This is a genomic window from Desulfitobacterium hafniense DCB-2, from assembly GCF_000021925.1.
GTDB lineage: Bacteria > Bacillota > Desulfitobacteriia > Desulfitobacteriales > Desulfitobacteriaceae > Desulfitobacterium > Desulfitobacterium hafniense.
The window spans coordinates 3,285,440-3,400,782 of record NC_011830.1 but is presented as its reverse complement, the minus strand read 5'-3'; the positions used below and the strand labels follow the sequence as shown (position 1 = coordinate 3,400,782).

Annotated in this window: 108 protein-coding genes, 3 tRNA genes and 3 rRNA genes (1 of these 114 cut by a window edge); 92 read left to right on the top strand and 22 right to left on the bottom strand. The window is 47.3% G+C overall.

The annotated features are described in order from the left end of the window. Positions 1 to 173 precede the first annotated feature (173 nt). A protein-coding gene (locus DHAF_RS15855; RefSeq protein ID WP_085930657.1) for an IS3-like element ISDha7 family transposase occupies positions 174 to 1,354 on the bottom strand; the annotation gives its coding sequence in 2 pieces (ribosomal slippage) (positions 174 to 1,102 and positions 1,102 to 1,354; 1,182 coding nt in all). An 83-nt stretch (positions 1,355 to 1,437) separates the two neighbouring features. Between DHAF_RS15855 and DHAF_RS25795 the strand changes: the two genes are divergently transcribed. Continuing rightward, positions 1,438 to 1,695 (top strand): hypothetical protein, encoded by a 258-nt coding sequence (locus DHAF_RS25795; protein ID WP_148213292.1) that lies wholly within the window; start codon positions 1,438 to 1,440, stop codon positions 1,693 to 1,695. Between the two features lie 327 nt (positions 1,696 to 2,022). Next, entirely contained in the window at positions 2,023 to 2,394 is a 372-nt protein-coding gene (locus DHAF_RS15845; RefSeq protein WP_015944446.1) for a hypothetical protein, read from the top strand. 49 nt (positions 2,395 to 2,443) lie between these two features. On the opposite strand, the gene glk is transcribed toward DHAF_RS15845, so the two are convergent. Next, positions 2,444 to 3,535 carry a glucokinase gene (glk, locus tag DHAF_RS15840; RefSeq protein WP_049769578.1) on the bottom strand — a complete coding sequence of 364 codons (1,092 nt, stop codon included), beginning with the start codon at positions 3,533 to 3,535 and terminating at the stop codon, positions 2,444 to 2,446. 123 nt (positions 3,536 to 3,658) lie between these two features. Here glk and DHAF_RS15835 point away from each other — a divergent pair, with 123 nt between their 5' ends. After that, positions 3,659 to 6,016, top strand: coding sequence for an AAA-type ATPase lid domain-containing protein (locus DHAF_RS15835; protein WP_015944444.1), 2,358 nt, complete (start codon positions 3,659 to 3,661; stop codon positions 6,014 to 6,016). On the opposite strand, the gene DHAF_RS15830 is transcribed toward DHAF_RS15835, so the two are convergent. After that, the gene (locus DHAF_RS15830; RefSeq protein ID WP_015944443.1) at positions 6,010 to 7,398 is read right to left on the bottom strand and encodes an MFS transporter; all 1,389 of its coding nucleotides are present in this window, start codon (positions 7,396 to 7,398) and stop codon (positions 6,010 to 6,012) included. The two genes, DHAF_RS15835 and DHAF_RS15830, sit on opposite strands and share 7 nt — an antisense overlap. A gap of 115 nt (positions 7,399 to 7,513) precedes the next feature. Between DHAF_RS15830 and DHAF_RS15825 the strand changes: the two genes are divergently transcribed. From DHAF_RS15825 to rrf, 8 genes are all read left to right on the top strand, one after another. Next, positions 7,514 to 8,257, top strand: a complete 744-nt coding sequence (locus DHAF_RS15825; RefSeq protein ID WP_015944442.1) for an acyl-[acyl-carrier-protein] thioesterase — start codon at positions 7,514 to 7,516, stop codon at positions 8,255 to 8,257. Between the two features lie 120 nt (positions 8,258 to 8,377). Next, a complete protein-coding gene (gene trmB / locus DHAF_RS15820; protein ID WP_015944441.1) occupies positions 8,378 to 9,019 on the top strand; it encodes a tRNA (guanosine(46)-N7)-methyltransferase TrmB in 642 nt (213 codons plus the stop codon). A 102-nt stretch (positions 9,020 to 9,121) separates the two neighbouring features. Then, positions 9,122 to 9,198 (top strand) — tRNA-Arg (locus DHAF_RS15815). Positions 9,199 to 9,208: 10 nt separating this feature from the next. Further along, a tRNA-Gly gene (locus tag DHAF_RS15810) sits at positions 9,209 to 9,282 on the top strand. A 410-nt stretch (positions 9,283 to 9,692) separates the two neighbouring features. After that, a 16S ribosomal RNA gene (locus tag DHAF_RS15800) occupies positions 9,693 to 11,365 on the top strand. A 222-nt stretch (positions 11,366 to 11,587) separates the two neighbouring features. Next, a tRNA-Ala gene (locus DHAF_RS15795) sits at positions 11,588 to 11,663 on the top strand. A 101-nt stretch (positions 11,664 to 11,764) separates the two neighbouring features. Then, a 23S ribosomal RNA gene (locus DHAF_RS15790) occupies positions 11,765 to 14,678 on the top strand. Positions 14,679 to 14,816: 138 nt separating this feature from the next. Further along, a 5S ribosomal RNA gene (gene rrf / locus DHAF_RS15785) occupies positions 14,817 to 14,933 on the top strand. Together the 16S, 23S and 5S rRNA genes with 3 tRNA genes alongside form the textbook arrangement of a ribosomal RNA operon. Positions 14,934 to 15,353: 420 nt before the next feature. Here the strand turns inward: rrf and DHAF_RS15780 are convergent. Further along, positions 15,354 to 16,307, bottom strand: coding sequence for an Rpn family recombination-promoting nuclease/putative transposase (locus DHAF_RS15780; RefSeq protein ID WP_015944440.1), 954 nt, complete (start codon positions 16,305 to 16,307; stop codon positions 15,354 to 15,356). A gap of 288 nt (positions 16,308 to 16,595) precedes the next feature. Here DHAF_RS15780 and DHAF_RS15775 point away from each other — a divergent pair, with 288 nt between their 5' ends. The 14 genes from DHAF_RS15775 (at position 16,596) to DHAF_RS15710 (ending at position 30,771) form a co-directional block, all read left to right on the top strand. Further along, entirely contained in the window at positions 16,596 to 17,513 is a 918-nt protein-coding gene (locus DHAF_RS15775) for a ketopantoate reductase family protein (RefSeq protein ID WP_005812829.1), read from the top strand. Positions 17,514 to 17,661: 148 nt separating this feature from the next. After that, positions 17,662 to 18,186: an RNA polymerase sigma factor gene (locus DHAF_RS15770; protein ID WP_242659893.1), complete on the top strand. Its 525-nt coding sequence runs from the start codon at positions 17,662 to 17,664 to the stop codon at positions 18,184 to 18,186. Next, the gene (locus DHAF_RS15765; RefSeq protein WP_015944438.1) at positions 18,176 to 19,753 is read left to right on the top strand and encodes a zf-HC2 domain-containing protein; all 1,578 of its coding nucleotides are present in this window, start codon (positions 18,176 to 18,178) and stop codon (positions 19,751 to 19,753) included. The genes DHAF_RS15770 and DHAF_RS15765 overlap by 11 nt, the downstream gene beginning before the upstream one ends. A 275-nt stretch (positions 19,754 to 20,028) precedes the next feature. Beyond that, entirely contained in the window at positions 20,029 to 20,649 is a 621-nt protein-coding gene (locus tag DHAF_RS15760) for a hypothetical protein (RefSeq protein ID WP_049769577.1), read from the top strand. A gap of 18 nt (positions 20,650 to 20,667) precedes the next feature. After that, positions 20,668 to 21,267 carry a hypothetical protein gene (locus tag DHAF_RS15755; RefSeq protein WP_015944436.1) on the top strand — a complete coding sequence of 200 codons (600 nt, stop codon included), beginning with the start codon at positions 20,668 to 20,670 and terminating at the stop codon, positions 21,265 to 21,267. 569 nt (positions 21,268 to 21,836) lie between these two features. Beyond that, complete coding sequence (locus DHAF_RS15750) at positions 21,837 to 23,165, top strand: sulfite exporter TauE/SafE family protein (protein ID WP_049769601.1); 1,329 nt, start codon at positions 21,837 to 21,839, stop codon at positions 23,163 to 23,165. Then, complete coding sequence (locus DHAF_RS15745) at positions 23,162 to 23,860, top strand: hypothetical protein (protein WP_015944434.1); 699 nt, start codon at positions 23,162 to 23,164, stop codon at positions 23,858 to 23,860. Before DHAF_RS15750 ends, DHAF_RS15745 begins: the two co-directional genes overlap by 4 nt. A 169-nt stretch (positions 23,861 to 24,029) precedes the next feature. Then, positions 24,030 to 24,701 (top strand): Crp/Fnr family transcriptional regulator, encoded by a 672-nt coding sequence (locus tag DHAF_RS15740; RefSeq protein ID WP_015944433.1) that lies wholly within the window; start codon positions 24,030 to 24,032, stop codon positions 24,699 to 24,701. 250 nt (positions 24,702 to 24,951) lie between these two features. Further along, entirely contained in the window at positions 24,952 to 25,359 is a 408-nt protein-coding gene (locus tag DHAF_RS15735) for a hypothetical protein (RefSeq protein ID WP_041271976.1), read from the top strand. 19 nt (positions 25,360 to 25,378) lie between these two features. Continuing rightward, positions 25,379 to 26,317, top strand: a complete 939-nt coding sequence (locus tag DHAF_RS15730) for a sulfite exporter TauE/SafE family protein (protein WP_015944431.1) — start codon at positions 25,379 to 25,381, stop codon at positions 26,315 to 26,317. A gap of 93 nt (positions 26,318 to 26,410) precedes the next feature. Beyond that, on the top strand, positions 26,411 to 26,887 hold the full coding sequence (locus tag DHAF_RS15725) for a 4Fe-4S dicluster domain-containing protein (RefSeq protein WP_015944430.1): 477 nt from the start codon (positions 26,411 to 26,413) through the stop codon (positions 26,885 to 26,887). Continuing rightward, complete coding sequence (locus DHAF_RS15720) at positions 26,875 to 28,134, top strand: NAD(P)/FAD-dependent oxidoreductase (protein WP_015944429.1); 1,260 nt, start codon at positions 26,875 to 26,877, stop codon at positions 28,132 to 28,134. Before DHAF_RS15725 ends, DHAF_RS15720 begins: the two co-directional genes overlap by 13 nt. After that, positions 28,121 to 30,190 carry a molybdopterin-containing oxidoreductase family protein gene (locus DHAF_RS15715; RefSeq protein WP_015944428.1) on the top strand — a complete coding sequence of 690 codons (2,070 nt, stop codon included), beginning with the start codon at positions 28,121 to 28,123 and terminating at the stop codon, positions 30,188 to 30,190. Before DHAF_RS15720 ends, DHAF_RS15715 begins: the two co-directional genes overlap by 14 nt. Then, the gene (locus tag DHAF_RS15710; RefSeq protein WP_015944427.1) at positions 30,187 to 30,771 is read left to right on the top strand and encodes a 4Fe-4S dicluster domain-containing protein; all 585 of its coding nucleotides are present in this window, start codon (positions 30,187 to 30,189) and stop codon (positions 30,769 to 30,771) included. Before DHAF_RS15715 ends, DHAF_RS15710 begins: the two co-directional genes overlap by 4 nt. On the opposite strand, the gene DHAF_RS15705 is transcribed toward DHAF_RS15710, so the two are convergent. From DHAF_RS15705 to DHAF_RS15690, 4 genes are all read right to left on the bottom strand, one after another. Then, complete coding sequence (locus DHAF_RS15705; protein WP_015944426.1) at positions 30,758 to 31,501, bottom strand: ABC transporter permease; 744 nt, start codon at positions 31,499 to 31,501, stop codon at positions 30,758 to 30,760. The two genes, DHAF_RS15710 and DHAF_RS15705, sit on opposite strands and share 14 nt — an antisense overlap. Beyond that, positions 31,476 to 32,219: an ABC transporter ATP-binding protein gene (locus DHAF_RS15700; protein WP_015944425.1), complete on the bottom strand. Its 744-nt coding sequence runs from the start codon at positions 32,217 to 32,219 to the stop codon at positions 31,476 to 31,478. The genes DHAF_RS15705 and DHAF_RS15700 overlap by 26 nt, the downstream gene beginning before the upstream one ends. A 59-nt stretch (positions 32,220 to 32,278) precedes the next feature. After that, a complete protein-coding gene (locus DHAF_RS15695; RefSeq protein WP_015944424.1) occupies positions 32,279 to 33,040 on the bottom strand; it encodes a MerR family transcriptional regulator in 762 nt (253 codons plus the stop codon). Positions 33,041 to 33,123: 83 nt separating this feature from the next. Beyond that, entirely contained in the window at positions 33,124 to 35,007 is a 1,884-nt protein-coding gene (locus DHAF_RS15690) for a sigma-54-dependent Fis family transcriptional regulator (RefSeq protein ID WP_041271975.1), read from the bottom strand. A gap of 349 nt (positions 35,008 to 35,356) precedes the next feature. Between DHAF_RS15690 and DHAF_RS15685 the strand changes: the two genes are divergently transcribed. The 12 genes from DHAF_RS15685 (at position 35,357) to DHAF_RS15630 (ending at position 50,249) form a co-directional block, all read left to right on the top strand. After that, positions 35,357 to 38,089: a molybdopterin-dependent aldehyde oxidoreductase gene (locus tag DHAF_RS15685; protein ID WP_015944421.1), complete on the top strand. Its 2,733-nt coding sequence runs from the start codon at positions 35,357 to 35,359 to the stop codon at positions 38,087 to 38,089. 144 nt (positions 38,090 to 38,233) lie between these two features. Then, positions 38,234 to 40,531, top strand: a complete 2,298-nt coding sequence (locus tag DHAF_RS15680) for a pyridine nucleotide-disulfide oxidoreductase/dicluster-binding protein (protein ID WP_018305879.1) — start codon at positions 38,234 to 38,236, stop codon at positions 40,529 to 40,531. Further along, positions 40,528 to 40,737: a DVU_1557 family redox protein gene (locus tag DHAF_RS15675; RefSeq protein ID WP_015944419.1), complete on the top strand. Its 210-nt coding sequence runs from the start codon at positions 40,528 to 40,530 to the stop codon at positions 40,735 to 40,737. Before DHAF_RS15680 ends, DHAF_RS15675 begins: the two co-directional genes overlap by 4 nt. An 11-nt stretch (positions 40,738 to 40,748) precedes the next feature. Beyond that, on the top strand, positions 40,749 to 41,198 hold the full coding sequence (locus DHAF_RS15670; protein ID WP_015944418.1) for a DVU_1555 family C-GCAxxG-C-C protein: 450 nt from the start codon (positions 40,749 to 40,751) through the stop codon (positions 41,196 to 41,198). After that, positions 41,182 to 41,928 (top strand): DVU_1556 family methyltransferase, encoded by a 747-nt coding sequence (gene trsM / locus DHAF_RS15665; protein ID WP_015944417.1) that lies wholly within the window; start codon positions 41,182 to 41,184, stop codon positions 41,926 to 41,928. The genes DHAF_RS15670 and trsM overlap by 17 nt, the downstream gene beginning before the upstream one ends. Beyond that, positions 41,925 to 43,238 carry a radical SAM (seleno)protein TrsS gene (gene trsS, locus DHAF_RS15660; RefSeq protein WP_026198795.1) on the top strand — a complete coding sequence of 438 codons (1,314 nt, stop codon included), beginning with the start codon at positions 41,925 to 41,927 and terminating at the stop codon, positions 43,236 to 43,238. The genes trsM and trsS overlap by 4 nt, the downstream gene beginning before the upstream one ends. A 2-nt stretch (positions 43,239 to 43,240) precedes the next feature. Further along, a complete protein-coding gene (locus DHAF_RS15655; RefSeq protein WP_015944415.1) occupies positions 43,241 to 44,584 on the top strand; it encodes a DVU_1553 family AMP-dependent CoA ligase in 1,344 nt (447 codons plus the stop codon). After that, a complete protein-coding gene (locus DHAF_RS15650; RefSeq protein ID WP_015944414.1) occupies positions 44,581 to 45,750 on the top strand; it encodes a DVU_1551 family NTP transferase in 1,170 nt (389 codons plus the stop codon). Before DHAF_RS15655 ends, DHAF_RS15650 begins: the two co-directional genes overlap by 4 nt. Then, complete coding sequence (locus DHAF_RS15645; protein ID WP_015944413.1) at positions 45,743 to 46,939, top strand: XdhC family protein; 1,197 nt, start codon at positions 45,743 to 45,745, stop codon at positions 46,937 to 46,939. Before DHAF_RS15650 ends, DHAF_RS15645 begins: the two co-directional genes overlap by 8 nt. Beyond that, positions 46,936 to 47,529, top strand: a complete 594-nt coding sequence (cobC, locus tag DHAF_RS15640) for an alpha-ribazole phosphatase (RefSeq protein ID WP_015944412.1) — start codon at positions 46,936 to 46,938, stop codon at positions 47,527 to 47,529. The genes DHAF_RS15645 and cobC overlap by 4 nt, the downstream gene beginning before the upstream one ends. Positions 47,530 to 47,852: 323 nt before the next feature. Then, positions 47,853 to 49,889 (top strand): methyl-accepting chemotaxis protein, encoded by a 2,037-nt coding sequence (locus DHAF_RS15635; RefSeq protein WP_005812875.1) that lies wholly within the window; start codon positions 47,853 to 47,855, stop codon positions 49,887 to 49,889. Continuing rightward, on the top strand, positions 49,890 to 50,249 hold the full coding sequence (locus DHAF_RS15630; RefSeq protein WP_005812877.1) for an Rpn family recombination-promoting nuclease/putative transposase: 360 nt from the start codon (positions 49,890 to 49,892) through the stop codon (positions 50,247 to 50,249). Between the two features lie 83 nt (positions 50,250 to 50,332). Here the strand turns inward: DHAF_RS15630 and DHAF_RS15625 are convergent, their stop codons facing one another. After that, positions 50,333 to 51,889, bottom strand: a complete 1,557-nt coding sequence (locus tag DHAF_RS15625) for an ABC-F family ATP-binding cassette domain-containing protein (protein ID WP_005812879.1) — start codon at positions 51,887 to 51,889, stop codon at positions 50,333 to 50,335. 146 nt (positions 51,890 to 52,035) lie between these two features. Here DHAF_RS15625 and DHAF_RS15620 point away from each other — a divergent pair, with 146 nt between their 5' ends. The 8 genes from DHAF_RS15620 (at position 52,036) to DHAF_RS15585 (ending at position 60,967) form a co-directional block, all read left to right on the top strand. Continuing rightward, the gene (locus DHAF_RS15620) at positions 52,036 to 52,353 is read left to right on the top strand and encodes a hypothetical protein (RefSeq protein ID WP_005812881.1); all 318 of its coding nucleotides are present in this window, start codon (positions 52,036 to 52,038) and stop codon (positions 52,351 to 52,353) included. Between the two features lie 124 nt (positions 52,354 to 52,477). Then, a complete protein-coding gene (locus DHAF_RS15615) occupies positions 52,478 to 53,170 on the top strand; it encodes a ClpP family protease (protein ID WP_015944411.1) in 693 nt (230 codons plus the stop codon). A 241-nt stretch (positions 53,171 to 53,411) separates the two neighbouring features. Further along, entirely contained in the window at positions 53,412 to 55,751 is a 2,340-nt protein-coding gene (locus DHAF_RS15610) for an FtsK/SpoIIIE family DNA translocase (protein WP_015944410.1), read from the top strand. Between the two features lie 66 nt (positions 55,752 to 55,817). Then, on the top strand, positions 55,818 to 56,897 hold the full coding sequence (gene mnmH, locus DHAF_RS15605; protein ID WP_080518282.1) for a tRNA 2-selenouridine(34) synthase MnmH: 1,080 nt from the start codon (positions 55,818 to 55,820) through the stop codon (positions 56,895 to 56,897). Further along, complete coding sequence (locus tag DHAF_RS15600) at positions 56,881 to 57,618, top strand: DUF3388 domain-containing protein (RefSeq protein WP_005812888.1); 738 nt, start codon at positions 56,881 to 56,883, stop codon at positions 57,616 to 57,618. Before mnmH ends, DHAF_RS15600 begins: the two co-directional genes overlap by 17 nt. 23 nt (positions 57,619 to 57,641) lie before the next feature. Beyond that, a complete protein-coding gene (locus tag DHAF_RS15595; protein ID WP_015944408.1) occupies positions 57,642 to 58,445 on the top strand; it encodes a helix-turn-helix domain-containing protein in 804 nt (267 codons plus the stop codon). Positions 58,446 to 58,493: 48 nt separating this feature from the next. Then, complete coding sequence (locus DHAF_RS15590; protein ID WP_015944407.1) at positions 58,494 to 58,985, top strand: YajQ family cyclic di-GMP-binding protein; 492 nt, start codon at positions 58,494 to 58,496, stop codon at positions 58,983 to 58,985. A gap of 53 nt (positions 58,986 to 59,038) precedes the next feature. After that, positions 59,039 to 60,967, top strand: a complete 1,929-nt coding sequence (locus DHAF_RS15585; protein WP_015944406.1) for a YgiQ family radical SAM protein — start codon at positions 59,039 to 59,041, stop codon at positions 60,965 to 60,967. 20 nt (positions 60,968 to 60,987) lie between these two features. Here the strand turns inward: DHAF_RS15585 and DHAF_RS15580 are convergent, their stop codons facing one another. Continuing rightward, positions 60,988 to 61,590, bottom strand: a complete 603-nt coding sequence (locus DHAF_RS15580; RefSeq protein ID WP_041271974.1) for a hypothetical protein — start codon at positions 61,588 to 61,590, stop codon at positions 60,988 to 60,990. A gap of 318 nt (positions 61,591 to 61,908) precedes the next feature. Between DHAF_RS15580 and rimO the strand changes: the two genes are divergently transcribed. From rimO to DHAF_RS15440, 28 genes are all read left to right on the top strand, one after another. Next, positions 61,909 to 63,237 (top strand): 30S ribosomal protein S12 methylthiotransferase RimO, encoded by a 1,329-nt coding sequence (rimO, locus tag DHAF_RS15575; RefSeq protein WP_015944404.1) that lies wholly within the window; start codon positions 61,909 to 61,911, stop codon positions 63,235 to 63,237. Continuing rightward, complete coding sequence (gene pgsA, locus DHAF_RS15570; RefSeq protein ID WP_015944403.1) at positions 63,234 to 63,791, top strand: CDP-diacylglycerol--glycerol-3-phosphate 3-phosphatidyltransferase; 558 nt, start codon at positions 63,234 to 63,236, stop codon at positions 63,789 to 63,791. Before rimO ends, pgsA begins: the two co-directional genes overlap by 4 nt. A gap of 326 nt (positions 63,792 to 64,117) precedes the next feature. Further along, the gene (locus DHAF_RS15565) at positions 64,118 to 64,657 is read left to right on the top strand and encodes a hypothetical protein (RefSeq protein WP_015944402.1); all 540 of its coding nucleotides are present in this window, start codon (positions 64,118 to 64,120) and stop codon (positions 64,655 to 64,657) included. A gap of 41 nt (positions 64,658 to 64,698) precedes the next feature. After that, on the top strand, positions 64,699 to 66,180 hold the full coding sequence (locus DHAF_RS15560; RefSeq protein ID WP_015944401.1) for an AAA family ATPase: 1,482 nt from the start codon (positions 64,699 to 64,701) through the stop codon (positions 66,178 to 66,180). 286 nt (positions 66,181 to 66,466) lie between these two features. Then, on the top strand, positions 66,467 to 66,925 hold the full coding sequence (locus DHAF_RS15555) for a hypothetical protein (protein WP_015944400.1): 459 nt from the start codon (positions 66,467 to 66,469) through the stop codon (positions 66,923 to 66,925). 315 nt (positions 66,926 to 67,240) lie between these two features. Then, positions 67,241 to 68,488 (top strand): competence/damage-inducible protein A, encoded by a 1,248-nt coding sequence (locus DHAF_RS15550; RefSeq protein WP_015944399.1) that lies wholly within the window; start codon positions 67,241 to 67,243, stop codon positions 68,486 to 68,488. 7 nt (positions 68,489 to 68,495) lie between these two features. Beyond that, the gene (locus DHAF_RS15545) at positions 68,496 to 70,088 is read left to right on the top strand and encodes a DEAD/DEAH box helicase (protein WP_015944398.1); all 1,593 of its coding nucleotides are present in this window, start codon (positions 68,496 to 68,498) and stop codon (positions 70,086 to 70,088) included. A gap of 128 nt (positions 70,089 to 70,216) precedes the next feature. Continuing rightward, positions 70,217 to 70,477, top strand: coding sequence for a helix-turn-helix domain-containing protein (locus DHAF_RS15540; RefSeq protein ID WP_015944397.1), 261 nt, complete (start codon positions 70,217 to 70,219; stop codon positions 70,475 to 70,477). Then, on the top strand, positions 70,474 to 70,878 hold the full coding sequence (locus DHAF_RS15535; protein WP_015944396.1) for a DUF1697 domain-containing protein: 405 nt from the start codon (positions 70,474 to 70,476) through the stop codon (positions 70,876 to 70,878). The genes DHAF_RS15540 and DHAF_RS15535 overlap by 4 nt, the downstream gene beginning before the upstream one ends. Before the next feature lie 39 nt (positions 70,879 to 70,917). Further along, positions 70,918 to 71,358 carry a VOC family protein gene (locus DHAF_RS15530; RefSeq protein ID WP_015944395.1) on the top strand — a complete coding sequence of 147 codons (441 nt, stop codon included), beginning with the start codon at positions 70,918 to 70,920 and terminating at the stop codon, positions 71,356 to 71,358. 224 nt (positions 71,359 to 71,582) lie between these two features. After that, positions 71,583 to 71,915: an ArsR/SmtB family transcription factor gene (locus DHAF_RS15525; RefSeq protein ID WP_015944394.1), complete on the top strand. Its 333-nt coding sequence runs from the start codon at positions 71,583 to 71,585 to the stop codon at positions 71,913 to 71,915. Continuing rightward, on the top strand, positions 71,912 to 72,964 hold the full coding sequence (locus tag DHAF_RS15520; RefSeq protein ID WP_015944393.1) for a methyltransferase domain-containing protein: 1,053 nt from the start codon (positions 71,912 to 71,914) through the stop codon (positions 72,962 to 72,964). The genes DHAF_RS15525 and DHAF_RS15520 overlap by 4 nt, the downstream gene beginning before the upstream one ends. A 194-nt stretch (positions 72,965 to 73,158) precedes the next feature. Beyond that, on the top strand, positions 73,159 to 73,785 hold the full coding sequence (locus DHAF_RS15515) for a helix-turn-helix domain-containing protein (protein WP_015944392.1): 627 nt from the start codon (positions 73,159 to 73,161) through the stop codon (positions 73,783 to 73,785). Positions 73,786 to 73,971: 186 nt separating this feature from the next. Continuing rightward, on the top strand, positions 73,972 to 74,367 hold the full coding sequence (locus tag DHAF_RS15510; RefSeq protein ID WP_041271973.1) for a hypothetical protein: 396 nt from the start codon (positions 73,972 to 73,974) through the stop codon (positions 74,365 to 74,367). A gap of 190 nt (positions 74,368 to 74,557) precedes the next feature. Beyond that, positions 74,558 to 75,535, top strand: a complete 978-nt coding sequence (locus DHAF_RS26445) for a PadR family transcriptional regulator (RefSeq protein WP_015944390.1) — start codon at positions 74,558 to 74,560, stop codon at positions 75,533 to 75,535. Continuing rightward, on the top strand, positions 75,532 to 76,377 hold the full coding sequence (locus tag DHAF_RS15500) for an alpha/beta fold hydrolase (protein ID WP_005812933.1): 846 nt from the start codon (positions 75,532 to 75,534) through the stop codon (positions 76,375 to 76,377). The genes DHAF_RS26445 and DHAF_RS15500 overlap by 4 nt, the downstream gene beginning before the upstream one ends. A 132-nt stretch (positions 76,378 to 76,509) precedes the next feature. Next, the gene (locus DHAF_RS15495; RefSeq protein ID WP_015944389.1) at positions 76,510 to 77,037 is read left to right on the top strand and encodes a hypothetical protein; all 528 of its coding nucleotides are present in this window, start codon (positions 76,510 to 76,512) and stop codon (positions 77,035 to 77,037) included. A gap of 35 nt (positions 77,038 to 77,072) precedes the next feature. Next, on the top strand, positions 77,073 to 77,891 hold the full coding sequence (locus DHAF_RS15490; protein WP_015944388.1) for a hypothetical protein: 819 nt from the start codon (positions 77,073 to 77,075) through the stop codon (positions 77,889 to 77,891). A 166-nt stretch (positions 77,892 to 78,057) separates the two neighbouring features. Next, positions 78,058 to 79,098, top strand: a complete 1,041-nt coding sequence (gene recA / locus DHAF_RS15485; protein ID WP_015944387.1) for a recombinase RecA — start codon at positions 78,058 to 78,060, stop codon at positions 79,096 to 79,098. A 1-nt stretch (position 79,099) separates the two neighbouring features. Beyond that, complete coding sequence (locus DHAF_RS15480; protein WP_015944386.1) at positions 79,100 to 79,594, top strand: regulatory protein RecX; 495 nt, start codon at positions 79,100 to 79,102, stop codon at positions 79,592 to 79,594. 328 nt (positions 79,595 to 79,922) lie between these two features. Further along, a complete protein-coding gene (gene rny / locus DHAF_RS15475; RefSeq protein ID WP_005812942.1) occupies positions 79,923 to 81,497 on the top strand; it encodes a ribonuclease Y in 1,575 nt (524 codons plus the stop codon). A gap of 189 nt (positions 81,498 to 81,686) precedes the next feature. Further along, positions 81,687 to 82,199, top strand: coding sequence for a hypothetical protein (locus DHAF_RS15470; RefSeq protein WP_015944384.1), 513 nt, complete (start codon positions 81,687 to 81,689; stop codon positions 82,197 to 82,199). Positions 82,200 to 82,284: 85 nt separating this feature from the next. Then, positions 82,285 to 83,064 (top strand): TIGR00282 family metallophosphoesterase, encoded by a 780-nt coding sequence (locus tag DHAF_RS15465; protein WP_015944383.1) that lies wholly within the window; start codon positions 82,285 to 82,287, stop codon positions 83,062 to 83,064. A gap of 134 nt (positions 83,065 to 83,198) precedes the next feature. Continuing rightward, on the top strand, positions 83,199 to 83,459 hold the full coding sequence (gene spoVS, locus DHAF_RS15460) for a stage V sporulation protein SpoVS (protein WP_011459952.1): 261 nt from the start codon (positions 83,199 to 83,201) through the stop codon (positions 83,457 to 83,459). Between the two features lie 106 nt (positions 83,460 to 83,565). Further along, positions 83,566 to 84,513, top strand: a complete 948-nt coding sequence (locus tag DHAF_RS15455) for a dipeptidase (protein ID WP_015944382.1) — start codon at positions 83,566 to 83,568, stop codon at positions 84,511 to 84,513. A gap of 33 nt (positions 84,514 to 84,546) precedes the next feature. Continuing rightward, positions 84,547 to 85,407: a PHP domain-containing protein gene (locus DHAF_RS15450; RefSeq protein WP_015944381.1), complete on the top strand. Its 861-nt coding sequence runs from the start codon at positions 84,547 to 84,549 to the stop codon at positions 85,405 to 85,407. Positions 85,408 to 85,443: 36 nt separating this feature from the next. Then, positions 85,444 to 86,610, top strand: a complete 1,167-nt coding sequence (locus DHAF_RS15445; protein WP_015944380.1) for an aminotransferase class I/II-fold pyridoxal phosphate-dependent enzyme — start codon at positions 85,444 to 85,446, stop codon at positions 86,608 to 86,610. 36 nt (positions 86,611 to 86,646) lie between these two features. Then, positions 86,647 to 86,955 carry a translation initiation factor 2 gene (locus DHAF_RS15440; RefSeq protein WP_005812953.1) on the top strand — a complete coding sequence of 103 codons (309 nt, stop codon included), beginning with the start codon at positions 86,647 to 86,649 and terminating at the stop codon, positions 86,953 to 86,955. Positions 86,956 to 87,026: 71 nt separating this feature from the next. Here the strand turns inward: DHAF_RS15440 and DHAF_RS15435 are convergent, their stop codons facing one another. Continuing rightward, positions 87,027 to 87,512 (bottom strand): HD domain-containing protein, encoded by a 486-nt coding sequence (locus tag DHAF_RS15435; RefSeq protein ID WP_015944378.1) that lies wholly within the window; start codon positions 87,510 to 87,512, stop codon positions 87,027 to 87,029. 336 nt (positions 87,513 to 87,848) lie between these two features. Between DHAF_RS15435 and DHAF_RS15430 the strand changes: the two genes are divergently transcribed. From DHAF_RS15430 to DHAF_RS15415, 4 genes are all read left to right on the top strand, one after another. After that, complete coding sequence (locus DHAF_RS15430; protein ID WP_005812956.1) at positions 87,849 to 88,427, top strand: TetR/AcrR family transcriptional regulator; 579 nt, start codon at positions 87,849 to 87,851, stop codon at positions 88,425 to 88,427. A gap of 47 nt (positions 88,428 to 88,474) precedes the next feature. Further along, positions 88,475 to 89,533 carry a DmpA family aminopeptidase gene (locus DHAF_RS15425; protein WP_015944377.1) on the top strand — a complete coding sequence of 353 codons (1,059 nt, stop codon included), beginning with the start codon at positions 88,475 to 88,477 and terminating at the stop codon, positions 89,531 to 89,533. A gap of 76 nt (positions 89,534 to 89,609) precedes the next feature. Continuing rightward, positions 89,610 to 90,845, top strand: coding sequence for a hypothetical protein (locus tag DHAF_RS15420; RefSeq protein WP_015944376.1), 1,236 nt, complete (start codon positions 89,610 to 89,612; stop codon positions 90,843 to 90,845). Positions 90,846 to 91,036: 191 nt separating this feature from the next. Next, the gene (locus tag DHAF_RS15415) at positions 91,037 to 91,489 is read left to right on the top strand and encodes an N-acetyltransferase (protein ID WP_015944375.1); all 453 of its coding nucleotides are present in this window, start codon (positions 91,037 to 91,039) and stop codon (positions 91,487 to 91,489) included. Here DHAF_RS15415 and DHAF_RS15410 read toward each other — a convergent pair whose 3' ends face one another. Next, complete coding sequence (locus tag DHAF_RS15410; RefSeq protein ID WP_005812963.1) at positions 91,490 to 91,708, bottom strand: hypothetical protein; 219 nt, start codon at positions 91,706 to 91,708, stop codon at positions 91,490 to 91,492. Positions 91,709 to 91,890: 182 nt separating this feature from the next. Further along, positions 91,891 to 92,649: a tetratricopeptide repeat protein gene (locus DHAF_RS15405; protein ID WP_005812965.1), complete on the bottom strand. Its 759-nt coding sequence runs from the start codon at positions 92,647 to 92,649 to the stop codon at positions 91,891 to 91,893. Between the two features lie 502 nt (positions 92,650 to 93,151). On the opposite strand from DHAF_RS15405, the gene DHAF_RS15400 reads away from it, so the two are divergent. The 10 genes from DHAF_RS15400 (at position 93,152) to rd (ending at position 102,799) form a co-directional block, all read left to right on the top strand. After that, positions 93,152 to 94,429 (top strand): ATP-grasp domain-containing protein, encoded by a 1,278-nt coding sequence (locus DHAF_RS15400; protein WP_005812967.1) that lies wholly within the window; start codon positions 93,152 to 93,154, stop codon positions 94,427 to 94,429. Positions 94,430 to 94,438: 9 nt separating this feature from the next. Beyond that, the gene (locus DHAF_RS15395) at positions 94,439 to 94,726 is read left to right on the top strand and encodes a hypothetical protein (RefSeq protein WP_005812969.1); all 288 of its coding nucleotides are present in this window, start codon (positions 94,439 to 94,441) and stop codon (positions 94,724 to 94,726) included. Positions 94,727 to 94,805: 79 nt separating this feature from the next. After that, on the top strand, positions 94,806 to 95,702 hold the full coding sequence (locus tag DHAF_RS15390) for a succinate--CoA ligase subunit alpha (RefSeq protein ID WP_005812971.1): 897 nt from the start codon (positions 94,806 to 94,808) through the stop codon (positions 95,700 to 95,702). 237 nt (positions 95,703 to 95,939) lie between these two features. After that, positions 95,940 to 96,827 (top strand): HpcH/HpaI aldolase/citrate lyase family protein, encoded by an 888-nt coding sequence (locus DHAF_RS15385; protein ID WP_005812973.1) that lies wholly within the window; start codon positions 95,940 to 95,942, stop codon positions 96,825 to 96,827. A 184-nt stretch (positions 96,828 to 97,011) separates the two neighbouring features. Next, positions 97,012 to 98,268, top strand: coding sequence for an NAD(P)-dependent malic enzyme (locus tag DHAF_RS15380; RefSeq protein ID WP_011459944.1), 1,257 nt, complete (start codon positions 97,012 to 97,014; stop codon positions 98,266 to 98,268). 214 nt (positions 98,269 to 98,482) lie between these two features. Beyond that, complete coding sequence (locus DHAF_RS15375; RefSeq protein ID WP_015944374.1) at positions 98,483 to 99,058, top strand: LutC/YkgG family protein; 576 nt, start codon at positions 98,483 to 98,485, stop codon at positions 99,056 to 99,058. Beyond that, the gene (gene ldhH, locus DHAF_RS15370) at positions 99,051 to 101,204 is read left to right on the top strand and encodes an L-lactate dehydrogenase (quinone) large subunit LdhH (protein WP_015944373.1); all 2,154 of its coding nucleotides are present in this window, start codon (positions 99,051 to 99,053) and stop codon (positions 101,202 to 101,204) included. The genes DHAF_RS15375 and ldhH overlap by 8 nt, the downstream gene beginning before the upstream one ends. A gap of 150 nt (positions 101,205 to 101,354) precedes the next feature. Continuing rightward, positions 101,355 to 102,050 (top strand): HAD family hydrolase, encoded by a 696-nt coding sequence (locus DHAF_RS15365; RefSeq protein ID WP_015944372.1) that lies wholly within the window; start codon positions 101,355 to 101,357, stop codon positions 102,048 to 102,050. Positions 102,051 to 102,219: 169 nt separating this feature from the next. After that, complete coding sequence (locus DHAF_RS15360; RefSeq protein ID WP_242659891.1) at positions 102,220 to 102,522, top strand: hypothetical protein; 303 nt, start codon at positions 102,220 to 102,222, stop codon at positions 102,520 to 102,522. A gap of 112 nt (positions 102,523 to 102,634) precedes the next feature. Then, positions 102,635 to 102,799 (top strand): rubredoxin, encoded by a 165-nt coding sequence (gene rd, locus DHAF_RS15355; protein ID WP_011459942.1) that lies wholly within the window; start codon positions 102,635 to 102,637, stop codon positions 102,797 to 102,799. 266 nt (positions 102,800 to 103,065) lie between these two features. Here the strand turns inward: rd and DHAF_RS15350 are convergent, their stop codons facing one another. From DHAF_RS15350 to DHAF_RS15320, 7 genes are all read right to left on the bottom strand, one after another. Further along, positions 103,066 to 104,133, bottom strand: a complete 1,068-nt coding sequence (locus DHAF_RS15350; RefSeq protein WP_015944371.1) for a DUF4829 domain-containing protein — start codon at positions 104,131 to 104,133, stop codon at positions 103,066 to 103,068. A 160-nt stretch (positions 104,134 to 104,293) separates the two neighbouring features. Beyond that, positions 104,294 to 105,286 carry an SPFH domain-containing protein gene (locus DHAF_RS15345; RefSeq protein ID WP_015944370.1) on the bottom strand — a complete coding sequence of 331 codons (993 nt, stop codon included), beginning with the start codon at positions 105,284 to 105,286 and terminating at the stop codon, positions 104,294 to 104,296. Between the two features lie 46 nt (positions 105,287 to 105,332). Then, entirely contained in the window at positions 105,333 to 106,223 is an 891-nt protein-coding gene (locus tag DHAF_RS15340) for a TPM domain-containing protein (RefSeq protein ID WP_015944369.1), read from the bottom strand. Further along, positions 106,223 to 107,284, bottom strand: coding sequence for a TFIIB-type zinc ribbon-containing protein (locus DHAF_RS15335; protein WP_015944368.1), 1,062 nt, complete (start codon positions 107,282 to 107,284; stop codon positions 106,223 to 106,225). Before DHAF_RS15335 ends, DHAF_RS15340 begins: the two co-directional genes overlap by 1 nt. A 119-nt stretch (positions 107,285 to 107,403) precedes the next feature. After that, positions 107,404 to 108,081, bottom strand: coding sequence for a PspA/IM30 family protein (locus DHAF_RS15330; RefSeq protein WP_015944367.1), 678 nt, complete (start codon positions 108,079 to 108,081; stop codon positions 107,404 to 107,406). A gap of 229 nt (positions 108,082 to 108,310) precedes the next feature. Continuing rightward, the gene (locus tag DHAF_RS15325) at positions 108,311 to 108,634 is read right to left on the bottom strand and encodes a hypothetical protein (RefSeq protein ID WP_242660005.1); all 324 of its coding nucleotides are present in this window, start codon (positions 108,632 to 108,634) and stop codon (positions 108,311 to 108,313) included. 41 nt (positions 108,635 to 108,675) lie between these two features. Then, positions 108,676 to 110,964: a DEAD/DEAH box helicase gene (locus DHAF_RS15320; RefSeq protein ID WP_015944365.1), complete on the bottom strand. Its 2,289-nt coding sequence runs from the start codon at positions 110,962 to 110,964 to the stop codon at positions 108,676 to 108,678. A 115-nt stretch (positions 110,965 to 111,079) separates the two neighbouring features. On the opposite strand from DHAF_RS15320, the gene DHAF_RS15315 reads away from it, so the two are divergent. Next, the gene (locus tag DHAF_RS15315; RefSeq protein ID WP_015944364.1) at positions 111,080 to 111,949 is read left to right on the top strand and encodes a hypothetical protein; all 870 of its coding nucleotides are present in this window, start codon (positions 111,080 to 111,082) and stop codon (positions 111,947 to 111,949) included. Here DHAF_RS15315 and DHAF_RS15310 read toward each other — a convergent pair. Then, positions 111,932 to 112,606 (bottom strand): Crp/Fnr family transcriptional regulator, encoded by a 675-nt coding sequence (locus DHAF_RS15310; protein ID WP_015944363.1) that lies wholly within the window; start codon positions 112,604 to 112,606, stop codon positions 111,932 to 111,934. The two genes, DHAF_RS15315 and DHAF_RS15310, sit on opposite strands and share 18 nt — an antisense overlap. 132 nt (positions 112,607 to 112,738) lie before the next feature. On the opposite strand from DHAF_RS15310, the gene DHAF_RS26600 reads away from it, so the two are divergent. Then, a complete protein-coding gene (locus DHAF_RS26600; protein WP_005813004.1) occupies positions 112,739 to 112,861 on the top strand; it encodes a hypothetical protein in 123 nt (40 codons plus the stop codon). Positions 112,862 to 112,889: 28 nt separating this feature from the next. Here the strand turns inward: DHAF_RS26600 and DHAF_RS15305 are convergent, their stop codons facing one another. Continuing rightward, positions 112,890 to 113,156, bottom strand: coding sequence for a late competence development ComFB family protein (locus DHAF_RS15305; RefSeq protein WP_005813007.1), 267 nt, complete (start codon positions 113,154 to 113,156; stop codon positions 112,890 to 112,892). A 219-nt stretch (positions 113,157 to 113,375) separates the two neighbouring features. Here DHAF_RS15305 and DHAF_RS15300 point away from each other — a divergent pair, with 219 nt between their 5' ends. The 3 genes from DHAF_RS15300 to DHAF_RS15290 all read left to right on the top strand — a co-directional run. Continuing rightward, positions 113,376 to 114,359: an asparaginase gene (locus tag DHAF_RS15300; RefSeq protein ID WP_015944362.1), complete on the top strand. Its 984-nt coding sequence runs from the start codon at positions 113,376 to 113,378 to the stop codon at positions 114,357 to 114,359. Positions 114,360 to 114,431: 72 nt separating this feature from the next. Continuing rightward, positions 114,432 to 115,151 carry a demethylmenaquinone methyltransferase gene (locus tag DHAF_RS15295; protein WP_015944361.1) on the top strand — a complete coding sequence of 240 codons (720 nt, stop codon included), beginning with the start codon at positions 114,432 to 114,434 and terminating at the stop codon, positions 115,149 to 115,151. A 94-nt stretch (positions 115,152 to 115,245) separates the two neighbouring features. Further along, a protein-coding gene (locus DHAF_RS15290; protein WP_015944360.1) for a thioesterase family protein crosses the window boundary here: on the top strand, positions 115,246 to 115,343 show its 5' portion. The gene runs 298 nt beyond the window's last position; 98 of the gene's 396 nt are visible here — the first part of the coding sequence; it begins with the start codon at positions 115,246 to 115,248; the stop codon falls past the right edge of the window.

Genomic DNA, 115,343 nt, shown 5'->3' with positions numbered 1-115,343 from the left:
GCTCCAAGCTGCTCTCTCAGGGGCCAGCCCCTGAAACCCCGCCCTCGCCGGGTGGCAGCAGAACAGTCTTTAAACTGTTCTGAGACATAAGGGTCTTAGCTAGTTGGCCTATCAAGGGCAAGGACTTCGTCTCGGCTGACACCGCCCCTTGACAGGCGCCTACCAAGTTGACCCTAAGCAGCCTTTTGGGTCTCACAGTGCTTCTTTAAAAAAGCTGCCGGTGTCAGATTCCCTAACGCTTGATGCCTCCGTTGTCGATTATAAAAACATTCGATGTACCAAAAGATATCCCGCCTTGCTTCCTCGATGTCTTTGTATGTTTTGTGATGGAGCCTTTCTGATTTAATGGTGCTGAAAAAAGACTCTGCGCAGGCATTATCAAAGGGGTTGCCCTTTCTGCTCATACTTCGTATCATTCCCCAGTGCTTTAATTCTTCGACATAGACGGTGCTGCAGTATTGCCGCCCTTGATCCGAATGATGAATCAACCCTTTGAGCGGTCTATGACGCTTGACAGCGTTCCTTAAGGCTTCCAAACAGAGCTCAGTCCTCATGTGTTCAGCCAAAGCCCAACCCACAATTTCTTTATGAAATAAGTCCTTGATGGCAGCCAGATACAGCTTGCTTCCTTTAGCTGTTTTAAATTCTGTGATATCCGTGACCCAGACTTTATTCGGGTGCTCAACCTTAAATTTTTGGTTTAAGAGATTCGGGGCTTTGGGCAAATCATGATTCGAGTCGGTGAGACAGACGCGATAGGGCTTCTTTCGAACACTGTATAGTCCATGTTGCTTTTGTAATCGGTAAACCCGGTTTCTACCGCATTGAAACCCTGCCTCTTTGACATCGCTCCAAAGTTTATCCAGACCAATCATTGCCTGAGCCTTGGTATGGCTTTCCTTCATCACCTTAAGAATCGTTTCGTTCTCTTTTTGACGCTTGCTGGGTTCACGCCTATCCCAATCATAATAACCGCTCCGAGATACCTCTAAGGTTTCGCACATCTTCTCAACCGGGCAGCTGGAGCTGCTGGCTTTTTTAATCATCTGATAGATTATTTCCGGTTGCTTTGGGCGAAGATGGCGGTAGCCTTTTTTAAGATATCTATCGTTAACTCCTGATCGGCAATCTTTTTATCCCTTGCTTTAAGCTCAGCTTCAAGCTCGGCTATCTTGGTCTTGATAGGATCTTGCCTCTCTTTGGTTTGCTTAAGCCAGTTGCGCACAGTTTGCTCATTGACCCCAAAATCTTGAACCACACTTGAAACTGAACGGTTTTCTTCAGTGATTAAGCGTATAATGTCATGTTTGAATTCTTGATTATACCGTTTCCCGTTTTTTGACACGTTTATCATCCTCCACAGGTCTTATTTTACCCTAACTCTCCTGTGTCCGACAAACCGGGTATGGGTCACAAATAACCCAAAGATTTTCTCAAATGTTACGTTCAAGTTCTTTATCAAATCTTTGCTCATGGGTAGAAAGAGAAATAGGATATGAATATGCAGTCGGTTTAAGAAATTATGCTACGGTTATTGCAAATGCCTTAGACGAAATTTCTTATTATGCAGATTGGACAAAAAATGCATTGTACCAACATATGTCGGGACGACTTATTGATGCTGGAGCGAGTACTTTAGTTGCAAATCGAGTAGCATATGCAGTAACATATATAATTGATTGGTTTGTATTCTAAGTGAAACAGTTTTCCAATTAAATTGCGTGATGCCGGTTACCAATATGGTATTGGGAGCATTCATCTGGAAGAACTGATTCAGGTACTTGGGCGTTTTTGGTAAAACTATTGGCTGGAATCTGAGGGACCTCATTTGTCCATAACGGTTATCCCTTGAACTTCAGCATATTTCTTTACTTTAAGTACCTTTAATGCTTTTTTGCTTTCCTTTTGCCGCAGGTTTGGCCTGCGGCCATTCCAATTAGATTTTAAATCTGGGCTGAAAATTCTCTTCGTCTTATCTGGGGTTATAACCATTATATTCATGAAAACAAAGGAGTCACAAAAATGAATAATACAGAAATAGAAACTAAAATAAAATTGATTGAAGAAAACATAACTATGATAGGACAAACGCTTGGTCTAATTGCAGAAAAGCTAGGCGTTAAGCATCGTTTCATTTATGCGTTATTTAGTGGAATATCATTTCAAGAATTAGATGATATGATGAGTTTAATTATTGCAGCAAAAAATAGTGATATTCTTATAGGAGATCTCATAAATAATTTTAATGAAAAGTTTCCAAGGCATAAGAATGGTATTGTGCAAATCATTCAATGTTGTAAAGAAGAACAAATGTTTCTTGATTTCTGCAATAAGTTTTTAAATTCTCCGGAAGTTAAAAGGATAATGAATTCTTATCCAGAGGTCTGTGATTAGGTCATTGTAAATATCTTCCCAGATTTGAATATAGAGCTTAAGTCCGTTTTTAAGAGCATGTAAAAGGATACCCGGCTGCCACCGCCAAACGGGCGGCTCCCAGCAAAGGAGTCCTTTCATTAAGGATCACATAGATAGGGATCTGGGATAAAAGCTCTCTCAAACGGCCTTTAGCGAGAAAGGCCTCCATGAAGCCATCTTCCTGAAGCTTGGGCAGGATTTTAGGGGGGATGCCCCCGCCCAGATAGATTCCTCCATAGGCCAAAGTCCTTAAAGCGAGATTGCCTGCTTCCGCCCCCAGAATTTTCACAAAGAGCTCCAATGTTTCTGTACAGAGTGTACAGATTCCGTCGAGGGCTTTTTTTGTGATCTCGGCAGGAGTAAGGCTAGAATCAGGAGCAGGGATAGAGTCAGAGGCCGGGCCAGGGAGAGAGGGGGAAAGAGCCTCCCAGTACAGAAAACGATAGAGATCTGCCAGCCCGGGACCGGAGAGGACTCTCTCATAGCTGACATGACCGTATCGTTGGGCCAGAAAGCGCCACAACCGTACTTCCTGCTCGGTGCGGGGGGCATAGTCCCCATGGGCGCCTTCTGTGGCGCAAACCCGCCCGTCAGCCAGGATCATGGCCTGACCCAAGCCTGTACCGGGGGCGATCAGTGCCCGGTTAAGTGAGGGCCTGGCGAGGGAAAGGGCAGGAGACGAGGCAAGGGAAGAGGAAGGACTCTCTGCGGAAGGGTTGAGACAAATTAAATCTTCCCCTCTTAAATCCATAAGGCCCTGCCCCATAGCCTCAAGGTCGTTGACCAAAAGCAGGGGCCTGCGCAATGGCAGGGAGGACCGCAAGTCAGGGCAATCAATCACCCGATTCAAATTGGTGAGAAAACATTTGTCTTGAGTGATGGGCCCGGCCAGGCTGAGGCAGCCTCCGGTTATGTCTTCAGGCGTTAGGGCTATTTCATCTAAAAATCCTTGTATAAGCGCTGTTAAGTCCTGCCAGTCTTTACTGGGGAAATTCCTTTCCCTGACTAAGACAAGCTCAGTGCCTTCCAGGGAATAAAGTCCTAGGAGAGTTTTGGTTCCGCCAATGTCTCCAGCCAAGTATAGTTGGCCTTTTTCAATGCCTGCATAAGGCAAATCCATCACCTCATCTTTTTTGTATCATGTATTCTTATTCTTGTGAATTTAAAATCCTTGGCAGCAGCTTTTTCCATAGCGTATAGTAGACTTAAAATTCCGAATTTAGCGTAGTGGGGGGTGAACCCTGTGAAAGAAAAACTCCATCTTCTCTCTGAGGTGCCTTTTCTTGCGGATTTGTCACAACAGGATCGAATTGAGTGTGCTCACGAATTTCACTGGGAGATCTACCCTAAAGGGGCCGTTCTCATCGAAGCAGGAAAAAAGCCTGCGGCAGTCTATATACTCGAAGAAGGAAAGCTGGACAGTGAGGATAAGGTATTGGGCATGGTTTCTTTGGTCACGGGTAAGGCGGCCACGGAAACGATTCGTGCTTTGGAGCCGGTCCGCCTCCTGACCATTAAGGCCGAAGATTTCGCTCGTATCTTGTTGCGCTGGCCCCAGATCTACAGCACTATCATCGGCAATTTAACGGATAATCTTGCTGAAACCCATCAAATGCTCTCGGCAAGCCGTTATAAGGAAGTCTTACGGTCGGCCATTCAACTTACCCGGTATAAAGATAAATTTTACGGGATCTGGGGCAGTGTGAAAACCACCCATGAGGTAGAACGCTTGTTTAAGAAGCTCCAGCAGACTGAGGGGCATTTGCTGATCAGGGGAGAGAGAGGCACGGGCCGGCAAATGGTGGCCTGGTATGCTCATCAGCAGCTTTTTGGAGAGGCGGCTCCCTTTGTCGTCCTGAATGGTCAGCGTTTTGAACAGCAATGGGGTTATCTGCTCAAAGAGGAAAAGAAAGCTGCAGAAAGCTCTTACGCTGCTTTTACGTTTGAGGATATTGCCGCAGGGGGGACCCTTTTCATCCAGGAAATAGATCAAATTACCCCTGAGCTGCAAATAAGGCTGGCTCAGGTGCTTGGCACTGCTCATCATTCCTGTCTGGTCATCGGCAGTATTCAGGAAGATAGCAAGCATAAGGATCCCCAGCTTATGCCTGAATTGGCTGCTTGTTTTGAGCATAGTTACTCCATAGCGCCCTTACGGGAGCGTAAAAGAGATATCCCGATCATCGCTCAAGGCATTGTGGAGAGTTTAGCTCAGAAGCATCAGCGCAATGTACCTGTATTAACCTCTGAAGCGACACAACTTCTCCTGTCTCATAATTATCGCCAAGGCAATGTAACAGAGCTTATTCAGGTAATGGAGCGGGCCTTCTTTCTCGCCGATCAGGATGTCATCGGGTTAGAGCAAATCTTTTTTGGTCCCACTGCGGAAAAGATCGGGAGTAAAATCAATCTTTTACAATGGGGATTCTTTAAAAGTTTATTCAAAAGTAGGAAGCTTCTCCACAGTCTGCAATGGATTTCGGCAGTTTTATTCCTTCTGCTGATTGTCGGACTGGTTTTCCTTCCTCAATTGCCTCTTACTATGAAAGTTTTTGTCTTGGTTTGGGGCCTTTGGTGGCCTTCTCTGGCTATTCTATCCCCTTTATTGGGGAGACTATGGTGCACATTTTGCCCTTTTTCCAAAATTATGGAGTTTGTACAAGATCGCTATCACCCGAAACGGCCGCTGCCCGCCCTCTTTGTCAAATATGATTATCTGATGGTGAGTGTTTTATTTGCCCTGATTTTTTGGGCGGAAATCTTTACGGGCATGCGTTCCCATATGCTTTTTACCGCTTTGCTGCTCCTGGTTATTCAAGGTCTGGCCATTATTGTCAGTGTTCTTTATCCCCGCCATGCCTGGTGCCGGCATTTTTGCCCTTTGGGAGGATTTATCGGGACGGCCTCCATCGGTTCTCTCTTGGAAGTAAGAGCAGATGCAGCGGTATGCCTGAATAAATGCACCACCTTTGATTGTTATGTGGGCAGGGATGGGGTCAAGGGCTGCCCGATGAGTCAGCATTTGCCCTATCTGGATAATAATTTGGATTGCAAATTATGCTTTAAATGCGTCAGCAATTGCCAGCATGAGAATGTCCAGGTCAACTTAAGAGTACCGGCACGGGAGGTTTGGCATCTGACCCGTGTCAATCAAGGGTATGCTGTTTTTATTGGTATGCTCATGGGAATCCTTTTTCCGATCATGGTTTTTGAACCTCTTCATGGCTCCATGCCCCCAAGTCAATGGCAGCTTTGGTTTACCCTGACCTATTTGCTGGCGGCTCTGCTGGGCGGAGCACTTGGCTGGTGGCTGGGGAAGCCTTTTAAGACGAAAGCGGCCTCTAAGCGGATTAAATTGGTGTTTGCTTTTATTCCCCTGATCATCGGCGGGCATATTGTGCATCAGATGGGCTATATTCCGGGGATTAATCATCTCTTCTTCGGAATGGGATACCATGAAGAGGGTGGGATGCAAACCCTGTTCATTGCGGCCAAAAGCTTAGGCTATGGACTTGCCATGCTTACGGGAATCTTTTTAACTGTGATTACGGTAGGATTAACCCTTCACCAATACAGCAAAGCTAAAGATCCTAATCATTGAACCTGCTCTTTCTTGCCCCGGGCCAGGGAAGCGAAGATGCCCAGGAAGCAGAGTATGGTGAAGAGAATAAAGCTCAGTTTAAAGCTGATCATGAAAACCTGGGGATATTCCGGGGAATAAAGGCTGGTATTGCCGATAAAGTGCGATGTCATCAAAGATACGGTAGCCATGCTTAAGGTCTGCCCTAAGAGCCGCATGGTTCCTAAGGTGGATGAAGCAATGGAGTAATAGCGTTTGTCCACCGAACTCATGACGGCATTGGTGTTGGGGGAGGCAAACAGTCCATAACCGATGCCGATGAACACCAAATCAGCCACAATCAAGGCAATGGGTGTGGAAGACGTAAAGAAGATGATCGGGAGGAGTCCCGCAGTAACGATGGCCATGCCCACAGAGGAGAGGATGCGGGGCTGGATCTTGTCGGATAACCGCCCGGCAAATGGGGAGAGAAGGGCCATGAGCACGGGCTGGGAGAGGAGTATAAGCCCCGCCAGGGAGCTGTCCAGCCCTAAGATAAGCTGGAGGTACAAGGATAAGAGGTAGCCTAAGGCGAAAGTAGCAAGGTAATTGATCGCTGTGGCCAGATTAGAAAAGACAAAAGGTGTATTTTTGGCAAAGATCCTAAGAGCAAAGATGGGGGAGTCGGTCTTGAGTTCAACCCGGATAAAGATCCCTAAGAGGACCAAGCCGGCAATCAGCAGGAGAGTATAAAAGGGAGCTAAAGCTAAATTGGATAAGGCAAACAGCAGGAGAGTAAGGCCGGAAATCCACAGAGCAGCCCCTTTATAGTCGTAAACTTCTCCTGCGGCGGCTTTCCACTCCCCTGTCAGCTTGGTAAGGATGAGGACCAGGATCAGAGCGTCTACGGCGAAGCCAAAAGCAAAAATTGCTCGCCAGCTGATGAGCTTGACAAACAATCCCCCTAAGACGGGGCCAAGAGAAAGCCCGATATAGACGGCGGCAGAAGCAATGCCCAGGGCTTTACCCCGTTGTTGGGGAGGAACCACTGTCGTCAGAATCGCCATGGATGTTCCGGCGATCATGGCATTGGCCACGCCTTGGCAAAGCCGGAAGAAAATTAAAACATTAAAAGAGGGAGTCAGGCTGCAGCCTAAAGAGCTTAAGCAAAATAGACCGATGCCGATCAGAAAGAGCTTCCGTCTGCCGATAATATCTGCTAAACGTCCGCAAGGGATGGACAAGGCGGCACTGGTTAACAGATAAATGGTTACCACCCAATTGAGGTGCAATTGGGTTACGGTAAAGTCAAGTGAAAGGGCAGGAATAGCAATATTCACGGAATTGGACATAAAGGCCCCGATAAAGGATGTTAAGAGACAGATGATCATGGTCGAGCGGACGAATTGGTGGTCGTAAGTCATACTGATACTCCTTCATAGCCGGATTGGAAAGTAGTATTTTGGGTTTTTTCTTTGCTTGGGAATCGATAATCGATTAAACTATGGATATAGTCAAAAATAAGTAAGGATGGTCATCATGTCGGGATATAGTAAAGAGTATGAGATCTTTTATTTCCAGGTGGATCAGTTTGGAGAGGCTTCGGTAATAACTATATTGGACTTTCTTGAAGATTGTGCCATAGCTCATTCCGAGGCTGTAGGATTAGGGATCGAATCCCTCATGGAGCTAAGAACCTGCTGGGTGCTTAATCGTTGGCGATTGGAGATGGAGCGCTATCCCCGTTTAGGGGAAAAGGTAACCATAGAGACTCTTAATACAGGGTTTGAACGGTTTTATGGCGAAAGGATGTTTACAATCAGAGATTCGCAAGGGAATATCATAGGCAAAGCCGGTTCCCTGTGGATTTACTTAAATATTGATAAAAGGCGCCCCACCCGGATCCCACTCCAGTTTGCGGCTCAATATGGAGTGCCGGAGAGATATGAAGGGAAGGAGCCTTTTGAGGATTTGCCGGAAATCACGGATATCCACTCGGAGATAAGGTTTCATGTCCGAAGAAGCGATATTGATACCAATGGCCATGTCAACAATACACGGTATGTCGAGTGGATGTTGGAAGGGATATCTGAAGAGTCTCTAAAAGATTACAGGCTGCAACGGCTGGAAGTGATCTATAAGAAAGAAACCCCATATGGTACGGACATACTGTCCCAAGGCCAAGGAGCCAAGGGTGCCGGACTCCAATATCTGCATCGCGTTCTTGATCAGTCAGGAGAGAGGGAGCTGGCCTGCGGCAGAACGGTCTGGACTAAGCGATAATCCGAAAGTTTTATAATTCAAAAAATTGATTCAGCTACTACTCAGAATAGTCCTTTGCTTCAAGGGTTTCAATAGCTATTTTATGAACTTTTTTATTTTTTGAACATCGAGGAGAATGACATGAGACTTAGACGAAAAGCCTGGGCAAGACCTGAGCTGGAGAGTGATCCTAAGGTTATCTATAATCCTATGCAGTATAAGGAAAATTGGCAGGAGGCCTTTGGCAATAATCACCCTATTCATCTTGAACTGGGATGCGGACGGGGGCAGTTTATCAATCAATGTGCAGAGCTGAACCCTCATATCAATTATATAGCTATCGATCTTTATGATGAGGTGCTGGTCAAAGCTCTGCGAAAAATTAATGAGAAGGCTCTCCATAATGTAAGAGTTATTCCTATGAATATTGCCAAGCTGGAGAGTATCTTCAAGCATGACCAGATAGAAAAGATCTATATTAATTTTTGCAATCCATGGCCCAGCCGAAGGCATCATCACAAAAGACTAACACATCCTCAATTTCTGTCGGTCTATAAAAAGCTTATGAAAGACCATTCAGAAATATGGTTTAAAACAGATGATGATGAATTGTTTAAAGATAGCTTAAGGTACTTTGCCGAGGAAGGCTTTATTGAAAAGTACAGAACCTTTGATTTGCATCAAAGTGAATTCACCGAAAATATTAAGACTGAATATGAAGAAAAGTTCAGCAACCAGGGAGTTAAGATTAAATTTGGGATATTTGAGGTCAATAAGGGTTAGCAGAATTGATAAATCAGGTCGAGCTTCCAAGTTCCCATTGACTTGGAAGAAAATTATGGTTATAATCAATAACTGTCGGTACGGTAACGCCGTACAGAATTTGCGCTCGTAGCTCAGCTGGATAGAGCGTCTGACTACGAATCAGAAGGCCAGGGGTTCGAATCCCTTCGAGCGCACCATATTTATTCTGCGGGTGTAGCTCAATGGTAGAGCACTAGCCTTCCAAGCTAGCTACGTGGGTTCGATTCCCATCACCCGCTCCAAACCTAATCATAGCAACGGTTTGAACGATTTCTATTTTTTGTTCAAACCGTTTTTTCAAAGCAAAGCAGGAGCCATGCTGCACCTTGATTTATGTAAAAGCGCTGGCTACTCCCAAAATAAAAGTAGAAAAAATAGACGCTTGGGCTGCGCAGCCAGTCTGAATTATAGAAAGGATCAATGGCATCTTCTCCATGGCTGCGCCGGATGTTGAAAATATTATTACGGTAATTAAAATTTTAATCGAATTTACTGTTGACGAAATTCGTCAGAAATGCTATTATAAATTTCGCCGCCAATAACCGGCGGACGACAAAATAGTCCCTGGTCTTTGAAAACTAAACAACAAGGAACAGCCAATGACTCGTCAAATGAGTAAAGAAATTTGAGCAATCAAATGTTCTTCATAAATTTTATGGAGAGTTTGATCCTGGCTCAGGACGAACGCTGGCGGCGTGCCTAACACATGCAAGTCGAACGGACTAATTCTTAACACTGAGTTCTTAGTAAGGAGCCAGCGAGAGCGCGAAAGAAGAGAGCGCTCCACGCTTTATTCAAAGTGCCACCCCTACATACTGAGGAGAGTTTCGAACTGAGGATTGAGTGTTAAGAATTAGTTAGTGGCGGACGGGTGAGTAACGCGTGGATAACCTACCTAGTAGACCGGGACAACCCTTGGAAACGAGGGCTAATACCGGATAAGCTTAATTAGTGGCATCACTGATTAAGGAAAGATGGCCTCTGAAGATGCTATCGTTAGTAGATGGATCCGCGTCTGATTAGCTAGTTGGTGGGGTAAAGGCCTACCAAGGCGACGATCAGTAGCCGGCCTGAGAGGGTGAACGGCCACACTGGGACTGAGACACGGCCCAGACTCCTACGGGAGGCAGCAGTGGGGAATCTTCCGCAATGGACGAAAGTCTGACGGAGCAACGCCGCGTGTACGACGAAGGCCTTCGGGTTGTAAAGTACTGTCTTCAGGGACGAACGGTAAGTATGTAAAGAATGTACTTACATGACGGTACCTGAGGAGGAAGCCCCGGCTAACTACGTGCCAGCAGCCGCGGTAATACGTAGGGGGCAAGCGTTGTCCGGAATCATTGGGCGTAAAGGGCGCGTAGGCGGATACTTAAGTCTGGTGTGAAAACCTAGGGCTCAACCCTGGGACTGCATCGGAAACTGGGTATCTTGAGGACAGGAGAGGAAAGTGGAATTCCACGTGTAGCGGTGAAATGCGTAGATATGTGGAGGAACACCAGTGGCGAAGGCGACTTTCTGGACTGTAACTGACGCTGAGGCGCGAAAGCGTGGGGAGCAAACAGGATTAGATACCCTGGTAGTCCACGCCGTAAACGATGAGTGCTAGGTGTAGAGGGTATCGACCCCTTCTGTGCCGCAGTTAACACACTAAGCACTCCGCCTGGGGAGTACGGCCGCAAGGTTGAAACTCAAAGGAATTGACGGGGGCCCGCACAAGCGGTGGAGCATGTGGTTTAATTCGACGCAACGCGAAGAACCTTACCAAGGCTTGACATCCATAGAATCCTGTGGAAACATGGGAGTGCCCTTCGGGGAGCTATGAGACAGGTGGTGCATGGTTGTCGTCAGCTCGTGTCGTGAGATGTTGGGTTAAGTCCCGCAACGAGCGCAACCCCTATGTTTAGTTGCTAACGCGTAATGGTGAGCACTCTAGACAGACTGCCGGTGACAAACCGGAGGAAGGTGGGGATGACGTCAAATCATCATGCCCCTTATGTCTTGGGCTACACACGTGCTACAATGGCCAGTACAGACGGAAGCGAAGCCGTGAGGTGAAGCCAATCCGAGAAAGCTGGTCTCAGTTCGGATTGTTCTCTGCAACTCGAGAACATGAAGTCGGAATCGCTAGTAATCGCAGGTCAGCATACTGCGGTGAATACGTTCCCGGGCCTTGTACACACCGCCCGTCACACCACGAAAGTCTGCAACACCCGAAGCCGGTGAGGTAACCCGAAAGGGAGCTAGCCGTCGAAGGTGGGGCCGATGATTGGGGTGAAGTCGTAACAAGGTAGCCGTATCGGAAGGTGCGGCTGGATCACCTCCTTTCTAAGGAGCCATGTTCACTCTGGAAGTGAGCATATCCTAAGGTCGATGCTTTGAAGTAAGTCAGGTCAGAGATGACATGAAATGGTTCAAAGCTGGAGAAGTCTGAGAGGACTTCGAAATGCCGAAGAGGCAAAGCAGGGAAACCTGTTAAATGCGAGAAATGAAGCTGTTTGAAGTTAAAAGCTACTTGTTGTTTAGTTTTGAGGGACCATAAAATTATATGGGGGTATAGCTCAGCTGGGAGAGCACCTGCCTTGCAAGCAGGGGGTCAGCGGTTCGATCCCGCTTACCTCCACCATCATATACTTGGTTTCTCTAATGTTCTTTGAAAACTGCACAGAGAAGAAAAAACTGTAATTTAGGATAACATCAACAAACCTAGAAGTGGCGGAGACGTTTGGTCAAGCTACTAAGGGCGTACGGTGGATGCCTAGGCGCTAAGAGTCGAAGAAGGACGCGGCGAGCGGCGAAACGCCACGGGGAGCAGTAAGCATGCTTTGATCCGTGGATATCCGAATGGGGCAACCCATCCAGAGTCATATCTGGATATCGTGAACTGAATTCATAGGTTAACGAAGACAACCCGGGGAACTGAAACATCTAAGTACCCGGAGGAAGAGAAAGAATCATCGATTCCCTGAGTAGCGGCGAGCGAAACGGGACCAGCCCAAACCAATCCCTTCGGGGGTTGGGGTTGTAGGACCTTCTATTAGGTCTGAATCTCTAGTCGAAGAGGTCTGGAAAGGCCGGGCAAAGCAGGTAACACCCCTGTAGGCGAAAGAGAGACAGACTGTGAAGGGATCCTGAGTACCGCGGGACACGTGAAACCCCGTGGGAAGCAGGGAGGACCACCTCCCAAGGCTAAATACTCCTTAGCGACCGATAGCGAACCAGTACCGTGAGGGAAAGGTGAAAAGCACCCCGGGAGGGGAGTGAAAGAGAACCTGAAACCGTACGCTTACAAGCAGTCAAAGCACCCAAGAGGTGTGATGGCGTGCCTTTTGTAGAATGAACCGGCGAGTTACGGTATGTAGCAAGGTTAAGACGAGAAGTCGGAGCCGGAGCGAAAGCGAGTCTGAACAGGGCGAATAAGTTACATGCTGTAGACCCGAAACCGTGTGATCTACCCATGGACAGGGTGAAGGTGGGGTAAAACCCACTGGAGGCCCGAACTCACTGTCGTTGAAAAGGCAGGGGATGAGCTGTGGGTAGGGGAGAAATTCCAATCGAACACGGAGATAGCTGGTTCTCCCCGAAATAGCTTTAGGGCTAGCCTCAATGGATGATTCTTGGCGGTAAAGCACTGAATAGGCTAGGGGCCTTACCGGGTTACCGAACCTTATCAAACTCAGAATGCCAAGAATTTTAGATTGGGAGTCAGACTGTGGGGGATAAGCTTCATAGTCAAAAGGGAAACAGCCCAGACCATCAGCTAAGGTCCCCAAGTATACGCTAAGTGGAAAAGGATGTGGAATTGCATAGACAACCAGGATGTTGGCTTAGAAGCAGCCACCATTTAAAGAGTGCGTAATAGCTCACTGGTCGAGTGGTTCTGCGCCGAAAATGTAACGGGGCTCAAGCGTATCACCGAAGCTATGGCTTGCACACGATGTGTGCAGGGGTAGGGGAGCGTTCTATTTACTGAGAAGTTCAACTGTGAGGTTGGGTGGAGTGAATAGAAGTGAGAATGCCGGTATGAGTATGCGAAAAGGTGAGTGAGAATCTCACCCGCCGAAAACCTAAGGATTCCTGGGGAAGGCTCGTCCGCCCAGGGTAAGTCGGGACCTAAGCCGAGGCGAAAAGCGTAGGCGATGGACAACTGGTTGAAATTCCAGTACCACTCAGGAGCGTTTGAGCGATGGGGTGACACAGAAGGATAGGTTAAGCGTGCCGTTGGTCGAGCACGCCCAAGCCCATAGGAAGTGAGATAGGCAAATCCGTCTCGCGAGTTTCTGAAGGGTGATGGGGAGCGAAATAAGTAGCGAAGTAACTGACTCCAAGCTGTCAAGAAAAGCCTCTAGTGAGCAAGTGAGTGCCCGTACCGCAAACCGACACAGGTAGGTAAGGAGAGAATCCTAAGGCGCGCGAGAAAACCCTCGTTAAGGAACTCGGCAAAATGACCCCGTAACTTCGGGAGAAGGGGTGCTCTATGCAAGTAGAGCCGCAGAGAAGAGGTCCAGGCGACTGTTTATCAAAAACACAGGTTCCTGCCAATCTGAAAAGAGAAGTATAGGAGCTGACGCCTGCCCGGTGCTGGAAGGTTAAGAGGAGAGGTTAGCCGTAAGGCGAAGCTTTGAATTGAAGCCCCAGTAAACGGCGGCCGTAACTATAACGGTCCTAAGGTAGCGAAATTCCTTGTCAGGTAAGTTCTGACCCGCACGAAAGGCGTAACGATCTGGACACTGTCTCAACGAGGGACTCGGCGAAATTGTAATACCCGTGAAGATGCGGGTTACCTGCGACAGGACAGAAAGACCCCATGGAGCTTTACTGTAGCTTGACATTGGACTTTGGTATAAAATGTACAGGATAGGTGGGAGACTGAGAAGCTAGGGCGCCAGCCTTGGTGGAGTCAACCGTGGGATACCACTCTTTTTGTACTGAAGTTCTAACTTAGGCCCCTGAATCGGGGTTGAGGACCGTGTCAGGTGGGCAGTTTGACTGGGGCGGTCGCCTCCTAAAGAGTAACGGAGGCGCCCAAAGGTTCCCTCAGCGCGGATGGAAATCGCGCGAAGAGTGTAAAGGCACAAGGGAGCTTGACTGCGAGACCAACAAGTCGAGCAGGGACGAAAGTCGGGCTTAGTGATCCGGTGGTACCGAGTGGAAGGGCCATCGCTCAACGGATAAAAGCTACCCTGGGGATAACAGGCTTATCTCCCCCAAGAGTCCATATCGACGGGGAGGTTTGGCACCTCGATGTCGGCTCATCGCATCCTGGGGCTGTAGTAGGTCCCAAGGGTTGGGCTGTTCGCCCATTAAAGCGGTACGTGAGCTGGGTTCAGAACGTCGTGAGACAGTTCGGTCCCTATCCGTCGCAGGCGCAGGAAATTTGAGAGGAACTGACCCTAGTACGAGAGGACCGGGTTGGACGGATCACTGGTGTACCAGTTGTCTCGCCAGAGGCAGTGCTGGGTAGCTATATCCGGAGCAGATAAGCGCTGAAAGCATCTAAGCGCGAAACCGGCCTCAAGATGAGATTTCCCACAGAGTAATCTGGTAAGACCCCTGAAAGATGATCAGGTAGATAGGCCCGGAGTGGAAGTGCCGTGAGGTATGGAGCTGACGGGTACTAATCGGTCGAGGGCTTGACCTAACAAACCGCAACGAAAAGGACCTCACTGAAGGGCTCAAATCTGCAGTGAGGACGATGAAAGACTAAATTACAGTGGAAGAGGACCTGTGCAGTTTTGAGGGAACAGAGTTCCGAGAGGAACACTGAAACTTCAAAGGATCTGGTGACTATACCGGAGGGGTTCCACCCGTTCCCATCCCGAACACGGAAGTTAAGACCTCCAGGGCTGATGATACTTGGACCGCAGGGTCCTGGGAAAGTAAGTCGTTGCCAGGTAAGTAAGCAAAAGAGACCGTCTATAGAAGATGGTCTCTTTTGCATTGGTTCAAATTGTGCACTGGTGCGGAGGCAAGCTTTTGAGTTTTCGCGGGTAGGGGTTTTAGTTTTTTTCCTTGGGGAAAAAACAAGGTAGGTGCAAGAAAGTTTGGGGTCGGTCCCACCCGTACGCCGGCGCCACGTAGTAGGTATATGTGGCCGTGTGGCTTGGCCGAAATGATGTACTACATCATTTCGTATCCCGAACAGGTCAGTTAAGACCTCCAGGGCTGATACGTAAAGACATAGTATGTCTTTACGCGGCACGATAGTCTCCAGTGGAGACTATCGCCGAAGCCGATGCTTTAAACGAATGCTAACCGGCTGAGGATTCGCGCTGTGGGAAAAGAAATACTGAACGCGCCGCCTACCTGGGAAATATTAATTCATCAATTTGCGAATTTCTTCTTCCGAAAGTCCTGTAGCCTTCGCGACCTTATCCATCTCTATCCCTAACCCCAGCAGATTTCTGGCTACTTCCAGTTTTGTTTCTTCTCTGCCTTTTTCCAGTCCTTCTTCTCTGCCTTTTTTCAATCCTTTTTCCATACCTTCCATAATCAGCTTTTCTGCGATAGTCATCATAACTTCACCTCTTTCCAGTGAAACTTCCTTGGCGATCTCGTAAATTCTTTTTAGTTCCAAGTCCTGTCGGGTACTTAAGATATATCTGATCAGGGTCTCAAAGAATTGCATCCCCTTTTCCTGATCTTCCACCCGCTCAAAGCTAATCAATAATTCATGCAGTATGTTATGGAATGCTTCCGTATCCTTGATAAAGATGTCCCGCATGGTCCTCAATATAATCAGGAGCAGCATATTGCCGACCATTTCTTGATCAGTGTATGTGGAAAGGTCGTAGAGGATGTATTCGTACTCCGGAATATATTGAGTTACAGCGTTGGGCAGCTGTTCATAATTGTCGATTATCCCGGATAGTTTCAGGGAACTATTCCACTTTTCCTGACCGTGGTACACCACCATCGGAATGATGAGTGGTAGTTTATCTGTTTTGGATTCCTTTAGTTTGCTTTCCCATATCCTGACCATATATTTCAGCAACTGCAGGGCTATTCCTTGGGACGGATAGCTTTTATGCTCAAACAGAAAATAGAGGTATCCCTCATTCTTATGGATCTTCACTTGAAACAGTAGGTCGGAGAAGCTTTCCTGCAGCTCCTGATCGATATAGCTGTCTTTTTGCGGCAGGATAGTTTCCAGGTCAACTAGTGCCAGGATCTCCTGTGGAAGATAATTCTTCAGAAAGCTCCTGGCCATGCCGATATCACCAAAGGTTTCTTTAAAAAATTTATCGTGAGGATTGTGAATAAGGCTCATGTTCTTCCTCTTCTTACTTGATATTAATATATCATAATTTAGGGGTATAGAGTAATTAATACATAGTCTTTAGTGTATTTACCTTTTATTACCTTGAAAAGATTATATCAAACATATGTTCTAAATATAATGCCTTGAGAATAGTTATGGAACTGCTCCTACGTCTATTTCAAAGTGATTAAATCGTCTACAACTATTCAGAGTACAAATGTTATACTGTATTTAAGGTTCATTTATATAAGTAATAGGGACACTTAAAGAATAGTTTAGTGAGGGATTGAGTCAGATATGGAGATCAAAACGGTAGCTATTATCGGTTTAGGTGCTATGGGAATATTGTATGGAAGTCATCTGGCCAAGAGAATACCCCAGCCTGACTTAAGAATTATTGCCGATCAGCAGAGAATAGATAGATATCTAAAGGATGCAATTTTCTGTAATGGCCAGCGGTGTGAGTTCCATTATGTGACGCCGGAGGAAAAGACCTCACCGGCTGATCTTATTCTATTTACGGTAAAATACAGTGGCTTGGAAGATGCTATCCGGGCCGTCAAGAATCAAGTAGGGGAAAATACGCTTATTTTGTCGGCTTTGAATGGGATTACCAGTGAAGCTATGATTGGTGAAGTATATGGCCACGACAAAGTCTTATATTCTGTTGCCCAGGGAATGGATGCGGTTAAAGAGGGGAATAGATTGACTTATGCCCATATGGGTTTCCTTTGCTTTGGCGACCGGGAGCCTGGAAGCAGCTCAGCTAAGGTTAAAAGGGTGGCAGACTTTTTTACAAAGATGGAATTCCCTTATCTTGTCGATACTGACATGCCAAAGCGTCTGTGGGGTAAATTGATGCTGAATGTGGGTGTCAACCAGGCCGTGGCTGTCTATGGCAGTAATTACGGTGTTATCCAAAAAGAAGGAACGGCCAGAGATACGATGATTGCGGCGATGAGAGAGGTGATTGCCTTAGCCGAGAAAGAGGGCATTGATTTAACCGAAGCTGATCTGGATTATTGGCTGGGGGTCCTCAGCCAATTAAGCCCGGAAGGAAAACCTTCGATGCGTCAGGATGTTGAAGCCGGACGTTATAGCGAAGTGGAGCTTTTTGCCGGTATAGTCATAGATCTGGGGAAAAAGTATGGGATAGCTACACCGGTAAACCAGAGCCTTTACGATCAAATAAAGGCCACGGAGGCCGGCTATTAGGGAATTTTTTATAGGCATGAGCGGCGAACAACCCCTTAAATTTTATCGCCGTTTTGCCTGTTTTTTTATTTTCTAGTGTAATAAACAGCGATATTTTCTTACTAAGTAGGTAGAAGCAAGGGAAAGGCGGTGTCTGGGTGATGCTACGATGAGAAACCTAACAGAAATGTATATGGAGCTTAGTGCGCCGATCTTCAGCTATCTCTTGCGTCTTTCCGGTGATTATGATCTGGCAGAGGAGTTAACTCAAGAAACCTTCTTGCGTGCGTTACAGGCACTGCCGAAATTTCGCGAAGAAGCTTCAGTAAAAACATGGTTGTATGCTATTGCACGTAATACCTACCTTAGCAAGATTAATAAAAGTCATCCTAAGGGCATCGTCTTTACTTCCTTCGATGAGGAATTTTTGGATGGAGGAGAGAGGTCTGCTGATCCAGCGGAGCAGCTTCTGCAAAAAGAGCAAAGCCAGACTATGCAAAGAGCCATCTACTGCTTGCCGGAAACCTATCGGACAGTGATCATTCTCAGAGAGTTTGAAGAATTGAGCTATGGTGAGATCGCAAAGATATTGGGGAAGACGGAAAACTGGGTTCGGGTAACCTTCTTTAGAGCGAAACAGAAGCTCAAAGAGACAATACTGGCGTTGGAAAGGGGGAAGGAAAGTGAAGATTGATTATTGCAAGCTCACCGAGGATCTTATGCCCCTATATGATGACGAACTCCTATCGAAAGAAACGAAGGATTTTGTCGAATGGCACCTGGAGCAGTGTCCTGAATGCAGGAAAAAATACCGGGATAGCGATGGTCAAGTACCGGATATTCGGAAAGAAATAATCTACCCTGAACTATTGAACATTGAAGAAGAAGATAAATTTCGCTCGGCGAAAACATTTCTTCTTAAAGTTAGAAAACGCATATTTACCGCAGGAATCGTTGTTCTGATCATAATGCTCATTGCCAGTGCAGGCAGCTTTTTCTATGGTAAGAGTTTTAACAATGAAGTGCCGGTTAAAGTGAACTCAGTCGAGGACTTTGCCAATAGCCTTGTGCCGGGGTGGCAGAGGGCTCAACAGTCAGGGCAAATTGTGGATATCAATATAACCAAGCCTATCCCTGACACAGAGGCCGTAGTGACTTTTGAAAAGGTGTGGTATACTCCGTCTTATACCTATGTGCTCTATACGGTCACGGAACCGAACAAAAACTACTTGATGGCCTCTCAGAGGGTGATTGATATACCCCCGGAAGACTATATGAGAGACAATTCTACTATGGAACCTTTAGGCAAAAGGTGGGGAGGCATCTCTCCGCAAGGGTATCATCAGATCATGGTGTTTATGGGATATCATACTCCAGTTCCGGCACAGGAGCTTACTTTAACAGTTTCCAACTGGATAATCCCTGAAGGTTCCATGAAACCCGAACCCGTTGACACCATTAAGGGTGAAATTTCAGTTAACCTTCCTCTCCAGGATGAATTCCTGAAGGAGTCCTCGGAAAGGGTAAACCTTGATAAAAGCTATGAGTGGGAGGGGAGAAGCCTTCGCTTAACAGGCCTGGAGGTAAAGTCCTCGCAAACACTGCTCTATGGTGAAGCAAAGCTGCAGGAGGGGGAAACCTTAAGTCATCTTGAAGGCTTTATAAGATCCGGCGGGCAATCGGCAGGACTTAGCTATGAATCCATTGTTCCCGGTGATGCCCCGAATTCCTTCAAGTTTACCCTCTCTGCCCAACCCTTGAACCAGTGGCCAGGTAAAGTATCCTTGGATATCAGGGCTATCCAGTTCAAAACCTCCGAGGTGTTGAATTTCCCTGTGGATTGGTCCTTTTATGTAAGCAAAGAAGGCCAAATCGATGTTACTGAGGAGCAGGTCCCGGCAGTAGCCTTCTATGACGGTATGGTCAGATTATCGAGTATCGATCCAACCAGTTGGCTGGAACTGGAGATTGTGGAGCCTTCCCAAAACCCCCTGAACAAGCAGCCCTATATTATAATGTCCCCGGACCCGCCCTTTGTCGAACGCTTTAACAACTATACCACAGGACTGAAAATCACCAATGAGCATGGAGAAGTGCTTGAGGTTGGAAGTAGGGGAAGTTTTCGTGATGGAGGCAGAATGGGTGTAGGTTTCGAAATGGACAGTGAAGATGAATTGTGGAAGACCAGCAAGAAAATCACCATAACCATCAATAAACCTGAGGCACACTTAGTTGTCAATCAGGAAATAGAATTAAATTGAAGCGAATAGTGAAGTGAATAAGAGGTACACCACACCACAATAGTATAGCCCGGAAATAACAAAAGACGGCACAGGAAGCCGTCTTTTGTTATTTCCGGGGATATTCTTAAGGTTTGTCATCTTTAAGACATTTAAGCTATATTTTCACATTTGAATGTATAATAAGAGATAATGAATACATTAACAAGTGGTTATACCTTAAGTTAAAAGCACCCTTAATCACATGCAATATAGACTTCAACAGTTTATTTTGTGTAGGAAAGGTAGAGATAGTATTGTCTGAGTTTTCGATCTTAAGCTCACACTTAATATCATCCGGGAAGTCAGATGAACTTGCATCTCCGATCTGGCTGTTATTTAATCCAAAGCATCCTATTGTCCGTGAGTATATTTGGAAACTTGTTTTAGCAGAAATTCAAGAAATATTGTATATAGAGCTGCAGGCCAGGATGGATACGTCTAAGCTTTGCATTAGAAATGCTGTTAATAACATCAGAATTGTCCCAGATACTCTCCACTGGTGGAATACGGAATTGTCTGCGGAGATGGCTTTGTATAGAGAGCTTGTTCAAACCTATCAGCCCAAAATAATCATTTCTTTTGGTTCATTTCCATTCGAATTTGTAAGACGAGTTTTTAAGATGAAACCGGAAAAAGGGCCTAAGTTTTGGGGTGTTGCCAAATTGGGTGAGGAATTTAGAAAATCAATCAATGAGTTTGACGTAACCAAAACGAATATAATTCCCTTGCTCCGACGTATGACAGAGTGCGAGAAATTCATAGGTGATCATAGCTCTGAAAATTACTATCATTATGTTGGAACGACGATTGCCAAGAAAATTATCGAGAATAAGGCTAGTTTTAATCATATTTTAATGAATAAAGTCATTGAATAACCAAAGGGAGGAACCGATATGTTGAGTCCAAGACTTCATAGCAGAATCTGGGAGTCGGGAAAAATAACATCTCCAATCTGGTTAGTATTTAATCCGAAGCACCCTCTGGTGAGTAATTATATTTGGTTACCTGTACTAACTGAGATGCAGGACAAAATTTTTAAGGAACTGAACACAAGAATTAATAGCACTCATATTTATAAGAGAAACGTTGTATCAGATAACGTGGATACACCTATCACGGAAAATTGGTGGGATGCGCAAATAAATGTCGAAATAGAAAGATTCAGAGTTCTGGCCCTGGAGTATAAACCGCAAATAATTATTTCTTTTGGGGCTTTTCCCTACGAATTTTTACGGCGTGCTTATAGAATTGGACCTAAAAAGGGTCCCAAATCCTGGACCAATTCTAAATTAGAGGGAGAATTCAAAAAATCTATCCAGAGCTTCGATGCTAACAAGACGAATTTGATTCCCTTACTTCGACGTATGCCTTTATCCAGGAAATACAAAGAAGAACATAATAAAGATTATTTTGAAAAGAATATCCATTATGTAAGTAAAAAAATAGCTGAGAAGATTATAGAAAATAAAAATCACCTGAATATATGGATTTGAATAATGGTAGAAAAGCAAGGGTGCCGTGAAGCTGCAAATTGTTTCGCGACACCCTCTTTTTAATTTTCCAGCATGAAAACCTGCCTGACTTATGGTCACAATAAATTATGACTATTGTATCTAAAACTCATGAGCCTATTTATGCAATATAAGAGCTAGTACTCTGCAACACTTAATTCTTCATATTTCAGCGGTTAAATTTCTGTTTGACTGCGTTGTAATCAATCGCCATACGACCGGTATGCCTCATTTCTTCGCCTTATCATACGAAAAATTTCCTTGCCGGGCAAGATAAGTTTTAAGTGTTACATAATACTGAGTTAATCGCAAATTCAATTAAAAATTGTTTGGTTTTTAATTATATATTAGAAATTATCCTTAAAAATGCAATTAGAATTTGTGATTACGACCACAGCTGACGTCTATAGACATTTATACGCGTCAATTGTTATTCTTAGCTACAAGAAATAACAATTGCTCTTTAGTAGGTTTAAATTTAACGAAGAAGGGGGAGGTAATTTAAAGTTTGCTCTTGATCTCACTATATCATAGCAGGAGGGAAAAGAATGATGAGAAGACTTTATCAATCTCTTATGGCAGCTTCCAGGGCGCATGCCCAATGGGAGATTGAAACCACAACAAATATTATTAAAAATAGAAAGATGTTAATAATACTGTTGCTGATGGCGCTGCCCCTAATCATTCCGGCCATGGTTCACGCTGCATCTCTTCCAGAAGCCATCGGGGGTAAAGCAGCTTATGGACCTTCTTATTTCTCAGCCAAAATGTTTTATGGTTCCATAGCCATCGGTGTCGTAGCCGGCCTGGTCACCGGCTGTATTGGGGCCGGCGGAGGCTTTCTTATTACTCCGGCCCTGATGAGCTTAGGAGTTAAAGGGATATTATCCGTTGGTACAGACATGTTCCACATCTTTGCTAAAGCAATTATGGGAACCACCCTCCATAAGAAGATGGGCAATGTCAATGTCGGATTAGCCGTTGCTTTTTTGGTCGGTTCCGGGCTCGGGGTCACGGGGGGCGGAATTATCAACAGAGCGTTATATAACTATAACCCCGTCATGAGTGATTTTACTATCAGCATGATCTACGCTGTTTTGCTGGGATTCTTAGGATTCTTTGCTTTAAGCGATTATTTTAAAGTGAGAAAAAGTGAACTGTCCAAAAACAAGATCGGCCTGGAAAAACTAACCCCAATGGCTGAAAGAATGCAATCCGTCAACCTTGCCCCGATGATTCAATTTGATGAAAAAATAGTCCCGGGCGGGCGAAAAATATCCGGAGTGTTTGTCGCCATAAGCGGAGCCATCACCGGACTTTTAGCAGCCATCCTTGGTGTTGGCGGCGGTTTTGTGACCTTCCCGATGTTTGTGTATGGACTGGGGATTTCGACCTATACAACCGTGGGTACAGATATCCTGCAGATTATTTTTACCGCCGGTTATGGTGCCATTGCCCAATATGCACTTTACGGTTATATATTCTATACACTGGCTATGGGGTGTTTATTAGGATCATTGTTGGGTGTTCAAATAGGCGCAATCACGACCAAGGTAGTTTCCCAATCCAAAATTAAAGCTTTCTACGCCATAGCAATATTGGCCGGTTTTATCAACAGAATTTTTGCCCTGCCGGAAAAGTTAAGTCAAATGGGTTATATCAGCTTAACTCCTTCCACAGGCGCAATACTTACCAATATCGGAGTATGGGTGTTTTTTGGTTTGGTAGCGATATTCGCTGTTTGGATCATTGGGACCTTTATAGTGAACGTGCCGAATCTCCGGGCTGAATATGATGAAGGCAGCAAAGCTGAATATAATGCTGAATATGGCGAAGACAACAAGGCTGTTGTGTCGACGAAAAGAGGTGCCGCCCAATGATTAAAAACAAAAAGTCCTTTATCATTGGCTCACTATTATTACTTAGCTTTGCCGTGTGCTTTGTGGTTATAATGTCGCCGATCTTCGGGAATGGAAGGAATGGGTTAAATTATGCAGATGATATGTTTAACTCTTTCTCCAAAGCTTCCTCCAATTTCATTAGTGAGACCGCAGAAGTTGCCCAATCGCAACAGGGAATCCACATTAGTCTTGATCTTAAGGCATCATCACCTGAGGAAGCGGAGCGATGGGGCAAATTGTATACGAATGCGGGGGCTGCTGTAACGATTCAAGACTCTTCACTAAGTATCAATGGGGATTTTGGTAAAATCCTCAACGCGGTCGTCATTGACAGCGAATCCATGTATAACAATGATGGGGAAGCAGTTGAAAAAAGATATGGATATGCAGCTCGTGAAGCCACGAACGACTGGAATAATTCTTTAAAGAAAATTGACAAAGAACTTAAAGCGAGCTCCATGTTTAAAGAATCTGCCACCTTGACCAGAGTTGTCCAAAAAGCCCTTGAACCGGGATACAATTACTACGGTGTCGAAGCCAAAAAAGTGAGTGAAAATAAAGCGATTCTTTCCTTCTTGCTTATCTTCTATCTTCTTTATACCGTATGGTATGGCTTCGGACTATTCCATTTCTGTGAGGGCTTTGGCATAAGCACTTCCAAATCACACAAATAAGCTTAATAGGCTATGCAGTATTGCATAGCCCATTTGAATTTTTAGCGCCTTTGGTCATTAAAAAGGCTAATGATGAACATATAGTTACTATTAGAAGATTATGATAATATAATAAGTATAAATATAAATAAGCCGATATAGCTTAATATTAAGCGTGAGGGGATAACTCATGATCGAAAATGTGAACTATGCCAGAACGTTGTTAACTGAAGAAGAAGTGGGTCATATTGTACAATCCGGCACAATTGTGCGCTATAAGAAAGGCCAAATCATTTTTTCCGAAAGTGATGCTGCTGATCGGGTTTATTTTGTAAAAGAAGGGTATGTGAGAATTTTTCGTATAACCCAGTACGGCAGAAGGGTTACAGTTGGATGTATAAGATCACCCGGTCAGTTAATGGGGCTCGCCGAAACTCTATACGGAGGAGACCGGACGTGTTTTGCCAGTGCCATTGACGATGTTACAATAGTGGTGATACGTCACCAGCAATTTTTAGACCTGCTTGAGAAGCATCCAGCCATCGCCATTAAGGTAACCATTACCCTGGCTATCAGAATGCGGGAGGCTGAGGGAATTATTGAGGAAATGGTTTGCTTCCAGGTTCCGGGGAGGCTGGCCCAGTTGTTAATAAAAATGGCGAAGCGCGCGGGGATGGAGACTCCCAGAGGTACGAAAATAAGCTTCCGGTTAACTCACGAAGACATTGCGTACATGATTGGTACCTCCAGACAGAATGTTACGTCCCTGCTCAATACCTTTAAGTACGAAAACAGTATAGCTATCGAAGATAAAGAACTATATATACTGGATATTGAAAAACTAAACAGTTGGGTTGTCTGAATTTAAAAAACAGGGTTTTTGATGAAGGTGTCCTCCGATTAGCCAGAGAAAAGGCTGAGCGGAAGACACCTTTTAGGATCTTAATGAGAAGTGTCATCTAGATGACATTTATCTTGTCTGTTGCTTGACATAAACTTTTTTAAAGTTGTGATAAATTTCGCTTATAGTCCAGTAAACGTGAAAGGGGGAACGGGAACAAGCAAAGGGCCAAAACGTAACTCTATGGAAAGGGTCTTATCGGGTGAACAATATGCTGAAGATTCTAGATTTTCTCAGAGATCCTCATTCCCAAAAGATTCAACAACACAAGGAAAGGTATCAAGAATTAGATGAACTATCAAATGTTGCCGTGACTATCAACGATCAGGAAGCCTATAAATCACTTCAGGCAGAAATGAGAGAAGTTTTCTTTGATTACTTAACAGCTTTAGGGATGGACGCCATTTATAAGTTTTTCCCACACCTCGTCTTAGCATGTTTAATCAGCTTAAAGTTCAAAACTATCACGATTCCTCTTTTTAATTGGCAGGTAAATACGGTTTTTGCTTATCTATGTTTGTACTTTTTATTTCATTTTCTTTTAAAACCGGTAATCGGGTTAATTAAGACAAAGATGACAAAAGTCGAACAGGCTAGTATTCAGATGGATACTAAATAATAGCAGGAGGGAATTAATTATGCATTTTCCATTAGCAGGCGTTGAGGCAAATCCTATTTTTCTTGTACTTTGGGGTGTTTTTGTCGGCTATGTATTTACTTCCGTAGGAGCGGCTGGAGGTATCCTGGCAGGCGTAGGACATATGAGTATCTTCGGACTGAAAAATGCCAATATGGTTAAACCCATGAACCAGATTTTGACCCTTGTTACCCCTATCGTAGGCACCCCTCTTTACTTCAGAGAGCGCAGAGTGGTTATTCCCACTGCAATTGCTCTGGGCTTAGGTGGAATCATCGGTGCGTTGATTGGTTCGACTCTCTCCCATTCTTTGTTAAAGGATATGGCTACATTTAAACCCTTTTTTGGTATCGTAACCTTGGGCATTTCCTTCCGAATTGCCTATGAATGTACCAATAAATTTATAAATGGCCAAAAGAAAGTGAAGCAAGCCAATGATAACTTTGCCAAAAAAGTCAAAGAGCTTAGTGAACAAGGAAAATTAAGCGAGCTTAAGGAAATCGGTGTTAAGTTCCAACAAACGGGTATTAAGAACAAGTTTACCTTTTCCGGCGAAGAATTTACGTATAATGCCATTGTTGTATTTATTGCAGGTCTATTGGTTGCCATTCTCTCTGCTTCCTTAGGAGTTGGGGGTGGATTCTTACTTGTTCCTTTTATGACCAGTATACTTGGATTTCCCATGTATATTGTGGCCGGTACATCGACTCTATCCATCTTGGTATCCTCATCAACCAGTATTTTAAACTATCTTTCGATGGGCAGCTCTTTGGATCTCACTTTCCTGGCGTTTGAATTAGCCGGTGTTGCCATAGGAACCGTTGTCGCGGCTAGAATTTCCAAGTATATCAATGCCCGTTATATGAAAATGTTCCTGGCTTTTCTCCTGTTCTATATTGGCCTGAAATATTTCTTACCGGTATTCGGTATTAACATCTAAAATCTGAGAACAAAGGGCTATCTCTTAGTTAGATAGCCCTTTGTCCCAGAAAGGATAAAGCAACATTGCGTCTTTGTACGGAAGGAGACACGCATGCGAAAACTTTACTTTATACCTGAACGATGTAACGGATGCTTGGCTTGTGAGCAGGTTTGCCGCCAAAAGCAATCCAAAACCCAAAGCCTCTTTAATTCTAAAGCTGAGACACCTTTAGCAAAGCCCCAGATCAGAGTATCCGGAGCAGATGGCCGCTATTCAGTATCTGTTTGCCAGAACTGTGTTCACGCCGCCTGTGTGGAAGCGTGCATGGCCGGTGCCCTGAGTTATTCTGATGCCGGGCATGTGAGCCATGATGCCAAGCAATGTGTGAGCTGCTATATGTGTGTCATGGTGTGCCCTTTTGCGGCCATCGCTCCTCAGCTGACCACCGGTAAAGCCGGAAAATGCCAATTATGTCTGGATGAAGAACAACCCCCTTGTATGATAGCTTGTTCGCGGAAGGCCCTCTTTTTTGGTACTGCCGCAGAGTATGAAAAAGAGATTGAAGGTGATCGGCTATGCATTATGTAATTATTGGCAACAGCGCCGCGGGAGTTTTTGCAGCAGAGGCGCTCCGGGGACTTGACTCATCAGGAAAAATAACTATGATCTCCGAAGAGAACAACCGGCCTTACTCACGCTGCCTGACTTCCTATTATATTGGTGAAGAAATCGATCAAGACCGCATTTATATTCGTGATGCCAATTTCTATGCTGCAACAGGCATTGACTTTATTCCCCAAAAGGTTGAACAAGTGAATGATACTGAGAAAAGCATCACCTTGCAATCAGGGGAAATCGTCGGCTATGATAAGCTCTTGATTGCCACCGGTGCTTCTCCCTACTCCTTACCGGTTGAGGGACTTGATTTGGAAGGGGTATGCGAGCTTCGTACTCTGGAAGATGCCCGCAGGATCATGGATTTTGCTCCCCATGTCAAGGAAGCGGTGGTCATGGGAGCCGGGCTGGTGGGACTGAAGGGAGCCCATGCCCTTCATGAACTGGGCATAAAGGTTTCCATTATCGTTAACTCCCGGATCATGTCCCGCTCGGTGGACCCTCATACCGGTCAGATCATTACCGAGTTATTGGAGCAGGATGGGTATGAAGTCATCTATAACACTAAATTAAGCAAGATTTTGGGCCAAGACAAGGTAGAAGGAGTATGTCTTAGCTCCGGAAAAGAAATTCCTTGTCAACTGGTGCTCATGGCCGCTGGAGTCAGCCCCAATGTCGATCTGGTAAAAAACACCGGTATCGAGGTTAATAAAGGGATTATCGTCGATAAGCATATGCAAACGACAGTTTCCCATATCTATGCGGCAGGGGATGTTGCCGAAGCGTATCACGCGGTTTGGGATGAAAAAAGGGTTATTTCCATCTGGCCTGTGGCGACAGCACAAGGAACTGTGGCCGGCAGCAATATGGCCGGAGTGGAGAGAATTTACGAAGGCTCAGTCGGCTCTAATTCAGCTGTATTTTGCGGCGTTGGCGTCGTTTCGGCGGGAATTCCCTATTTGCCCACCGGAGAAGGGCAAGAGCTGAGCACTTATGATAAAGCAACCAAACGTTACCGCAAGTTTATTGTCAAGGATGACATTCTGGTGGGGATGATCATGGTGGGCGATATTGACGGCGCCGGTATTCTGACCGCCATGATCAAACAAAAAACCAAAGTAAGCCTGGATACTTTAAACTATTGGCTCAATCATCCGGTCCGGTTTCAGGGATATTGCACAGCAGAAGCAAAAGGGGGAATTGTCTGTGGCATTTGTTAGAGTCCAGGGACTGCATCGAAATAGAACCGTTATGCCGGACAGTGACAAGGTTAAAACCTCAATTTGCTGCCTTTGTAACGGTGGGTGCGGGCTGAAAGTTCATATAAGCCCTGAGGGAACGATAAAAGCTATTTATGGGGATCCGGATAATCCCTATAATAAAGGCAAAATATGCCCCAAACCCATCGAGATTATTGAAAACCTGCGGGGACCGGAACGGGTTCAGTATCCAATGATGAAAGTCAATGGTGAATTTGTGCGGATCAGCTGGGAGGAAGCCATCGATACCATCGCCAAGAAGTATAAGGAGTTCTCCGACAACTTCGGCACCGGTTCTGTGATCGGCATTACCTCTAAAATTGGCGGCTCCTTCAGCAAGTTCGCCCTGAAGATCTTTGGCGAAATAGCCGGTTTTGCCAACTATGGCACCGGACCCATTTGTTTCAGCTCAGAGGAAAAAGTCAGAAAAGAAATGTTCGGCAAGGCTGCGGCTTCAGCCCCCCTTCATGATGTCATTTACTCGAAGCTGGTCTTAAACGTGGGCAATAACTGTGCCCAAACGAAAGCGGGACAATTTCATTGGCTGCAGGAAGGCCAAAAGCATGGCGCCAAAATCATCACCATCGATACCCGTTATACGGAAACCGCTCAGCTCAGCGATCAATTTATTCAAGTCAACCCAGGCACCGATGCTGCTTTAGGCATGGCCCTTCTGCACCTGGTCATTAAGCATAAGCACTATGACGAAGCATTTGTCCGGGATCAAGTGAATGGCTTTGCGGAACTGGCTCAAGCGGTAGAAGATTTTACAGCAGAGAAGGCGGCGGCGATCACCGGGGTACCCGAAAAGGTCATTGAGGAGCTGGCCTATGAGCTGGGCACCAAAAAACCGGCCATCATGTGGCCGGGACGGGGCATCGTCATGGTCAATAATGGGGAGCAGGCCTTGATGGCCTTTGAATCCTTATTTGCCATTCTCGGCAATGTGGGCAAACCGGGTGCGGGAGTGGTTTCCCATATTAATGGGTATGGACAGCCCGCTGATTTGATCAAACCGGAACATGTCGTCAAGCCCAGCTTCAAACTTCCGGCTGACAAGGTCATTGAAGGGATGGAGACCGGTCAGATCAAAATGATCTATATTGCGGGCAACCCTTGTGCTAATTGGCCGGAAAGCGCCCGTATGAAAAAGGCCTTAGGGAAGCTTGATTTTGTGGTATCCCATACCTTAACCCTTGATGACTCCGCCTGTTTAGCCCATATCGTCATCCCGGCAACCCACTGGCTGGAAGAAGCGGGTATGCAGCCGGGAATTCACAGAGTCATGCAATGGCGGGATAAAGCCGTGGAGCCTTATGGGGAATCAAAACCGGCTGCTGAAGTCTTCAAGTTGCTTGCGGCAAAAATGGGTCTCCCCACAGAGTATTTTGCCGATACGCCAGAGGAAGCCTGGGATATGGAGCGGCGGCATATTGCCGGCATCAGCGCCATTACCGTTGCCAAAATGCAGGAGAAGCCGGGTGGCGTCCATTATCCTTATCCTGAAGGCGGGGAAGAAAGCCACAGGTTGTATAGCAAGGGCTTCAATACCCCCTCCAAGAAGGTTGAATTATTAAGAGGGAAAGGGAGTGTACTTCACTACAAAGATCCCTTGCAATCTCCGGGAAATGAAGGGTTAAGCATTGAAGACTATCCTTATTTCATCAGCTCCGTTAAGGTAGCGGCCCATTATCATACCCAATGTCAATACAGCAGATTGGCACGGGAATTCGAGAAGCCCTATGTGGAGGTTCATCCCCAGACAGCACTTAAGCTTGGGGTTAAGGATGGGGAGGCGATCCGGATTGAGACACCGACCGGGGCCATTTCCCTGCCTGCTAAGTTAACTTACTCCGTGCCTCAAAATCATTTCTTTACTCAACCTTACTTCAGCAAACGATATAATTCAGACTCGATCAATACCCTATTGCCCAGCGTATTGGATCAGCCCGGCGGGAATTTCCCTCATAAAAATGTACTATGCCGGGCCTATTCCGAAGGGGGATGTAAAAAATGAGCGATATGGCGATGTTAATCGACAGCACCTCCTGCATTGGTTGCAAAGCCTGTTTGGCGGCCTGCAAGCAGGAGAATGGTCTGGCCACAGATAATAACTACTTGAAAATGCACCCGGTTGAATTTCTGAACGACCATTATGTAAGGTATTACGCCCATGTATCCTGCCGTCATTGCAGTGAACCGCAATGCGCAGCAGTTTGTCCGGTGGGAGCGATTAAATCCACAGATGACGGTGTCGTCCTTCATAATGAATTGTTATGCATTGGCTGTCAGGTATGTGCAGCGGTTTGCCCTTATGCCGCCATGGGCATCATGAATAACGGCCTTGTCGGGAAATGCACTCTGTGTCAAGAGCGCCTAAGCTCCGGCTTATCCCCGGCCTGTGTATCTGTTTGCCCTACCGGCGCCAGGGTATTCGATGCCAAAGAAAAGGTGGCTAAGCTCGCCAGGGAAAGGGAAATTGCAGCGGAGAAAAAAGGTTATAAAGCACAAGTTGAGGGGCTGGATAATCATAATAAAGTGTTGACTTTACTCCCCAATCGCATTACCGTCACGGGAAGGCCGTCTATTCCCACTTAAAAAAGCGGAGAGAAACAGTGGTGCATATGACGGCAATTACAATCATCACAACGACCGGAATAAAAACACTATCTATAGGCAGACCGAGTGAAGCAGCTTTGAGCAGTTTTATTCCCTGTGTCAATGGCAATATATCCGCTACCTTTTGCAGGGCAACAGGCATCACCTCGTAAGGCAGTGTAGCTCCCGAAAGAATAAGCATTGGAAAATACAGCAGGCTGGCAGCGGCACCTGCTGTTTTAATGTTTGGCGCAACTCCTCCCACCAGTAACCCCATGCTGAACATTGACAGCATAACCAGTAAGTATGCTCCTAGAAATTGCCACCATGAGCCGTAAAACTGATAGCCAAAAAATATCGCCCCTGTCCCATAGACAAGGATAAGCGAAATAAGGGAATAAAGTGCGTAAATGACAACCTGTACCGCCAGGATAAGAGCGGGACTGGTCGGTGTGACTTTGAACCGCTTTAATATTTTTCTGCTTCGATAATCGGACACTACTAAGGGAAGCCCCATCACACCGCCGGCACAAATGGCAATGGCCGATACCGCACCGAAAGACTGTTCCAAAAAAGTATACTCTGCGCCAGCGAAAGCAGGCTTATTGCCAAATACCGCGCCCAGGATAATAACGACAACAACAGGCATACAGACAGCAAAAATGAACATGTCCATCCCCCGGAGGGATAACCTGATTTCTGTTTTAAGTAAGGCTCTGAATGCTTTCATTTTCTACCTCCTCGTCTGTGTACCAAAGGTATGCGTCCTCAAATTTTTGATAAGGACTGGCCGCGATTGCTTCTTGTACGGTCCCGTAAAAAACACTTTTTCCCTTTTTCAAAATCATGATTTTGTCACACAGAGCTTCTACCTCATCCATAAAATGAGAGGTTAATAGAATCGTAATTCCTTTCGCCCTTAATTCAGAAAGACTTTTCCATACATCCCGTCGTGCCTTAGCGTCCAGGCCGGTGGTCAGCTCGTCCAAGAATATGACCTCGGGATTGGGAATCAGTGCCAGCACAATAAAAAGCCGCTGTTTCTGACCTCCCGAAAGCTCGCTGACCAGGCTTTTCAGTTTGTCAGACAGTCCGAATTGTTTTAGAAGAGGGCCATAATTCTGAGAGGATTTGTAAAGCGCAGCCGTGACCTCACAAAGTTCAGCCACCTTTATTTTGTCCTGATAATTTGCTTCCTGAAATTGAACGCCAACTCTCTCAAATAAATTTTTTCGCTCTTGCTGGGGATTCATTCCCAAAATGGCTATACTTCCGCTATCTTGCTTTTTTGTTCCCAAAATACATTCAATTGTGGTGCTTTTACCCGCGCCATTTGCCCCCAGCAAGCCAAATACTTCTCCACGGCAAAGGGAGATATTGATATTCTCCACTGCCTTGATGTGGTCGTAAGACTTGCATAGGTTTTTTACTTCAATCGTTGTTTCCATGGGATTAAACCCCTCCTTTTCTTTGCCTAAAAAGAATAACACCAGAACAAAGTCTGGTGTTAAAGTGGAGGGTTTCTCTGGAATTGTTTTTTCATTTTCTCAAGATGAGCAAGCATAACTTTGGCGTTCTCTTCCGCATAGTGCAATGATGTGAGCAGCTTATCACATACAGAAATAATATCCTCATTTTGCTTTGGGGTATCAATTGCCTGCCGAATGTCCGCTTCGGGGTTCTGGGATAGGGTGCTCAGCATTCGCAAAATTGCTGAAAGAGAGTAATTGGCACAACGCAGGGAACGTATGATTTTCAACCGCCGAACATCTTCAGCGGTATAAACACGATAACCATTTTGCTTCCGCTTTACTGTAAGCAAGCCGTTCATTTCCCAATTTCTTAAAGCATCTATTGATATTTGCAGATAATCGGCCGCTTCTTTTCTGGTTAAAAACCCAGTGCCTGTTTCCTGACTGCCGCCTGATAGCAGCTTTCCGGCAATCGCCAGGGCTTCCTCGGCATTTTTTTGCTCATTTCTAATTTGTTGCCGATAATATTCTGTCAAGCAAATTGCCTTGCTAAACTTCCCAAGCGCGGAGGTTTTAATAATAGCAATGGCCTGCTTCCTCAAGCCATTTTGCAGGACTTCAACTTTTAAGGCAATTCTGGCAAGTTTAATCTGCTCCATATGAAAATCTGTAAAGACACGGTAGCCATTTGCTTTACGCAGCGGTTTGGGAATCAGTTCAAGTTCTTCATAAAGCCGCACCGTATTAGGATGGATTCCAATGCTATGGGCAATTTCGGATGTCTTGTAAGTGTTCATTTTATTTCTTCACCCCCATTCTATTACACCGTACCACCAGATAAAAGTCTGGTGTTATAGTGGAGGTTTTTAGCTTGAGGCAGTCACGTTCTGGGCAGGCTGATCTTCAATTCTTTCATCTTTCGGTATAGGGTCGTACGGCTGATGCCTAAGAGCCGGGAAGCGGGCAGAATTTTACCGTCAGTCTTAACCAGGGCCTGGAGAATAATCTGACGGGTTTGGGAAGCAAGCAGAGAAACATCTTCATCTTCAGTTTTCTCACTTAAGGATTCTCTCACTTCCGGAGGCAGATCCCGGACGGTGAGCAGAGAGCCGTTGCACATGGCGACCATCCCGGCCAGGCAATTTTCCAATTCGCGAACATTTCCAGGCCAGCTATAGGAATAAAAATAGGGATAGACGCTCTCAGCCATGTCGATCATGGGCCGGCCGATAGCGGCGCAGGCTTTATGTATAAAATGGGTGACCAGCTCAGGCAAGTCTTCCAGCCGCTCCCTGAGCGGGGGCAGCTCGATGGACACCACCTTAAGCCGATAGAACAAATCATGGCGAAAGGCATGGGCATCCACAAGGGCCTTTAAATCTTTGTGGGAAGCCGTGATCACACGCACATCAATTTTCTGCAGGGTTTTGCCTCCGATGCGCACCAGTGCCTTTTCCTGAAGCAAACGCAAAAGGGCCACCTGAGCATTGAGCGGCATATCCCCGATCTCATCCAGGAAAATGGTGCCGCCATGAGCAAGTTCAAATTTTCCCGGTTGTCCCCCGCGGCGGGCACCTGTAAAAGCGCCGTCGGCGTAGCCGAACAATTCACTTTCCAGAAGGGTATTGGGAATGGCGGCACAGTTAAGAGCAATAAAAGGCCCGTTCTTGCGCGGGCTTAATTCATGGATCATGCGGGCAATAATCTCTTTTCCCGTTCCCGTCTGCCCTTGCAGGAGGACGGAGAAATCGGTTTGAGCCGCTTTGTGGGCTTTTTCCAGAATCTCACGTGATTTAAGGCTGGTTCTCCCTACCCAGCTCAAGTTATCAAGGTTCTGTCCGATAATTTGTATGACACCCACAGCCCCCAAGGAGCTTCCCGAGTTGTCGGATATGCGCTGAAAATGGGTCACCAGTTCATGGCCTTTGCCATCCTTATGCCTTAAATCAAGAGTATCCTGATTCAGCACCCAGCCTTTCGGAGCACCTAAAACATCGGTAACATGCCGGCCGATCAGGTCGTCTTTTTTCCGGCCAATCAGAGAAGCACCCGTGGCATTGACTTGAGTAATCATGCCATGCCGGTCGATGGAAAGACATCCGTCCTTTAAAAGATCGACAGCCAGCTTACTCCCTTGTTGATAGAATTTTAACTCTCTTTCAATCGTTAAATGCCGCAGGTTCTGCTCAATTAAACGGGCCCCGACCAGGGCTATGTCCAAAGTGCAATGCTGATTCCCTATTTCGGCACTGATGTCGATCACACCGATGATTTCACCTTGAAGTCCGTGGATGGGTGCGGCTGAACAGGTCAGGAAGTGGTTCTCCTGGACATAATGATCCATTCCCTGTATGGTAACGGGCATGCCTTCGATAAGTGCTGTGCCGATGGCATTGGTTCCTTTGACATCTTCCCCCCAATTGCCCCCCGGCGAAAGGAAAATCCGCTGGGCTTTGCTTAAGAAAGGACCATCCCCCAGGGATTCCAGAATAAAAGCATCCTTATCCCCAAGCAGAATGGAGAAATTAGAGCTGTTGAGGAGCTGGAACAGAAAAGGCAGGACAGAGCCGGCAGCACGGATCAGGTCTTCCCGGGATTCCCGCAATTCCCGTAAGCCGGAGTCGTTAAGAAACTTATTGTTTGAAATAACAGCAGGATTAATATTGTGGGCCAGACTTCGTTGCCAAGAGCGGTAAATCAAAGGCGCAATATTCTGAACCGTCGGTTCTCCATTAACGAACCTCAACCAATTCTCCTGTGGCATCATCAATCACTCCAAATCATAATAGGAGTCCCCATGCTACCATTAGTTCCCAATATTAAGGTTAGCACATCTATCGCTTCTGTTCAATACCTACCTCAGCCAGGGCTCAAATCCTTTTGTGAGCCCTATGCTGTTCAGCTTAGTTACAGTGTTTCGGCCCAAAGTGTCCATTTTTGAAACATTGGGCAGAGGGGCAGTTTCCAAAGAACGAATAGTGGAGATTAAACTCCTTGATTTCTCAGATCATTACCTGGCTTCATAAAAAAATCAGCAAGTCCATAACTTGGCATGGAACTTGCAATATATAGTTCAAAGTTAAAAATATTCTGATAAAAAAGGAGTGGTTTCTTTGATCAACAAGAGCATCATCATCAACGGAGTACGCCAAACCCTCATCGTCGATGAGGAAGTAACCCTGGCTAATGTGCTGCGGGGACAACTGCATCTGACCGGAACCAAAATTGGCTGCGGCAAAGCTCAATGTGGTGCCTGCTCCGTCATCATGGACGGCAAGGTGATTCGTTCCTGTGTGACCAAAATGAAACGGGTTCCCGACGAAGCACAGATCACCACCATTGAGGGCGTCGGTACCCAGAAGGAGCTTCATCCCCTGCAGCTGGCCTGGATGATCCATGGCGGAGCCCAATGCGGTTTCTGCAGTCCGGGCTTCATCGTTTCTGCCAAAGGGCTGCTGGATGAGAACACCAATCCTACCCGGGAAGAGGTTCGGGACTGGTTCCAAAGACACCGCAATGCCTGCCGCTGTACAGGGTATAAGCCCTTGATCGATGCGGTCATGACCGCAGCCCGCTTAATCCGCGGCGAGGTCAAAGTGGAGGAACTGTGGGAAAAACTCCCTCAAGACGGTTCCATTTGGGGCAGCAATTATATCCGTCCCTCCGCTCTGGCTAAGGTCACCGGAACCTGCGATTACGGCGCGGATCTGGGGATCAAAATGCCCTGCGGTACTTTGCAGTTGAAATTGGTTCAAGCCAAGGTTTCCCATGCCAATATCCTCTCTATCGACACCAGTGAAGCAGAAAAAATGCCGGGAGTCTATAAGGTAATTACCCATAAGGATGTGAAAGGGAAAAACCGCATTACCGGTTTGATCACCTTCCCCAACAATAAGGGTGACGGTTGGGATCGGCCTATCCTCTGCGATGAAAAGGTCTTCCAATTCGGGGATGCCATCGCCATTGTGGCTGCTGATACGGAGGAACATGCTCAGGCCGCTGTGGAAAAAGTCAAGGTCGAACTGGAGATCCTGCCCGCTTATATGAGCGCACCGGCGGCCATGGCGGATGATGCCATCGAAATCCATCCCGGCACCCCCAATATTTACTGGGAAACCAAGGTCATTAAAGGGGAAGAAACCGCTCCCATCATGGAAGACTCTGAGGTTGTCGTAGTTCAGGATGATTTCTATGTCGGGCGTCAGCCCCATCTTCCCATGGAGCCGGATGTAGGCTTTGCCTATATCGATGATCAGGAGCGGGTGGTGGTTCACTCCAAGAGTATCGGCATCCATCTCCACCACGCCATGATCGCTCCGGGCTTGGGCTTAGAGCCGGATAAATTAGTGCTGGTCCAGAATCCCGCCGGGGGAACCTTCGGCTACAAATTCAGTCCCACCATTGAAGCCCTGCTGGGAGTGGCGGCCATGGCCACCGGCAAGCCGGTCTTCCTGAACTTTGACTACTATCAGCAAATAACCTATACTGGCAAGCGTTCCCCCTTCTTTATCAACCTCAAGTACGGAGCGACCAAGGAAGGGAAGCTGCTGGCGATGGAAGCGGACTGGAGCGTTGACCACGGTCCTTATTCCGAATTCGGTGATTTGGTCACCCTGCGGGGCAGTCAGTTTATCGGTGCCAGCTATATGATTCCCAATATCCGCAGCAACGGCCGTACCGTCTGCACCAACCATGCCTGGGGTTCCGCTTTCCGTGCCTATGGCTCTCCCCAAAGTCTCTTTGCCACGGAAGTGCTGATGGATGAACTGGCTGAGAAGCTGGGCATGGACCCCTTTGAGCTTCGTTATAAGAATATCTACCGGCCCGGCGATACCACTCCGACCGGTTGTCAGCCCGATGTCTACAGCCTGGTGGAAATGATGGATAAATTGCGGCCCCTGTATGATGCCGCTAAGAAAAAAGCCCGGGCAGAGTCCACAGCGGATAAGAAACGGGGTGTGGGGATCTCGCTGGGCGCTTACGGAGCCGGTCTGGATAATCCGGATGGCTCAGAAGCCTGGGCTGATTATACGGAAACCGGAGTAACCATCTTCAACGCCTGGGAAGACCACGGCCAAGGGGCGGATATGGGGACGCTGGCCACCGCCCACCAAGCCCTGCTGCCTTTGGGCATCAAGCCGGAACAGATCAAGCTGGTGATGAATGACACCTCCATAACCCCGGCCAGCGGTCCCGCCGGAGGGAGCCGCTCTCAGGTCATGGTGGGCAACGCCATTAAGATCGCCTGCGAAGAATTGCTGAAAGGGATTCAAAAGCCCGACGGCACTTACCGGACCTATGCCGAACAGGTTGAAGCAGGTCTGCCCACCCACTTTATCGGCAAGTACGGCACCCCCGCCGGTTATAACGGCTGCGATCTGGAAACCGGACAAGGGGCTCCTTTCACCACCTATATGTATGCAGCCTTTATGTCTGAAGTGGAAGTGGATGTTCAGACCGGCAAAACAAAAGTTCTCGGTATGACAGGTATCTTTGATGTGGGAACCCTGGCCAACAAGCTGGTGGTGGACGGTCAAATGTACGGCGGCATGATCCAGGGACTGGGCCTGGCCTTAAGCGAGGACTTTGAAGACCTGAATAAACATATCGACCTGATCAGCTGCGGCTTGCCTTACCCTAAAGATATTCCCGAGAAACTGGTGGTTGACTATGTGATGACACCCCGTGAACATGGACCCTTTGGCGCTTCCGGTGTGGGTGAAGCACCCCTGACCTCGCCCCATGCCTCCATTATCAATGGGATCACCGATGCTTGCGGCGTACGCATCACCAGACTGCCCGCCCTTCCGGAAAAGGTCCTGGCCGGATTAAAGGCCAAACAATAATTCTGTTTAGCTTCTGGTATAACATTAGTATCCGGTAATCCCATGAGTATGCGATGCTGTTGCAAACCTGGCCGGTTCAGGCCGGTAAGGTTTGCAGCGGCCCTTCTTCACACGGTCGGAATAAGTCAAAAAGTGGGTATGAAAATGGAACAGGATGAACTGAGACGATTGGAGAGCAAATGTATTCAGGAAAATCCCCCGGCCTGCACGGCAGGATGTCCCATCCATGTTGATGCCAGACAAATGCTGCAGGCGATTCAGAATCAGGACTGGCAGAAGGCTTTGGGGGCTTTGTGGCAAAAACAGCCTTTTCCGGGGATCATCTCCCGGATTTGTGATCATCCCTGCCAGGAGGTTTGCCGGCGGGGGGAAGTTGGCGAGGCCATTTCCATCTCCGCCCTGGAGAAATATTGCGTGGAAAACCATAGTTATCAAGCTCCTAAGGCCAAACCTATCGCTTATAAAAATCAAAGGGTTGCTGTGATTGGCGGGGGGCTGAGAGGATTAACGGCTGCCCTGGATCTGGCGAAAAAAGGATTTCAGGTTACCCTCTTCGAGGCCGGGGAGCGGTTGGGGGGAAAACTTTGGACTTATTCCCGGCAGCAGTTGCCAAGGGAGGTTATAACTGAGGATTTAAAGCTTCTCAACCGTCCCAACGTGGAGGTGCGGTTGAATGCTCCAATCACACAGCAGGATCTCCCTCCTTTGCAGGAGGAGTTCCCTGCTTTGTATATCGCCTTGGCGGCCGGATCCACTCCTGCCACGGATGTGTTGGGGGAGGGCTATGCTGTGGATACCCAGACCTGTGCCACCGGCCGGGCCGGAGTGTTTGCCGGGTCCTATGGCGGCGAGCCTTCACCGATTCAAGAGGTTGCCGAAGGCAGAAGAGCCGCCCTGTCCATGGACCGCTACCTGCAAGGGGCTTCTTTAACCGCTTCCCGGGAATGGGAGGGTGAATCGATCAGCAACCTCTTTGTCAATTTGGAGGGAATTGCTCCCCTGGCTGCGGTGATCAGGAAAGATAAGGACCTGGGTTACAGTGGAGAGGAAGCCTTGGCGGAGGCCGGGCGCTGCTTGAATTGTCAGTGTTTGGAATGTGTCAAAGCCTGCAAATACCTGAAGTCCTATGGCCGTTATCCCAAAAAATATCTGCGGGAGATCTATAATAACGATGCCATTGTTAAAGGGACCCGTTATGCCAATAAAATGATTAATTCCTGCAGTCTCTGCGGATTATGTGCGGAAGTCTGTCCCCACGATCTGAATATGGGGGATGTCTGTCTCAGCTCCCGGGAAGGGATGGTCAGAAACAAGCGGATGCCTCCTTCGGCTCATGATTTTGCCCTGCGGGATATGGCTTTCAGCAATAGCGGGCAATTTCTGCTGACCCGCCATCAGCCCGGATTCAGTGAGAGCCGGTTCGTCTTTTTTCCAGGCTGTCAGCTCAGCGGTTCCTCACCGGAGCATGTGGAGAATGTATACGCCTTATTAACGGCCAGGCTGCCGGGAGGAGTGGGCTTGATGCTGCGCTGCTGCGGTGCTCCCGCCCAATGGGCCGGGGAAGAGGAACTGTTTCAGGGGACAACAGCGGATCTGGTCAAGGAATGGGAGGGCTTGGGACGGCCCCAGGTCATTGCGGCCTGCTCCTCCTGCTATAGCATGTTTAAAGAGACACTGCCGGTGGTATCCCTGTGGGAAGTGTTGAATGACCTGGAAATTTCCCTTCCTGCCACCAGCACACCTTATCCATTGGCGGTGCAGGATCCCTGCACCACCCGTCATGAAGAGAGTATTCACAAGGCCGTCCGGGGACTTCTGACCAAGCTCAACTGTCAGGTGGAAGAACTGCCGTTCAGCAGGGAGCTGACCAAGTGCTGCGGTTTCGGGGGCTTGATGTCCTTTGCCAACCGAACCTTAGCCCAAGAGGTCACGGTGGCCAGAAGTCAGGAAAGCCCCCTGGACTATCTGGCCTATTGTGCCATGTGCCGTGATCGTTTCTCCGCTTATGGCAAGCGGATCGTCCATATTCTCGACCTGATGTTCCCCAGGGCGGAAGGGGAGGCGGCGACCCGGGAGGATCCGGGTTTTTCACACCGCCACGAGAACCGGGCCAGGTTAAAAAGAAAGATGCTGCGGGAGACCTGGCAGGAAGGTCTGGGATCAGAAGGGAGGGAGCGGGCCATCGAACTGGTAATCAGCCCGGAGATCAGAAAAAGTATGGAAGAGCGGCTCATCCTGCCTGAGGATATTGAGCAGGTCATCCAGGCCGCTGAACAAAGCGGCCGCAAGTTCATTAATCCTGAAAATGGTCATAGTTTAGCTCACCACCGCCCGAGCCGGGTGACTTACTGGGTGGAATACGAGACTCAGGAAAGCGGTGTCTATCGTGTTCATAATGCCTACAGCCACCGGATGGAAGTGATCGAGGAAGTGAAGTCATGAGTAAGACGGAGAATCAACCCCAGACAGTCTGGAAATGCGGTAAGTGCAATGTGGAACTCAGCCGGGGTACGATCATTGTTGCTTACCTGGGTAATGAAATCCGGGTGGAAGAACTGAAGTGCGCCCAATGCGGCCTGGTCTTGATTACGGAGGATCTGGCCCTGGGCAAAATGTTCGAGGTGGAGCAAAGCCTGGAGGATAAATAGAGGTGATCAAGATGCCGGTCGATGGTTTTCGTTTATTCCAATTAGCGGCTCAGGGATTTTGCTGCAGCCAAATCCTCATCATGATTGGTTTGGAGGACCAAGGCAAGGTTGCCCCGGAACTGATCCGGGCAATGCATGGCTTATGCGGCGGCATGGGGCGTTCCGGCGCTACCTGCGGTGTGCTGACCGGGGGAGCCTGCCTGATTGGGCTGGCCGCCGGCAAAGGAACTGTGTCCGAGCAAGCCCATCCCCGCGTCCATCGGATGGTGCAGGAATTGCTGGAGTGGTTCGAGGAAACCTATGGCAGCCTGCTTTGTGAGGATATTCTGCATTACAAACTGGAAGAGGGTACGGATTATCCGGTGAAATGCGGCAGCACCATCTCCGCTGCCTATGATAAGGTTCAGGAACTTCTGGCTGCCCATATGGAACCGGAAAATGAGTATGAAGAATTTATATGAGAATGATCTGTTGTACAGGACAACCGGCCCTGCCTTGCGTCCCGGCGGGTTTGAGCTGACGGATTGGGCAGTGGAGCATTGCCGGTTTCAGGCGGGGGACAGGATTCTCGATGTGGGCTGTGGTCGGGGGGCTACTGTAAATAGGCTGAGATCCCACTATCATTTGGAAGCCTATGGTATCGACCCCTCGGCAACCTTGCTGACTCTCGGCCAGGAGACCTATCCGGATTTGCCGCTAAGCAAAGGCCGGGGAGAGGATATCCCTTTTACAAACAGCTGCTTCGACGGTGTATTTGTGGAATGCAGTCTCTCTTTAATGACCGATCCCGATCAAGCCTTGAGCGAAATCCGGCGGGTACTTAAGGTCAAGGGGAAGCTGATTATCCATGATGTCTATGCCCGCAATCCCCAAGGCACTCCGGACCTCCGGGAACTCAACATAGGAACATGCATCAGAAATGCCTTAGTTAAGGAAGACTTGGAGCACGGCCTGGAGAGCAAGGGATTGCGGACTATCCATTGGCAGGATCATTCCCCTCTCTTAAACCGACTGATGATGGAACTGATCATGACCCATGGCTCCATGAGTGCTTTCTGGCTGAAATCAACCGATTGTTCAGCGGATCCCAACAGAGTGCAGGCTGCACTTAAGAAGGCTAAAGTAGGGTACTTCCAGTTGATTGCCGAAAAAGAAGCAGAAAAGGAGGCTGAACATTGTCCAGTACGATGATCTCTGATACACGCAGCGTTTGCCCGGAATGTCTGAAGCGGATTCCTGCCCGGCGGATAGTGGAAGAGGATCGGGTTTATATGGTAAAACGATGCCCGGAGCATGGTGAATACAGGGCTCTCCTCTGGAGAGGAAATCCCGGTTGGGAATCCTGGGTGAGACCCACACTTCCCAGTCAGCCCTTGGCTTGTTTTACAGAAGTGGCAGAGGGTTGTCCTTATGATTGCGGCCTATGCGCCGACCATTGGAAACAGACCTGTGCGGCGCTGTTGGAAGTCACTCAGCGCTGTAATCTGAACTGCCGCTTCTGCTTTGCCGATGCAGGGGGCAGCGCCCGGGATCCATCCCTGGAAGTTTTGACCCGATGGTTCCGAAAGGTGATGGAAGCCAGCGGCCCTACGAATATTCAGTTATCCGGCGGCGAACCGACCTTAAGGGATGATTTGCCTGAGATTGTTGCTTTGGGTAAGTCGGAGGGGTTTGATTTTATCCAGGTTAACTCCAATGGGCTGCGTTTAGCCGCTGAAAAGGACTATGTACGGCGGTTACAGGAAGCGGGGCTGGATTCCCTATTCCTGCAATTTGACGGAGTGGATGACACCGTTTACAGTGCTTTGCGGGGACGAAAGTTGTTGTCCACAAAGATAAAAGCCATTGAAAATTGTGCAGAGCTTGGCGTGGGAGTCGTTCTTGTGCCAACATTGGTGCCAGGTATTAATACTCAGCAGATTGGGGATATGGTAAGGTTTGCCCTGGAGTATCATCCCGGGGTGCGGGGGATTCATTTTCAGCCGGTCAGTTATTTCGGACGGATTCCCCAGGAGCCCCGGGATGAGGATCGCTTTACCTTGCCGGAGGTCATTCAGGCCATCGAAGAGCAGACCCAGGGGCTCATCAAGGCCTCCGATATTAAGCCTAATAACGGGAAATGTTCCTTCAGCAGCAGTTTTGTCAAACAAAGTGACGGTTCTTTAAGAAGTGTCCAGACCAAAAATTGCTGTGGTGAGCCGGAACGTGCCGAGGATTTAGTCCGCAAAACCCGGTCTTTTGTCGCCCGGCAGTGGGGTGGGATAGAACAAACAGCCGGCACCTGCTGCAGCGGGAATTCCTGGGATCTCCAGCTCAGGCAGATTAAAAGCGCCGGTTTTGCCCTGACCGGCATGGCCTTCCAGGATGCCTGGAATCTTGACTTAGAGCGTCTGCAGAACTGCTGCATCCATGTTCTGAGCCCTGAAGAGAAAATGATTCCCTTCTGTGCCTATAATCTTACCGACTGTCAGGGGAAATCCCTCTACCGGAAGGAGCCCTAGCCGTGGTGCCGGAGAAAACCCCTCTGGAAGCCTGGATTGCCCGGAAGGTTACGGGCAGCAGTTCAGAGATGCTTACCACCAAAAAACTGAGAGATTATCAGCTGAACAAACTGGGGGAGACCATAGACTACGTAAGGGCAAAAAGCTCTTTCTACCAAAGGCACTTGCCAAGGCATGGGGCCAAGGCCGATTGCTCTTTGGTTCAGCTTGAGGATATCGGGGCGCTGCCTTTTACTACCGCTGCTGATCTGCGCCGGTTCGGACAGGAGATGATCTGTGTTAAAGGAAGCGATATTCACCGGATTGTCACTCTCCAAACCTCCGGAACCACAGGGCTCCCGAAAAGAGTATTCTTCACCGAAGAGGATCAGGAATTGACTCTTGATTTTTTCCACCAAGGCATGCTGACCATGGTTAAGCCCGGGGACCGGGTACTGATCCTTCTGCCGGGGAAAGTACCGGGCAGTGTGGGTGAGCTTTTGCAGCGGGGGCTGGCCCGTGCCGGAGCCGAGGGGCTTGTTCATGGACCGGTGGTTACTCCCCAGGCCGCTCTGGAGCAAATGAACCGGGACAAGGTGAATGTGTTGGTAGGCATACCTACCCAGGTCCTGACTTTAGCCAGAGTGCAGAAAAAGGCTCAGGTAACGCTCCCGCCTTTGCACAGTGTTTTGCTGACTACGGATCATGTTCCCCGCAGCATCGTCAGGGAATTGGTTAAAGTCTGGGGATGCCAGGTTTTTAATCACTATGGCATGACGGAAATGGGCCTGGGCGGCGGCGTCGATTGCCGGGGGCTGAGTGGTTACCACTTGCGGGAAGCGGATCTCTACTTTGAGATCATCGATCCCTTGACAGGCCGGCCGGTTCAGGCAGGAGAATTCGGTGAAATTGTGTTTACCACATTGACTCGTACAGGGATGCCCCTGATCCGTTATCGGACCGGAGACTATTCCCGCTTTATAGTTGATGCCTGTCCTTGCGGGACTGTTCTGCGCAATTTAGAGCGGGTAGGTTCCAGGGACTGCCTGAATCTCGGTGCCGGTAAACTGTTAAGTATGGCTGATTTGGATGAAGTGATCTTCCCTTGGGAGGGGGTGCTTGATTTTTCGGCAAGGATGGCTGAGGAGTATGGAAAAATGGTTCTAACCCTTGAGATTCTTATGGACGGCCCTAATCGGGAAAGGGTAGAGCAAACTATCCGTCAAGAGGTTGAAACACATCCGGCCCTTCGGAATCTTATGGAGGAGGGGCAGCTCCAAGTGAACCTAAACTTTAATGCCGATACCGCCGCCTACAGGGGTGGCAATGGAACAGGGAAAAGGATGATTTGTGACCAAAGGGGATGAATGGCATAGGAGCAACACCATACAGCGAATCCCAAAAATTTCATATTGCCGCCATCATTTTGGCAGCCGGTTTTTCCTTGCGGATGAAAAGCTTTAAACCCCTTCTGCCCTTGGGTTCAGCCAGTGTCATAGAAACAGCGATCCAATCATTCCGGAAAGCAGGCTTCATGGATATTCGGGTTGTTCTCGGACATAAAGCCGGGGAGCTTTTGCCGATATGTGATGCATTGGGTGTTCAGCCTATCTTGAATGAAGATTATGCTGAAGGCATGTTTTCCTCGGTCAAGGCCGGAGTGAAGAGCTTAGGTCGGGAAGTGGACGGATTTTTTCTCTTGCCTGCTGATAACCCCCTCATCCAGGCGGACACCCTACAGAGGCTATATGAAGGCTTCAACCTGGGGCCGGGAGGCATCGTTTATCCGGTCTGCCAGGGAAAAAGAGGTCATCCCCCTTTGATTTCCCGATCCTATAGGGACAGCATTCTCAGCTGGAGGGGTGAAGGCGGACTTAGGGCCCTTCTGGAACATTACCAGGCTGATGCCCTTGAGGTGGGCACGGAGGATCAAGGAGTGCTGCTGGATATGGATACCCCTGAGGATTACAGGACCCTATTAAAGCATTATGGCTGTGCCCCTACCCCCACAGAATTCGAATGTTATGAATTGCTTAAAGGGAACAACACCCCGGACCAGGTCATCAAACACTGTGAAACGGTGGCCCGTTTAAGTGTTTTTTTGGGCGAGCAATTAAGCGAAGCAGGGCTGCATTTAAATCGGGAATTATTAAGAACCTCTGCTTTATTGCATGATATAGCCAGGCTTAAACCCAATCATCCCCAAGAAGGAGCTAAACTTACTGCTGCCTACCCGGAGGTTTCCGCTATTATTGCCGCCCATATGGACTGTCCCTGGGAGCCTTCCCAACCGCTGACCGAGCAGGAAATCGTCTATCTGGCGGATAAACTGGTGGCCAAGGAGCGGATTGTTTCACTCCAGGAGCGATTTAAGGGGAGTGTGGAACGGCATCAAAACGAACCGGAAGTTCTTGAACATGTTTATCGGCGCTTTGGTCAGGCCTATAGAATCCATGACCGTGTCGAAGAAATCCTGGGAAAATCGGTACAAACCTTAATCAAGTCAAATCTGGGGAGTGATGTTCATGGATAAAGAGATTAAAATGGGGCTGCAGCATGTTCTTGAAGAAAAACTGGAGGCAGCTTTGATTACCGTCACCAAAGTGTTGGGCTCCGCCCCCAGAAAACCGGGAGCACAAATGCTGGTTCTGGCGGACGGAACCAGCGCAGGGACCATTGGCGGCGGCTGCGGTGAGGCTGATGCCAGGCAGGCAGCCCTTCAAGTCCTGGCCACGGGAAAGCCAAGGAAGCATTGTTTGAATATGACGGCGGACATCGCCGAGGATGAAGGTATGGTTTGCGGCGGTATTATGGAATTATTTATCGATTACCTGGGCCGGCACAATGGGACGGAACAGCTCAATCTCCTGGAAAACTATGTGCTTTCCTTCCATCACGGCGAAACCCCTGTCCTGGTTACCTTAACGGAGTCCAAACAGGACAAGGCCGGTCAAAAGCTGGTCATTCAAAAAAATGGTCAGGTTACAGGGGATTTAGGCTTACCCATACTGAACCAGATAGCCCTTGAGGAGGTTGGGGCGGGTAGGGGTCATGGCCATTTTGCTGTGCTCAATCTTGACGAGAGGTTCAATCCCTGTGACACAACCACTGAAGTCGCCTACCAGATGCTTCTTGAGCCACCGGTCTCAGAAACGAAGCTGGTGATTTTAGGAGCAGGACATATTGGCCTGCCTTTGGCCGGTATGGGAAAAATGCTGGGTTATGAGGTCACCGTCGTGGATGACCGGCCCTCCTTTGCCAATTCCGGCCGGTTTAGAACGGCTGACCGGGTGATCTGCAATGATTTTGAAAAAGCCTTAGCAGACCTGGTCATCGACTCCCAGACCTATGTGGTCATCGTCACCCGAGGTCATCGGCATGATAAGGTCTGCTTGAAAAGAGTAATTCATCAACCGGCGGGCTATATCGGGATGATTGGCAGCCGCCGCAGAGTGAAGGCGATGTTGGCCGAATTACAGGAAGAAGGGATTCCGGCCGCAGCCTTAGAGAAATTGTACTCCCCCATCGGCTTGAAGATCGGCGCGGAAACTCCTGAAGAAATTGCCGTTTGCATTCTGGGCGAGATCATCAAGGTTCAGAGGGAGCATAAGGACAGGGTAAAACAGCAAGACGGTGTAAGGCAGCAAGATAATGTAAAACTGCAGGAAGAGCCGGCAACTAGTGTCAGGAACAATGAAGAACCTCAGAAAATGCTCGTATGAAAAAAGTGTATCTTGTGCGCCATGGTGATATCGGATTAGGCAGGAATAAACGGTATATAGGGATTCAGGATCTTTCCTTGAGTGAAGAAGGCAGGGAGCAGGCCTTTTCCTTAAAAGAGCGGCTGCGGGAGGTTCCTTTGGACAGGATCTATTGCAGTGCTTTAAGCCGGTCCCGGGAGACCGCGGCGATCATAACTGAGGCTCATTCCTTATCTTTGACCGTTCTTCCCGAGCTGCATGAGATCGGGATGGGGGAATGGGAAGGCCGGCTTTTCAGTGAGATACAGGAGCGGTTTCCGGCGGAGTACCGGCTGAGAGGGGAGGATATTGTCCATCACCGTCCTCCCGGAGGGGAAAGTTTCCTCCAGTGTTCCCGGCGCGTTATCCCCTTATTCGAAAGCATTGTCCGCTCTGATGCCCAAACCAGTCTTATTGTCGGGCACGCCGGGGTCAACCGGGTGATTTTATGCCATGCCCTGGGATTGCCCCTTCAGGAACTCTTTAGTTTTAAGCAGAGTTATGGATGCTTGATTCTATTGAACCAGGCTCATCGAGGGCAATGGGAAGTGAAGTATATTATCCCAGAATGAAACTATTTATGGCTGTTTAAGAGCAGGTATGAGGGCCGTGGAAATCTTATGATTTGCTGCGGCTCTTTGCTGTTTCTTCGGTAAAAGAAACCGCTACGGCCAGGTCTATTTATGTCGATTTATGTACTATTTTTCTTGAAATATATCTTATTTTTAAGTAAAATTAAGATAATACAGATTAAAAGCCCCCCTTTGCAAGAAGGTTAGCCAAATTCGGTAGGATAGGATGTGAATAAAGAAACAATCTGTTGTAGGGTTTTTACAGCAGATTATTTTATAGAGGCTGATTTAAACATATAAAAGTTACGAAGGAGACGAACGAGATGAAGCTGAAAAAAATCAAATATAAGCTGCTGCTGGTGTTTATGCCGATCTTTTTGCTGTCTTTCATTGCGCTTTCGGCAATCAGTTATTATTTGTCAAGCAGTGCCCTGTCCCAAAGCGTTGAGGAGACCGGAATGGCTGTGGGAAGGGAGTATGCGGTAAGGGTAGAGGGTTACATAGAACAGGCCATCATTCAGCAGGAAGCTTTTGCAGCGGAAATAGTTTATATGGGTGCCCTTGAGGATCAGCAGCAGCTGGTAAAAACGCTGGAATGGGGTAAATCCAGAAGCAAGGTGCTGGAAAGCGCTGTCTTTATCGCTCCTTCCGGCGCTGCGGTCCGCTCCGATGGAACGACGGTTGAATTGGGGGACCGGGACTACTTTAAAAAAGTTCTGGCAACGAAGAGCCCGGTGGTTTCAGAGCTGGTTACTTCAAGAACCACGGGGAAAACAGCCTTTAATGTTGCTGTTCCTGTCATGGACGGTGATCAGGTTTTGGGCGTACTGACAGGGTCTTTCGCCATGGAAAAACTGGGCGGACTGATGAAGGATTTGAAGTTTCTGTCTACCGGCTATGGTTTGATTGTGGATGGCTCGGGCCTTGTGATTGCTTTTCCTCAAGCGGAGGAGATGGTAGGGAAATTGGATCTGTCCAAAGAAGATATTGATGAGTCCCTTAAGACAAAGGAAGCTAAATTGGACAAAAAACTGATGGAATTATTCAGCCAAAGCATGGAGGAGAAGGGACAGCTGGTCGGGAGATACACTTCCATTCGGGGCGTCGAAGTGATTGGCACCTTTACGCCGATTAACCTGGCCGGAGACCGTCAGTGGAATGTTTTGATTGCGGCGCCTGTGACGGAGGAGTATGAGCCCATAAGCAATCTGGCCAGGTCCATGGTCGTGACGTCTTTCCTATGCATCCTTATTTCCATCGCCGTTACAGTTATCTTCAGCGGCAGGATGAGCAGGGTTTTCATTCGCTTAAGGGATGAATGCCTGGTCATGGCCGAGGGGGACTTCCGTCAGAGGGATGAGGAAGCTGAAGCATACGACGAGGTAGGGCAGGCTTCGGCAGGACTGGTGAAGATGCGGTCCAATGTCAGGGAACTGATCGCAAAAGCCATGGCCGGCGTTGAGCAGGTGGCTGCTTCCAGCCAGGAGTTGACGGCGGTATCCGAACAATCAGCCAGTGCCGCCGATCAAGTGGCCCAATCCGTAGGTGAAATTGCCTGCAGTGCAGAAACTGAGGCCGTCGCTATCAAACATTTGGAAGAAGAATCCCAACGGATCATCGAGGGTCTGGAAAAAATAGATAGCTCTACCGCAAATGTGGAGAGGCTGTCTTTGGATGCCAGACAGAGCGCGGATCATGGCCTGCTTAAAGTGGAAGAAGCCATTGCCCAGATGCAAAAAGTAGGTCAAGGGTCTGCAGAAATGCAGGAAACCGTCGCCAAACTGCAGAACGGATTTGGGGAGATCTCTCAAATTGTGGATATTATTACTTCCATTGCCGAGCAAACCAATCTGCTGGCTTTAAATGCCGCCATAGAGGCGGCCCGTGCCGGTGAACATGGGCGGGGCTTTTCCGTGGTGTCTGAGGAAGTGCGCAAGCTGGCGGAAGAATCCCGGACGGCGGCAGACCGGATCAGATTGCTGGTGAAGGATAATCAGGAAAATGTTGAAATGACCGTTCAGGTTTCCCATGAAAGTGCGGAAAGCATCGACCTGGGGATTAGCCATGTTTTTTCGACCGGAGAAAGCTTTAAAGGGATCAAGACGGCTATCGAAAACCTGTCCCAAGACGTCGGCCAGGTGTCGGCAGCGGTTGAGCATTTGGCGGAGATTGGCAGAAGCTTCTATGGACAGTTGGATAAAATTAATGAAATGAGCGAGAGAACTTCAGGTGAGACTCAGAATGTCTCCGCCGCAACGGAAGAACAATTGGCGGCCATGCAGGAAGTTGCCAACTACAGCCAAAGACTTTCGGAAATGGCGGGCAATCTGCAGGCGGTCATAGGAGAATTCAAAATATAAATGCCCCGCTGGCTGCTGCTCCTGGAGGGAGCGGATAATCAGGAAATTTTACAGGTATTGGAGGAGATAGCCGTGAAAGACCCAGTGTTGTATCAGGCGATGGCAGCCTGGGAAGAAACCAGCGATGATCCGCGGGTGAGAGAAGCGTATTATGACCGGCGTAAGGCCATATTGGATGAGAAAGCCGCTATACGGGAGGCAGAACTCCGCTTGAAAGAAGCCCTGGAGAAGGGCATAGAAAAAGGTAAAGCGGAAGTGGCCAGGAAACTCTTGGATCTGGGTTTTGAATTAACAAAAATCAGTGAAGCGACAGGTTTGACTGAAGAGGAGTTGAAAAACTTAAGAGAAGGGCAAGCTTGATTATAGCCCGCTTTCGTCTGAAACCCTTAATGAAAGACGCCCTAGTCTCACTTTTATGGTGAGATTAGGGCGTTTCTGGGTGTTTAGACTATTTTCGTGGTCCACTGCTCCAAATTCCAAATATCGCTGACCCAATCGCTGTAGAAGTCAGGATCATGGGATACTAAAAGAACCGTTCCCTTGAACTCCCGAATAGCTTTTTTCAATTCGTCCTTGGCGTCCACATCGAGATGGTTGGTGGGCTCGTCCAGGACGAGGAAATTGATGTCTTTCAGCATGAGCTTGCAGAGGCGTACCTTGGCGCTTTCACCGCCGCTCAGAACCATCATTTTATTGGAGATATGCTCATTGGTCAGTCCGCACTTGGCCAGAGCCTGACGAACTTCATAATTCGTCAGTCCGGGAAACTCTTGCCAGATCTCCTCGATGGGAGTATTGGTGTTGCCCCGGCTGGATTCCTGTTCGAAATAACCGGGGTAAAGATAATCCCCTAAGATGACTTCGCCGCTAAGAGAAGGAATGATCCCCAGCAAAGTTTTCAGCAGGGTGGTCTTACCCAGACCATTGACTCCGCGGATGGCCACTTTTTGACCTCTTTCCAGGTGCAGACTGAGGGGGCGGGTTAAGGGCTCATTATAACCAAGAACCAAATCCTTGGCTTCAAAGATGACCCGGCCGGGACTTCGGGCCTCCTTAAACCGGAATTGGGGTTTGATTTTCTCTTTGGGCTTTTCCAGAATCTCCATTCTGTCCAGCTGTTTCTGACGGCTTTTCGCCCGGCCGGTGGTGGAGATGCGGGCTTTGTTGCGGGCGATAAAATCTTCCAGGCGGTCCACTTCTTTTTGTTGTTTCTCATAAGCCTTCAGCTCTTGCTCTTTTTTGATGTTATAGAGCTGCATAAATTGCTCGTAGTTCCCGGTATAACGGGTTAAGTCGGCATTTTCCACATGATAGATTACATTGACCACATCGTTTAGGAAGGGGATATCATGGGATACCAGGATAAAGGCGTTCTCATAATCCTTCAGATAATTGCTTAACCAAATGATATGTTCGGCATCTAAATAGTTGGTCGGCTCGTCTAATATTAATATAGTAGGCTTTTGGAGTAGAAGCTTGGTCAGCAGAACTTTTGTCCTTTGACCGCCGCTCAAATCGGCAACATCTTTATCCAGACCGATTTCACCGAGGCCTAAGCCGTTGGCCACTTCTTCCACTTTGGCATCGATCATATAGAAACCATTGCTCTCCAGAATGGTCTGAATTTCCCCGACATCCTCCATCATCTTGTTCATCTGCGCTTCCGTAGCTTCAGCCATGCGGTTGTAGAGCTCCAGCATCTCAGCTTCCAGCTCGAACATCTTTTGAAAGGCTTCCCGGAGAACATCGCGAATGGATTTACCTTGGGTCAACACAGTATGTTGATCCAGATAGCCCACGGATACCCGGTTGGACCATTCCACCTTCCCTTCATCGGGAATAAGTTTGCCGGTGATAATATCGAGAAAGGTTGATTTCCCTTCTCCGTTGGCTCCTACCAACCCCACATGTTCACCTTTGAGGAGACGGAAGGTTGTATTTTCCAGAATCTTACGACCACCGAAGCCGTGATTGACATTTTCAACATTTAATATGCTCATGATAAAACTCCCTTTACTTTCATACTCATCTATCTTAAAAAAAGCTTATGGACTTGTCAAAGGATATTTATAAGCGGACAGGTTATGGGGTGTTATAGATGGGGTTAAAAGGACATAGGGATGAGTAGAGGGGGAGTGGGAGTGGTATGCTCATTTGGAGTTTAATGCTGGTTTGCTTGCTTAATATTCCCTTTGGATATTGGCGGGAAAATGTCAGGAAGCTTTCCTTGCCTTGGTTTATGGCCATTCATCTTCCGGTGCCCTTTGTCGCCCTGCTGAGACATCATTTAGAATTACCCGGGGCAACACTGCTAGCTTTTCTGGCGGCCTATTTCCTGGGGCAATATCTGGGCAGCAGATTATCCAGGACGCTGCGGCCTTATGGAAATGTCAGTTCATCCCTGGTTCATGACTTAGTTCACCGCTCCTGGATTATCATCATTGGCAGACAAATAGGAAGGTGAAATTGTGCAGGAAGAGTGACCTGCATTTTTTTATGAGCAAATCCTCATAATAGTAGAAGACAGGTTAATCCGTCTTTTGGGAATTGAGAAGGAAATGCAGACGTTATCGGAAGGAGTGCACCTTGTGAGAAGTGAAAGTGAAAATCAAAATGAACCCATAAATCCGGAGGTCCAAGCTTTAAAAGAGATGGGCCAGATTCGAATCCCTGAGCCTTCGGAGAGCATCTATTGTCTGACCGTTGTCGGACAAATCGAAGGACATCAAGTCCTTTCCGCTCAAACCAAGGCTACCAAATATGAACATGTTATTCCTCAACTCTTTGCTGTGGAGCAGAATCCTAAAGTAGAAGGGATATTGTTGATCTTAAATACGGCCGGGGGAGATGTGGAGGCGGGGCTAGCCATATCCGAGCTGGTGAGCAGCTTAAGCAAACCCAGCGTTTCCATTGTTTTGGGGGGCGGGCACAGCATCGGGATTCCCATCGCTGTGAGTTGCGATCGCAGCTTTATTGCGCCAACGGGCACCATGACCTTGCACCCCATACGTTATACTGGGTTAGTGATCAATGGACATCAGCAGTTCGATTATTTACAAAAAATGCAGGAGAGAATCAATAGCTTTATTATCCAACATTCCCAGATAACAGAAGAGCAGCTGAAAAAGCTCATGTTCGCCACCGGTGAACTGGCCCAGGATATCGGGACTATTTTAATCGGACAGGATGCTGTCGATATAGGGCTGATTGATGCTGTCGGAGGCCTGAAGGAAGCCTATGGGGAACTAAAGCGCCTGATCGGGTCAAAGCGTGAAAGTTAAATTTACAATAAAATCGGCTGAAGAGCCGATTTTTTGCTATACTATCAGAAGGTATGAGTCAAAGCGGCAGCGAAGCAACAAAATGCGCAAATGGCAAGCGTGTTTGCAACAAAGGAATCGCAGTTGAACTAGGAGGGAAAAATTTCCTTTGTGTAGAAATAGACACTACATAAGGCTTGGCAAGAATCAGATGAGTAAAGTATGATGTGAGGGATGTTTTTTGGCTAGGAAGAAAAAGAAGATGACGGTAAAGAAAAAAGGGTTTCTCAAAGATAATGTCCGCCATGAACTGATCGGCATTGTGGCCTTGGGATTGGCGGTATTGGGCATTGTGGCCCTATACTCCGGAAGCAATGGTATCGTAGGCGGCAAAATCAAAGAAGGCTTAACCGTGCTGGCCGGCAACGGTCGGGTCTGGCTGCTGCTTATGCTGGGTGCCTGGGGAATCGCTTATATGAATCGTAAACATATCAATAACCAGTGGAGAACGGTAGGAGTTCTTTTGCTATGGCTGGCTTTTGAGGGACTATTGCATTTTCAACTCCCCGGTCTTAGTGGTTATACTAATGAAACGATCCTCGATGAAGGATTGCTGGGACACGGAGGAGGAGCAATCGGTGCCCTCCTGACCATGGCTCTGAAAAGCTCAGTGGGTATTTCCGGAGGTTATGTGGTACTTATTGTCACAGCACTTAGCGGAGCTTTACTGGTAACGAACCGCTCCCTCATCGGCGGTCTGCAGCAAGTGCAAAAGGCCGGTAAGGAATCAGGCCGCTGGGTCAAAAACCATGTGGAAGATTTTATCTATGTGATTCAGGATACTGAAGAGAATCCTGAAGAAGTCTTTCCGGAAGAGCCTCTGGAAAAGAGAGCTTTAAAAAAGAATATCAAGAAGAAAGAGACGAAAGCGACCACGGAGCCCTTAAAGGTACTGGAGCCTGAATTGGTGGAGCGGCCGGTGATTATTAAGACCCTTCAGGATCTGGCGGACCATGGCGGGGAGGAAGAGAAGCCTCTGGCAGAAACCCCCATCATCCAAACCGTGCTTCCTTTTGCCGAAGAAAAGAAACAGAAAACGAACCCGCCGGGCAAGGTCACAGGAACCCCTGTTTCCAGGTTGGCCCAGAAGGAGAGCGGTGATTTTCAACTTCCTAATTTAACCCTGCTCAATAAAACCATGAAGGTGAAGAATCCTCGTATTAATAAAGATTTGGCGGATAATGTGAAGATTCTTGAAGATACCCTGGAGAGTTTCGGGGTTAAAATTAAAGTTACTCATGTAACTCAGGGACCGGCGATTACCCGCTATGAGGCCCAGCCTGCTCCCGGGGTTAAAGTAAGCAAGATCACGAATTTATCCGATGATATCGCGCTGAGTTTGGCGGCTACCGATGTGCGTATCGAGGCCCCTGTTCCGGGGAAATCGGTGGTGGGAATCGAAGTGCCCAATAAAGAGATCGCCACGGTGCATTTTCGGGAAGTTCTGGAGACACCGGAATTTCAGAATTCCCTCAGTAAGCTGACGGTCGTGCTGGGCAAAGATATTACAGGGAGTCCGATTGTGGCGGATTTAACCAAAATGCCTCACTTATTAATTGCCGGCGCCACCGGCTCAGGTAAGTCTGTCTGTGTCAATACCTTGATCAACAGCATTTTGTATAAAGCAAGGCCGGATGAAGTCAAGTTCTTATTGGTGGATCCGAAGATGGTGGAACTGACGAATTATAACGGAATTCCTCATCTGATCGCACCGGTGGTCACGGATCCGAAAAAGGCGGCCGGAGCCTTAAAATGGATTGTCACGGAAATGGAGACCCGTTACGAGCTGTTTGCTGCCGCCGGGGTCAGGGATATTGTGCGCTATAATTACCTGCGCACCCAGGAAAAGAAAGAAGATGCGCCGCCTCTTCCCTATGTGGTGGTGATTATCGATGAGTTAGCAGACCTCATGATGGTAGCCCCCGGAGATGTGGAAGATTCGATTTGCCGCTTGGCGCAGATGGCGCGGGCGGCGGGAATCCATCTTCTGATTGCTACCCAGCGTCCATCGGTGGATGTGATCACCGGTTTGATCAAAGCCAATGTTCCTTCCCGGATTGCTTTTGCTGTATCTTCTCAGATCGATTCACGGACCATCCTGGATATGAATGGAGCGGAGAAGCTCTTAGGCCGGGGGGATATGCTTTACTATCCTATGGGAGCCAGCAAACCCATCAGGGTACAGGGATGCTTCCTGGCCGATAAGGAAGTGGAAAATGTGGTCCGCTTCCTGCAGAATCAGGCTAAACCGGAATACCAGGAAATTCCTAATATCGAGCTGGGAACCGACAAGCCTGCGGAAGATACTGGGGATGAGCTCTTTCATCAAGCGGCTCTGCTCTTTATCGAGGCGGGCAATGCTTCCGTCTCTTTACTGCAAAGAAGGCTCCGCATCGGCTACACCCGGGCGGCCCGTTTGATGGATTTGTTGGAAGAAAAAGGGGTCGTGGGCGGTTATGAAGGCTCAAAACCCCGGGAAGTTTTGCTGACCAAGGGGCAATTTGATCAAAAGTTTGGGTTAGGTGAAGAAGAAATCGGGTAAAAGTTGCACATTTTGTTGAGAGGATTTATGATAATAGAAGAGAATAGTATAAATTAAGAAGGAAATATGATGGTTCAGGATATAACGATTGAAGAGTTGCTGAAAATTAAAGATATAGTTCTTCTCGATGTTCGCTCTGAAGGTGAATATGAGGAAGCCACCATACCTGGTGCACTGAATCTGCCTCTGTTTAGTAATGAAGAACGAGCCATGATTGGCACTACTTATGTACAGGTCTCGCCCGCTTTAGCCAAGGAGCAAGGGCTGGCTATAGCCGGCCCTAAGTTGGATGGACTTTATAACCAAGCCAGGCAATGGTCCAAGGGCCGGCCTGTGGTGCTCTTTTGCTGGCGGGGAGGGATGAGGAGCAAATCCTTAGCCACTGTTTTGGGTCTGATGGGCTTGCCTGTTTACCGCTTGCAAGGGGGATATAAGGCTTATCGCCATTTGGTTCATGATTATTTTAGCCGGGAGTTCCCCTTTAAAGTTGTCGTGCTGCGGGGGAATACCGGTGTAGGCAAGACTGAGCTATTAAAGCGGTTAAGGGCTGACGGCTATCCGGCCATTGATTTAGAGTCCCTGGCTAATAATCGGGGCTCTGTATTTGGGTCGGTGGGCTTGGGTTCAGGTCCTTCTCAGAAAAGCTTTGAAGCCGCTTTGTACGAAGAGCTTAGGATGTTAGCGGATTTCCCTTATATTATAGTTGAATGTGAGAGTAAGCGCATTGGCCGCATCAATTTGCCGACCAATGTTTATGAAGCTATGAAAATGGGCCCGCAAATCCTGATCTATGATTCAGTTCAGCATCGGGTTGAACGCTTAATCAAAGAATACACCCAGTATCCTCATGCTGACCTGGAGATTAAGTCGGCGCTTGGGCGTCTGACGAAAAACCTGGGACATAAAACGATTGCCCAGTACAGCGCTTTGCTGGAACAAGGAAATTTAGAAGAGTTTACAGAAGGAATGCTGAAATACTACGATGCTCTTTATGCCTATCCTAACCAGCCCAGCCATGATTATGATGATTCCATAAGCAATGAAGATCCGGAAAAGGGGATCAAAGAATTGGAGGATTACCTTGATCAGTGGTCGGGTATACTCAGAAGAACAACTTTATTTGGAATATGTGATACAGCAAAATAAACCTGGCTTGCTGGGTGCTGTCTCCACATTATTGGGAATGCTTGAGATCAATATCTTAACCGTCAATGGGATCGGTGAGGACCGCCGGGGGTTTTTGCTTCAGTATCCGTCTCCGGAGAAGGTTCAAGCCCTCCAAGAGGCTTTGCAGCATGTCGATACCATTGAGATCGCAGCTTTTCGCCCGCCGACGATCTTTGATCGCCTGGCCTTGCGGCATGGGCGGCGTTTGGATAAGGCGGAAAGCAATCCGCCGACTTACCGCTTTATTAGGGAAGAATTAGGATTGCTTGTGGACTTTTTAGGAGATACTTTAGTTGAGGGTGGCAATCAGTTGATTGGCATCCGCGGGGTTCCCCGGGTAGGAAAAACGGAAGCCGCGATCAGCGCCTGCGTTTATGCCAATAAGAAGTGGATCCTCCTTTCTTCGACGATTATCCGGCAAACCTTGCGAACAACCCTTATGCTGGACGAAGCTGAAGATTCCGTGTTTTTAATCGATGGTATGACAAGCACCTCCCGTGGCAATGATGCCCACTGGGAATTATTGAACCGGGTGATGGAATTACCCACACCGAAGATCATCGAGCATCCTGATGTATTTTTGCGGGATGGCCGGATCAAAAGAGACCTGGATTTTATCATTGAGATTCGTAATCAACCTCAGGATGAGATTGGGATTGATGATGTAGCCGTTAGTTTTTCTGCTTTTGATATTAGCTAAAACACTAAGAAGGAGGGTTTATCATGGCAGGAGAGGGACAAATCCTTCGCAACGCTCGTGTGGATAAAGGGTGGAGCTTAACTCAGGCTGAAGAAGTTACCAAAATCAGAATCCGCTATCTGGAAGCTTTGGAAGAAGAAGCTTATCATATTTTACCCGGTGACACTTATACCAAAGGGTTTTTAAGAACTTATGCCAAGCATTTGGGAATAAACCCGGAGGAGGTTCTAGAGCACTATAAAGCCTTAGGGCAGCAACAGGAAAAACCCTTATCCGCTGAACCGGCTCCGCCGCTGCCCCGCCGGAGGCCCCAGTGGATTAAACCTGTGCTTGTGGCTGTTACCGGAGTGGTTGCTCTTGTGGTCGTGATTGGAATCGCCTCCCTGAGCAAGCATCCGGGCACCACCATTGCTCCGGAAGATATAGTCACACCCTTGCCTACTACTCCTCAGGAAGAAGTCGTCCAACAACCGGAAAACACTCCCCCGCCGGACGATACGCCACCGGCCCAAACCTCTCCTTCCAACCCCCAAAATGTGATCGCCCAGGAAAATGAAGGTCTGGTGGCTCAGCTGGTCTTTAGTCAGCCCTGCTGGATCCGGGTCAATGTGGATGGTCAGTTTGCTTTTGAGGGAACCTTTACTCAAGGAGCCACTAAAGAGTTAAAGGCAAAGGACCAAATAGAACTGGTCACAGTCGGCAATGCCGGTGGGCTTACGGTAACCCTTAACGGCAAGACCTGGCCAAGTCTGGGGGCTCAGGGACAGGTGGTTAATAACATCATTCTTAAGAAAGACAGCGCAAATCAAATCAGCCTCCTGCCTTGAGGCTTGAGGCTGGTTGAATATATTCATGGATGCAAAGGAGAGAGATTCGTGGCCAAGGATTCATCATTTGATATCGTTTCTAAAGTGGAGATGCAGGAAGTAATCAATGCGGTTCATCAAGCGCAAAAAGAAATTGAACAGCGTTTTGATTTTAAAAACAGTAAATCCTCCCTTGAACTGCAGGACGAGAAAATTATACTGGTTTCTGACGATGACTTTAAACTCCGCAATGTCATTGATATTTTGGAGAGCAAGCTGGTTAAGCGGCAGGTTTCTCTTAAAGCTCTGGAATATGGCAAGGTTCAGCCGGCAGCCGGAGATACGGTCCGCCAGGAAGTTAAGCTTGTTCAAGGAATATCTCAGGATAAAGGCAAAGAGATCAATAAGCTCATCAAAGACAGCAAAATCAAAGTGTCCAGTTCGATCCAGGGAGACCAGGTTCGGGTCACGGGGAAGAATAAAGACGATTTACAGGAAGTCATCGCCTTATTGCGCAAGCAGGATCTGGGTATCGACCTTCAATTTATCAACTATCGTTAAAGACATTCACACCTCCCACACTTGTGGGAGTTTTTGATTTCACTAGTTAAGGAGTGAGTTCGATTAAAATTCCCCAATTTCTACCTATCAGTAAACAGGACATGAAAAAACGGGGCTGGGAAGAGCTGGATTTCCTGCTTATTACCGGAGATGCCTATGTGGATCATCCCAGCTTCGGTATTGCCATAATATCCCGGGTACTGGAGAAGCATGGCTATAAAGTAGGCATTATAGCCCAACCCAATTGGCGTGATGTGAAAGCCTTTCAAGCTCTGGGCAGACCGCGCCTGGCCTGCCTGGTGTCCGGTGGGAATCTTGATTCCATGGTCAACCATTATACGGCGGCCAAGAAGCGGCGTCAAAAAGATGTCTATTCCCCGGGAGGCAAGGCAGGGTTACGCCCTGATCATGCCACCATTGTCTATACCAATAAAGTCCGTGAAGCTTTTCCGGGATTGCCGGTGATTATCGGTGGTATCGAAAGCTCCCTAAGGCGATTTGCCCACTATGATTTTTGGAGTGATAAGGTTAAGCGCTCCATCCTGTTGGACAGCCAGGGGGATTTGCTTGTGTTTGGCATGGGGGAAAAGGCGATTGTTGAGGTGGCTCATGCCTTAAACGACGGGGAACCCATTGCTGAGGTTCAAGGTGTCAGAGGGACCATGGTTCCTTGGAAAAAGGAGATTCCGGAAGGAATCATCCAGCTCCCTGCTTATCAGGATGTAGTGGGAGATAAGAGGAAGTATGCGGAAAGCTTCTGGGTGCAATATAATCAGCAGGACCCCTATTATGGCAAGGCTATGTATCAAAGCCATGGGCAGGTCGGGGTTATTCAGTATCCGCCGGCCTATCCTTTGACTCAAGCCGAGATGGACGGGGTCTATGCCTTGCCCTATGTTGGGTCTTATCATCCTGTCTATGAGGAAGCAGGCGGGGTTCCGGCCATTGAAGAAGTGGAGTTCAGTTTGGTCAGCTCCCGGGGCTGTTATGGAGGATGCTCTTTCTGCGCCCTGACCTTCCATCAGGGGCGGATTATCCAGGGGCGGAGTGCCGAGTCCATCGTCAGAGAAGCGGAGCAGTTGACCTGGAGTCCGCGTTTTAAAGGCTATATTCATGATGTGGGTGGACCTACGGCCAATTTCCGCCGCCCGGCCTGTAAAGCCCAACTTAAACGCGGGGCATGCCCCCATAAGCAATGCCTCTTTCCTGCTCCTTGTGCCAAGGCGGATGTGGATCACACCGAATATATCGATCTCCTGCGCCGCTTGCGCAATCTGCCTAAGGTTAAGAAAGTCTTTGTGCGTTCCGGAATTCGCTATGATGCCGTCCTGGCTGATAAGAATACAACCTTTTTGCGGGAACTGTGTGAGCATCACGTAAGCGGGCAGCTTAAGGTTGCTCCCGAGCATATCAGCGAAAAGGTATTGAAAAGGATGGGAAAGCCGGGGAAAAAAGTCTACGAGCGTTTTGCCGATGAGTTTAAAACGATCAATGAAGACCTTGGCAAAAAGCAATATCTGGTGCCCTATCTTATGTCCTCTCATCCGGGCAGCGGCTTAAGAGAAGCCATCGAACTGGCGGAATATGTCCGGGATATGGGAGTCAACCCGGAGCAGGTTCAAGACTTTATTCCCACTCCGGGAAGCTTATCCACCTGTATGTATTACACCGGGCTGGATCCCCGCACCATGGAAAAGGTCTATGTACCCCGGACCATGGAAGAAAAGGCCATGCAAAGAGCTTTGATTCAATACCGGAACCCTAAGAATTACGATTTGGTGGAGAAGGCACTGAAATCAGCCCATCGGGAGGACTTGATCGGCCATGGTCCTAAATGCCTGATTCGCCCCCGCTCCCAGCATAAGAAGAGCTTAGGCCCGATCGGGAAAACCTCACCTTCCTCCTCCGCCCCGCAGGCTCGTGACAAAAAGAGAAACAGTGTGAAAGGAAAACCCAGGGTTAAGTCCAGGCCAAAAGGGTGAACAGGAAGGATGAGCCGGGTCTAATCACAGATCTCCCCGAACTCTTCCCTCAGCATGTCCTCAACTTCTTCCATTTTGACAACTCCCAGCTCTTTCTGAAAGGAAGGTTCCAGTACTATATATTTTTCATAGGTTAACTCTTCATCCTCCTCGATAAATTTGGAGAAGGAAAAGAAAACTCCCTCCTTGCTTTCTTCAAGACGCTTGAGAAGATAATATTCAGTGGGGTCTAATTTACTTTGCAGAACCAAGGTATCGCCATCGATTACGAAAAGAACCCGGGCATCTTCATAAGAGCGGTTCTGGAACTTCCATATAAACCCTTGGCTCAGTGAGTCCTGATACCCAAGGGTGTCCTCTTGGGAGGCTCCCCAGGAGAAAGCCATGGAAAGTATTCCTTTTGCTTCCATTTCTTCGGCTAGTTCATCGAGACGGGAAGCCACGGCCGAAGGGATGCGGTATTCGTCACACATGGAACTTCCACAGGAATAGACAGGCACATTGATGACTTTACCAGCGCCATGATCGAGGGCGATGGGAAGGGTGCGGGAGTTTAAATAACCTGTATCCCCACAGCCGCATTGATCGACAGGTGAAAGAGTATCGTTTAACAAACTGAGCACCTCGCAATGATTATTATACTATGTAATCTTGTCCAGAGAGCTTACTCACATCATTCTACTGTAATCCATTTGAAAATTAAAGGGAATAGTTGCTAAGCCCCTCTTTTATAATATTGCCATATTTTAGTAATAAAAGTGTTGCCTATGACCGTAACCAAGGATAATTAGTTTTGACACTTAGGGAAATATTAGTTTATACTAGATTAGTAATTACACACAAATCAAGATTTTAAAGAAAGTATACAGTGCAAGCTTATACTTTCTGACAGTGCCGGAAAAAGAATTTTGGAGAAATGATGATATGCAGAGGTGCAGACATTGAACAAAAAAGTTGCTGTCGTGACTTTAGGATGTCCGAAGAATCAAGTCGATAGTGAAATCATGACCGGTCATATGATGACAAAATACCAGATCGTGAATGAGCCGGAGCAGGCAGATATTATCATTATCAATACCTGTACTTTTATTGAAAGTGCTAAGGCTGAGTCCATCGATATGATTCTCCAGATGTCTCAATATAAGGAAGAAGGACAGTGTCAGACTCTAGTGGCCACAGGGTGTTTGGCCCAACGTTACGGTGATGAGCTCTTAGCTGAGATCCCCGAATTGGACGGGATCATGGGGACCGGGAATGTCGCAGAGATTCTGGAGACCCTTGAGGAAGCAGAGAAGAGCAAGGTCAGAAGAATCAGCGCCGAGGCGCCCGCCTTTATCTATGATGAAACCATGCCTCGTGTCCGTTTATCCCCTAAGCAGTATGCCTATGTTAAAGTAGCGGAGGGATGCGATAATTATTGCACATATTGCATCATTCCTCATGTGCGGGGCCACTTTCGCAGCCGGACCCAGGAATCCATCCTTCGCGAAGTAGAGGCCATGGCTTCCGAAGGGGTAAAAGAGGTTTTACTGATCGCTCAGGATACTACCCGCTATGGCAAGGACCGTTATGGTGAATATAGGCTGCCTTCCTTAATCAAAGAGATTGCCGGGATTGAAGGAATAGAGTGGATTCGTCTTATGTATTGTTATCCGGAATTGTTTACGGATGAACTGATCACAGTCATGAAAGAAACGCCCAAAGTTTGCCGTTATCTCGATCTTCCTCTTCAACACGCTCATGATAAAGTCCTGGCTGAGATGAACCGGAGGGGTACGATCCGAGAGGCTGAAGGATTAATTCATAAATTGCGCCAGGAAATCCCCGACATTCGTCTTCGCACAACTATGATTACCGGTTTTCCCGGGGAAACGGAAGAAGAGTTTCAAGCTGTTGTAGATTTTGCTAAGAAAATCCGCTTTGACCGCTTAGGAGCTTTTGCCTATTCTCAGGAGGAATCTACTCCGGCCGCCCAAAGGGAGGACCAAGTGCCTGAGGAGATTCGTCAACAGCGGCGTGATCAACTCATGGAGCTGCAGCACGACATTGCTTACGAGCAGCAGCAGAGATGGGTAGGGCAGACCCTAAAGGTTCTTATCGAAGAAGCATTGCCGGATCAACGCTGGGTCGGCCGCAGTGAAGGGGATGCTCCGGAGATCGACGGTGTTGTCTATGTTGATTCACCTGGGGAACTTGAAATCGGGGACTTTGTACTGGTTAAGATTACCGGAGCAGATAGCTACGATTTAATGGGAGAGGTTGTGCAGTGAATTTACCCAATCAACTCACAATGGCGCGGATAATATTAATACCCATCTTTATGGCCTTGTTGCTCATCCAATTTCCTAAAGGTCAGCCGATTTTTCCTTATCAGGATTTTGTGGCGGCCATGATCTTCATCCTGGCAGCTGCGACGGATGGCTTGGATGGTTATATCGCCCGTAAAAGAGGCCAGGTTACAGTTCTGGGAAAATTTATGGATCCGCTGGCAGATAAACTTTTGGTTTCGGCAGCTTTAATTGCGTTGGTGGACTTGGGGCATGTGCCGGCGTGGATTTGCTGGATTATACTGGCCCGGGAGTTCGCAGTGACAGGGTTGAGAGCCATAGCCTCTGCTGACGGAACTGTGATTGCAGCCAGCAAACTGGGCAAGATTAAAACCGTATCCCAGGTTGTGGCTATTTCTCTGATTCTGCTCCATGATTGGCCTTTATCCCTCTTCAACCTCTATCTGGGACAGCCGCTTCTCTATGTAGCCCTTTTCTTTACGATTGTTTCAGGTGTGGATTATTTAGTAAAATCGAAGAAGCTTTTGAAAAAATAAAACCTATAATAATGAACAGAGTTTTCCAGAAAACGGAGGATTCTGTTCTTTATTTTTAAGCTTTTTTGTACTTATGCATCATAAGTGCAACCAGCGACTTCGCCCCATTGGCGGGTATGGGTTTAAGGCAAACACAGTGTCTTCGGGCAAAGCCAGGTTTTCTTTAGCATTATTGGTATGAATTGCATGAAAAAATAGTACATCAGCCGTGCTATAATATTGAAGTAAATGAGTACATGCGCTTGCTATATTTGAATCTGCATCCATAGAGGAATAATCGATACATTTTGGAATTTCTATAAATTATAAGGGAGTGGAGGCGCTTTATGACTAAGCAGCGGATCACCATCATCAGCTTAGTAAGTATGCTTATTTTCGGATTATTATTAAGCGGTAAGCTCTTATATGAGAATAAATGGCTGGAAGGTTCTTTGATTAAAGAAAGTCAACAGATTTCAGGGGTGCTGTCGGCTGAAATACTGGATAAGCAGGGTGCTTCGGAGATGCTGGTCAATACCGGCCAGGTCACCAATCTGCAAACTATTTGCACTCAGCTGAAGACAATTTCCGGAACCCATCCCATCCGTCTGGTGGATCAACGAACGCCTGAATTGGAAGAAGTGTATCAGCAGATGCAATTTGCTATTCAAGAGGGAATGGTTATGGGAAATTTTACGCAAATGCAGGAAACTCTTGCCGCACAGGCTGAGCAAGCTGGAGTGATGATGAATCTGACCATGGATAATGAAGGGATTTATCTCGTCTTGACCCAAGGGGAACATCAATTGGTTTCCGTTATAGAGAGACACGGGCAAGGAACATTCCTGCCCAGTGTAGGCAAGGATTATACAGGCATGAATCATTGAACGAGACTTCTTTCAGTGATAGTTGGGAAGGAGGAGAGAGAATGGGATTGGCTAAAGATATCGCGATGGGTGTTGGCGTAGGCTTGTTCCTTTATCTTTGGGTTTCCGGGTATAATGTTTTACCCATCGGGCTTTTAGTGCTTTTGGGTGTCGCTTTCTGGAAATTCATGCCCCGGTCCATGGTGGGAGGTTCCGAGAAAGGGGTCCGAATTTCCGGCAGCACGGTTGACTTTGAAGACATAGGCGGTCAGAATGCCGCTAAGAAAGAACTCCAGGAAGCCTTGGATTTTCTGTTATACAGTGAACGCATGAGGGAGCTGGGGATTCGGCCTTTGAAGGGTATCCTTTTATCCGGTCCGCCGGGAACTGGTAAAACCTTATTAGCAAAGGCGGCAGCCCGCTATACGGATTCTGTTTACTTAGCCATTTCCGGCAGTGAATTTGTGGAAATGTACGCAGGTGTGGGGGCAGAGCGGGTAAGGAAGCTCTTCAAAAAAGCCAGAGAATCAGCCAAAAAGGAAAAAAAGGATCGGGCGATCATTTTTATTGACGAGATGGATATTCTGGGGGCCAAACGGGGCAGCAATGTCTCCCACCATGAATACGATCAGACCCTTAATCAGCTGCTGGTGGAAATGGATGGACTGGGAAACAGTGAACAAGGTACCCAAATTCTCCTGATTGCCGCCACCAATCGCGCCGAAGCATTGGACCCGGCTCTTTTGCGTCCAGGACGCTTCGATCGCCTGGTCAAAGTGGACCTGCCGGATAAAGAAGGACGCCTGGCCATCCTCAAGATTCATACGAAAAACAAACCCCTGGCCTCCTGCGTGGATCTGGAACAGATTGCTCAGGAAACCTATAATTTTTCTGGAGCTCATCTGGAAAGTGTCACCAATGAAGCGGCAGTCTTTGCTTTAAGGGATGATGCCCGGGAAGTTAACATGTTTCATTTCCGGGAGGCTGTGGAAAAGGTGCTCTTAGGAGAAAAACTGGATCGCAAGCCTACGGATGAAGAATTACAACGGGTGGCGATCCATGAAGGGGGCCATGCTTTGCTTGCTGAATTTGTACGGCCCCATTCCGTGTCCCAGATCTCCATTCGCTCCCGTGGCAACGCCTTAGGCTATGTGCGCCACTATCCTAAAGATGATTTATATCTTTACACCCAGGCCATGATTGAAGAACAGATTATGGTCGCTCTGGCCGGAGCCATAGCTGAGGAGACCATCCTGGGCACACGCAGTACAGGTGCCGCCGGTGATTATGAACAGGCCCTGCATATGGTGGAGAAGATGCTGGCCTCCGGGATGTCCACCCTTGGGGTAGTGGATGTGGTAAAACTAGGAGCTGATCAGCGTCAGCAGGTCACCCGCGAGATATTGGCAGAGTTGGAGGAAAGAACCTGCCAGGTGATCCTTGATAAGAAGGGCATCCTGGAGAGAGTGGTTCAGGTATTGAAAACTGAAGAAGTTCTTAATGGAGAGAGGCTTCGCCTGCTTATCGAAGAGGAAGCAGCTTAATCCATTCCTAAACAATTTGACCTTCAATTCTTAGACAGTTCTAATCGGACTGCATAAGATTTGAAGGTCTTTTACTTGCCTAAAAGCTTAGGACACTTGCGATCTGACAAGCAAAGGCACATGCTGGGTTTCTGTAGCGTTTTTAGTACATAGCTTATAGATCATATACGCTTTTTATGATAGAATCCATTAGTGAAAAGCACTAAAGTTCGGACATTTTTTCCGGTTTATTAAGAGTATGTGAATAGAGCAGCAATAGTTAAATATTAAGTTAAGAGGGATAGATGTGAAAAAATGGTTGATAAAGATACCTATGACTTTATTTGCAGCTATGTTTTTTCTCATAATTTCCGCTTATTTTATTTTCCCGATTTTAAACGACATAAAAGCTGAAAAACTCGCAAAAGAAATGCTCAATACTACGCCCCCTAATAATACTGAAATAGTTGAAGCTATTTCAGGTTGTGGGAACACTGGAGGAACCGGTAATCACACGGAGGTTTGGATTGGCCTTCTCGTGAAATCAGGACTTTCAAAAAAAGAACTCTTAAAATATTATAGTGATTTATACAACTATATAGAAGTATATGAAACGGCGGCAGATGGGGCTGGTTATCCTATAATAATGCAGTTTATTGATGATGAGTTTAAAAGTTTCGAAAATATTTCTAACCACGATGATTACTTCATTATAGGAAGAACCGAAAACGCTGTTTCTTCATCTTTTGATTTGAGGGGACATTAACGCAGGAAAAAAACTGAGTGAATTCCAATTTATGATTACTTCAAAGAGGCATAGTTTTCCACTGAGGAAAGCTATGTCTTTTCTTATGCAGAATGATGAGATATTATGGATGCGATGGTAATTAGATTTATTGAGGGAAATGAGTTGAGAATAGGAATTTCAGGAGAAATTTCTAGGCTCAAAGCTTTAGGCTTTTCGTAAGGATAAGTTTCCCAAAGAAGAGAAATAATCTTAGTAGGAATGTTGTTTATCCCAATATGGCAAAATTAACGATGACTTATATTTGCGTTTAGAGGGGGAGAGTGATAAAATATCATGAAAGCTGAAATTATCGCAACTGGAACGGAAATACTATTAGGACAGACCTTAAATACGAGTGCACATTATCTTACAGGAAAGTTATCTGAGTTAGGAATTGAAGTGGATTACCATACCACGGTTGGAGACAACCCAGAACGGTTGAAAAAGGTAATCCTACAAGGAATAGAACGATCGGATCTGCTCATGATTACCGGAGGGACAGGGCCAACAGAGGATGATCTCTCCAAGGAGCTCATTGCGCAGATTTTTGGATTAAACATGGTTCTTGATCCGCCTAGTCACGAAAAGATTCAAGAGTTTTTCGCCATGAGGGGCAGCCAAATGCCCAAAACGGAAGAGAAACAAGCATACTTTCCTGAAGGATCTCAAATTCTTCCCAATCACTGTGGAACGGCTCCGGGAGCTATTGTCCAAAAGAATAACAAGACCATCATCCTCTTGCCGGGGCCTCCAACAGAGATGGAGCCTATGTTCAAGAACTATGTATGGCCATTTTTGGAGCGGATAGCTCAGGAAGATTCGGCAAGAATGTACGTTCGCGTGGTGAAAGTTGTGGGTTTGGGGGAATCGGAGTTAGAAGAGGTGCTCCGGGATTTCATGGGAAGGCATGAACCCGGCATGACTTTGCTGTGCAAGGATTCTGAAATGCATATCCGCTTAGTAGTCAGAGGGAATGCCGATGAAGCTGCAGCAATTCTCGCTCAAGCTGAAAGCGTGATTCATGAGCGACTCGGGGATAAGGTATTCGGCACGGATGAGGATACCATGCTTGAACTCGTCAGTAAGGGCTTAAAGGAACATCGGTTGACTCTTGCCACGGCGGAATCATGTACGGGTGGACTTTTGGGGGCACAGCTTACCCAAGAGCCCGGAAGTTCGGATTTCTATTTGGGTGGAGTTATCAGTTACTCTAACGCTCTGAAAGAAGGTCTTTTGGGGGTGAGTTCCCAGACTTTGCACCACTATGGTGCTGTCAGTGCTGAGACAGCACGGGAGATGGCCGCAGGCATCCGGGAGCGTACCCAAGCCGACCTTGGTATTAGTATTACTGGAATCGCCGGACCCGGAGGAGGAAGCCAGGAAAAGCCCGTTGGCTTAGTTTATATTGGCTTAGCTACTTCGGAAGGTGTCAAAGCGAATAAGTTTCAGTTTCATGGAAGCCGTGATTCGATCCGTCAGCTTACTGTTCAAGCTGCCCTGGATTGGATTCGCCGTTATATGTTGAATAGCGAAAGGGGTTAACTATTAATTGAGTGCAGAACGTTTACAATCTTTTGGTGAAATAAGTCTGAGCAAGCAAGTGCTGCAGGCATTATCAGAAATGGGGTTTGAGGAGCCCTCTCCAATTCAAAAAGCAGCCATTCCCGTGGCTATGGATGGTGTGGATTTAATCGGCCAGGCCCAAACCGGTACAGGAAAAACTGCCGCCTTTGGGATTCCCATCTGTGAAAAAGTCAACCCTAAGTTTCAGGCAGTTCAAGCCTTGATTCTGACACCAACCCGCGAACTGGCCGTTCAGGTGTCGGAAGAGATCAGCAAGATCGGGAAATATCGCCATATTAAACCCTTGCCCATTTACGGAGGCCAATCCATCGACCGTCAGATCCGGGCATTGCGCTTCGGCAGCCAGGTGGTGGTAGGAACTCCGGGTCGTATCCTTGATCATTTAAATCGCGGAACCCTAAAATTGCAGTATGTAAAAATGGTGGTTCTGGACGAAGCCGATGAAATGCTGGATATGGGCTTTGTTGAGGATATAGAAACGATTCTTAAGCAAGTTCCCAAAGAAGAGCGCCAGGTGATGCTTTTCTCGGCTACCATGCCGCCGGAAATTAAGAAACTGGCTCAGAATTATATGCACCAGCCTAAATCCGTAGCCGTAAGCCGTGATGAGCTCACTGTGCCTTTGATTGAGCAAGTCTTTTATGAAGCCAGAGACAAAATCAAAGTGGATGCCCTCTGTCGGATTATTGATATGGAAGATATCGGTCAAGCCATTATCTTCTGTCGGACCAAAAGAGGGGTTGATGAGCTTGTGGCCGCTCTGGAGGCAAGAGGGTATTTTGCAGATGCCCTGCATGGTGATTTAAGCCAACAGCAGAGAGACCGGGTCATGAAGAAGTTCCGTGACGGCAAGGTTGAGTTGCTTGTGGCTACGGACGTGGCAGCCCGGGGACTGGATATCGATAACGTAACCCATGTTATTAACTTCGACATTCCCCAGGATCCTGAATCTTATGTTCATCGGATCGGGCGTACCGGCAGAGCCGGGAGAAAAGGCCAGGCTATTACCTTGGTTTCTTCCCGGGAATACCGTCAACTCCGCTTGATCGAACGTTTGATCAAGACCCGGATCATACGCAAAGAGTTACCGACCCTGGCCGATGTCAGTGAACGGCAAGCGGAAAATCTCAAGAATCAGCTGGTTAAGATTTTGCAGCGAAGCCACTTGGGAACCTATCGCTCCATCGTGGGATCTTTGCTGGAAGAGTATGATTCTATGGATGTAGCGGCAGCAGCCTTGAAATTTGCTGTTGAGGGTGTTGAGGAGCGAAGTGAAGAGGAAGATGATATTGCTTTTGGCAATACTGGAGCAGCCCCTGGTATGGTCCGCCTCTTTATGAATATTGGCCGTCTTCAACAGGTTCGCCCTCAGGACATCGTCCGTTGGATAGCTGACGAAAGCGGAATTCCCGGCAACATTATCGGGATGATCAACATCTATGATAAATTTACCTTTGTGGAAATCCCTGAACAACATGCCAGCCGGGTTCTCAGCTGCATGCATCAGAACATGATTAAAGGCCGTAAGGTCAACGTGGAACCGGCTAAAGCCAGATAAAGAAACAAAAGGCCGCTGTCAAACGGACTGTAAAGTTCGTTGAACAGGGGCCTTTTTGTTGTCCAGCGGACTTCCCTACCAGGGTGGGATGAAATTCGGAATCGATTACGAATTTCGGATGCACCCTGATGCTTTTCAGGGATTGTGATTTGAAAAAGGCCTCTCCATACGTTACAATTGGAGAGCTGGTAAGATTAACAGGCATAAGGTATAGCACACTCAAATTTTATACCGAAGAAGGCATGTTGGAGTTTGAACAAGCAGAAGAAAACTTAACGAGAAGATATAAACGTGTCGATACCATCCAGCGTATTCATTACATCAAAAACTTGAGAGCGGAAGGCAAAACCGTTCCCCAAATTAAGGATATTCTCAATCAAACAAAATGAGCATAAGTTCTAAATTTTTTCTATATGAAAAGGGCTTTTCTACAGCCTTTGGCTTTGAGTGCGCGGTGATGCTGCGGGCCGCCTGGGAAATGGCCGACATGGTAGAGGTCCTGCCCTTTAGCGAGGGAGAAATAAACGAGGCGGTGGCATCGAACCCTGCCGTGGAGCACCTGTATGTTTATCTGTTGGATGGGTCGGATATACGCCAACAATTTGATGGGCTCATCCGCACCTATACCGGACGGGATCGGATGGTGCTGGGGGCAAACGAGATTTATTTGCTGTGTCACGAAAGCATCAGGGATTCAAAGCTCGCAACGTCGTTAGGCAAGCTGAAGGTATCTTTAACAGCACGTAATTGGAAAACAATAAGTAAATTATATGAGATAACGAGGGAATGAAGAACGGTTTCCTTCCAACACAAAAATCTTCTCAGATAGTTGGAAATTCGAACCTTTGATTTTGGGGACGGGTTTTGTTTTAAACAAAAAATTGCTACCTTCTTAATGTTTCAAGATGGCAATGCTGAAGAGGCAATGAACTTTTATATTTCGCTATTTGATAATTCTAAAATAGTGAATATTACCCGTTATGGAGCGAATGAAGCCGGTCAAGAGGGTACTGTAATGCATGCTGTATTTTCATTGAACGGGCAAGAGTACATGTGTATAGACAGCCATGTCAAGCATGAATTTACATTTACCCCTGCGATATCTTTATATGTAACATGTGATAGTAAAGAAGAGATTGATAAGGTATTTGAAAAGCTTTTAGAAGGCGGCCAAATCTTGATGCCCCTTGGCTCTTATCCGTTTAGTGAAAGATTCGGTTGGGTAAATGATAAATACGGGGTCTCATGGCAATTAAATTTTGAAAAGTAATAATGAAAAGAATTTGCACTCTTCTTTAAGCGCGAAACTTTTTGCATTATGACTCTAAAGAAACAGGGTTGTTTTTACGGAAGTGAAAGACAGTCCTGTTTGATTTTGGGCTCGAATTTAAAGAATCATCTTAGAAATTGCCAAATACCCTTAAGACATATTGACTTTTTTCGATATGATAGGCATAATGAACATATCGAAAATTTTAGATTGGAGCGTTATGTATGAAAGCAAACCATTTGGAAAGCGCTAAAGTGTTCAAAGCCTTTTGCGATGAAACCCGGCTTGCCATTTTGGAAATGCTCCAAAGCGGTGAAAAATGTGCCTGTGTGCTGCTTGAAAAGGTAGAAGTGGGACAGTCCACCCTTTCCCACCATATGAAGATTTTGCTGGAAAGCGGCGTTATTTCTGCACGGAAAGAAGGCAAATGGACTTACTATTCCATTAGTGAAAATGGCAGAAAGCGTGCCTTAGCGTTGCTGCACGCCATAACTGAAACCCATCTGCTCACAGGAGAAACAGAGGAAAATTGTTGTGAAAAGGAGAGCGTCTTATGAATGAGGTTATCGAAAATGTCAAAGAGTATTACGGCAAAATTCTGCATAGTACAGCTGATTTGCAAAGCAAAGCCTGCTGCTGTTCGCCGGACTCAATGCCCAAGGAAGTAAAAAAAGCCCTCATTTTTATAGCAGATGAGGTTATCAACCGCTACTATGGCTGCGGCTCGCCGCTACCCCCCTTGCTTGAGGGCATGACCGTTCTTGATCTCGGATGTGGCAGTGGACGTGACGTATATGTTGCAGCTCAGCTGGTCGGTGAGCATGGGCGGGTGATAGGCGTTGATATGACCCAGGAGCAGCTTGATGTGGCAAAAAAATATGAGGACGAACAGCGCCAACGCTTCGGCTACGCAAAATCTAATGTGAAATTTTTGAGCGGTTATATTGAGGATTTACGCGCGGCCGGAATAAGCGATTCTTCGGTGGATATAGTAATCTCGAACTGCGTTGTCAACCTTTCTCCTGATAAGGAAAAGGTCTTTGCAGAAATCTGGCGGGTACTGAAGCCGGGTGGAGAACTTTATTTCTCAGACGTATTTGCTGACCGTCGCATACCCGAATATCTTGCGGCTGACCCGGTATTGCGCGGCGAGTGTATTGGCGGTGCGTTATATTACGAGGATTTCCGGCGTATCATGCAGCGGGTTGGCTTTACCGATTTTCGTTATAAATCTATCCGAAATATAGATTTGGATAATGAGGCGATCATAGAAAAAGTGGGATTCGCAAACTTTACAGAGCGGACAGTCAGAGCCTTTAAATTAGACGACCTGGAGGATATTTGCGAAGATTATGGACAGATTGCCGTCTATAATGGCAGTATCGCCAGCTCCCCGCATTTTTTTGATCTTGACGACCATCACCGCTTCTTTACCGGCAAGCCGCTTTTGGTTTGCGGCAACACAGCTGCCATGCTTGCCAAAACCCGCTTCGCTTCCGCATTCAGGGTAATAGGCAATCGTTCCACCCATTACGGAGTGTTTGGCGTCTGCGGAGGAAAAAGTGAAACAAATTGTTTTGATACTGGCAGTTCATGTGGGTGCTGATACATAAACATGGCGTACATTATCCTCCGCAAAAATAGTCAATAGGCCGCTGTCAAACGGACTGTAAAGTTCGTTGAGCAGCGGCTTTTTGTTCCCTGATGCAACTGCCGGTTGCTAAATTGTCAAGGGGAGTTGATCGACTTTTGAAAGAACGCATAGTAAAATGTGGGTATCAAAAGTTAAGGAGGGGCCTTATGACCCTGGGAGAAAAAATATATGAGCTCAGGACAAAGAATGCTATGTCTCAGGGGGACTTGGCCAATACCTTGGAAGTATCGCGTCAATCCGTTTCCAAATGGGAAAACAATACCTCGGTTCCCGAACTGGACAAATTAGTGAAAATGAGCGAAGTATTCAGCATTTCCCTTGACGAATTGATCCGGGGCGAAAAAACGGAAAAAATGCAGCGCGAAACCCAATCCCCCGATATAAGCGCTCCTCCAAACGGCTTGCCTCCACGAAAAATTGTCGGTCTTTTTATTCTGGGCTTTGGCCTCATCGTATTCCTGTTCCTGTCATTTCTGGGCGATCTGCTGTCCGCGCTTTTCCTAAGTTCACCGCTGTTCGTATGTGCGCTAATTTGCCTGACGGTCAATAAGCATACCGTTCTATGGTGTGGTTGGGCACTGTATGGTTTGATTTATGCGTATCTGCGATATGCCACGGGTATCCGCCTATGGTGGATATTTCAGGGATGGCTGTATCGCGGCGGATTGGAGATACATGCTGCAATTGCCTGGTTACAGGTACTGGGACTCGTGGCATTAATAATAAGCACAGGTCGGTTATTTTATAAAAGCCGAAAAAATTCACCGGATTGACCATAAACGGCAAAGTGAAGTATATTCCGGGGATCCGGGCAAAGAAAAAACCGGGAGGGCGCGCAGGGCACCCTCCCGGTTTTTTCTTTATCGATATTCATCTGTTTTTGGTATTTTGAGGAGTGCAAAGGTTTTTTTGCGGCCTTGTTTGCTACGGAAAGTGCGGTTTCATTCCGCTAGCGGCTTTTGGACTTTATTAAACATCACAGCCGCATTGCCGCATTCATAATGATCGCTGTTCTGGTATTCAGCCTTAAAAGCGGGATGGATGCGCCTGAAAAGCTAGCTGAAACAGTGCTTATGAGAACATACGGTGCAACAAAGCAGGATTACGAAGCTCTCACTCACGCTCTCTCGCAGAGCCAGAGTCGGGAAGACATGCAAATTCTTTTCGATTACGTGCACACGGCATACGGTGAACAGTTAACAGCTGAAGGTTATGAAATATGTATTGCTAATCGTATGATCTCCAAAGCGTCCAAAGTTGCCTATGATGAAAACTCTGATCTTAAGGTATCGGCTATTGAGCTTCAACCGACAGATGCACTGGAAGGTCGACGCCATTGCACCCCGCTAAAATAGTGAATTACGTTATAGAAAACGGCTTCCGGATATACTGACGGTCGCCGTTTTTGCGTACGCAGAGCAGATTTATTTATCACTCAGACTGTTGTCTGCAGATTTTCAACTGAATCAATAAAAACTCTTCTTGATTTAATCTTTATCATATGTTATTAATAACATATGATAAAGATTAAGGGGGAAACGAATTATGTCATTAAACCATGTGATTCTGGGGCTTCTAAACCGGGAGCCATTAACGGGATACGAAATGAAAAAAATAATTCAGAATACACCTTTTATGTATTGGTCTGGAAACAATAACCAGATATACAAAGCATTCGTTGAATTATTGGATGAAGGCTTTGTTACAAAAGAGGTGCAACATCAAGACGGCTCACCGTCAAAAAACATCTACACGATCACCGGCGATGGCCAGCAAGAGTTTAAGAGCTGGCTGCTTTCTGTAACCGATGTGCCGGTTTTTAAAAAGCAAGTATTGATTAAACTTGCTTTGGCTAATCAATTAAAACGTGGTGATTTGGAAACCATGCTGGCATCCTATGCCGATCGGGTTAAGATGCAAGCTCTTTTATCTGAAAGAGAACTCGATAAATGCTATTTTGCTGAACAAGAGCTTTCCGGCCGATCTTTGTTCATTGATTTGATACGAGAAAACATCCTGTCCTTTTATGCCGGCGAACTTGAATGGGTTCAAAAGGTAAAAGAATGTATTGCAGGGCTAGCGGATGAGAGAAACGTTGCGACGGAAGCTGTCATACAAAAAGAAAACAATGAGGTGGAACCAGCAATGAACTGCCAAGTTATGGAAAGTCGAGGAAAAAGATATCTCTATCTCACAAGCAGCGGTTCATTAATTCAGCGGGAACAAGATGCCATTGACATCATTTCCCTTTGCGCTGAACATGGCACGAATGCAGTGGTTCTGGATGGCAATACCCTTTCGGATGATTTCGTAAAGTTAAGGACAGGACTTGCCGGTGCCGTGCTCCAGAAGTTTGTCAACTATAATATCAAAGCGGCTGTGGCCATAAAAGGAGGGCAGAACTTTCCTGTGCGTTTTCAGGAAATGGCTTCCGAGCATAGTTCCGGAAACACATTTCGCATATTTACCAATTTGGAAGATGCCGTAAGCTGGCTATTAGCACAGAGGAGAAAATCAAAATGAAAAACACAGTTGCCTTTAAAACGATCACGGGCAGAGATGCCGTATACAAAGCATATGATGCCTTTCTTGGCAACATGGGGATTCCCCATGAAGAGGTCAATGTAGATACACGATTTGGGAAAGCTTTTGTGATAGCGGCAGGTAAAAAAGATGCGCCTGTTTTGGTATTGCTTCACGGTAGCGGCATAAATTCAGTCATGTGGATTAAGGACATGGAGAAGTATTCCGAGCATTACAGGGTATATGCCGTCGATTTGCAAGGCGAGCCCGGCAAAAGCGACGGTAAGCAATTGTCCTTTGAAGGCTCCGATTTTGACAATTGGCTTCACGATGTATTTGCGGGACTTTCCGTCGAAAAAGCCAGTATAGCAGGAATCTCCTTGGGGGCATGGCTTGCGCTGAAGTTTGCAATCGCCAATCCCCAAATGGTCGATAAACTTGTTCTGCTATGTCCAGCCGGCGTTGGTCCGCAAAAAACTTCCTTTGCCTATGTGTCATTATTTCATATGTTGCTGTGGGGTGAAAAAGGCGTTGAGAGGCTGTTTCGTAAAGTGAATGGAGGGAAACCCATACCACAGGAAATCATGGATTATCAAAAATTGCTGGGGAATAACTTCAATTTCCGGCGGGAGCAAGTACCACTGTTTTCAGATGCCGAACTCACCCAATTGACCATACCCTCCATTTTATTCGTAGGACAAAAAGATGTCATGTTCCACTCACTGAAAACCGCGCAACGCTATCGAAACCTTGTGCCTGATGCAAAAGTCATCGTGCTCCGGGAAGCGGGTCATACCCTTATCGGTCTGGTGGATGACATATTGGAGTTTCTCCAGAACTAGATGAAGCATAGGAAAGTTCTTTCCCAGCACTATCACAAAGTTCTTATTGAAAGAAGTCGATTTCCGTAAAATGGATCGACTTCTTTTCAACTGTGCAGTAAAATAAATGTGATATAGATAGGAGGAAAAACAATGGCTGAGATCATCAAAGTTTATAAAGAACATTTGCCCTCATTGCGTTTCATTGGCAAATGTTACACCAATGCCGATAGAGTCGGTGGATTTGGTCACAAATGGGCAGAATGGTTTCAGAAGGGTTGGTTTGAAGCGCTTGGAAATCTGGGCGGGGCTCCGGATATTGAAAATGGTTACCTGGGCTTGATGCGCTGCGACAGCAGTAATTTTGAAAACACTTTCGAATACTGGATTGGCCTGTTTTTTTCCTCAGATACATCTGTTCCCAGCGGCTATGATTACATAGATTTGGACGATGGCCCCATCGGTGTATGCTGGATTAAAGGCAAAGAGGACGAGGGCGGCATCTATGGCATGCATGAGCAATGCGCTGTTAGATTCCAGGAAAGTGGTATGGGTAATTTTAAAAACGACCATGAAAACAGGGCTTATTTTTTCGAAAGATATAACTGCCCGCGATTTACCGAGAAGGATGAACAAGGCAATGTTATTTTGGACTACTGTGTCTACTTGGCAGATCTGTAATCTTTACTTTGATGGCTGCAAGGGAGAGATTGTTTGTGAGAATAAAGTGGCTTCTTATAACTATACTGTTATGCTCGCTTCTGCTGACGGGCTGTTCTAGCCAACCTCTGCAGGAACCCGAAAAATGGGCAATGGTCGAAGAGAAAGTCATGACGTTCTCAGACGGAGAGAGCGTCAACTTATGGAGAAGAGGCCCCTTTGGGCATGCTGCTTACAAACTTTCGGATGAAACGACACTATTGCTCGTTCAGGACCCAGCCGGCCCGGCTAATGTTTATGTAGGTGGAGTGGAGAGTTTGAATGATTTGAGCGAACCTGCCCAGAGAGCTGTTGCTGCATTTTATGAGGAGCAGGGCTTGCTCTACAACGTCCCATCTGAACTGGAAAAGGCCTATGCAGATTATCTGGCCTGCCAAGACAAGGGAACGTTATTCCACGAGCATTACATCAGTCAGGATATAGTTCCCACCGCTTCTAACGATAGCATAATATGCTTTCTTACATCGGTCATCCTTCCTGTTAATGGACAAATGGCACAGGAAGTTCATTTAGGTGCGGTGTTCAGCCGAGAAACGGGAGAGGTGTTAAATAACTGGGAATTGTTCTCTTTACCGGAGGACGAAGCGCGGCAACGGCTTTTAGATATATTTAATGTTGCGGATTCCGCTTTGCGGACTGAAATGCAGGCCGCATTGAAACCGGAATACATTATTTTGTTCCCCGACAATTTGGATGTTACATTTCCAAGAGGAACTCTGCCAAGCCAAGCATACAGCTATAGTATTGGGTTAGGCTACGATGAACTCCAAGGAGTGATTCAGAGTTGGGCAATTCCTAATTCGGATGGAATATGAGCTGATGAGTATCATTCTTCCGGAATCTATTTTGACCAACCCCCTTTGTTATTTTCTTCTAAATAAAGGATTGACAGGCTTCACGTGCAAAAGTATAATGGAAATCGAACAAATGTTTGTTTTTTGTGATGAAAAATTTAAAAGTATTCGCTGAGGAGGAAACGAGATGGCCGGTAACGATAAATTAAAAGCCCTGGATATGGCTTTAAGTCAGATTGAAAAGCAATTTGGAAAAGGGTCGATTATGAGATTGGGGGAGGCTTCTGCCAAAATGGCGGTGGAAGTGATTCCGACGGGCTGTCTGGCCATTGATATAGCCCTTGGGGTGGGTGGAGTGCCCAGGGGGCGTGTTATAGAAATCTATGGACCTGAGTCTTCCGGTAAGACCACCGTTGCATTGCATATTGCGGCAGAAGCCCAGAAGCTGGGCGGCGTTGCTGCTTTTATCGATGCGGAGCATGCTCTTGACCCGGTCTATGCCAAGGCCTTAGGGGTCAACATCGACAATCTTCTGGTATCCCAGCCGGATACAGGGGAGCAGGCTCTGGAGATTTGCGAAGCTTTAGTGCGCAGTGGGGCTATCGACGTCATTATCATTGACTCTGTGGCAGCTCTTGTTCCCCGGGCAGAGATTGAAGGAGAAATGGGAGATTCCCATGTGGGTTTACATGCCCGCTTAATGTCTCAAGCCTTGAGAAAATTGACCGGTGCCATCAGTAAGAGCAATACCTGCGTTATCTTTATCAACCAAATTCGGGAAAAAGTGGGAATTATGTTTGGTAATCCAGAGACCACAACCGGCGGACGGGCTTTGAAGTTCTATGCCTCCGTCCGTTTGGAAGTACGCCGTGCGGATACCCTGAAGCAAGGTCAGGATATGATTGGCAACCGTACCAAAGTCAAGGTTGTTAAGAATAAGGTGGCTCCGCCCTTTAAACAAGCCGAATTTGACATTATGTACGGAGAAGGTATTTCCCGTGAAGGCAGCATGGTGGATGTGGGTGCGGAGTTGGATATCATTAATAAGTCCGGGGCTTGGTACTCTTATAAAGGTGAGCGCTTAGGTCAGGGAAGAGAGAATGTCAAGGAGTTTCTGAAGAAGAATCCTGAGATTGCCGCCGAAATCGAACAAGGGATCCGGGCCAGCATTGCTAACGTAAGCGCTCCGGTTGCAGATGATGTCCAAGAGGAGCCGGAAGACATCTAAGATGAAGGGTGTGTTGGATGTCGCCTTAACCTATTTATCGAGAAGAATGCTGACACGCTGCGAACTCAGCCAACGGCTGGCGAGGAAGGGCTTTCCAAGTCATGAGATCGAAGCTGCCATAGAGCGGCTTTTAGAATGGGGCTATCTCAGCGATCAGGAATATGCCCGTGCTTATTGTCTCAGCAAGCAAACGAATTACTCCCAGAAGAGGATTAACTATGATTTGAAGGGCCGGGGGATCGAAGAGGGTATCATAGAGCAGGCTTTGCGGGAAACCTATTTACCGGGCCAGGAAGCGGAGCTTTGCCGAAAACATGCGCAAAAGCTTTGGGTTGAGGAATCCCGGCGCTGGGAGAATACTTACCGGCATAAAAAGAGTTATGAGAAAATCCCCCGGGAACTTATGCTAAGACAGAAAGTCGGGCAAAAGCTTATGCAAAAAGGCTACCCTCAGGAAATGGTTTTTGAGATCCTTGAAGGGATAGCGAAGGAGTAACAGGAAGGCGAGTCCTTCCTGTTTTCCTTATAGTTTCTTAGAATACTTGTATTATACATCTATATTGCAGGTGGTTCTTGACAAATTTTTCAAAAGATATTACACTAAAAAGAGCCTGTTTCTTTTAAAGTCAGACCTTTAAGGTTTTCTTATAGATTGCATCGTAGTTAGTATTATATATGGAGGTATCGGACTAGCGGCGTGTAGGTTTGTAGGAAAAAGGGGCAATGTATTTTGCCTTTAATTAAAGGTTTCTTTTAAAGAACTGGCATGGTCCCAGTTTTTTTGTTTTTATAGGGAGAACTAGGAGAATGATAACCAAATAAGTATGTGTTTAGGAGGTGAAAACTACTTGGAACTAACTGAATTAATCTTTATTGTTGTAGCAGTCGTGGTATCCCTTTTTGTGGGTGGTTTTATAGGTTGGCTTATTCGTAAGAGTGCCGCGGAAAAGCTCATCGGCTCAGCTGAAGAAGAGGCAAAACGGGTCATCGACAATGCTCAGGGTGCCGCTGAGGCTAAACGCCGTGAAGCTGTCATTGCCGCTAAAGAAGAAGTCATGCATATCCGCAATGAAGTGGAAAAAGAATCACGGGAACGCCGCAACGAGATTCAGCGGATGGAGAGACGGGTTATTCAAAAAGAAGAGTCTTTAGACCGCAAAATGGAGTCTTTGGAGCGCAAGGAAGATAATCTTCATCGTAAAGAAGAAGAAGTGGATCAGCTCAAAGAGGTCCTGACGCAAACTGTAGCCAAAGAAAAACAAGAATTAGAACGGGTCTCTGGTTTATCCACTGAAGAAGCGAAGCAAATTCTGCTGCAAAGTGTGGAAGAAGAAGTTCGTTACGAATCCGCTATTATGATTAAAGATATTGAGACGAAGGCTAAGGAAGAAGCAGAGAAGCGGGCTAAGAACATTATCTCTTTGGCAATTCAGCGTTGTGCTGCGGATCACGTCGCCGAGAGCACGGTGTCTGTGGTGGCCCTGCCCAGTGATGAGATGAAGGGACGCATTATCGGACGGGAAGGACGCAATATTCGGACTCTGGAGACCTTAACAGGTATCGATCTGATTATTGATGATACTCCCGAAGCGGTCATTCTCTCTGGGTTTGACCCCATCCGCAGAGAAGTTGCCCGGGTTGCCCTGGAAAAACTGATTGCCGATGGACGGATTCACCCGGCTCGCATCGAAGAAATGGTTGAGAAATCTCAAAAAGAGGTGGATCAGCGTATTCGTGAAGAAGGAGAGCAAGCTACCTTTGAAACCGGAGTGCATGGCTTACATCCTGAAATCATTCGCCTCTTAGGACGATTGAAGTTTAGAACCAGTTATGGTCAAAATGTCCTCAAGCATTCTATGGAGGTATCCCATTTGGCAGGTTTAATGGCCGCCGAACTGGGGGTCGATGTACAGCTGGCCAAGCGGGCAGGTTTGCTGCATGACTTAGGCAAAGCTGTGGATCACGATACTGAAGGGACTCATGTTCAGATCGGTGTCGATCTAGCGAAGAAGTATAAGGAATCTTGGGAAGTTATTCATGCTATTGAAGCTCATCATGGTGATGTTGAAGCGAAGACCATCGAAGCAGTCTTAGTGGCTGCCGCCGACGCAGTCTCAGCTGCTCGCCCAGGAGCTCGCCGTGAGACTCTCGAATCCTATATCAAGCGCCTGCAGAAGCTGGAAGAGATTGCCGACACCTATGATGGTGTGGAAAAATCCTACGCGATTCAAGCAGGACGTGAGATTCGAATCATCGTCAGACCAGATAAGATCGATGATGTTCTGGCTCCGAAAGTGGCTCGGGAAATCAGTAAACGCATTGAGGATGAATTAGAATATCCAGGTCAAATCAAGGTTGTCGTCATTCGTGAAACTCGTGCCGTGGATTATGCCAAATAATCATGGAATAGTTGAATCTTGAACATTGCGGACAGGTGAGAACATCGCCTGTCCTTTATAATTTTATAAGTAACAGTAAGGCGGAAATCACCAGGCAGGAGTTTATCGGAAATTGACGAATTATTATGGAGTGATGAGCAGCAAATATGCAGAGCAAATAGTCAGTATGATGAGAAAGAGGATGACACTATGGGACGTTTAAACCTCCATTATAAAGATGGGGGATGTGCACCTGATGGAGTTGGGTTGCTGATATCCATTTTAATTCGCTATCCTGAGGTATGCTCCGTACGTTATCAACAGCCGGAACATGCCCTGACCTTTCGCTTTACGGTGTCGGGCCCCGAACAGGGAGAAAAATTCATGGATACCTTACAAGAGGCTTTAAAGGCTTATCATAGATTAGAAGGCCACTCCATGCGGATCTGCAGGATAGAACATAAGCTGGAAAGCGGTGTAACCTTAGTGACCATTACCCGGGATGTTGAGAGTATGAACGAGAGGGAAATTGGTCTGATCGTTGATTTGGTGAGAAACATCGCTCAGAACATAATCTATGATGATACAGAGATTCCTGAGGAAGAGCAGATCTTTCAGGAGGAAGTGATTGGACAGATTCTCCAGTCTTTCCGGGACTGCCGCTTAGAAAAAGGGTTTATTGCGGTTCGGGAGGAAGGAAGGGTTTTAGTCTATAATAGCTAGATATCATGTGCGTAGGTTTTGGATGGTTCTTTTTTGGGCATATCAATACTATAATCGGATCGATGGATGATTGGGGATTTATGGAGTGAATATACTATTTATTGGCGACATTGTTGGTAATCCTGGCCGTGAGGCGATTAAGGTGTTGCTCAAACCGCTTATCAAAGAGTATGGGATAGATTTAACCATAGCTAATGGTGAAAACGCCGCCGGAGGTAAAGGCTTAACCAAGGAAGTAGCCGAAGAGCTTTACGACGATGGCATCGAATTTATCACCATGGGCAATCATGTCTGGGATCAGCGGAGCATCATGAAGTTTATTGACCAGGAAGCCCGTTTGATCAGGCCGGCCAATTATCCGGTGGGCGCACCGGGTAAAGGGTATGGTTACATAAGGACAAAGGGTAAGAAGGTCGGGGTGCTTAATCTTTCCGGCCGGGTATTCCTCAATAGTCTTGAGGATCCCTTCAGCGGCGCTATTCGCTGGATTAATGAGATGCGGCAGGAGACCCCTGTCATCATCGTTGATTTTCATGCCGAAGCTACCTCGGAGAAGGTGGCCTTGGGTTGGTTCCTGGATGGCAAAGTTTCCGCTGTCTTGGGGACTCATACCCATATCCAGACGGCAGATGCCCGCTTGCTGCACCAAGGAACTGCCTATATCACGGACGTGGGGATGACCGGACCCCGGGATTCTGTTTTAGGGGTTAAAAAAGAAACTATCATTAATCGATTTTTGACCCAACTTCCCGCTAAATTTGAATTAGCGGCAGGCCCCATACAGCTTAATGCCGTTGTGCTCGATGTGGATGAGACCACAGGAAAAGCCCGCTCCATCGCACCTATTCAACGGGTAAAAGAGTGAATTTTGACGATAGGAAAAAATATTTAAAAAAGTCTGAAAGCTCTCAGAAAAAAGAGGATTTTTTCCACCTTCTGGAGAATACACTTAGTGTGTTAGGAATATCTGTCAGTGATTCGAACAGGAGGTTGTCGTTCATGGATGTGTTAAAAGTCTCAGCAAAATCAAGTCCAAATTCTGTCGCAGGTGCTTTGGCTGGTGTGCTCCGTGAGAGGGGAGGTGCGGAGTTGCAGGCCATTGGTGCAGGTGCACTCAATCAAGCTGTAAAGGCCGTAGCTATTGCCAGAGGGTTTGTTGCCCCCAGCGGAGTCGATCTTGTATGTATTCCTGCTTTCACCGACATACAAATTGACGGGGAAGAGCGAACGGCAATAAAACTAATTGTAGAACCACGTTGAGAAAGTTTGGTAGGAGATTGTATTTTTAAGTGTTCATGGTTTTAAAGCAGGACACCTGTTGGCTTAAAGCGGCAGGTGTTTCTGATTGTGTAAGGGAGGATAAAGTATGAAGGATGTTTGGGTCATCGATGGTCATTGTGACAGTATTCTCGACTTTTTAGAGGGAAAAAGAAGTCTGACCACCCCTCTGGAGGGAGGACATTGGGATATCCAAAGAGCCAAAGAGGGCAAAGTCATGCTCCAGTTCATGGCTGCTTTCATTGAGAGCCAATATAAACCGGAGAGAGGCACTCTGAGAGGATTGGAGCTCATTCATGCTGTCCACCGATTTATTCAGATCAATGGGGAGAGTGTGGTTTTGGTCAGACAAGCAGAGGATTTGCGGCGCCTCGCTCCTTCTCAAGTGGGCTGCTTATTAAGTATTGAAGGGGGAGAGATTTTAGGCAGCAGCCTGTTTCTCCTGGATATTATCTATGAATTAGGGGTGCGTGCCTTAGGTCTGACCTGGAATCAGAGAAATGCCATTGCCGACGGCGCCGGGGAACTGACTCAAAGCGCCCTGACCCAATTCGGTGAGAAAGTCATTCAACGGATGAATGAACTGGGGATGCTGATCGATGTATCCCATCTTAATGAAGCGGGGTTTTGGCATGTCCTTAAGCTCAGCAGCCAACCTATCCTGGCTTCTCATTCCTGTGCCTATGCTCTTTGTCCTCACCCCCGCAATCTCACCGATGAACAGCTTAAGGCCCTTGCTCAAAACGGGGGAGTAGTCGGTGTGAATTTTTATCCGGGATTCTTAACTCAGGAGCCTAAAGCCAGCCTTCAAGATGTGGTGCGCCATATCCAATATATTGCGGAAGTGGCGGGAGTCGACGCAATTGGCTTGGGTTCGGATTTTGACGGCATCGATTCCACTCCTACGGGTCTTGAAGGGGCGGACAAATATGGCGATTTAGCTGAGGCCTTGCACCTCGCTGGGTTTAACGATGAGGAAATCGAGAAAATAATGTATAAAAACTTTATGCGTTTGCTCTCTACCGTGTTAAAATAGTCAGTGTATATTCCCTGGAAAGAGGTAAAGGTCATGCCCGAAGTTAAACTTAGATATCCGGAAGCTGATTTGCATTGCCATACCAGTGCATCCGATGGGCTGCTTACGCCCTGGGAGCTGGTTAAGCAGGCCGCGGAATTAGGACTTAAGGCGGTAGGAATAACGGATCACGATACCCTAAGCGGCTGGGAAAAGGCCAGCCAAGCAGGCAAGCATTTCAATGTGGACATCCTCAGAGGAGTCGAGCTCAATACGGAGTGGGCTGGTGTCGAAGTTCATATTCTCGGTTACGAGATGAATCCCCAAGGGACGATCCTTGAAGACAAACTTTCCGAACTAAGGGAGGCTCGCTTTAAAAGAGTCTATACGATTATTGAAAAATTGCAGGATTTAGGGATACCTATTCAGAAAGCTGAGGTTGAAAGAATCACCAAGGGGGAATCTGTGGGGAGACCCCATATTGCTCAGGTTCTTGTTGATAAAGGAATAGTGAACTCTATTGCTGAAGCTTTTGATCGCTATATAGGAACCGGAGGGCCGGCCTATGTTCCCCGTTTAAAAATAACCCCGGAAGAGGGAATCGTGCTTATCCGCAAAGCCGGTGGTGTTGCCGTATTGGCTCATCCCGGCATCTATAAATTGGAAAAAGGAATTGAGCAATGGGTCAAAGCAGGGCTGCAAGGAGTTGAGGTAAGCCACTCTGAACACACCCTTGAAGATGAAAAGAAATACCGGGCTATAGCTAAAGAATACGGATTGCTGATGACAGGTGGTTCAGATTTTCATGGGGAAAAGCGCAAGCCAGGTGTTCGTTTAGGCGGCTGGGGAACTACCTATGGAGTCGTGGAAGAAATCCGCAATTTGGCCAATTTGGCCTGTTCGCATCATATCTAAATCACTGAAAGAGGCAAAAGGGTGGGAGGTAAGGTATTGAAAGCGCGGCGTTTAAGCAGTTTAGGAGCATCTGTATTTACAGAAATGGACGATTTAAGAAAAGAGTTGGAGAAGGCTGGTAAACAGCTGATTAATCTTAGCATCGGCAGCCCTGACCGCTCCCCCTCCGCAGAGATTCGCAAGGTCCTGGCTGAAGGGGTCCTTGACGGCGGGAGTTATGGCTACACTCTGACCCGGGGGACAGAAAGCTTTCGGTCAGGATGTGCCCGGTGGTACAAAGAGCGCTTTGGCGTCAATTTGGACCCGGAAAAAGAAGTGCTTCCTTTAATGGGTTCTCAGGACGGGCTTGCCCATATCTTTTTAGCTCTGTGCGATCCCGGAGATGTGGCTTTAATACCTGATCCGGGGTACCCCATCTACACGGCGGGATTAGTCCTGGCCGGAGGAGAAAAGGTTGCTCTGCCTTTAAGGGAGGAAAACGGCTTTTTGCCGGATCTGTCGGCCATTGAGGATGAGGTGGCCCAACAAGCTAAAATCATGTTTCTTAATTACCCTAACAACCCCACTGCGGCGGTGGCGCCTTTGTCCTTTTTCGAAGAAGTTGTTGATTTTGCCCGGAGGAACAGGATTGTGGTGTGTCATGACGCCGCCTACTCGGAGTTAGCCTTTGACGGTTACCGTCCCGTGAGCTTCCTTCAGGTTCCGGGGGCCAAAGAAGTGGGGATTGAATTTCACTCCGTCTCCAAAACCTACAATTTGGCAGGGGTCAGACTGGGATTTGCGGTGGGCAATGGGGAAATCATCGGGGCCTTGGCTGAGCTGAAATCGAATATCGACTACGGGGTATTTGAGCCTGCCCTGCAGGCGGGTGCCTATGCCCTCAGTGCCTCTCAGGAAAATGTTGAACAAAACCGCCGGGCCTATCAGGAACGGAGAGATATCTGGGTTAAGGGGTGTGCTCAGGCAGGGTGGTCCATGCCCTCTCCCCGAGGCTCCATGTTTATTTGGGCTCCGGTACCCACAGCACAGGATTCCCGCAGCTTTGCCTTCGCCTTAGCCCGGGAGGCCGGTGTCATTGTCGTCCCCGGTGTTGCCTTTGGGGAATATGGAGAAGGGTATGTGCGGATTGGCATGGTCCAGGATCAGGAAGTCTTGCAGGAGGCTGTGCGGCGGGTTCAAGAGTTTCTGGCTGCCCAGGGTTAAAAAGTTCAACCTTGGCATAGAATACCTATGTAGACTATGGCTAAGGGGGACAGGGACTTGGAGATTCATGAAGAAGTCAAAAATCTTCGCGAAGAACTCAGGGCTGCCAAAGGACGAATCGGTGAATTGGAACAGCGGGTGGAGCATCTAAGAGTCAGCCGCAGAGTCCTTATGAATCTGCTGGAAAAAGTAGAGAGGGAAAAAGTCGCTCTCATTCATAAGCTGGAAAAGGAAAATATCCGCTTGCAACGGGACAATACACGGTTTGCCAAATGGATTTTCTCCAAGAATCGGGAGATCGTTCAGTTGCAGGAAAAAATTGAGGAATACAAAGAGAAGGCTTAAAATTTAAGAAGCCTTCTCTTTTGCTATTCTTGATTAATTTTAATATGTGAAGAATTAGGCGTTATAGAGTACTAGTGCCGGTTATCCGCCTGGTAAAGCAAATATCCTTCCTGGCTGTGAGGTGTGTGATGTTCCCTGATCAGCTCGACGATGCGGGGGTCTAAACCGAGGTGTGACGCCATTTCCGCTCCCCAAAGCGGATGAGCTTCAGCCGCCTGCAAGGAGGCGGCAAGTGGGAGGGAGGAGCGGCTTAAAGTATGCCAAATTTTGCGGGGTGCCTTTTGCAGCAAAACAATCGCAACCCGCTCCCATAGTTGGAGAGGATATCTTGTCTTGCCGCAATCATGAAGAAGAGCAGCGATAAGAAGATGTGAGTCCCGAATCCCGGAACTCCATAAGTCCTGTGCCACATCCAGTGCATGACGCTGTTCCGGAAGGGGCTGACCTTGGAACAGAGCAAGGCTTGGGGCGGGCAGCAGGGATATGACCCAGGCCAGTTCATCTTCTGTGATGATGGGGTGGATGGCTTGCCAAAATTGATGGATGCGGTAAAACATGGAGACCCCCTGAAACTCAGTATTTGCTGATACCTTTTATACCATTTTACAACGGACCCTGCTGATTGTACATTGACCGGTGTTAGAACCGGTGTCAGCAATATCTGGGGCAGGATGCTGAAAAATATGCCGGACAAGGCTTTTTGCAGAAGGAAAATAATGGAATATAACGAATAAAGAAAGAGGTGCTATTTCCCTGGCACTATCAGAAAGTATAAGCTTGCGCTATATACTTTCTAAGCATAAGGGCAACCAGCGACTTCGCCTCCTTCGTAAGTATGCGTTTAAGGCACGGCGAAGCCGGGTTTTCTTTAATTTGTAAAAGGAGGATTGAGTATGTCTGAGTTATCTCGCCGGGAGAGAAAGAAACTGGAGACGTATACCCGACTTTATGAGTGTGCCATGGAGCTTTTTCGCCAACAAGGCTATGAACAAACTTCAGTGGAGCAGATTACCCAACTGGCTGACGTAGGCAAGGGGACCTTTTATAATTACTTTCAATCCAAGGAGGCCGTTGTTTTGGAGTATTCCCGGCGCAACTATCAGGAACTGATCGCTTCAGGCCGGGAGGCAGGGTACTCTCTTCAGGAACGTTTGGCTCACGTGCTGAGGAATTGGTCTCAATTTATGATCCGGGAAAGGGAATTAGCCTGGGTGGCGCTTAAAAACAGGGAAGAAGCTGAGCTGGATAAAGGCTTGCACTATGGAATTATCGGTATTATCAGCCATGGCCAGCGTATTGGCGAAATTAATAAACGCTATGATCCGGTCTTTTTGGCAGAAAGCCTGCAGGGTATGGTGCTGCAGCATTTTCTGCATTGGTTTGTTACAGGAGAAGGGGATTTAGAGAAAGAGATGGAGGATGTCCTTAATCTCTTTTTTGAAGGACTGAGTGAACGGAAGCTTAGAGCCTAGTACTAATCTATCCCCCAGGACGCATAAAGTGTCAGGGGGTGGTATAAATGGAGCGGCGAAGTGCCCGGTCCTGCGGCTTATGGATGGGGGAGCTGGCACCTGGATTACATAACGATATCACGGATGTGCCCGGAGTCTTGGTGGGTCATGTTTCTTTAATCAAAGGTTACGGTCCCCTCATTCCCGGCGTGGGTCCTGTCCGCACCGGCATTACAGCCATTCGTCCTCACCCGGGGAATATCTATCGTGAGCCCTGCCGGGCGGGAATTCACGTCATGAATGGTTTTGGCAAGTCTCTGGGTGTGCCTTATATCCAAGAGACCGGTCTGCTGAATTCTCCCATTTTCTTAACTAATACCTTGAGTGTCTATGACGCAGCTCAAGGAATGCTGACTTATTTGCTGCAGGAAAATCCGGAGATAGGCCATGATGCCCGAACCCCTAATTTGGTGGTTTTCGAATGCGATGACTCCTATCTGAATGATATCCGTGGCCGCCATGTGAAGCCCTGGGATGGGATTTTAGCCCTGAACCGTGCCGCGGCAGGCCCGCTGGCTCAGGGATGTGTGGGGGCGGGAGTGGGAATGTGCTTATTTCAGCTGAAAGGCGGGATTGGCAGTGCTTCACGTATTGTTCCCAGCCAGGGCAAAGATTATCGGGTGGGTATGTTGGCCTTGACCAACTTTGGGCATTTAGAAGATATGCTTATCAACGGTGTTCCGATAGGTTTAATGATGAAGAGGGCTAACCTGCAAGAAATGCTTTGCCAGGTTCCAGGCTCTCTTATTTTAGTGGGTATGACGGATGCTCCTCTCAGTTGCCGGCAACTGCATATGCTGGCGGCAAGGGCCCCTATGGGATTAGGCCGGACGGGGGGCATATCGCGGATGGGGAGCGGAGAGTTTTGCTTGATGGTCAGCAACACCGGCTTGGAATTTGAAGCACCGCTCAGCGATTGGGAGCTGGATCCCTTTTTTAAAGCAGTGGTGGAAATAACGGCTGAAAGCATCTGGAATTCCCTGTTCTATGCTACATCAATGGTAGGGCGGGATTGGCATTTATGCCAAGCGCTTCCCATTGCCGAAGTATTATCCTGGATGGGCTAATTTCTCCTGAAGATGGCATGATATTCCTGGTTTGTGCGTAAATATGTAGTGTGACAAAAGTTAAGGGAGGATCATTGTGAATAATTGGCTTGAAATCTGGGAGCAGCATCCGGATGTTTTTATTGCCCAAAACTGGCAGGAGTGCCCTGCCGAAAAAAGAAAAGATTTGCGCCTGCCACAGCAGTATAGTTATTTCGTTGGCGGGGAGACTGCATTGCGGGTTGGCATCGTGGCCAGCCGAATCCTGCCGAAAGAAGAGGAGTTTTTATTAGCCGGCATGCTTTGGGCGAACCGTTTGAGCAATGGGGCACGAACGGTCATATATTTTATTGCACCTGATTTTTCACCTTTTCTATTGCATGCTTTAGCAAAAATGGGAGGACTCATCAATGCCAAGGCTGTGTATTGGCGGGAGCGCTTATCCCCCAGTCTCTATTTGATACCTGAAGCACCGTCAGGTGGTCAGAAGCGGATTGCGGTTGGAGAACGCCGACCCAACTGGTTGAAATGGAGGCAGGAATTAAACCCGGTAGCCCAGCACCAACTCTTTGTGGTGAAAGGATTTTTTGATAAACTTGCCCAACGGGGAGTGCGCTGCGAGCTAAAACCCCTGACTATTTCCTATCTGTGGGGAAACATCGAGATTGCTGAGATTAAACGCAAGGGAAAGAAATTTGAACTGACAACGAAGCTCAAGGGATTGAAACATGATGAAAAGGCTCAGTCCCTTCTGCGTCAAGGCTGGGTGGATGCTTCAGGGGAATTGAACAGCGAATTCTGTACAGCAATCCTGACAATCTTGGATGATTTAGAGGAGAAGGAGCGCAAAGGACAGCTTAAGCCGAAAGATCAACTCTCTTTATGGCTTTATCAAGGGGGCGGGATACTTTCCTCCTTATGGGGTTCCCCCAAAGATTGGCCATGGCTGCCTAAAGATCGAAGTGAATCCTGGATAGCGGATTTGGGTCAATGGCATTATTTCGAAGGAAACGGCCAAATCAGTGTCATCTGTCCCATCCTGGATAAACCGTTGACACAGGCCAGTCAAGCGATTCTGCTGTCCAGCGTTTTGGAAAAGAGTACCTTGCTTCATCTTGATAAAACCAAAGCCAACACGGCCTGGGATATGCAGATTCATTGGCTTACCTTAAAAGACTTTGAAGAAGAACTGAGATTGTGGCTTTCCTGGCTAAAGTATCCGGAGAGATATCAGGTATGGATTTTGCCCAATGATTGGCAAGCAGAGGGCCTTAACGAGCTGGTTTGCCGGAGTGCCCCCTACCGGGAAAGAATCATTGATGAGTATTCTTAGGAGTTCGTAGAACTCTGAAGGCTACTAATAACAGTGCAGAACCCCCTGTGTACCGATAAACATCAGGGGGTTCTGCACTTATGCTATGGCGAAGCCATTTTGGTTGGTTTCTGTTGAAAGCAATTAAAAAAGTTCTGTAATAAATATTGAATGTGTTGTATAATTATACAAATTGTATGGAGGAACACGCTATGAACTTAAGAAGAGCAAAATTACCAGACGTAGAAGCGATGATGTCACTCGTTAACCATTTTGCCGACCAGGGGCTGATGCTGCCGCGGTCACGGAACTCACTCTATGAAGGCCTTAGAGAATTCCTGGTGGTCGAAGAACAGGATAGAATCATCGGCATAGGCGCTCTGCATATTATCTGGGATGATCTGGCGGAGATACGGACTCTTGCCGTGTTGGAAGAGTATCAGGGGCAAGGGGTAGGCAGAAGCCTCGTTAATGCTTTGCTGGCTGATGCCCGAACCATCCTTTGCCCCAGAGTGTTTACCCTGACCTATCAACCTGGTTTTTTTGAACGCTGCGGTTTTATTATGATCAATAAAGAAGATATGCCCCATAAAGTATGGAAAGATTGCATCCATTGTGTAAAGTTCCCTAACTGTGATGAAAATGCCATGATGCTGAACCTGTAATCAGGCAATCGAAGAGGATTTGCTGTGGCAAATTCCCCGGGCGGAGCGGTGTGACAAGGTTCCACTGTCGTCGAGTATCATGCGCAGAAATTTCCATTGTAACTCAAGGTAAGCAGTGGCTAAATCATGTTCACTAGTACCCTGAGCAATCAAAACCTCTCGGCAAGAAGACTCAAATTCACGAATAAATTCCAGGGCATCCTCATGAGATGACAACATAACCCATTTCACCTTCCTATTACTTATTCTATTTGACAAAGAAAAAATATTTTAGAGAAATCTGTATTATCTTAAGTTGTCTCTATTATAAAAAATTCCTTCCGTAAAAAATGTTGTAATTAGGAGAGAACAAGCCGTTTAATTAGATAAAGAATGATGAAAAATAGTGTTTTTGTGTAAATTTATGCCGTATGAGTCGTGGGGACCTTGCCGGTTCGCCAAAGAGAAACATCAAAGATACGAATATTCCCCAATAAGTAGTGCTTTTTCGCTTGGGAGTAATTCTTCAAAATGAGATAACAATCGCCAAGAGAATGATGAATCGTGGCAGTGTAACTTAAGGTGAGCAGAAACTGAGTGAACCGATTAGCGCCATTGCAGGGAAACCCGGATTTTTTGGATAGAGCCAGGCTTAGTTCGTAAATCCTAATGGCAGCCTGCCATTCATTCATCTGCCGCAGTATATGGCCCAGCACACAAAGCAGAAGCGGATCTGAAGTATGGTGAGGGTTATCATGAACTATCCTTAAGGCATGCCTGGGGCGGCCCTCACGCAGGAGAATGTCGGCAAGGGTTGCACACAAAAGGGGATCATGGGTGTTTTGGTATTTTTCCAATAAAGCGATAGCCTGCCTCTTTTCATTAAAATAAAAATAAAGTTGACTGGAAAAATGGGAAATTGCTAAGGGTGTGGAATCCTGAGTGATTTCCTTTGCCATTTTGCGGGCAGTGATCTTTTTGTCCGGGGTGGGAAAACTTTTTTTGTGCATCATTAAAAAATAGGCAAGAAGAAAACCGAGGATAAAGATCAAGAGCCCGAGCATTTGGCCAAAGCGCCAGCCTAAGATGAGACTGGTCGGGCAAATGAAGATAAGCAAAGAGAAGAAGTAATAAAGTTTATAGACATAGATGATTTCCAAATCATATTGGATTTGACGCATGCATAACCTCCTGATATCAGACAATCTATGGTGAATTATATGAGCCTGGTTCATGCAATATGATACTTGGGATGATGATCTCTTTTAATGGTCTGACCTTCAGGAGGTATAATAATTTTTTGATTTCTTTGCAGGATTTTGGTAAAGAATATAGAAATAAATAATTAATGTTTTGAATGGTAAAACGTAGTTTTATTAAAATGAAACAGATAACCCATTACGAAAGAAGAGTTCTAAATATTCGCAATAGATTATCTTATCTAATTTATGCACAAAAAGGTTGACTAAAGGACCTGTTCCATAGATAATAAGATTATACAAAGAATAATGAAACTGAGTTTCGACATGTGAAACAACAAACCTTTGTATTCCTTATCCTATCCATGGTGCTCAACCTAAAATCATTGATTTAAAGTAGAGTCAAGGGAAGGGGTGAGAGACTTCTTTAGTCAGGTAAAAAACGTCTCTGGTACAGAAAAAACAGTATGGAAGGGATTTATGCATGGCAAGATTTCTAGAGTATCAAGGTAAAGAATGGCTTGCAAAAGCAGGAATGCCGGTACCTAAGGGTCGTCCGGCATCGACCCCCGAAGAAGCAAGGGAAGCCGCTGAATGGATTGGCGGTCCTGTTGCGGTAAAAGGTCAGGTACAAGCGGGTGGTCGTGGTAAAGCTGGGATTGTTAAACTGGTTAACACTCCCGATGAGGCAGCAGCAGCTGCTGCTGAAATTCTCTCCAAAACAGTAAAAGGCTTACCGGTGCGCAAAGTTCTTGTGGAAGAAAAATTGGATATCAAAAAAGAGTTCTATTGCTCCTTTGTCGTTAACGGAGCAAAGGAAGCCCGTTCACCAATGCTTATGTTCAGCGTTGAGGGCGGTATGGATATTGAAAGTGTCCCGGAAGACAAATTACTGAAGATCAATGTGGACCCCATCAATGGACTGCAGACTTATGATGCGGTAGATTTGGCTGCTAAAGCAGGAATAGCTCCGGAAGAATTAACGAAGTTTGCTAAATTTTTGACGAAACTTTCTCAAACTTATAAGAAATACGACTGTATGACCCTTGAGATCAACCCCTTCGTTATGACAGGGAATGGCAATCTCATCTGTGCCGACTGCAAGATGGAAATCGACAACAGTTCCGTAGGCCGTCATCCCGAGTTCGGCTTTGACATCGCCCGCGACCTGCCTGGTGAGCCCACAGAGTTGGACTACATCGGCTGGAGCATTGAGGAAACCGATGCCCGTGGCACAGGCTTCCTTATGAATATGGGATACGATGAAGTCAGCCCCGGATATGTTGGCTATCATCCCATCGGCGGCGGTTCGGCGATGATGGGCTTGGATGCTCTTAATCAAGTAGGTCTGAAGCCGGCCAACTATGCCGACACCAGCGGCAACCCCGTAGCTTCCAAAATTTATCGCGTTGCCAAATCGGTGCTTTCCCAGCCCAATATTGACGGCTACCTACTTGGGGGCTTTATGATGGCCAACCAGGAACAATGGCATCATGCTCATGCTATAGTCAAAGTGCTTCGTGAAATCCTCCCCACTCAAAAACCAGGATTGCCTTGTGTGCTCCTGCTTTGCGGCAACCGGGAAGATGAATCTTTGGAAATTCTCAAAACCGGACTGGCTGATCTGATGACCAGCGATGGACCTGGAAAGAGAATTGAGATTTACGGCAAAGAATATGTAACCGATACGAAGTTCATTGGTGAAAGACTTTTAGCTCTGAGCAAAGACTATCGGGCTGAGAAAGAAGCTCAAGGAAAGTAGGGAAATAACGTGCTGGAATTCGCTGAAAAAAGTTGCAAAATCACAATCGATACCAGCAAGTGTGATGCGTGCGAAACAAAAGCATGTGCAGACGCCTGCAAAAAGTATGCGAGAGGTTTGTTGGGCATAGATGATCAAGGCAGAGCTTCAGTGGCTCACCGGACTGAGGAAGAAGTTCTTCGTCTCGGCACAGAATGTCTGGCCTGTGAATTTGCTTGTAAATTCCGCGGCAAGGATGCCATCTCCATTGAAGTTCCTGTAGCCGGTCTGGACGCATACTTGGCAAAACGCGCATAATCACAGGATCGATTGAAAGACTAACGCATAGATAGGTTACACTGGGTAAACCAGCAATTTGTTTAAATGAGGGATAAGAATGGGCATTTTGATCAACAAAGAGACCAAAGTGGTTGTCCAGGGAATTACCGGACGAGAAGGCTCGGTGCGGACAAAATATATGAAAGACTATGGTACGAATCTGATCGGCGGCACAAGTCCCGGAAAAATGGGGCAAGAGGTTCACGGTGTTCCGGTGTTCAATACCGTCAAGGAGATTGTCCGCGAACAGGGTGACATTGATTTCAGTGTTATCTTCGTACCGGGAAGCGCTTTAAAGACAGCTGTTATGGAAGCTGCCGACGCAGGGGTTAAGAACATTATTCCTTGTGTGGAAGGTACTCCTATTCATGACATTATGGAAATGATCGCCTATGCGAAAGGGAAAGGTTCAAGATTGATTGGACCGGGTTCCATTGGTATCCTCACTCCGGGAGAAGCTGTCGTCGGCTGGCTGGGCGGCAACGTGGAGTGGGCTAATAAGTTCTTCCAAAAAGGTCATATCGGTGTCTTTTCACGCAGTGGCGGTCAATCAGGTACCATTCCGTGGGTACTGAGAGAAGGCGGCTTCGGAGTCAGCACCGTTATTCATACCGGAACAGAGCCGGTGCTTGGCACCTCCATGGCCGATCTGTTACCCTTCTTCGAGGAAGATCCCGATACTCATGGCGTGGCTGTCTACGCAGAAATCGGCGGCACCCAGGAAGAAGAATGTGCGGAAGTGATCGCCGCTGGTAAATTCACAAAGCCTTTTGTCATCTATGTAGCTGGTGCTTGGGCGCCGGAAGGTCAACGCTTCTCCCATGCCTCCAATATCGTTGAGCGTGGACGCGGTTCGGCCAAGAGCAAGATGGAAGCGATCACCAAAGCTGGTGGCTTTGTAGCGGAAAGACCGACAGACATTCCGTTGATCCTTAAGGAAAAGCTGGGTAAATAAGGTCGGATTATTTACCTCCAATCATTCTGGTATAGACGGGATAGCTTCGTCTATACCAGAATGGAAAACATAAAGTCGGTTATTCGATGACTTAGCGTCACTGAGTGGCGTTCTGATTCAGTGGCGGTCAGCCATCGAATAACCATCAAATAACTGGCGGGCATCTATTGATTCACTTCGCAACTAGGAGCAAATGCTCTTAGAAATATTATTAAATTATTAGGGGGTATATCTACCATGGCTGTTATGAGATCCGTTATGTACATTCCCGGAAACAATCCTAAAATGGTGGCTAAAGCACCTGAAATTCCTGCCGACATCATTACCTTCGATTTAGAGGATGCTGTACCACCCGCGGAAAAAGAAACAGCTCGTCAGATCGTAAGAGAGAATTTAGAATATGGTGCCAAAGGTGGCGCCCAAGTATTTGTCCGTATCAATAACTGGGAAACCGGCTTAACCAATGATGACCTGGAAGCCATCGTTTGGCCTGGCCTCAATGGCGTTACCTTGGCAAAAACCGGTTGTGCCGCAGACGTACAACGTCTGGAGTGGAAACTGGAAGAGCTGGAAATGCGCCGCGGAATTCCTGTCGGAACTGTAAAAATCTCCATGCTTCTGGAAACAGCTAAAGGTATTGCCCACGCTGAAGAATGCTGCTTAGCCAGCAAGCGCAATGTCAATGCTATCTTTGGTGCTGTTGACTATTGCCGTGACATGCGCGTCAAAATCACTAATGAAGCTGTTGAACAGCAATATGGCCGTGCAAAAGTGGGCGTAGCCTGCCGTGCTGCCGGAATCGTTGCTATCGACGCTCCTTTCGTTGATTATGCCAATATCCCTGCCTTTGAAAAGAACGTTGCCGAAGGTAAGCAAATGGGTTATGAAGGCCGTATGATCATTCATCCAGGACAAGTTGAACCTTCCAACAGAATGTATGCTCCGGATCCTGCCGATGTTAAATGGGCAAATGACGTCGTAAAAGTCTTTGAAGAAGAAGGTCTGGCCAAAGGCAAAGCTGCCGTTTCCTTAAATGGAAAAATGGTTGATACCCCCGTTTATCTCAATGCCAAAGATATCTTAGCTTCTCAAGCTGAAATTGATGCTAAAACCGCCGGCAAATAAGCCGTCATAAACATGCTGTTTCAAGCGTAGATTTGAATAGGGCGGGTCGCTTCTCAGGAAGCGGCCGCCTATATTGAAGAACTGCGAAACACCGTTTCATTATATGTAAGCGTTGCTGATTTGTCATACATTTTCAGGTAAAACATATACTATCCTTTAACCGAAAATGAGAGGGGATGTCTGAATGAGCCGTATTAAAAACCTGCGTGAAGAAGCTTTAGAATTTCACAAAGTGCAACCGGGCAAGCTGGAAGTTCGTGTTACTGTTCCGGCCCAGGACCGGGATGATCTCACCCTTGCTTACTCTCCGGGCGTTGCGGAACCGGTCAAGGAAATTGCTGCCGATCTGGAAAACCTCGATATCTACACCAATCACGCCAACTATGTCAGCATCGTTTCCAACGGAACAGCTATTTTAGGTCTCGGTGACCTGGGTGCCGCGGCTTCTATGCCGGTTATGGAAGGTAAATCACTCCTCTTCAAAGCCTTTGGGGATGTTGATGCCTTTCCTCTTTGCGTAAACACAACCGATGTGGATAAAATTGTCGAGATTGTTGAATTAACCTCACCTACCTTTGGTGGTGTTAACTTAGAAGATATCAAAGCTCCCGAATGCTTTGAAATCGAAGAAAAACTTAAAGCCCGCGGTATTTTCAAAGGACCGATTTTCCATGATGACCAACATGGTACAGCTGTTGTTACTTTAGCCGGTTTAGTCAATGCACTTAAGGTCGTAGGCAAGAAAATCGAAGACATTAAAGTCGTCGCTAATGGTGCAGGCGCAGCGGGCATCGCGATCATTAAGCTTCTCATGAGCATGGGCTTGAAAAACGTGATCATGTGCGATACCAAAGGAGCGATTTACGAAGGTCGTACAGTAGGTATGAATCCTTGGAAAGAAGAAATCGCTAAAGCAACCAATCCTGAGAAATTCAGCGGTGATCTTGCTGGTGCTTTGGTCGGTGCCGATGCCTTCATCGGAATTTCCGCGGCTAATGTCCTCAATGAAGACATGATCCGTTCCATGGCTAAAGATCCCATCGTCTTCTGCCAAGCTAATCCTATACCGGAAATCTGGCCCATCGAAAGAGCGTTTGAGGCCGGTGCCAAAGTTATTTCCACCGGACGCTCCGACGTGATCAACCAGATCAATAACGTGCTGGCCTTCCCGGGAATGTTCCGCGGAGCGATTGATGTGCGGGCCACCGATATCAACGATGCTATGAAAGTTGCTGCTGCCTATGCCATTGCCGGTATTGTCAAGGATGAAGAACTCAGTGCCGATTATATCATTCCCAGCACCTTCAATCCGGAAGTTGCTCCTGCAGTAGCGGCCGCAGTCGCTAAAGCAGCCATAGATTCCGGCATTGCCAGACGCCCCATGGATCCTCAGGAAGTTGCTGATGGACTTAAAAAGAGATTAGCAAACCAATATAAATAAGAATCCAAAAACCTTTGAGCGGGGAAGAGATGGCTTCAAACCATCTCTTCCCCGCTTTTTTATATGCAAAGGAAATTTATCCTGAATAAATTTTAGAAAGACATTGAAATTTTCTGTATTTTGAGGTAACCTATTGGCATGGTGGCCTGACCAAATGAGACGATAGGGAGGGCCGGGTTTTAATAGAGAGAGAAATGAAGAAGGGGTGTGCCTGATGGAAGATTTAAATCATTTATATGAGCGTTTTCAGACGAAGCTCCAAGCTGTGTCCGGCGAGAGTCATCGTGTAAAAACTCTCAAAGAGGCTGAGGAGCTTATTGCTCAAATCATGAAAGAAAAGGGAATTGAAAGCGTAGCAATGGTGAATTCTCCCATGGCTGAAGCGATGAACTTGCCAGAGAAGCTTTCAGCTCACGGGGTAACAGTATACATGGAGCGCTATCCGGAAGTTACTCCTACGGTGGGCGCAGGGATAACAGAAGTGAAATGGGCTGTTGCCGAATTAGGGACCTTGATTCAATATGCGGAAGATGTGAATGAACGCCTTTGTTCCTCATTTACTCCCATACATATAGCCTTAGTTCAAACCTCGACTCTGCTGCCGAATCTGATGACTGCTCTGGCCACCGTTCATAACGAACCCAGAATTCCGGGGTTTGTTGGTTTTATCACAGGTCCCAGCCGGACTTCGGATATTGAACGTGTCCTGACCATCGGCGTTCACGGCCCTGAGCAGCTGGTGGCCGTATTTGTGGATGAACAGGCAGGGGAGGGTGTAGTCAATGGCTAATGCACATTTTAAACAAGAAATCGAGAATGCCCTGGAGAATGATATCCTTAGAGGGGCATTAGGCCGTTTCGGGGATGTCTATGGGAAAAACCGGGAACAAGCTTACCAAGGGTATGATTTTGCTGCCCTGCGTGAAAAAGTGGTCGAAGTAAAATCCTATGCCGCCGAGCATTTGGATGAGATGATTGAGCAATTCGAAAAGGCTGCCACAGCGCGGGGGGCTAAGGTTTTTCATGCCGCAACAGGTGACGATGCCAAACAATATATTATCGAGCTGGCCAAACAACAAAAGGTTAAAAATATTGTCAAGTCCAAATCCATGGCTTCTGAAGAAATTCATCTCAATGCTGCTCTGCTTAAAGAAGGCTTTGATGTTCAGGAAACAGATTTAGGGGAATGGATCGTCCAGTTAGCAGGGCAGAGACCTTCCCACATGGTAATGCCGGCTATCCATATGACCAAAGAGCAGGTTGCAGACACCTTTAATAATAATCTCAGCTATACCAGCGATCCGGTGATCGCCAAATTGGTGAAGACGGCCCGCCAGGAAATGCGCAAAAAGTTCGTGGAGGCGGATATGGGCATTTCGGGAGCCAATATCGCGGTGGCTGAAACAGGCACCCTGATGATGATGACCAATGAAGGAAATGCCCGCTTAACGGCTACCTGGCCTCGTGTCCATGTTTTCCTGGTCGGGTTGGAGAAATTTGTCCCGAACTTTGAAGATGCGGGATATATCCTGCAGACCCTGCCCCGGAATGGCACAGCTCAGCAGCTTACCAGTTATGTAACCATGATCACCGGCCCTAATCCTACTTATTATCCCGACGGTTCCATAGAAGATAAAGAATTTCATATTATTCTTATGGATAATGGCCGGCGCAAAATGTATGCCGATGAACAATTCAAACAAGTGTTCCAATGTATCCGTTGTGCGGCCTGTTTAAACGTTTGCCCGGCTTTCCAGCTGGTAGGCGGACATGTTTACGGACATATTTATACCGGGGGTATCGGCACCATTTTGACCGCTTTCCTTAATTCGGAAAAGGATGCCGAGAATCCGCAGAATCTCTGTCTCCAATGCGGCAAATGTACAGAAGTATGTGCCGGTAAACTGGACATCCCGGGAATGATCCTGGAGATTCGCAATCGCATCGGTGATCAAAAGGGTTTGCCCATGACTCCGAAATTCATTCTGGATGTGGTCTCTAACCGACGCCTCTTCCACTCTTTATTGCGTGTGGCCTCCAAGGCCCAGCTGCCTTTTTCCAAAGGTCAGCCCACCATTCGCCATTTGCCTTTCTTCCTGTCAGGACTGACGGAAAAGAGAAGCCTGCCCACGATTGCCGATGTTCCCTTCCGGGATGTGATCAAGAAGATGAATCAGGATGTTAAGAATTCTAAAGGCACCATTGCCTTCTTTGGCGGTTGCCTTGTGGACTTTGTCTATCCCAAAATCGGGGAAGGTGTCGTCAGGGTTTTAAATGAAAAAGGGTATAAAGTAACTTTCCCGGAAGGCCAGTCCTGCTGCGGGGCTCCCGCATCTTATATGGGTGACCGTCAAAACGCCCGCAAATCAGCGATCATGAATATCGAGGCCATGGATGCCGAAAAAGTGGATTATGTGGTTTCGGCCTGCCCCACCTGTACCCATGCTTTGATTGACAGTTTTAGAGAACTCCTGGCCGACGATCCGGCTATGCTCAAACGTGCCGGAGAGCTCAGCAGGAAATCCATGGACTTTGCCAAGCTTCTGACCATCTTAGGCGGTCTTGAAGAAGGGGGAGACGGAGTCCCCTTAAAGGTTACGTATCATGATTCCTGTCACTTAAGACGGAAAATGGGGGTCATTGAGGAACCGCGGAACATCCTTTCCAATATCAAGGGTGTCGATCTGGTGGAAATGAATGAGTCGGATCGTTGCTGCGGATTTGCCGGCTCTTATTCCATCAAATTCCCGGAAATGTCCGGACCGATTCTGGAAAGAAAACTTCGCAATATTGAAGCCACCGGGGCGGATGTTGTGGCTGTGGATTGCCCGGGATGCCTGATGCAGATTAATGGCGGATTGGATCAAACAGACCTGAAGGTCAAGGTAAAACACACCGCAGAGTTGCTTCTGGAAAAACGCCAAAAGCAAAAATAATTTTAAATAACCGGTGGAAAAGGGAAAGATAAAAGGAAGCACTGCTCTCGTAGCCGTGCTTCCCTTAATTATTATTTAAGTAATATTTCCTAGAAATGCAGATTTTGTGGTAAAATAAAACTATCGATTAACAGGGAGCTGGGAGAAACGATGATTAAAGCTATTCTTTTTGACTTAGATGGAACCTTAACCTTAATGGATCAGGAAGAATTCATGAAAAACTACATAGGACTTTTGGCTCCGCGATTTAAACAGTATATTTCCCCTGATAAATTCGCCAAGCAGCTCAACCGTTCTACTGAGGTGATGATCAAACAACCTCAGGAGGGTAAAACCAACCTGCAAACTTTTTTTGCTGATTTTACCAAAGCGACCGGGTTGACTTATCATACATTATGGCCGGTTTTTGAAGCATTCTACACCACCGACTTTCCGGCTTTGCGTCTTTTAGTCAAGTTAAATCCCCATGGCAAAGAGGCGGTAGAGACTGCTTTACAAAATGGCTATACGGTAGCTATTGCGGCCAATCCGGTTATGCCCTTGATAGCCATCGAAGAGCGGATTCGCTGGGCAGAGTTATCCCCCCAAATCTTTTCGGTCATTCCGTCTATAGAGTCCTTTCATCACTGCAAGCCTCACACAGGTTTCTATGCCGAATTAGCTGAGCATCTCGGCCTGCAGCCCAGTGAATGCCTTATGGTTGGCAATCATCCCGTAGAGGATGTGGCTGCTCAGGAGATTGGCATGCAGACATTTTATGTAGGTGAGCCTGTGGAGGGGATTCAGACAACCTACCAAGGGGATATTTCTGATCTGACCCGCAAGATTCGGGAAGGAAGTCTCTAGTCAAAGTGAGGGAGCTGGAATGGGAGTATTTGTTCAGCAGGTGCCGTCAAGGGTCTTGAATACTGCAGAATCAAATCATGTACCTAAACATATCCGGGGTGTCCTTGAAGAGTTTTTAAGAAGATATAGTGAGTTGCAGAGGGTAAGACATCGGGAGGTGGCTTGCTTGATGGCTGTTATTTCATTTGGTTTTCTCAGCCTTTGGGGCATGCTCTTTCCCAAGTACCCGGCGATTTCTTTCTGGCTCAATAGCTTGCTGCTGGTGGGATTTATTCTGACTCTCGTCCAGTATGTTAAAGTGCGCAGAGTATCCCAGCATGTTTATATAAATGTTCATATTCTCTATCATCATCTGTTAGGGAAGCTGGAAGTTGGCTTTTGTGAGCATGAGTCTCCTTGTCAATGTGCTGAGATCTTCCGCAAATACATGTGGAACCGGTACGGGATTTCATTTTATGGGAATTCCATCTAGCCTTACTTATTATTGGATGATGAAAAAGGGAATGGACATAATATAAAGGTATTCTCTCAGAGGATAAAAATCAAAAGTTAAGCTAATGAAACCATGAAAGGGAGGAATTATGATGCAAAAGTATGTATGCACCATCTGTCAGTATGTCTATGATCCTGAAGTAGGAGATCCGGATTCCGGAGTAGCTCCTGGCACAGCTTTCGAGGATATCCCCGAGGATTGGGTATGCCCCACTTGCGGTGTAAGCAAAGATCAATTTGAAGTATACGAAGATTAATGTTCCCGTATAAAAAACCTGTCACATTTGACAGGTTTTTTGCAATTTTATGGTTAAACCTTACAGACCCTGACCGGGAGTAAGGCAAAATCTTCATCGATGAAGATTTTGAATTCTTTTCGCCCAAGGCGATGCCCGTCACCAGTCCGTACTTCCTGGTGAATTTTATTTATTTTCCCGGACATCTACTATAGTCTATGCGGTTGGATTATGGATGTGACAACACATCCATATTTTTCTAAGTTATTCGGGATATTTAAATATGCTCATTCTCCGTTCAAATAAGACTCCATGACCCGCCAGGAAATTGAGTCATTATTTATAGTATATTCCAGCAGCATATAGCCGCTGATATGGCCATCTTCAAAATAAGCAAGGACCCATTTATCCGTAAGGACATGAATATCCTCCGGAAAGTAGAAGCCCATCGTTCCGCCCAGAACCCCGTCATAGGGAATCAGTTCGGGATGCTGGATCAGATCGTCCGTAACATCTTTAAGCTTTCCGTTAAAACCCTTTCTTTGCAAGCTATTTATGATGTGCGAACCATTCACCGAATTCAAACCATCCGGCTCCCACAGGCCAAGGGTTATACGGTGATGATCGGCATTGAGGACAAGATAGCCGAGGATGTCCGCCATCTCTTCTTTGGTGAAATCCGTGGTGTTCATTTGATAGACCGCCAGGCAGGTTAGGTTGGGAATCCCCGCCAGCCTTAAATTGATAAAGTCGATGCTGTCGCTGGCCGCGTCAAGATTATAAATCTCGCTTTCCGGCCTGTTTTTGTTTAGCCCATTTGTATCATTGTCAAATACCGTAAAATAAGTATGGTCATTGCTGGTCAGCTCTTTATTTTTCCAGACGTACAGCTCCGCGCTTTTTTCCGGGTAAGGATTCTCAAAATCTACAAGAGCTACGCCACCCATACCTTGGCCGGAATTCGCTATGATCCAGGGTTTTTCTTTATTCTCCCTGACCAGCGTAAAGCCGATATATTGGTTCTCTCCGCTGTTGTAAGGAACCTTGGTCCCGTCATACTGAACATTGAGATAAGCATCCACCAAAGCGATCTTTTCTTCGGTCAAGCCCATCATGACGGCAGCTTCGCCGCTTAAGATAGTTTGGATATGCTGCTCGTTCCGGATGGCCTGGATGCTGTTGATCTCAAGGCTGATGACACCAAAATCGTTTTTCATGCCTTCCAGATGCTGCTTTACGACTTCTAAAGCCGCATTCTGATCCGCCTGACTGAGTACGGCAGTATTTCCTATCTGCGGATTGCCGCAGCCCGCGCATAAAAATAATGCCAGGATCAGGGTTAGCCATACTCTCATACCACTCACCTCCTTGGGAAATTAATCCTTCAGTGTCGTATCCCCTCGAGATTAGGCACTATTCTAAGGGCGAAAAGTAATTGATGATTGCTATATAAAGCGGATAACCTATTGCAGCAGCAATCATTAGAAGGCACCACAATCCCCCCAAATAATACGGTCAGACCAGCTTCTGACCGCAGTTGGAGCAAAAATTGGCACCATCGGTCTTCTGGCCGCAGTTGGGGCAGAAATTAGGCTTTATTAAACCGGGTTCGCTGCCACCTTGGGGTGCGTGGCTGCCTCTCCCTTGGGTTTGCTCCCTCTGAGGACTGGTCACGCCCTTGATCATTTCATTGGCCATCTGCATCCCGATAGCCATACCGGCCATATCGGCTGCGGTACTGCCGCCCTGTCCTTTGCCGCCGGCGATTCCGTCCAGTACGGATACCTGCTGATAACGGCCCATATCGCCAATCATAGTGTGGGAGGCAGCTTTGGCAATCATTTGCTGGATTTCTTCGGGATAGGTGAAGCTCATGATGGTAAGCTGGCTTACCGTGATGCCCATATCGTAAATCTGCATATCCAGATCCGTTTTCAGGCCGTCAGCGATAGCGAAGGAGTTGGACTGCAGATTGAACATATCCCTGCCTTCCTGGACGATCCATTTCATCAGAAGCTGGTCCAGCAGCGCCATGATGCGCAGCCTGACATCCTCCACCAGGAACGAATCCTTTACCCCCGCAATTTTGTCAATCAATTTAACATAATCGTTGACTTTAAAAGTAAATGTTCCGTTAGCACGGATGGGAATACCACCGGGAAGCTGGGGTGTGGGAATGTTGATGGCACTTTTGGTACCCCATTTTGCCGTAAATTCCTTGGTGTTGACAAACAGCACCTCAGCGCGCATCCCTGAATTGAACCCGAATTTAAAGCCCTGGAGGGTAGACAGAAAGGGGATAATCTGGGACTCGATGTCATAATCGCCCTCGTCTTTAAAAATTCCCTCTATCCTGCCGTTAAAAAGGAAAATAGCATCCTGCCCCGGGCGGATAATCAGCTTACTGCCTCGTTTGATTTCGCGGTTGTGCCATTTCCAGAAGATCATGTCCTCGCGAAATTCTTCCCACTCCACCACATTGGAAAACTGTCCTGAAAAAAATCCCATGTAGTTTCCATCCTTTCTATGCTAAAATCGCGTTTTTAATTCAGTATTAGAAGCTTCGGCCGCCGCCGCTGTGGGAATGACCTCCGGGAGAAACTCCGCCGCCCCCGCCGCCAAAACCGCCTCTGCCACCACCAAAGCCGCTGTTGTTGTGCTCGTCCTTTTTCGGTCGTCTTACTTTAGTCACGGTGGTTCGGATATACTGGTCACTGTGGTCAAGCAGACGGGAATGTGCAGGATCGAGATAGGTGCGATTATTGGTCGTGACCCTGCCTCCGGAGCGGGCCGCCATAATGCTCACCGCTGCGGCACCGATCACCGCCGCCAGGCCAAGCTGGAAAAAGGTATTGAAGAAGATGGAGTCCTCCTGTTTGTTGTATCCGGCACCGTTGCCTTGGGGCGGGTTATAATGGGGGGAGCCGCCAGGATTTACTCCGGGGGAACTTTGGACCTCCTGCCGCATATAATAAGCAGCCTGTTCCGTATACCCGAGCATGGCGTCAAAGTATTTTCCCTCAGCCAGCTGTGGGGTAATGTCATCCAGGATGTATTCGATCCGTTGATTATTCAGATAGGTTTGGGCTATGCCATAGCCTTGGATTTCCACACTGCGCGCACCGGGTGTCATATTCAGCAGCAGCAGCGCCGCCGAAGGGTACACACCGTCCCCATCGGCGACCTTGGCATCATAGAACTCCTCCAAATAGAGCTGCGGGGTTTTTCCGCCCAGATCACTGGCTGTCACGATAACAATAGCGATGTCGCTTTCCGAGCCATATTGCCGGCAGGCTTCCTCCAGGGATGCGCGCTCGTCTTCAGTGAACAGTTGTGCGTCGTCAAAAATGTGTTGATCCTGCAAGGCTGCCGTCACGCTGCCTGGATAGACGGCGTAAAAAACGATGACCAAAAGCAGTGCAAGCTTTGCCGCTCTTTTGCCCATTATAAAACCCCTCCTCCCAGCAACATGGCAATAATTTTAATGATGACAAAGGATGTTGTGCTGATGCCGGCGAACCAGGCCGCAATTTTTCCCGGACTGAGGGGGGGCTTGCCGACGATTTTGCCGGTCTGGCCGTTCATGGCAAAAACATATTCCTTCTGACCATAGTCATAACGAACCATCCACACGGGAAAAAGGGCGTAATCGGCCTTTTTTTCATTAATGTTGATATTTTTGCTGATGAAGTTGGTGGTGGTATAGCCGCTGATGGTGGAGTTGATATAATCGGATACATAGCCCTCCACTCGGGCGCGCACCCGGGGGAACAGCTCCCGGTTGTCATAGTCATACTTTTCAGCCAGAAAACCAGCCAGATAGGGCATCATGAAATCCTTTAAGCTGCCATAATCATAGGGCTCCAGTTTATCCATCAGGGCATCGTCCATCTTCTGTGAGGCGTCCACAGGCACTTGCAGATAATTCAGGTCAACAGTGCGGTGCACATGAAAAAAGCTGGTTTCTGTGTAGTTATAGTCGGCGTCTGAGTAAGCCCTTACTTTAGTGCATTCCGCCGTGGCTTCTCCCCAGCCATTAAGATCATACAGCCAGAAGGGCACATAGATGCCGGTGATGCCCTTGATGCGGTTGGCGGACATCAGCTCCTTGGGGGTAAGCAACCCCTTTCGGCACCATTTTTTAAAGGCCTCCTGGGCCTGCTGGCGGTCGATGGCAAAGGGAATGACCTTGGCGGGGGCAAAACTGCCTTGAAGGCGGTCGTTCAAAACAACTGCCGCATTGCAAAAACTGCAGGAAGTGGCCACAGTGTCTTTGTCAGTGATCAGTACCGCACCGCAATTCTGGCAGTGGTATTGATTGACTGCGCCCTCGGCCCAAGGGATATGCCCCTTGGAAGCCGCAGTTCCTGGGTTTTGGGCATCGCCCTGTTTGGGTATCTCTTCGATGCTCTGATCAGTACCGCAGCTGTCGCAATGCAGCATGCCGCTGGTACTGTTAAATGCCATATCCGCTCCGCAATTCGGGCACTTATAATGTACCACCATGGATTCGTCTGCTCCTTTCAGCGCTGCTTCTTTTCCTGGAACATAGTTCAAGTCTTTGAGGTGTGATGCAAAAAAGAAGCTGCCTCGGATGATTTCTTCTCAGGCAGCTTCCCCCATAATTACTTATTTAAGCTGGCTTTTAAGGCGGCAAGCTCATCATCAATGCTGGTATCAGGCTCTGCATCATATTTGGCCGCCAGATCCTTAATGGAAGACTGGGACGACTTGTTCAGCTCAGCCATGGCTTTGGCTTGGTCCAGGGCCTTATCCGCCAGCGCTTCATACCGCTCAAAGCTGGCCATTGAATCGTTGGCACCTGAAACCGAGGACATCATTTTGTTCATGCGGTCCTGGGTCTTCGCCGCAGCCAGTTTGCCCTTAATCATCTCCTTGCGGGATTCCAGTTCACCGATATCCCCAACCAGCTTATCATGCATTTCCCGCATATGGGCAGCGTTGGCCTGGGCAAGATTGCAGGCTTCCTGCAGTCCGGTCAGCTTGGCTTGCAAAGAGGCTTTATGGGTCAGAAACTTTCTGGCATCCGCTTCATTGCCAGCTTCCAGCGCTTTGAGCGCGTAAGACTGCATTTTTTCAATGTCGGCATGACATTCATCCAGCTCTCTTTGAGCGCGCTGCTCTTCCGCCATAATGGTGGCGGTTTCCGACTTGACCTTGCCCAGATCGCTGTTCAGGTTCCGCAGGCACTGCTCGATCATCTTTTCCGGATCTTCCACTTTATCAAGCAAGGCGTTGATATTGCTTGACATAATCTCTTTGAATCTCCCCAGAATACTCATGCGTTATTCCTCCATCATCCTATGATTTATTGTATTGGGGGCCTGAAAACCCCATTCAGCATCGTCTATAGCGCTATATTATGTTTATGTTAGTTCACAAATATTATATCACGGGCAGAGTAAGGCATCAATCATGGGGAATTATTTGCAATTTATCAATAGACATAGAAAAAAGCCGCTTCGCTGAGTTTTGATCAGGAGGGCGGCTTTCTGTCTGTGTCAAAGCAATTTAGCTTATAGTATCGGAAGGAAGTTCATAGTCAGATCCTGGTTCGCCGGTGTCCCGATAGATGGACATATCCCTAGCGGTTTGGACCGGCTCAAATTCACCATTATCCGTTACGGCAGCCCGGGCAGAACTTGATTCTGCCGTATTGCTTTCGGCACCGGGCATGGACATTGGATAGCCAAGTGCTGCGCTATCCTGACCGGCCATTGCAGCGGAGGTCATCTCGGAGGTCGTATCGGCTATCCTATCGCGGTCAGGATTTTGACCATTTGGTGCAGGTGTGGGAGTCCCTCTGAAAACGTCTTGATCTTTCAAATTTATCACCTCAAGACCATTATGAGCTTTTCCCGGCATGATTATGCATTCTATAAAGCAAGGACGGCAGCTTCATCCCGATCCAGTTTGTCCATGCAAAGCTTTAAGCGCTGAAGCAAAGCCGGCTCCTTAACTGCATCCCTCATCTGCCGCAGCAGGTCAATGGTGCGGCGAATAACTGAGATAATATCCCCTTCATCCAGATTGGACAAACGCTGAACTTCAGCAAAGGAAACCCCTTGGCTCCAGGAATAGACGATGACCGCTACCCGAGGATCATAGCGGACAGATTCCGGGCCGCAGACACTCTGAATATAACGGACTAAATCCTGCAGCGGAGTCCAGTCCAGGACGGGGAGCCTTTGAAAGTAATCGTTCTTGCGGGCCTCAAAATCAATGGCCGATAATAAGGCATTCAACTGGTCATCGTCTAAAGTTTCCATAATACCTGAAAAAATCAGCTCCGTGACCAATAATTCCTGAACATAAATATGACAGGCACATTCACCGCGGGGAAGCAGCTCGTCCTCCCGGATGTACCCCATTTGGATTAATTGATTCTTCTTAAACTGGAATTCATTGAAAAAGAAGTTCTGATCCGGCAGGGTTTTCAGATCTTTACGAATTTCAATCATCCTTTGCTGCAGCTTTCTCCGTTGTTTGCTTTCCTCCTCGCAAAGAGCCAGCTTGGCGTTGGGGCATTTTTGCGGGGTTGTGGCCAGAAGCTTTTCCCAGTTTTTAATCTTGCGTGCCATTTCCCGGCCATAGACCCGGTTTTGGCGGCGGGGACCCAAGGCTTGATAAGCCCGTTTGAGACGATCAAGTTCTTTCTTTTTCGGCAGATATTTCACAGGGCAGGCATAAGAGTCGGTGTGCCGGCACACATGCTCCCCTTTGCCGTTGAATTGCTCCTCCAGTTGAGCCAGCTCAGCAATCAATTGACCGTGAGTATGCAGATTGCTATGGGCGGCAAAGCTCTTTTGAAAGTAAATCTGGATTTGTTCATAAGAAAGGGTGGCCTGAAGATTGAGGACCGTGTTATAGCTTAATTTAAATTGGCTGGTGAGGGGCTCCAGGCGGTTGATATTGAAGCGGGGGGGAGGGCTCTTTTCCATGTAATTCAGATCGACTAAAGCAAAGGAGTAGCCCCGTTCATCCAATCCCCGGCGTCCGGCCCGTCCGGACATTTGGAAGAATTCATGATTGGCCAGGGGGCGAAAGTTGCGGCCGTCGAATTTATTCAGGGTATCAAAGCAGACGGAGCGAACAGGATAGTTAATGCCAACGCTGAAAGTTTCGGTGCAGTAGAGAACATGAACGAGGCGTTTGAGGAAAAGCTCCTCCACCAACACTTTTTGCGAGGGCATCAGACCGGCATGGTGAAAGGCGATCCCTTTGACAGCTAAGCGCCGCAGCAGCCTGGTGGAGGGGGACCAATCGCTTTCCGGTCCGAAATGCTCCAGGAAAGCGTCCTCGACCTGCCTTTTTTCCTGAGGGTTTAAATAATTGGTGAGGTAGGCCAGTTCAGAAGCCTTATCAGCACATTGCTTGCGGCTGAAAACAAAATAAAGGGCGGGGAGGTATTGCTTTTGGATTACTTTGATTAAGTCCAGGTGATTCGTAGGGGCAAATAAACTGCCCTCTGTGGGCGGTGCAGACTGGATCTGTTGGCGATAATACTTCCAGAGCTTCTCGTAGTTGACCAGACCGGTATCTCTGGAAAAATAATAGTATTCTAAAGGCACAATGCGGCGGTTTTCCTGGATTAATGCTACATCTTCCTGACGTATGGTTCCGATCCAATCCACCAATTGCTGGGCATTGGCGATAGTGGCACTGAGGCCTAATAATTTCATATGGGGAGGAGCTAAGATAATCGATTCCTCCCAGACCGTACCCCGCTCTTCATCATTAAGCCAATGAATCTCATCAAAGATGATGTAGGACACCGATTCTAAGGAGGGATCATTGGTGATCACCTGATTGCGGAAAATCTCAGTGGTCATGATCAGCAAAGGAGCTTCCGAGTTCAGCACCACGTCTCCCGTTAAAATTCCCACCTGATCTACGCCAAAAAGCTGCTTATAGTCCTTAAACTTTTGGTTGCTTAAGGCTTTAATCGGGGCGGTATAAATAATCCGGCGTCCTTCGGCCATGACTTTTTCCACGAGGTAATCGGCGACAAGAGTCTTTCCCGTACCGGTGGGAGCTGCGACAATGACAGATTGCCCTTCATCAATAGCATCTAAGGCTTCTTCTTGAAACCGATCCAAAACTAAGCCGTGGTATGTACGTTCAGACACGAAAATCAACTCATTTCTTCCAGGAGTTTTTCTCATTTTAGCAAACCCTTATTCCAGGGTCAAATTATGGCAGGATTTCCTGCAAAAAATGGCATGAGGAAGGCGATAAGCCCATATGATGAAACAAGAACTGGCCAAGGGGGGAGTCTGAATGTCATTGCGCCTAGAGGCCGAACAAGCTATGGGGCTTCGCTTCCCGGAGAGAAATGGCGAGGCGGTCATTCGTTTTGAGGAAACGATGGAGGTGCCCCATGGGGCTGAAGTGCTGATGCGGGGTCTTTATCGTGATCCCGACGATATCAAAAAAGGATTTAAGAACCTCCACCAGGAGACAGCCACCCTGCTGGAGCTCCTCATGCCCCGCCGCGCCCGCCTGAAGGAGTGGCTGGAAGAACTGCCTGAACAGCCTAAAGAAGCAGAATCTTTTTTACGCGAAACATCGGAAAAGATCCAGCATCAGGATCGCAAAGTTTCTCAACTGGAGCATGAATTGATATCTAAATTAGTGGAATCCGGCTTAGAGGATTTATTCCCGCTGCCGCTATCGGCCTTTGCCACACTCTCTTACACTGATCCTTGCGCCAAAATCTTCCTGAGGCCTTTGGGAAGACTTGCCGAGATACTTAAATTAAGCCCCGAGGTTTTGCGGCAAGTGGTGCGGGTCCATTTTCTGTACAGCTTGCTTATTCTGGCAGGTCAGGATTTGGATGGCCAATCCTGCCAACGGGGCAATGAGGATGCCATTCTCATCGGCATTGCTTCCTTTTTTACCCTCAAGCATCTGAAGAAACATCCCCCCGAATTTCAACATTGTTATGGGGAATGGGTGAAGGCTTGGGGCGGAAAAAGTTTTCTGCGTTTAATTGCCCAGGAAAGCAGTGTAGAAAAAGTAAGAGCCGCCATGATCTTTTGGCGGCGCAATCCCGAATTATCCTGGGATAGTATTTGGAATGGTCTCCAGTCCTTTGAGCTGGAAAAGATCACAAGCCCACGGCCTCTTTCCTCATGGCCAGTCCGCTAGTTCGTGGGGGCGAAGGATTTCCATGCGATCTTCATTAAGACAAAGGACGCCTGATTTTTTCCACTGATTGAGGGTGCGGTTGACCAGTTCCCGTGAAGTACCGATCATACTGGCTAAGTCCTTATTGGTCAGGGTGGCATCGTAGTAAATAGGCTCACCGGGTGATGAGGCCGGCTTAGCCATTCGCAGCAGCAGCATAGCCAAAATGCCCGCCGTGGACCGACTGGTTAAGATCCGAATAAACTCTTGATTCATCCGCAAACGCATATTGAGCTTGCGAATGAGAGCAACGGCCAGGCGGGGGTGATTTTCGAGAATCTTAACCATGCCCTGATTGGAAAGCACCAGGAGGGTGCTTTCTTTAAGTACTTCCGCCGTGGCCGGATAAGAACCCGGTTCCACCAAGAGAATTTCGGCAAGGCTGTCCTTGGGGCCGCACCAATCGAGGATTTGTTCATCCCCATTGGGCAAGGTCTTGCTGAGCTTGACCTGGCCTTCTAAGATAAAGTAAACCTGGGAGCCGATCTCCCCTTCAATAAAAAGGATCTGGCCTTTTCTGTATTTGCGGGTTTTAAATTGAGGCAGCAGCGGAAGCAAATCCTCGTCCGCCAGAGATGAAAACAAAGTAAACTGCCTGAGAATTCGCGGGTCAAGCAAAGCGGATACCTCACTTTTAATTCAAATAAGATTTTCACATGGTATCGCGGCAGCGAATACTAATAATAGTAGATAGCTTTATTTAAAAAGCGGGGAAGGGATCTATAGCAAAATTTTTAAAGGAGAGTTGAGATGGAAAGATCAGAAAGCATTCCCATCGAGGTTCAGTTTACGGCTAACTCACCTTTTAAAATCACCGCGTTGATCATTCAATTCCTGGTCATCGTCTTGATTATAGTATGTGGCAGTGAGTGACTCGATCCGGAGGAAGGAATAAGCAAGATCAATGTGAAGGCGTATCCGCCACCTGCTTGGCAGCCAGAACAATAGCGGAAAGAACCCGGGTTTTGTCCGGCAAGGAATCCAATTCCAAATGGGTAAGTATTTCTCCCCGGAGGGAAACACAGTACCTGCTGGGCAATTGATTTAAAGTAAGGGCTTTGATATCGGCCTGGCAGCGTTCACAATCACAAGGTAGTTTGAATTTTTGCATATACTCTTTGAGGACATGCTGCACCACATCTTCGGTGTGGTTTTTTAATTCGTACATCTTTCTACCTCCCTAGTCAATGGTTCTATTCACTCTTATAATAGATGGAATTGAGTTTAGGCACAAGAGAATTTGCAAAATTCTTCCCAATCCATCCTGAGCCATTGCCAACACTATTTCAACACTATTTATTAATGAGAAAAATAAGGAAAAATGTACACATGGAGAAGAGTTTGGGGTAAAATACCACTGGGCCGCATTGTGAAATGAGGGAAAGATATGCAGAAGATTAAACTGATTGCCACCGGGGGGACGATTGCCATGCGCAAGGACTCCTTTGGCAAGACCGTGCCGGCGGTTACCGGACATGATCTTTTAGAAAGTATACCGGAATTGCAGGAATCAGCCTTTTGGAATGTGGAAGAATTCAGCAATGTCGCCAGCTGTAATTTTAATCCGGAGCGGATGCTTCAGTTGGCACGGCGTGTGGAAGAGGCTTTCGCCGATCCCGACTGCATGGGGATCATCATCACCCACGGAACGGATACCTTGGAGGAAACGGCTTATTTTCTGGAGCTTACAGTCAAAGACAGCCGGCCGGTCATATTGACAGCCTCCCAAAGAGATGCTTCAGAGAGAGATTCTGACGGCCCCCGAAATTTACATAACTCCATGCGCATTGCCATGGATCCCCACGCTAAGGAACGAGGGGTGTTGATCGCTCTCAATGAAGAGATTCATGCCGCCAGGGATGTGCGGAAATTACACACCAGCCACGTGGATGCTTTTAGTTCCGGCGAAGTAGGTTCATTAGGAAGCATTGACCATGACGAGGTGTTATGGCATCGCAAACCTGAGCCCTCGATAAAATTTGACCTCCCTGAAAAACTGGCCAAGGTCATGATCTGCAAAGGCTATACCGGCATGGATGGAAGAATGCTGGAATGTATGGTGGATGCTCAAGTGGAGGGAATAGTCATCGAGGCCTTTGGCCGGGGAAATCTCCCCCCGGAGGTTGTTCCTTCGATAGGGAAGATTACGGCGGAAAATATACCCGTGGTCATTACGTCACGTTGTTTATTTGGACGAACTGCTCCTATTTACGGCTATCCCGGCGGCGGAGCAGAGCTTCAACGCCGGGGGGCACTTTTTGCCGGAGATCTTTCTACAGAGAAGGTTCGTTTGCTCCTGAGTATTGCCCTGGGGCAGAACGTTTCCCACACCCGGCTTAAAGAGATTTTGAGTCGTGGCGGAGTAAAGTAGACAAGCCAAAGATAATCCATTACAATCCTAATGAAGGATTGCTGTGGAGGCTATGAAAGCGAGGAATTACTCATGGATTTTTCCGGTAAAGATAAAGCTGCTTATGTACAGGATACGTTTAACTCCATTGCCAAACGCTATGATGTTATGAATACTCTCATGAGTTTCGGTTTAGACAAGGGCTGGCGCAAAAAGGCCGTTCAGACGGTCGAAGCAAAGCCTGGCATGACTATGGTGGATATATGCTGTGGCACAGCTCAGCTCTCTTTGGAACTGGCTATGACCGTGGGAGAGCAGGGGCATATAACCGGCTTGGATTTCTCTGAAAATATGCTGAAAAAAGCTCAGGAGAATTTAGCGGGTTCTCCTTATCGTTCCATCATTGAATTGCGGCAAGGAGATGCCATGAATCTGCCCTTTGCGGATAATTCCTTTGACGGGGCTACAGTAGGCTGGGGGCTGCGCAATCTGCCTGATTTGGAAAAAGGGGTTCAGGAGATGATCCGCGTGGTCAAGCCGGGCGGTATGGTGGTTTCCTTGGATATGGCCAAGCCAACCATGCCGGGGTTTAAGCAGGGGTATTGGCTCTATTTCAATAAACTCGTTCCCCTGATGGGAAAAATCTGGGCCGGGAAAGCCAAAGCCTATCAATACCTCCATGATTCTGCCGTAGAATTCCCGTCACAACAGGAGTTAGCCAATATCTTTGCCCGTTGCGGTTTGACGGAAACCCGCTATCAAAATCTTGCCGGTGGGGTAGTGGCTATTGTCAGTGGCCGTAAACCCAGATAAGAGGCGGAATAATAAGTACATAAGCAGTGGTTTCAAAGTTTTACTCATGAATTTATGCTAGAATAATAGTAATGAAATTTACGAGGTGATGACATTGGCAGAAATAACAATCGGTGTCAAGGGAAGAGCGGAAAAAATTGTGGATCAAACCAATACGGCCAAAACCATGGGCAGCGGGTCGTTGGATGTTTT

Coding starts and splice junctions, on each gene's coding strand:
- trmB (WP_015944441.1), top strand. CDS start 8,378: ATGAGACTTAGACGAAAAGCCTGGGCAAGACCTGAGCTGGAGAGTGAT.
- trsS (WP_026198795.1), top strand. CDS start 41,925: ATGATCTCTGATACACGCAGCGTTTGCCCGGAATGTCTGAAGCGGATT.
- DHAF_RS15735 (WP_041271976.1), top strand. CDS start 24,952: ATGCTGAAGATTCTAGATTTTCTCAGAGATCCTCATTCCCAAAAGATT.
- DHAF_RS15365 (WP_015944372.1), top strand. CDS start 101,355: ATGATTAAAGCTATTCTTTTTGACTTAGATGGAACCTTAACCTTAATG.
- DHAF_RS15825 (WP_015944442.1), top strand. CDS start 7,514: ATGTCGGGATATAGTAAAGAGTATGAGATCTTTTATTTCCAGGTGGAT.
- DHAF_RS15745 (WP_015944434.1), top strand. CDS start 23,162: ATGATTAAAAACAAAAAGTCCTTTATCATTGGCTCACTATTATTACTT.
- recA (WP_015944387.1), top strand. CDS start 78,058: ATGGCCGGTAACGATAAATTAAAAGCCCTGGATATGGCTTTAAGTCAG.
- DHAF_RS15780 (WP_015944440.1), bottom strand. CDS start 16,307: ATGAGCCTTATTCACAATCCTCACGATAAATTTTTTAAAGAAACCTTT.
- DHAF_RS15650 (WP_015944414.1), top strand. CDS start 44,581: ATGAATGGCATAGGAGCAACACCATACAGCGAATCCCAAAAATTTCAT.
- DHAF_RS15295 (WP_015944361.1), top strand. CDS start 114,432: ATGGATTTTTCCGGTAAAGATAAAGCTGCTTATGTACAGGATACGTTT.
- DHAF_RS15560 (WP_015944401.1), top strand. CDS start 64,699: ATGGGATTGGCTAAAGATATCGCGATGGGTGTTGGCGTAGGCTTGTTC.
- DHAF_RS15670 (WP_015944418.1), top strand. CDS start 40,749: ATGCCGGTCGATGGTTTTCGTTTATTCCAATTAGCGGCTCAGGGATTT.
- DHAF_RS15845 (WP_015944446.1), top strand. CDS start 2,023: ATGAATAATACAGAAATAGAAACTAAAATAAAATTGATTGAAGAAAAC.
- spoVS (WP_011459952.1), top strand. CDS start 83,199: ATGGATGTGTTAAAAGTCTCAGCAAAATCAAGTCCAAATTCTGTCGCA.
- DHAF_RS15595 (WP_015944408.1), top strand. CDS start 57,642: ATGGCAGGAGAGGGACAAATCCTTCGCAACGCTCGTGTGGATAAAGGG.
- DHAF_RS25795 (WP_148213292.1), top strand. CDS start 1,438: ATGTTACGTTCAAGTTCTTTATCAAATCTTTGCTCATGGGTAGAAAGA.
- rny (WP_005812942.1), top strand. CDS start 79,923: ATGTGTTTAGGAGGTGAAAACTACTTGGAACTAACTGAATTAATCTTT.
- DHAF_RS15375 (WP_015944374.1), top strand. CDS start 98,483: ATGGAAGATTTAAATCATTTATATGAGCGTTTTCAGACGAAGCTCCAA.
- DHAF_RS26445 (WP_015944390.1), top strand. CDS start 74,558: ATGTCATTAAACCATGTGATTCTGGGGCTTCTAAACCGGGAGCCATTA.
- DHAF_RS15770 (WP_242659893.1), top strand. CDS start 17,662: ATGAGAAACCTAACAGAAATGTATATGGAGCTTAGTGCGCCGATCTTC.
- DHAF_RS15340 (WP_015944369.1), bottom strand. CDS start 106,223: ATGGGCAAAAGAGCGGCAAAGCTTGCACTGCTTTTGGTCATCGTTTTT.
- ldhH (WP_015944373.1), top strand. CDS start 99,051: ATGGCTAATGCACATTTTAAACAAGAAATCGAGAATGCCCTGGAGAAT.
- trsM (WP_015944417.1), top strand. CDS start 41,182: ATGAAGAATTTATATGAGAATGATCTGTTGTACAGGACAACCGGCCCT.
- DHAF_RS15410 (WP_005812963.1), bottom strand. CDS start 91,708: ATGTTGTCATCTCATGAGGATGCCCTGGAATTTATTCGTGAATTTGAG.
- DHAF_RS15755 (WP_015944436.1), top strand. CDS start 20,668: ATGTTGAGTCCAAGACTTCATAGCAGAATCTGGGAGTCGGGAAAAATA.
- glk (WP_049769578.1), bottom strand. CDS start 3,535: ATGGATTTGCCTTATGCAGGCATTGAAAAAGGCCAACTATACTTGGCT.
- DHAF_RS15620 (WP_005812881.1), top strand. CDS start 52,036: ATGCTCATTTGGAGTTTAATGCTGGTTTGCTTGCTTAATATTCCCTTT.
- DHAF_RS15350 (WP_015944371.1), bottom strand. CDS start 104,133: ATGAGAGTATGGCTAACCCTGATCCTGGCATTATTTTTATGCGCGGGC.
- DHAF_RS15740 (WP_015944433.1), top strand. CDS start 24,030: ATGATCGAAAATGTGAACTATGCCAGAACGTTGTTAACTGAAGAAGAA.
- DHAF_RS15540 (WP_015944397.1), top strand. CDS start 70,217: ATGCTTTTCAGGGATTGTGATTTGAAAAAGGCCTCTCCATACGTTACA.
- DHAF_RS15440 (WP_005812953.1), top strand. CDS start 86,647: ATGGCTAAGGGGGACAGGGACTTGGAGATTCATGAAGAAGTCAAAAAT.
- DHAF_RS15710 (WP_015944427.1), top strand. CDS start 30,187: ATGAGCGATATGGCGATGTTAATCGACAGCACCTCCTGCATTGGTTGC.
- DHAF_RS15630 (WP_005812877.1), top strand. CDS start 49,890: ATGCCCCGCTGGCTGCTGCTCCTGGAGGGAGCGGATAATCAGGAAATT.
- DHAF_RS15330 (WP_015944367.1), bottom strand. CDS start 108,081: ATGAGTATTCTGGGGAGATTCAAAGAGATTATGTCAAGCAATATCAAC.
- DHAF_RS15500 (WP_005812933.1), top strand. CDS start 75,532: ATGAAAAACACAGTTGCCTTTAAAACGATCACGGGCAGAGATGCCGTA.
- DHAF_RS15680 (WP_018305879.1), top strand. CDS start 38,234: ATGGAACAGGATGAACTGAGACGATTGGAGAGCAAATGTATTCAGGAA.
- DHAF_RS15430 (WP_005812956.1), top strand. CDS start 87,849: ATGTCTGAGTTATCTCGCCGGGAGAGAAAGAAACTGGAGACGTATACC.
- DHAF_RS15495 (WP_015944389.1), top strand. CDS start 76,510: ATGGCTGAGATCATCAAAGTTTATAAAGAACATTTGCCCTCATTGCGT.
- DHAF_RS15480 (WP_015944386.1), top strand. CDS start 79,100: ATGAAGGGTGTGTTGGATGTCGCCTTAACCTATTTATCGAGAAGAATG.
- DHAF_RS15305 (WP_005813007.1), bottom strand. CDS start 113,156: ATGTACGAATTAAAAAACCACACCGAAGATGTGGTGCAGCATGTCCTC.
- rd (WP_011459942.1), top strand. CDS start 102,635: ATGCAAAAGTATGTATGCACCATCTGTCAGTATGTCTATGATCCTGAA.
- DHAF_RS15515 (WP_015944392.1), top strand. CDS start 73,159: ATGACCCTGGGAGAAAAAATATATGAGCTCAGGACAAAGAATGCTATG.
- DHAF_RS15390 (WP_005812971.1), top strand. CDS start 94,806: ATGGGCATTTTGATCAACAAAGAGACCAAAGTGGTTGTCCAGGGAATT.
- DHAF_RS15705 (WP_015944426.1), bottom strand. CDS start 31,501: ATGAAAGCATTCAGAGCCTTACTTAAAACAGAAATCAGGTTATCCCTC.
- DHAF_RS15470 (WP_015944384.1), top strand. CDS start 81,687: ATGGGACGTTTAAACCTCCATTATAAAGATGGGGGATGTGCACCTGAT.
- DHAF_RS15625 (WP_005812879.1), bottom strand. CDS start 51,889: ATGAGCATATTAAATGTTGAAAATGTCAATCACGGCTTCGGTGGTCGT.
- DHAF_RS15695 (WP_015944424.1), bottom strand. CDS start 33,040: ATGAACACTTACAAGACATCCGAAATTGCCCATAGCATTGGAATCCAT.
- DHAF_RS15645 (WP_015944413.1), top strand. CDS start 45,743: ATGGATAAAGAGATTAAAATGGGGCTGCAGCATGTTCTTGAAGAAAAA.
- DHAF_RS15335 (WP_015944368.1), bottom strand. CDS start 107,284: ATGGTGGTACATTATAAGTGCCCGAATTGCGGAGCGGATATGGCATTT.
- DHAF_RS26600 (WP_005813004.1), top strand. CDS start 112,739: ATGGAAAGATCAGAAAGCATTCCCATCGAGGTTCAGTTTACGGCTAAC.
- DHAF_RS15565 (WP_015944402.1), top strand. CDS start 64,118: ATGACTAAGCAGCGGATCACCATCATCAGCTTAGTAAGTATGCTTATT.
- DHAF_RS15385 (WP_005812973.1), top strand. CDS start 95,940: ATGGCTGTTATGAGATCCGTTATGTACATTCCCGGAAACAATCCTAAA.
- DHAF_RS15725 (WP_015944430.1), top strand. CDS start 26,411: ATGCGAAAACTTTACTTTATACCTGAACGATGTAACGGATGCTTGGCT.
- DHAF_RS15425 (WP_015944377.1), top strand. CDS start 88,475: ATGGAGCGGCGAAGTGCCCGGTCCTGCGGCTTATGGATGGGGGAGCTG.
- mnmH (WP_080518282.1), top strand. CDS start 55,818: ATGATGGTTCAGGATATAACGATTGAAGAGTTGCTGAAAATTAAAGAT.
- DHAF_RS15525 (WP_015944394.1), top strand. CDS start 71,583: ATGAAAGCAAACCATTTGGAAAGCGCTAAAGTGTTCAAAGCCTTTTGC.
- DHAF_RS15635 (WP_005812875.1), top strand. CDS start 47,853: ATGAAGCTGAAAAAAATCAAATATAAGCTGCTGCTGGTGTTTATGCCG.
- DHAF_RS15415 (WP_015944375.1), top strand. CDS start 91,037: ATGAACTTAAGAAGAGCAAAATTACCAGACGTAGAAGCGATGATGTCA.
- DHAF_RS15450 (WP_015944381.1), top strand. CDS start 84,547: ATGCCCGAAGTTAAACTTAGATATCCGGAAGCTGATTTGCATTGCCAT.
- DHAF_RS15675 (WP_015944419.1), top strand. CDS start 40,528: ATGAGTAAGACGGAGAATCAACCCCAGACAGTCTGGAAATGCGGTAAG.
- DHAF_RS15400 (WP_005812967.1), top strand. CDS start 93,152: ATGGCAAGATTTCTAGAGTATCAAGGTAAAGAATGGCTTGCAAAAGCA.
- DHAF_RS15405 (WP_005812965.1), bottom strand. CDS start 92,649: ATGCGTCAAATCCAATATGATTTGGAAATCATCTATGTCTATAAACTT.
- DHAF_RS15775 (WP_005812829.1), top strand. CDS start 16,596: ATGGAGATCAAAACGGTAGCTATTATCGGTTTAGGTGCTATGGGAATA.
- DHAF_RS15690 (WP_041271975.1), bottom strand. CDS start 35,007: ATGCCACAGGAGAATTGGTTGAGGTTCGTTAATGGAGAACCGACGGTT.
- DHAF_RS15720 (WP_015944429.1), top strand. CDS start 26,875: ATGCATTATGTAATTATTGGCAACAGCGCCGCGGGAGTTTTTGCAGCA.
- DHAF_RS15730 (WP_015944431.1), top strand. CDS start 25,379: ATGCATTTTCCATTAGCAGGCGTTGAGGCAAATCCTATTTTTCTTGTA.
- cobC (WP_015944412.1), top strand. CDS start 46,936: ATGAAAAAAGTGTATCTTGTGCGCCATGGTGATATCGGATTAGGCAGG.
- DHAF_RS15300 (WP_015944362.1), top strand. CDS start 113,376: ATGCAGAAGATTAAACTGATTGCCACCGGGGGGACGATTGCCATGCGC.
- DHAF_RS15320 (WP_015944365.1), bottom strand. CDS start 110,964: ATGAGAAAAACTCCTGGAAGAAATGAGTTGATTTTCGTGTCTGAACGT.
- DHAF_RS15700 (WP_015944425.1), bottom strand. CDS start 32,219: ATGGAAACAACGATTGAAGTAAAAAACCTATGCAAGTCTTACGACCAC.
- DHAF_RS15535 (WP_015944396.1), top strand. CDS start 70,474: ATGAGCATAAGTTCTAAATTTTTTCTATATGAAAAGGGCTTTTCTACA.
- DHAF_RS15345 (WP_015944370.1), bottom strand. CDS start 105,286: ATGGGATTTTTTTCAGGACAGTTTTCCAATGTGGTGGAGTGGGAAGAA.
- DHAF_RS15550 (WP_015944399.1), top strand. CDS start 67,241: ATGAAAGCTGAAATTATCGCAACTGGAACGGAAATACTATTAGGACAG.
- DHAF_RS15830 (WP_015944443.1), bottom strand. CDS start 7,398: ATGACTTACGACCACCAATTCGTCCGCTCGACCATGATCATCTGTCTC.
- DHAF_RS15750 (WP_049769601.1), top strand. CDS start 21,837: ATGAGAAGACTTTATCAATCTCTTATGGCAGCTTCCAGGGCGCATGCC.
- DHAF_RS15435 (WP_015944378.1), bottom strand. CDS start 87,512: ATGTTTTACCGCATCCATCAATTTTGGCAAGCCATCCACCCCATCATC.
- DHAF_RS15455 (WP_015944382.1), top strand. CDS start 83,566: ATGAAGGATGTTTGGGTCATCGATGGTCATTGTGACAGTATTCTCGAC.
- DHAF_RS15380 (WP_011459944.1), top strand. CDS start 97,012: ATGAGCCGTATTAAAAACCTGCGTGAAGAAGCTTTAGAATTTCACAAA.
- DHAF_RS15610 (WP_015944410.1), top strand. CDS start 53,412: ATGACGGTAAAGAAAAAAGGGTTTCTCAAAGATAATGTCCGCCATGAA.
- DHAF_RS15520 (WP_015944393.1), top strand. CDS start 71,912: ATGAATGAGGTTATCGAAAATGTCAAAGAGTATTACGGCAAAATTCTG.
- DHAF_RS15315 (WP_015944364.1), top strand. CDS start 111,080: ATGTCATTGCGCCTAGAGGCCGAACAAGCTATGGGGCTTCGCTTCCCG.
- DHAF_RS15360 (WP_242659891.1), top strand. CDS start 102,220: ATGGCTGTTATTTCATTTGGTTTTCTCAGCCTTTGGGGCATGCTCTTT.